Here is a 115,343-nt window from a genome sequence, read left to right as displayed (position 1 = left end):
AATTTGAATATTAGCTATCATAGTAATACTTTTTAGTATGAATTAAATTGGGGTATTTTTCTAAAAAGTAGTTTTATACTATAGGCGTTTTTATTTTAAAAGGTAAATTGATTTTTCAAATTTAACAAATTATTGTTTTGTTCAACAAAAAAAGGAGAAAAATTACCTAAAACACTTTGTTTTAAATTTTTTCTCTCCTTTCTAACCAACAAAAACCATTTTATTTTACTGATATACTTTAATGTAATCAATACTAAACTCTTGTGGAAATATAGTGTCATCTACTTCTGGTCCTCCAAAATTACCTCCAATAGCCACGTTTACTAAAAAATAAAACGGCTGATTGTAAGGCCAGACAGCATCTGTTTTGTTAGCGGGATTGAAAGTATAAACCAATTGATTGTCCACATAAAAATCAATTTTATCTGGATTCCAATCTATGGCATACAAATGAAATCCTGTTTCAATATCCTCGATTTTAGTTTTCTTGGTATTGATAGTGTTTCCATGACTGTCTTGTGTATGCAAAGAAGTAAAAACCGTTTTGGGTTCTTTACCCACATATTCTAGAATATCAATTTCGCCACACTTCGGCCAGCCAACCGCATCAATATTAGCTCCAAGCATCCAAAAAGCAGGCCAAATTCCATGACCTAGAGGCAATTTAGCTCTCGCTTCAAAATAACCATATTGGAATTCTTTCTTTCCCTTAGTGGTAATTCTCGAAGAAGTGTATTTGTCTCCTTCTTTTTGGGCTGTTATCACTAAGTGTCCGTCTCTTAACTGTTGGTTTTCTTTAGTATAAAGTTGGCGTTCATTATTACCCCAACCACAGTTGGGGCAACCATCTCCTAATTCAATATTCCAATTTTTAAGATCCAATTCCTTGGCATTAAATTGTTCTTGCCAAACTAATTTTTTCCCTTTCGGCTGAGCCAAAGCAAAGCAGCCTGCCAAGAGTATAATTAAAAATTTATTCATATTTAGTTGTTTAAATATTGGAAATCACTTTCCAAAGTTTGCATTGAATTTCCTCCCACAAAAACTTTAAAATCGCCAGCTTCAGCCTCCCATTTAGAATTAGCGGTAAAAAATTCAATGGTCTTTTTATCGATTGTAAAACTTACTTTTTTAGATTCACCCGATTGTAATTCGATCATTTCAAAACCTTTCAATTCTTTTACTGGGCGCGTTACAGAAGCAATTAAGTCACGAATATAAAGCTGAACGACCTCTTTACCAGCATATTTTCCTGTGTTTTTAATCGTTACTGTAGCTTGTATCTGACCATCGCCCGAAAATGTTTTTTGGTTCAAACTTAAATCTGAATATTCAAATTTTGCATAACTCAAACCAAACCCAAAAGGATACAAAGGCGTGTTTTTTTCATCAATATAATGCGACCAAAATACACTTTCAGGTTCATTCATCGCTGGGCGTCCTGTATTTTTATAATTGTAATAAATAGGAACCTGACCTACATTTCTTGGAAAAGTCATTGGTAATTTCCCACTTGGATTGTAGTCGCCGTACAACACTTGCGCAATAGCATTTCCGCTTTGAGTTCCCAGATGCCAAGCTTCTACAATAGCTGGAATATGAGCATCAGCCCACGGAATGGCTAGTGGTCGTCCGTTGTTTAACACCAAAACAATATTGGAATTAACTTTGTACACTTCTTCCAATAATTCTTGTTGTACGCCTGGCAATCCTAATTCCGCTCTACTTCTACCTTCTCCTGTTTGCAGTCCGTGTTCGCCTAAAGACATAATCACGACATCGGCCGTTTTTGCGGCTTGTATTGCTTCGGCAAAACCACTTTTGTCAGTGGTGTTTATTTTAGTTTCCCAAATAAATTCCGTTCTCCCTTGGGCTACATCGGCACCTTTTACATAAGTCAACTGGTTGCCTTTGTAATTTTGTAATCCTTCTAATAAAGAAACTGCCGAATTATCATCGGCTGCAATACGCCAACTTCCTAGCGGACTCGTTTTGTCATTTGCCAAAGCACCAATTACAACAATTTTCTGACCTGATTTTTGTAGAGGCAACAACTCTTTTTCGTTTTTCAAAAGCACAATTGATTTTTTGGCCATATCTAAGACACCTTCTTGAAAAGCGGCTTTTCCAATGGTTTCTTTTTCGTAGTTTTCGTCACAATACAAATACGGATTATCGAATAGGCCTAATTCAAACTTCACTTTCAAAATACGTCGAGCGGCATCATCAATCAAACTTTCTTTTACTTTTCCTTCTTTTACCAAAGCTGCTAAATGTTCAACATAAGCATTGGACTCCATATCCATATCCGAACCAGCGTTGATGGCAATTTCGGCGGCTTGTTTACTGTCTTTAGCAAATCCGTGAGCTATCATTTCGTTGATAGAACCCCAATCAGAAACCACAAAGCCATCAAACTTCCAATCCGATTTCAGGATATTTCTTTGCAAATAGGCATTTCCAGTAGCAGGAATTCCATTCAATTCATTGAAAGAATTCATAAAAGTACGCACTCCTGCATCGACACTAGCTTTGAATGGAGGAAAAATAATGTTTTGCAAAGTAGATTCGCTTACATCCACTGTATTGTAATCCCTGCCCGATTCAGCAAAACCGTAACCCGCAAAATGTTTGGCGCAAGCCAAAATAGTATTTCTAGCTTTTAAATCATCTCCTTGAAATCCTTTTACTCTGGCTACAGCAATCAAACTTCCTAAATACGGATCCTCGCCGGCACCTTCCATCACACGTCCCCAGCGGGCATCGCGAGATATATCAACCATAGGAGCAAAGGTCCAGTTGAGTCCTACTGATGCAGCTTCTTCTGCGGCAATAGCAGCTGATTTTTTAATTTCGACTAAATCCCAACTAGCAGCTTCGGCTAATGGAATAGGACTAATGGTTTTATAGCCATGAATGACATCAAAACCAAAAATTAACGGAATCCCTAAACGCGTTTCTTCAACCGCAATTTTCTGCAAAGCTCTTACGTCTTTTACTCCTTTTACATTCAACATCGAACCAACCAAACCTTTTTTTAGGTCAGCATATTTTTTAGCTGCCTGACCTTCCTTTGGCGTAGGCCCTGTAATTTCCCAAAAACCATTGTACTGATTGAGTTGCCCAATTTTTTCTTCTAAAGTCATCAATTTCATGATTGAATCTACTCTGAAGTCTATTGGACTTTTAGCGGTAAAAGACTGCTTGGCTTGCATGATTTTTTGGCTGCAACTGATGATTGCAACGGCACATAAAACGAATAATACAGTTTTGATTACTCTCATTTTGTTATCTCTTTTAAATTAAAAGGCCGAATGAATCGACCTTTTAATATATTTTCTTAATTCAATTATTGGTATACTCTTACATAATCCACTTCCATTGAAGACTCTACAAATGCTGGATCTATAGCACCTCCAAAAGTTCCTCCCATAGCCACATTCAAAATCATAAAGAAATCTTTGTTGAAAGGAATAGTTGAATTATTAGGAACCGTATGAAAAAGTACGTCATCTACATATATTGTAATCGATGCTGGACTCCAGATGGTTTTGTAAACATGGAATTCTGATGAAGCATTGGCAATTGTAGTAGAATTAGTGTTTCCATTACCTCCAGATCGACCTGGATAATGCAAGGTTCCGTGAATGACATTCGGTTGATTGCCTCTGTATTCCATAATATCTATTTCCCCACAAGCTGGCCAAGTATTGGTAGCATAATCAGCACCTAGCATCCAGATGGCTGGCCAAGTTCCTCCACCAGAAGGCAATTTGGCACGTACTTCAACTCTTCCATAGGTAAAATCAAATTTTCCTTCTGTTTTTAATCTTGCAGAAGTGTAAGACGAACCTACTTTCTTAGCTGTAATTTTTAAAGTTCCGTTTGACACAATAACATTATCAGCTGCCTGAGTGTAGCTTTGTGACTCATTATTTCCCCAACCGTCTTGTCCTGTTCCTAAATCATACCCCCATTTTGAAGAATCAGGAGCACCATCAGTATTGAATTCGTCTGACCAAATAAGATCAGTATAATCTACCACTTCTGGTTCTGGTTCTTCACCTGGTTTTGTAGTGGTAAATATTAAATACCATGCTAATCCTGCATCATTTCCTTGAACTAATCGTACTACCATTCTATTTTCAGTGATGGATAAAATTTCATATTGAGTCGCTCCTGCATAATAGCCCATAAAACCTCCATCAGAAAAATTCATTATTGTTCCTGTAGTAACCCTTGTTTCTACTGGATTTTTAGAAACAACTGAAGAAGAAGGACTTAAAGCTACAATTTTAGTAGCTGTTGTGTTGTATGGCAAACAAGCATCATCACCACCATTTGTTCCACCTCCAACACTTTTATAAGAGTTGTGAAAGAAGGTATTACCTTTGTTGTCTTGTTTGTATTCAATTTTACCGTTTACTAAGGCAAAAGTATACTCTCCATCATAGAAACAAGTGGCTGATTTTTCAAACGGCTCCGCTTGATAATAATTAGCAAAATAATTTTTAGTAGCGTCAGCATCATTTTGTCCAACTCCAAGATGCCCTTTTTCGGATGCAGCTAAATACCATTTTTTTCCAGTAGGTAAACCACCAGTAAGCAACTGTGTAGATTGTTCATCTTTAAAGTCGTTAAAAACAGTAACCTCTACTGTCTCATTTGTAGCTAGACCTCCTTTGCCGTATGCTATTACAGTTACCGTATAAGTATTAACTCCATTTGTAGTAAAACCATGCTCCTCAATACCTCCTGGAGAATTTTCTGTAACGCCATCCCCATAAATGTATTTATAGGAAATAGCATTATCTGCTTTTACAGTGAATTTTACTTTTCCCGTTCCATCTCCAAAAGGGTTAGCTTCTGTTTTACCTATTATTTCATAACTTATCTCAACGTTTGTTGGACTTTCTAATGCCCCAAAAGCATAATCATCTTTGGAGCAATTGACCATCAATAACAATGTAAAAATGGCAATTGTGCTTCTTAATATATTTTTCATCTTTTGTGTTTTTAGTTAGATTGTTTGATGTCATCAAAATAATAAGTCGTTCCCGTACCATTTTCACCAAAATCAGGGAATAAAATAACCCTATCATAAGCATGAGCGGTATTAAACGCTGAAGCAGTAGTTAAATCAAACGTAAGAACTTGCCATGAATTTGCCACTGTTGTTGTAGCTTCTATCTCAACAAAGACTGTTGGATTGCCATTGCCGTCTTTTGGAGAAGTCGACACTTCTGTTTTGAATAAAATCTTAGCTCCAACTTTTGGTGACCAAACATTTACTTTTACCTTAGTTCCTTTGGAAAAATCAATTCTTGAATCTAAATTTAAGCTCGCACCAGCCCATACTTGAGCGCCAGATGGTTTCTCAATTTTTACCACTTTATTGGATAAATTATTACCTGATTTATCTGGATTATCGATAACCGATGCTGGAATTGGACCAAAACTAGCCGATCCAAAACCTGTCCATGGATACGTTAATGTAGAAGATTCAAAATCAATTGGCGTTTCAATCAAAGCTGAAGGTGTTTTGTAGAAATATATATTATCAATAAAAACACTTCCTCCTGCCCATGGTGTTCCTACAAATTTTAATTGGAATATATCAGCAACAGTCAAGTCTTGACTTGTAAAAGCTGAGATAGGAATATCAATACTGGTCCATTGGTTTGCAGTTAAATCCCTTACAACAGGTTTTTCACCATTGGTTTTACTAATCAAAGAGGTTTCTATTTTTTCTAAATCAGCCGTCCACACATCCATGTGAATAAACTCCATTCCAGAAACATCAATAGTTGTTCCATCCGCTAATGCAATTCCTTGATAGCTCAGTTTTATATAATTAAGCATTTTATCGCCGTTTAAATCAAACTCTGCCCAACTGCTTCCCTGACCTGCTTGTCCCCAGTCTGGAAAATAATTAGTTCCGGCAACATTTGTATATTTCGAACTATAAATAGAAATTACATCAGCTGCTTGACGATTAGGCGGAGTTGGTGCCGAAGTAAAAGGTTTGTTCACTATCGTTACTGTAAATTCTTCCGTATATTCAGTAGTTTGAATCGCTGCGCTTTTAGAAACCACTCTAATAGTATAAACTCCTGAATTTTGATAAGTATACGAAACAGCTTCGCCATTATTTACTGAAATAGGATCTGGTTTTCCTTCCTCGCCAAAATACACATCATAAAACAGTGCATAATCTGCTGTTGCCACAACATTGACTTTTTTAGAAACCGCTAAATCATTTTCGATAGTAACCACTAAATTTTGTGGTGCTTTAAAAGAAACGACAACTTGTTGAGTGACTTCAGTTCTTTTTCCATTTAAAGTTGTTCCAACAATTTTAGCATTATAAATTCCTTCTTTGTAAACATGATCTACCGTAGCCCCCGGATTTACATAAGCCGGTGTTGTAGTTTCATCACCAAAATAAATTTCATAATTAGTAACTCCCTCTCCTTTTGGTAAAAAAGTTACTTTACCTGTATTATCTTGCGTAACAGTTGTTAATGCTGAAATATTAGTTGGAGCAGCCAGTGTATCCAAATCTATCAGATCGCTCTCTGTTGAACAACTAAAGATAATAGCTGCCACAATAAGGCTTGTTATGTATTTTATATTTTTCATCGTTCCTGTTTTTTAATTATAGTTAGGATTTTGATCCCAGTTTCCTCTAGCAAATTGGATTTCTTCAATTGGAATAGGAAATATTTCATTCTTATTAGCTGTAAATCCAGGAATTTCCTGAGCTGCTTTTCCTGTTCTCACTAAATCAAAGAAACGAATACCTTCACCTGCAAATTCTACTCTTCTTTCTGCTTGAATAAAATCAGCTAAGGCTGCTCCTGATGCTGTAATATCATGATCTTCATCCCCAAAAGCACGACGTCTTACTTCATTCAAATATTCACGAGCTAGTTCGTCATTTACAACTGTACTTTTATTATATGCCTCTGCTGCCATTAATAATACATCAGCATAGCGAATGGCTCTGTAATTATTTGGACTAGTTAATTTTACATCTCCCGCAGCTTCTGCTCTTCTTTTTCTAGGAATGTATTTTCTATTGAAAAACCCTGTATCTTGATTTTGTTTTGTATACTTTGAACCTGGGTTTTGTGGAATCCATGTCGCCATATCTAAAATAGTTACCTCTTTTCTTGAGTCTCCTGCTTCAAATGCACTAACGATTTTTGGTGTAGGTAAATTAAAATTATTTCCATCAGCAAATACAGGTCCTTCATATCCAAAAGGTCCCGCAAAACCAACTGCAACATTCCCTTCACTAAATTGTAATTGTCCATAACTGGCTCCTTCAACATCTGTGTACTGAATTTCAAAAACAGATTCAGGTCCGTTTTCCCCTGCTTCTTCGAAAATACTTCCAAAAGGTGTCAAACCAGCACTTATTTGTTGTGAAGTCAAATCAGCAATTTGAACTAAACGGTATCTACCTGTAGCTATTAATTTTCCAAAAGTATCCGCAGCTTGATCATATTTTTTATCATATAAGTATGCTTTTCCAAGTAAAGCTAAAGCGGCACCACTTGTAGCTCTTCCTTGCTGAGCAGGGGTTGCAGGTAAGTTTTCAGCGGCATAAATCAAATCATTTTGGATAGAAGCATACACTTCTGAAACTGAGGAACGTGGTATTAAAGTCTCATCTCCTGGAGAAAAACGAGCATCTCCTTTCATTGGAATACCTCCGAACCATTTTACCAATTCAAAATGATAATACGCTCTGAGAAAACGGGCTTCCGCAATAATTTTATTTTTCCCTTCAAAATCTGTTTTATCTTTGAATTCAAGGATATAATTAGCTCTTTGAACTCCTGCAAACATCCAATCCCATAGTTGTTTTAAATTTTCATTCACAGGACCGTGGGTCATTTGATCAATTTGTTGGTACCCTATAACATCTGTTGGGCTATTTCCTCCGGCAAATGTGTTATCAGAGGCTATTTCTCCCATTAAAACATTAATAAAAGTGGACTGCAACAAGTCATAGGCTGCAATTACAGCATTTTCATAATCGGATTTAGAATTAAAATAATTTTCTGAATCAATAGAATACTGAACAGGACGATTAACAAAATCATCACTACAAGAGCTAGTCATTGTAGCAAAAACAGTTATCGTTATTATAGTTATAAATAGATACTTTTTCATTTTAATATAAATTAAAAATTAATGTTTAAACCTAACATATACGTTCTTGGAATAGGATAGAATCCATAATCGATTCCACCTCCTATTGGAGCACCGTTTGAAGCCCCAGGATCAAATCCTTTGTACTTTGTAAAAGTGTAAAGGTTATTGACTGCTCCATAAAGACGTAACTTAGTAATCCCTACTTTTTCTGTTAAATTTGGATTTAAAGAGTATCCTAATTGGATATTTTGGATTCTTACGTAGGAGGCATCTTCAACAAAATAATCTGAAAACAAATTATTAGTTGTAGCTGCTGTTGTAACTCTAGGAATACTATTACTGCTTCCTTCTCCAGTCCATCTCCCTAAAACATAGTTTAAACGATTGGCATCTGGTGCAACACTCTCATAATTACGCACCATATTATTGCCTAAAGAAGCAAAGGTGTACATTGAAAAATCAAGTGCTTTATAATTAAATTGCATATTGAAACCCATTGTTGCTGTGGGGATTGGATCTCCAATATCTGTTCTATCATCAAAACTAATTTTACCGTCTCCATTTACATCAACGTATCTAATATCTCCCGGAGATGCCGCTACTCCAAGTTCAACCTGAGATGGAGCATCATTAACTTCTTGTTGATTTTGAAAAATACCATTTGTTTTCAAACCATAAAAATACCCTATGGAATGACCTACTTGCATTCTTGATGGCGCTTGTTGACCAATACCAAACGAGCCTCCTGCAATAAATGGAGTCCCCATATAGGTTACGTTGTTTTGTAGCAGAGTAACATTGTACCCTAAACTCATATTAAAATCATCTGAAAACTTATTGTTGTAATTTACAGCGAATTCTATTCCTTCATTTCTAACTGTTCCAGCATTAATTGTAGGATTTGAAGCTCCTGGTGCTTGACCTCCTGATATGCCTGAAACCGGAATACCTGGAATTAATAAATCAGATCTGGTATCTATAAAATAATCAACTACTATATTTATTTTATTATCAAACAAATTCATATCAATTCCAACATCAAACTTCTTAGCCTCTTCCCATTTAAGATTCGGATTCGGAATTTGACCACTAGCGCGACCATTTATTAAAGTACCATCAAAAACATAAGTCGCTTCACCAGTAAGCTGAGAAATATAGCCATTATTTGGAATGGCGTCATTTCCTACTATACCATAACTTCCTCTTAATTTTAGGAAATTAACAATGGATGATTCATTAAAAAATCCTTCGTCAGAAATTACCCAACCAGCCGTTACAGAAGGGAAATAGCCTACTTTATTACCTGGTCCAAATTTAGTTGAAGCATCACGTCGAAACATTGCTGACAAAAGATATTTTCCTTTATAATCATATTGTAATCTTCCAAAATAAGATAACCTTCTTTCATCATATATATAAGAACCTACAGGTACTGTTCCAACAGGAGGAGCACCGTTAGCCAATTGAATATCGGCATAATCCCATGAATTATTAGGCACATCGTAACCTGTAGCGAATAAACCGTTACCATATTCTTTATAAATAGTATTACCAAGTACACCTACAAATTTGTGGTTTTCAGCTATGGTTTTAGTATAAGTGGCAAATAAATCAAAAGAATAGTTGTTATCGTTAACCGCATTTTGAGAAACAGAACTTCGTGTTGTATTAAACACTTTACCACTGCCGTAATCTAATATTGGAGAAAAGCTTTTAGACTCACTATTTGCAGTTTTAAATCCGATATTACTGCTTAATACAAAAGCAGGAGTGAACTTATAATCCAAGCCAAAATTTCCATTTACTTGTTTAAAATTATAATCATTATATGTATTTGCAATTTGAGCCAAAGGATTAATCATCTCATTTCCTAAAGAACCTCCTGGAAACACTGTAAAATTACCTGATGCATCATAAGGGCTAAGATTAGATGGCGCATTAACAGCATTTAATAGTACAGAAGCATTGCTATTCTCTGGCAAAGTTCTTCTATTAAAAAAAGTATAAATCAAATTTGTTTTTAACTTTAATTTATCTGTAACATCTGCACCTAAGGAAACTCTAGCTGTATTTCTTAAAAATCCGGATTTTGATTCGCCCACAATTCCTTCTTGATCTATGTGTGAACCACTTACAGAATACGTGATCTTATCAGATCCTCCAGAAAAAGTCAAATCATGACTAATCATTGGTACCCCTCTACTTAGTGTTTTGTCCTGCCAATTTGTTCCTTTACCAAATCCACTTACATTTGGATATGGAATTGCGCTTCCACTGTTAGCATATCTTTCATTCAGCAACAGCGCATATTCAGTTGCATTTAATATGGGTAAAGTGCGTGAAGTTTCTTGGAAACCAGTGTAGGTATTATACACTATTTTACCTTTAGAATTCTTTTTTCCAGTTTTAGTGGTTACTAAGATTACACCATTTGCTGCAGCAGAACCATAAATAGCAGCCTGAGCATCTTTCAAAACAGTTATAGATTCTACATCATTTGGATTCAACAATCCTAATTCTCCAATATACCCATCAATTATAGTAAGTGGCTTAGCATCTCCATTAGTTGCAATACCTCTAATACGTATATCTAAGGCAGCTCCCGGAGAACCAGATTGAGAAGTAACGTTGACACCTGATACTGTTCCTTGCAATGCCTGTTCTATTCTTACAGGTTTTAATACATCTAGAGTTTTACTGTCCACAGTAGATACCGCTCCTGTAACTTCTTTCTTTTTTTGGCTTCCATAACCAATAACAACCACTTCGTCTAACACTTTTGAGTCCTCTAATAAAGTAACACTCATATTAGTGTTGGTTTCATTTACGGTATATTCAAAAGTTTTATAGCCTACAAAAGTAAAAACAACAACTGATCCTGATGAAATTCCTTTTAAAGCAAATTTTCCATCAATATCAGTAGAAGTACCTTTAGTGCTATTTTTAATTTGAATATTAACCCCTGGTATTGATAAACCAGAGTTTTTTTCTTTTACAGTTCCACCAATGTCAAAATTTTGAGAGAAACCCAAAGTAGAAAACATCAGAAAAACAATTAATAGATAATTTGATTTCATATAGTTTGTGTTTTTATTGTGAATTATAAAATTACTACCTAAAAAAACTAATTAATTAAAAATAACCTCTACAAAAAACATACAACACAAATAATAACACTTTTATTTATTAATAATTCAATAAAAACAATGAAACACAAGGGATTTATAATCCTTAATTTTTAGTTAAAAAGCATAAAAAAACCACAATATTTAGCAAATGTTGTGGTAATGTATAGTTTATTTTGCTTTTGTAAAGGCTAACTATACAGTTAGAATATACTCAACTAACCCTTGCTCATGAGATAAATCCATTTTTTTTCGCAAACGATATCTTTTTATCTCAACACTTCGTACGGATATATTTAACAAAGGAGCTATTTCTTTCGAAGATAAATTAAGTCTTAGATAAGCACACAATCGTAAATCATTAGCTGTTAAAGAAGGATGTGTTTCTTTCATTTTTTTCAAAAAATCTTTATCGGTTTTATTAAAGGCCTCCTGAAAAACACTCCAAGAGTCTTTTCCTGTAATGTTTTTATTGATGGTAGAAATTACGGTTTTAATACTTCGGCTATCACTCTCGTCATTGTTTTTTAAATCTTTTTGGATGAAAGTTAATAACTCATTTTTACTATTCAAACTCATGGTAGAAGCAGCGAGTTCTTTATTTATTTCATCTACATCTTGAGACAGCTGTTCGTTTTTAATACGCATTAATTGCTGTTCGTTTTCTAATTCTTTTATTTCCAATAACAAATTATTCTCTTCAATTAGCTTTTCTTTCTGACGTTGGTAATATTTATTATATTCTTTATGGATTAATTGAATTGAAAAAAATCCCAAAATAACATAAATGATGATCGCTAAATTAGTAGTGTACCAGGGTTTTAATATGGTAAAAGAATAAGTTACTGTATTTTCTAGATTAGAGTTTGCCAATTTTGCCTTAACCTTAAAAACATAATCACCTGATGGTAAATTCTTAAAATTAACAGATGGTCTTACATTCCAGCCACTCCAATGATCCTGAAAACCTTCTAAAATATATTGGTATTCTACATTGATGTATTTATTAAACTCTGCTACGGTGTATAAAAAAGTAATGTTATTTTCATTATGTGGAAATTGACCTTCCTCTAAAATTGGGTTAGTATGTACAGGCCCATTAAGTGTATAAGTACTAATGTTTGAAATAGAAACTTTATAATTTTCAAAAGCCAATTCGTTAATGTTCATTGTGTAATAACCATCTGTTGTACCAAAAAAATAAGTGGAAGGTGATAATTGTGTAATATTTTCATATCCTAACATCGAATTAGTTAAAGAAGCAGGAATGGGAATACTATTTTGCTTAAGATTACTAATTAACTTGTTTTCAGTAAAATAACTAATATAATTCTTAGAAAACAGCCATATTTTATTAGAATTATCAACAATCATTTTACCCGAAGTATATTCATCTTTTTCAAAAACCGAACTCAATACGGGTTCTTTATTAAAGTCTTTTGTAGCATTATTTAACTTGAAAACACCTTCCCTATTCGCATAATAAATTGAATTATTAAACTGTATCAAACTGGCATTTTTGCCTTTTTTGGGATTCTTATACGTGAAATATTCATTGATACCCTGAAGTTTAGCATCTGTTTTTAATCTAAAAACGCCTTTGTACTCATGGCTTACATAGATTTCAAATTCTTTGGTTATCTCAAAATATTTAGACGAATAATCAAAACCTTTGATTTTATTTCGAAAAACCCATTGATCATTCTTTTTCTCTAAAACCGATATACCATAATAATTCCCCTGTAACAAAAGCGTTTTATTTCCTGGTACTTTTATAAAATTCCAAGTTCCTGACTTAGAAAAAATATTTTTTACGCTTCCATTTGTTACCACAAAAGTTCCTAAATCGTGCCCACAAAACAGCGTTCCATCATACAAATACAGGGACCAAACCTGCCCTTTTGTACCGCTTACAAACTTAAATTCTTCATTACTTTGATAATTTTTATAGAACAAACCCTGATTAGTTCCTACATATAATTTTCCATCATATAATTGCGAAGTATAAACTGTACCTAAAACTCCAGAATCGTCAACATAACTTTGTATTGGCGAATTCAGATTAATACAATTAATGCCATTATCAAGACCTATCCAAAGATTTTTTTCATTATCTTCAAATAAAGATAAGGCAGTATTATTACTTAAACCTTTCTTTTGAGAAATATGGTATTTCTTTTTCCCTTCTTTAGTCATGATAAAAATACCATTTGAAACCGTACCTATAACATAGCCACCATTAGACAATGACTCACAGCTGTAAACACTTTCGTCAGCAAAATCGGAATCTATATCCATCGGGAATTTCTTTAATTCTTTTCTTGAAAGAGTATAAAAACCAGCTCTTTGAGTTAATAACAAAAGTTCATCTCCTTTTTCAAAAACATTCACAATTCGGTTCTTTTTCAAAACAGGATGAGCAGAAACCAATTTACTTTTTCCTCCCTCAATTTCAAACAGTCCTTGATTATTAGTTTGATAGTAGATTGCATTTTTTGTTCTAAAAGCTTTAATTACATTAGCACTAGGCGCAATAATTTTAAAACTATTGTTCTGTGTATTGTAAATATAAATTCGATTTAAAGACTGAAAAACAACCCAATAATCATAACTTAAAATATTCCAAAATTGCTCATCATCTGAAATATTAGATTTTATGGTAGCACTTAAAGACTGATATTTTAGTAAACCATCCGCTTTTCGTTTCCAAAAACCAAATTCCATATAACTCCCTGTATAAATTCGATCTCCAATTACTTTCACTGACCGAATAATAGTTTCATTTGGTGAAGGATATAATTTCCAATACGAACCATTGAATTCTAAAAGTCCTTCATTATTTGCAAAAAAAACAAATTGATTTTGATCCTGAGAAATCATCCAGTTTTGATTTCCTGCTCCATAATTACTAGGAACATACTTCACAATAGGTGGTAAATCTTGTGAAAAAACTGCTATAGCTAAAATAAAAAATATAAAAGTAATTTTTGTTTTCAAGGTTATTTCTTTTTTTGATCTATCGTAAATTTAAAACTAAATCTAATTAGTTGTTCAAAAATAAACACATAATAGTAATGCCGAAATAATCTGCTCATTTCCTTTAAAAAAAGAGCTTATTTTAACTAAATTTAGGATTTGTTCATTCCTGTTTCTCGATTTAAAAATGATTACTTTTGTAAAAATCCATTATTTTTTATGAAAGTTGACTTTTCTAAAATAGATCCGAAAAAAAATATCATTATCAAGGGAGCACAAGTTCATAATCTAAAAAACCTTGATGTTGTCATTCCCCGCAATAAATTAGTTGTAATAACGGGACTTTCGGGTTCTGGAAAATCCAGTTTAGCTTTTGATACTTTGTATGCCGAAGGACAACGTAGGTATGTAGAAAGTTTATCTTCGTATGCGAGGCAATTTCTTGGAAGATTAGACAAACCAAAGGTTGAATACATCAAAGGAATTGCTCCTGCCATTGCCATTGAACAAAAAGTAAATACCACCAATGCCCGTTCTACTGTAGGAACTTCAACCGAGATTTACGATTACATGAAATTATTGTATGCCCGAATTGGAAGAACATTTTCTCCAGTTTCGGGTCGTGAAGTCAAAAAGAATACGGTTTCGGATGTTATCAATGATGTAAAAAATCTGGAACGCAACAGCAAATGGTTGCTACTCGCTCCAATTCATCTGGAAGAAGGAAGACAACTGGAAGACAAATTAAAAGTGTTACTCCAACAAGGTTTTTCTCGAATATTAGTCAATAATGAAACCGTTCGTCTGGATGACTTCTCGACTTCGCTCGAAGGGACAGACCAACATTCATTAGACAATAAAGATGTTCTTTTAATTATTGACCGAATTGTGGTTAAAGACGAAGAAGAATTCTACAATCGTCTTGCCGATGCGGTACAAACTGCCTTTTATGAAGGAAAAGGGATCTGTTATTTGCAAGAATTAAATTCGGACAAGCGATTTGATTATTCGAATAATTTTGAAATGGACGGAATTACGTTCTTAGAACCGAATGTTCATTTGTTTAGTTTCAACAATCCTTACGGGGCTTGTCCTAGCTGTGAAGGTTATGGAAATATCATTGGTATTGATGCCGAACTGGTAGTTCCAAACACCAGTTTATCCATTTTTGAAAATGCTATTTTCCCTTGGCGTGGCGAAAGCATGAGTTGGTTTAGAGACGAATTAGTCAACAAAGCCTATAAATTTGATTTTCCTATTCACAAACCTTTCTTCCAATTAACCGAAGAACAAAAAGAATTAATTTGGACTGGAAATTCTTATTTCCAAGGACTGAATGATTTTTTCAAAGAGTTAGAAGAGAAAAATTACAAGATCCAAAATCGCGTCATGTTGTCGCGTTACCGAGGAAAAACCAAATGTCAAAGCTGCAAAGGAAAACGCCTACGTGTAGAAGCTTCTTACGTTAAAATAAATAACAAAACCGTTTCTGATTTAGTTGATTTACCAATCAAACATTTAGTTGATTTCTTTAAAAATTTAGAATTAGACGAATATGAAAAACAAATTGCCAAAAGACTTTTGGTCGAAATCAACAATCGATTGTCATTTTTAACGGAAGTTGGTTTGGATTATTTAACATTGAATCGAAATTCAGCTACACTTTCTGGAGGAGAATCGCAGCGAATTAACTTAGCCACTTCGCTTGGAAGTAGTTTAGTGGGTTCGATGTATATTTTAGACGAACCGAGTATTGGTTTACACCCAAAAGACAGCGAACGCTTGATAAAAGTATTGTTGTCACTACGAGATTTAGGCAATACCGTAATCGTTGTCGAACACGACGAAGACATCATGAAAGCCGCCGATATGATTATCGACATCGGTCCTGAAGCGGGAACTTTTGGAGGTGAATTAGTTGCCCAAGGCAATTTTAAAGAAATACTACAATCGACATCATTAACTGCAAAATATTTAAACGGAGATTTAGAAATTGCGGTTCCCAAAAAACGTCGCCCTTTTAAAAATTTTATCGAAATAAAAGGCGCCAGAGAAAATAACCTTCAAAACATTGATGTTACATTTCCATTGGACATACTTACAGTAATTACTGGAGTTTCTGGAAGTGGAAAAAGTACACTAATCAAGAAAATCCTGTTTCCTGCCATGCAGAAGAAACTAGATAACGCAGGAGAAAAAGCAGGCCAATTTACCGAAATATCAGGTTCTTTTTCTCATATCAAACACATTGAATATGTAGATCAAAATCCGATAGGTAGAAGTTCGCGTTCTAATCCTGTAACATACATCAAAGCTTATGATGACATTAGAGATGTATTTGCTAAAGAAAAACTATCAAAAATAAGAGGGTACCAACCCAAACATTTTTCTTTTAACGTAGATGGCGGTCGTTGTGAAACATGTAGTGGCGAAGGAACTATCAATGTAGAAATGGTTTTTATGGCCGATGTCCAATTGCCATGTGAAACCTGTAATGGAAAACGCTTTAAAAAAGAAGTCCTCGAAGTGGCTTTTGAAGGAAAAAACATCAATGATATTCTAACAATGACTATTGACGATGCCGTACACTTTTTTGAAACCAACAAGCAAACTAAAATTACTCAAAAACTAAAACCACTACAAGATGTTGGTTTAGGATATGTACAATTAGGTCAATCTTCTTCTACTCTTTCTGGTGGTGAAGCACAGCGTATTAAACTGGCTTCTTTTCTGGTAAAAGGCGCTACCAAAGAAAAAGCACTATTTGTTTTTGACGAACCAACAACGGGTTTGCATTTTCATGATATCAAAAAATTATTAGCTTCATTTAATGCCTTGATAGAAAAAGGACATTCCTTATTAGTAATCGAACACAACTTAGACCTTATAAAATGTGCCGATTGGATAATCGATTTAGGTCCTGAAGGTGGTGAAAATGGAGGACAATTATTAGCCGTAGGAACACCCGAAGAAATTGTAAAGAATAAAAAATCAATTACCGCTAAGTATCTCAAGGAAAAACTTTGAATACAGTTAAAATAAGAACCGCAGATTCACAGATTAAAAATATAAATCTGCAAATCTGCGGTTTAAATCATGTCGTTATATTTTAGTTCTGAAACTACTAACTATAGCATTTTTCTTCAAAAGGCATTCCGTCTTCATCGATAGCTATTATAATTTTATTCTCTTTTTTAGATTGATAATATTGAACCATCCACGGAATGGACCACAAACCAAAAGTGGCACAAGAAATCCAAAAATTCAAATTATGATTGACTCTAGCCCTTTTTTTGGATAAAACAACAAAAGGCAATTTATCATTAACCTCTTCAATAACAAAGCCTTTTTTGATTTTTTTGGCTAAAATACGGGATAACTTCTTTGAATTCTCGTTTTTAATTAAAGGTATGTTTTTCATCTTTGAGGATTATAAGTAAGTCTAAAGTTTTAAAGTCGTAAAGTCAAAAGAGGATTTATTGGTTTAAACAACTACAAGTTAATGTTTTAAACTATATTATATCGTTTCAAAATACAACATTATATAGTTTTCATTATCAATATAGATTATCTAACTATAAGATAAACCTGCTGCAAAATTACTTCTTCCAATAAAATTTTACAATACCCACTTCTAGTGATTAACACGCTTAAAAAGGATGTAATTTAAAAATTATCTTACAATTTTAAGTTTTTTCAATAAACCATCAATAACTTGATTGATTTCGATAGAAATTACAAACTTATAATTCAAATACACATAAGCAATACTTACTAAAATCGATTTCAAACCAATAGCAATGATAGGATGAAAAGGAAAATCCCAAAAATAAAATACTAAAAACAAAATAGCGGTAAGATATATAGAATACAATGTTTGTTTAGTAAATGGATATAAATGCAAACGTTTAACAACAAACATTAGTTTAGCTAAACTATATAAAGTAATAGACAATAAAGTAGCAAATGCCGACCCTATAATTCCATATCTAGGAATAAAAACCATATTTAAACCTACAGTTAGAATGACTAAAAGCACACCCAAAAACAATACTGCTCGATAGTATTTAGTATTAAAAATAATAGCATTGTTATTTCCTAAAATCAAATCAAAATACTTAGATAATCCAATCATAAAAACCACCATAATTCCACCGGCATATTCTGGCGGAACCAATTCATATAACTGATTGATATTGGCAAAAATTCCTAACATAACAAAACCACCCACTACTTGAAGATTGATAGAGGTTTTCTTGTATAAAACATCCATTTCGTCGTGCTTGTTTTCGTGCATTAACTTTGCTGTAATGGGATAGACAATTTGATGCATGGCACGACTTGGTACCGAGATTACCAAAGCAATATAAGTAGCAACCGAATAATAAGCGATATTTTCGATATTCATGTATTGGTTGAGTATCATTTTATCGCCATCTAACAATAAATTAGCAACACTTCCAGACAAAATAATATAAAAAGTATAAGTTAAAATATCCTTTGTATTAGTGGGTATACTAAACTGAAAATGAGGTTTTTCAATACTAAAAGCATAAAACATAGTTACTAAAAGCGCTAAGAAATACACAATAGCTGTAGCATAAACAAAGCCTTCTACGGTAATCCAATTGTAATAAACCCCAATCAATAAAAACAAAGAAGCCAATCGCAGACCTACTTCTTTGATGAAGTTTCCAAAAACGGAGTGCATGTGAACACGCAACCACGCATAGAAAATTTCGAAATAAGCCATACACAATCCGATAAATGGAATAAGCCAAATGTAATTTTTAACGATGATATTCTTTTTAGACAAAAAGAATAAAATCTCATCAAAAAAGTAAAAACCAATCAAGAACATTGGAATTATTAATAGCAAAGGAAACAAAACCGTAAAGGATAAAAATCGTGATCGCTCTTCGTTTGTTTGATATTGCGAATAGAATTTTACCAAGGTATTTTGCATTCCAATGGCAAACAAAGGCATAATTACATTAGCAGAAGACAAAATATAATTAGTCAAAGCATAATAGGTTGCACCAAGAAAAACAGGATACAAATAAATAGTATTGATTCCTCCAATGGCAAAACCTATATAAGTTATTATGGTGTTTTTTAAGGACTGATTTAATACGATTCCCATTTATAAGGTTAGAAGTTAAAGGTTAAAGGTTAGAGGTTAGAAGTTTTACCAATTTTTCTGTTAAGCTTTTTCTGGAATATTTTTGTAAACCTATGCCATGAGATTGTAATTTCCCTTCTAGGTACTGATTGTAAAAGTCCAAAATTAACTTTTTAAGTTTTACCTTTTCAGAATAATCAAAAAATACGCCTGTATTGGTTTCCGTAATAATTTCCGCAAAGTCAGAACCGTTTGGACCAATAGCAATAATCGGTCTATTGGAAACCATATATTCAAATAATTTACCCGGAATAATACTTTTAGTTTCTTCCGAATCAATTTCGATCAATAATAAAACTTGAGACTTTCTTTGATGTGATATCGCTTCTTCATGCGAAACGTAGCCCATATTATTCAAATAATCAGTCAATCCAAAAGTAGCAATCGAATCTAAAACTTCCTGACTAACAGCTCCTATCAATTTAATTTCCAAATGCGTTTTAAAATCAGGGATTTCAGCTATTAATTCAACTAAAGATTCCCATAAAATTTGAGGATTTCTAGCCGAAAGAAAAGAACCAATATGTGCCAAAGAAAATTTAGAATCCAACGTTTGTTTCTCTACTTTTTCAACATCATAACCATTTGTAATTACAGCAATAGGTTTTGTGGTCAAAGCTTCAAATTCGGCTTTTGTAGTTTTACTGGTTACAATAATAGTATCGGCAGTATTTAAAACTTGTGACTCTAATTCTTTGTGTTTTTGAGCCGCAGTATCAGACAAACGTAAGGATTTATGATAGCCTATAGTTGTCCAGGGATCTCTAAAGTCAGCAAACCATTTAACATCTAATTTGTGTTTTAACTCTAAACCAATCAGATGCAAACTATGCGGTGGCCCCGAAGTAACAATGGTATCAATATTATTCTCAACAATGTATTTTTCTAAATAAGAAACAGAAGGTTTTACCCAAAAAAAACGAGCATCAGGAATAAATAAATTCCCTCGAATCCATAAAAAAACCTTATCTAAAAACGATTGTTTCTTTTGGTTAGGAATAATTCCTGAATTCATTTTCTTGGTTTTATTCTTCGATAAAAAAGAAGCCAATTGATACGGTTCGAATATTTTTTGCTTTAAAATTATAGCCTTTTCCGAAACCTCTTTTAGTAAATTTTCATCAACAATAGGATACGTTGGATTTTCAGGAATATAAACCACTGGCTGAACACCAAAATCAGGTAAATATTTAACAAATTTCAACCAACGTTGCACACCCGGTCCTCCAGCTGGCGGCCAATAATAGGTTATGATAAGAAGTTTTTTTTGATTATGTTTCACTTACCCTAATTAAATTTTCAGTAACATCGGATGCACGTTGAAAGTATTCGTAATTCTTTTTCCATTCATTTGATTTTTCAGCCAATTCAAAAAACTGTTCCAATCTTTCAACATATAACTTACGCATCGAATTGTTTGACAAAATTATTCGTCTCTCGAGATTAAATTTTTTTGTCACAGTATCTTTCATCTCCAAATGTATAATTTTAGAAAGTTAGTTATCTATTTTCTTTACTCTTGTATCTTTTTTCTTTTCTCAAAATAAACTCCTCCTATCAACAACAACAGCATTCCTACACCACTTATAAGTGTAATCGTACTTCCTGTTTTGATAACTTCTGGTTCAAATTTAAATTCTACTGTATGAACTCCTTTTGGAAGCATCATTGCTCTTAAAACATAATTTACAGGAAAATGATCCGTTTTTACACCGTCAACATACGCATTCCATCCGTTTGGATAATAAATTTCAGAAAAAACAGCCAAACCTTCATTTTTACTATCTGAAATGTATTTGATATAATTAGGTTTATGTGTACGCAATTGAATGGATCCTATGGTATCCATATTGCGTTTTAAACGTGCGTTTTTAAATTTGTCTCTATGCAAGTTGATGTTGAATACTGCTATTTTTTTAGTGTTTATCCTATCTAACGCTTTCATTTCGTCATTGGCTTTGTTTACCAACTTAATTTCATTGACAAACCAGGCATTTCCATTCGCATCTGGATTAACAACAGGAAATTCTTTTCCTTCTTTATCCGTCTGAATAACATACTTTACATTCAGCATATTTAAGATTTCCATATTGTTTTTAGCAATTTGGTAATCAAACAATTGTTGCATTCTGCGAGGTTTTGCAGCATGATATCCACCAATTGATTTATGGAAATAAGAAGTTCTGGCACTAGAAAAGTTTCCGTTTACTTCAAAAACACGGTAATGAGTCGTATCTCTTAAAATTTGAGCATCCGTAGGTGTTTCCTGAAAAGGAACTGCAACTTCTCTTCCACTGACAAAATCTTTGGCCGAAACGTATTTTTTATCTACCAGAAACAAATCGAAAACCATAAACAAACCAACTAAAATGATGGCTGTGGTTTGAGCTATTCTGTTTTTAATCAGCAGCCATAAAACGCCAGCGGTCAAAATAATAAAGAAAGCCGAACGTAATAAATCAGCACTATACAAGGTTTTTCTATCGTTTTTAAGTGCATCAACAAAACTAGGGCCATAACTCTCCGTAAAATAACTATCGCTCGCTCCTGAGAAACTAAACATGCTTTTACATAAAAACAAAATCACAATAGTTCCTAAAACAATAGCTCCGGATTGCCATAATCCTTCCCATTGTTTGTTTTTATCAACTTTAACAAAGGATTGCAAGCCCATTATTGCCAGAACCGGAAAACACAATTCTAAAATCACCTGGATAGAAGAAACCGCTCTAAACTTATTGTACATGGGTACATAATCAATAAAGAAATCAGTTAAAAGCCCAAAATTTTTACCCCAGGAAAGCAATAAAGCTACAATTGCTCCCGAGAGAAATACATACTTTATTTTTCTATCGTCTATAATTAAAGCTAAAATTCCTAAAAAGAAAACTACCACACCTATGTAAGCTGGAGCAGCCACAATAGGCTGATCACCCCAATAGGTTGGCATTCCTGTAACAAAATCAGCGGCTTGACCCGCAGGAACGCCTTGGCTAATCATAAAATCATACATGCTACTATCCGTACCTAAAGTTTCACTATTTGAGCCACCAAAAAGTCTTGGAGCTATCAAATTGAAACTCTCGGCAACACCATAACTGTACTCGGTAATATAATCACGAGTCATGGCACTGGTACTGGTACTTCTAGAACCATCTGGGTTAAAAGTCAATTCGCTTTTTCCACGGGTACTAAAATCAGCATATTCGGCTGTAGCCAATAAATTAGTGGCATTCGCTCCAATTGCAAAAATTCCGGCAACGGCTAACACACCAAAAGAAATGAACAGCGATTTAATTTCCTTGTTTTTAATACTCAAATAGCTGTAATAAGCCGAAAGAATCAACAAGAAAAACAATAAATAATAGGTCATTTGAAAGTGATTGGCACTAATTTCTAATGCTGTAGCAATCATTGTTAACAAACCTCCCGCAACATATTTTTTATTGTAAACCAATATAAAACCTGCAATAACCATGGGCATATAAGCAATAGCATGTGCCTTTGCATTATGTCCAACGCCTAAAATAATAATGAGATAGGTTGAAAAGCCAAAGGCAACGGCTCCAAAAAATGCTTTTAATGGATCTACTTTTAAAACCAAAAGCAAACCATAAAACCCTAGAAAATACAGAAATAAATAATCGGCTGGACGAGGTAAAAAACGCAACACATCATCTATTGCTCCTATAAAATCATACGGATATTTTGCCCCTAATTGATACGTTGGCATTCCACCAAAAGCCGAATTAGTCCAATAAGGTTCAACATGCTGGGTTGCGCGAAAATCGTTTTGCTCCTTTGCCATTCCGGTATATTGGGCAATATCGGACTGGAAAATCTGTTTACCCTGAAGTACGGGATAAAAATAAATGAGTGAAACTAATACAAAACCAAAAATGGCAATAGCGTGCGGAAAGAACTTTTGAAGTTGCTTCATTATATAAATTTAAATTTTAGTCCCGAAGTCTCGGGAGAGAATTACTGATTTGAGATTTAATTTCCAAATTCTCGAAAATCAATTTTTTGATTAAGTAAAGATTAAGATTTTTTATTCGAAAAACCAACTGAATTTCCTTCTTAAAAAAAATCAAAGATATCTAAAATCAGAAATCGTTAATCAAAAATCTTAAATAATTACTCTAACTCTTCGTAATCCACATAATCTCCTACTTTTTTGGTTTCTCGAGGTTTCTTATCGTTTGGTGTATTGAAAATTATAGTTTCATCCCTTTGGGTATTTTGCCAAGAATCTTGGTACTGACGTTGTTGATGCTGTTGCATGTTTTGACCCGCTTTTTCCACTACTTTTTTAATCAATAGCGGTAAAAACAATTTTGCCAAAAACCTAAAAATATAATAGAAAGCTATGATATAAAATAGTGTTTTTATAAATCCTGAAAAAGAAGCAACTTGCATGATGATGTGTTTTTTAGCAAAATTAATAAATCTATCCCGAAAATTCGGGACAAAATTAGAATATCATTCTTAAATAAATAATAAAATATAGTACATTTGGAAAGCCTATTACTTTTAAAATCCAAACAACATGTCTCCATTTAAAATTTTATTAGTCTTAGTTATAAGTCTTTTAGCAAATTACAATTACGGACAACATACTGATGAGATTAACTCCAATCGTCCAGGAGAAACCATGTCAGCCTATGCTGTTGGAAAATCGGTAATTCAAGTAGAAACTGGTGTTTTTGGCATACAAGAAAGCCATCGTTTATTAGGTTATGACGCTAGTGGATACGGTATAGACCTTAATTTGCGTTATGGACTTTTGATGGAAAAACTAGAAGTACTTGCCGATATTCAATATCAAAATCAAGATTTCGTGAATGGTTTTAACCAATATACTAAATCCAATTTAAAACAAACAGTTTTAGGAGCCAAATACCTCATCTACGATCCTTACAAAAATTACGAAAAGAAAATCAACATTTATAGCTGGAGAGCAAACCATGCGTTCAACTGGCGCCAATTAATTCCTGCTGTTTCTGTTTTTGCAGGAGCTAATTTTACACAAAAAAACAATCCGTATGCTTTTAGTAATGAAGCTATGATTTCGCCAAAAGTGATGTTAATTACCCAAAATCACTTAGGAGACGGTTCTTGGGTTTTTGTTACCAATATCATTGCCGATTACATTGGAACGGACTATCCTAGTTATGGTTACATCATTACCCTAACCAAAGGAATTAGCCGAAAATGGTCTGGATTTATAGAAAACCAAGGCTTTAAAAGCGATTTTTATAGCGATGCCATCATGCGCGGTGGTGCTGCTTTTTTACTCAACAAAAACATGCAAATAGACGCTTCTGTTAGCCATAATTTAAAAGACACCCCTACTATTTTTTATGGTGGTGTTGGTTTTTCATGGCGATATGATACAAATTATAAAGAAGTCCGAATCAACCTCGATGATGCTCCTTCTCAACCCAGATCGGTACGAAAGGCAGCTAAAAGAGATCAAAAACGAAAAGACGTAATAGAATAAAAAACAACACAATGATTACAGTAAAAGAAGCAAAAACAAAAAAAGAACTGACCGAATATATTAAATTCCCCTTTTCCCTATACAAAGACAATGAATTTTGGGTTCCACCATTGATTGCTGACGAATTAGAAACTTTTGACAAAACCAAAAATCCAGCTTTTGATAATGCCGAAGCTTATTTTTATATAGCCTACAAAAACAACGAAATTGCTGGTCGCATTACAGCCATTATCAATTGGGCAGAAGTAAACGGACAACAAAAGAAAAAAGTGCGTTTTGGTTGGTTTGATGTTATTAACGACATCAATGTTACCGAAGCTTTACTGGAAAAAGTATACGAATTAGGTAGAAAAAACAATTTAGAATATGTTGAAGGTCCAATGGGATTTTCAAATCTGGACAAAGTGGGTGTATTAACCGAAGGCTTTGACCAACTGGGAACCATGATTACCTGGTACAACCATCCGTATTATGCTACTCATTTTGAACAGCTAGGTTATGTTGTAGAGAAAGAATATATCGAAAGTAAATTTCCTTTTTCAAACGTAAAACCAGAGTTTTTCCAGAAAGCAAATGAGCTGGTTAAGAAAAGATACCACTTAAAGCCGCTCAACTTTAAATCAACCAAGGAAGTAATGCCTTATGTTGACAAAATGTTTGATTTATTCAATGCTTCTTATGCTAATTTATCATCATTTGTAGCGATTTCAGATGTTCAAAAAGAATATTTCAAAAAAAAATACATCAGCTTTATTAACCCAGAATACATCAAATTTGTTGAAGACAAAGACCATAATATTGTTGCTTTTAGTATTGTAATGCCTTCTTTTTCTCAAGCCTTACAAAAAGCCAAAGGAAAGCTATTCCCTTTTGGATTATTCCATTTGCTAAAAGCAAAAAAACAAAGCAAAGACATGCTTTTCTATTTAATTGGAGTGCATCCTGAATACCAAAATAAAGCAGTAACGGCAATCATTTTTAACGAATATTACGAAACTTTTAAAGAAAAAGGAATCGAAAACTGTTTTAGAACCCCTGAACTAGCCGATAACGTAGCTATTCACAACCTTTGGAAACATTTTGACCCAAAAGTACATTGTCGTAGAAAAACATTCAGAAAAGAGCTTTAAAAGCTAAAAAATAAACCCCATTTTGCTAAGCAAAATGGGGTTTATTTTTGAATATATTTAATTAGGGTTTACAATCTATTTTATTGAAAACAATATTTCCGTCAAATTTAATTTTGCTTTTATCCTTAAAAGACATTTTACCATTGGTTTCTATCATTTCGCCATGTCCTTCAACAAAAGTGTTTATATCTTTTTTTATGAAAGCCAACTCGCGAATTGATGTTGTCCCTTCAGATTCAAATTTATAATCGGCAAAAATGGTATCTCCTCTTACATTTCCTAAAAGTGTTCCAAAACTTTTGTCTTTTTCAAAATAAGAATAGTTTAATTCTCCTCTAAAATCATTTACACTATTGACATCAACGGTCAATGTTATCGTGTCTTTTTCAATTACTGCCTGATAACATTCATTTTGAGGTGTTTCCATTGGTGCTTCAACTTCCGCAGGCGAAATAACCGCCTCCTTATTTTTATTATTCATACAAGAGCTAAGAATTGTAACTAAAACAATAGTACTAAATAGATATACTGCTTTCATAAATTATAAGATTTTTAAAATTGTATCCTGTAAAGATATTTTAAAACAAAAAAATCCATTCATATACTGAATGGATTCTTTTATATAATTCCCATATAGAGAATTTATTTTTCTATAGCACTATGCGTCGTGATCCACTTTAGTTCTAGCAGCAATCTCTTTATAAGTTCCATTTACTAATTTCTCACGAATCGCTTCAAAAGCAGTAAGGGTTAGAGCAATATCATCTAATGTATGCGGAGCAGTAGGAATAACACGCAATAAAATCATTCCTTTTGGAATCACCGGATAAATTACTATCGACAAGAAAATGCCGTAATTTTCTCTTAAGTCATTCACCATTACCATTGCTTCCGGCACGCTTCCTTCTAAGTAAACGGGCGTAACACAAGTATTGGTATCACCAATATTAAACCCTTTGTTTCTTAAACCACTTTGCAAAGCATTTACATTTTCCCATAATTTGTCTTTCAATCCTGGGTTATCACGCAATAATTGTAAACGTTTCAAAGAACCAATAGTTTGAATCATTGGTAATGCTTTTGCAAACATTTGAGAACGCAAATTGTATTTTAAATAATCGATAATATCCTTATCTGCTGCTACAAAAGCACCAATATTCGCCATTGATTTGGCAAAAGTCGAAAAGTATACATCAATATCATCTTGAACACCTTGCTCCTCACCTGCTCCGGCACCTGTTTTTCCAAGTGTACCAAAACCGTGCGCATCATCAACTAACAAACGGAAATTGTATTTCTTTTTCATTTCTACAATTTCTTTCAACTTACCTTGTTGCCCGCGCATCCCGAAAACACCTTCAGTAATAAAAAGAATTCCTCCACCTGTTTCCGTAGCTATTTTTGTAGCACGTTTCAGGTTTTTCTCCATACTTGCAATGTCGTTGTGCTTGTAAGTAAAACGTTTTCCACTATGCAAACGAACTCCGTCAATAATACAAGCGTGCCCATCTACATCATACACAATAACATCATTTCTAGTCACCAAAGCATCAATGATAGACACCATTCCCTGGTAACCAAAATTCAACAAATAAGCTGATTCTTTCATTACAAAAGCTGCTAATTCCTGCTCTAATTGTTCGTGATATTTAGTATGACCACTCATCATACGCGCACCCATTGGGGCAGCCGCACCAAATTCTAACGCTGCATCCGCATCTGCTTTACGCACTTCTGGATGATTCGCTAAACCTAAATAGTCATTCAAACTCCAGTTCAAAACCTCTTTTCCTTGAAATTTCATTCTTGGACCTAAATCTCCTTCTAATTTTGGAAATACAAAATAGCCTTCTGCTTGCGAAGCCCATTTTCCTAAAGGTCCTTTATTGCTCTGAATTCTTTCAAATAAATCTTTTACCATACTATCGTGATGTAATAACATTAATTTTTAACTCCCGACCCCGAAGCTTCGGGACGGGGGCAAAAATAATTATTTAAATTTTATTAGCGGCTTTTAAGCTAAATTTATTTTTAGGAGCTTTTACATCAGTGCATTCATTTACTTTTTCACCCGCTGTCCGCTCTATCTCTTGTGCCTTGTTAAAGAAACAAGCCACAAGAGGATGCCGCTACCATCGGGGCTAAGAAACAAGAATAGTTTTCAAAATCAACTAACGAGCTGAATGTTTGTAAGAAAAAATGAATATATTTGAAAAAACAATAAAGCGAAACAAAACTTCGCTAATCTATCCGATTTTGGGTGTATATACGAAGGTTTGTTTCGCCTATAAACGAGTTAGCAGTCATTATAAACAACTAAATATCAGTAATATGACACCAGAACAATATGACAGAATTATTCAGAATCAAATTATCATTGATAAAAAACTTGACCGAGTACTTGATGATTTGGTTACAATGAAAAATGATATAAAAGTTTCGTTAAACAACCAGATTCTTTTGGAAGAATACCAAATGGATATTGTTAATCGTCTTAAAAGAATTGAGAACAAGAAATAATTATGGAAAAAGAAAATATACAATCTGAAATAGATGAACTGAAAAAAATAAGGTCTAAATGGTCTTATACGCTTATGGCGAAGCCAAGAGTTAATGATTTATTATCATCAATTACCATATTTCATCATATGTTTTCTTCTGATTTTCCAAATGCTGTAAAGCATTATAAAAGGAATTCATTTGCTGAAATAAACATTACTGACGGCATATCTGAACTAAAAATGTATGCAGAAAGTAATTTAAAAAAGAAAGATGACCATTATTTCCACGAAGGTTTGAGAAATTTAACCAATGGAATTCAAAAAATTATTGTTTCGTTAGAAAGCGAACTAAAAGAATTAGAATAAGAACGACTGCTAACACACGCTACAAGCAATTTGGGTATTTGCTTAATGGAAAAATTGGTTTGTATTGGGAAGATTTGGCAAATCCGAAAAATAACGCTGATTTAATCCCAAACTGCTTGTAGCGCGAGAACGTTATAAGCTATGCAAAAAAATCTAGTAACTTCAAGAACCTAATACCAATAAAATATTTATGAGCTTTTCAGACAGAATCGGACTAACATCACCAAAAATAAAAATTCAAATTGATTCACTAGATAACGATTTGCTTAACAGCTTATGGAATTGTTTTAGTTTGAGTTATGCGGACAGAATCAAATCTCAACCCTATGATGTAATATCGCTCTCAAAATATAAAGATTTTGTAAAAAGTATTTGGGCAAATTTTTTTAAAGAACCATTAGATACAATGCCCAATACAAACTCAGGCGCCATAAATTATATTCGTGAAAAATTTTACTCCTATAATTGGTATGAAGTTTACAATTTCATTGAATTTATTTTAAAAAATCCTGAGGCACGTAATAATGATAATTTTACTGAAAGTTTGAACACTGTGTTGGCTAGAGAATTGGCAGGATATCGAATAATTGCAGGAGAGGTGACACCGATAACTGATCAATTTCAAGTTTCTCAAATTCAATCAGCAATTGATAATACATCAAAGGAACTTTTGAAAGGAGTAAACATACATATTAACAGCGCATTAAATAAACTTTCGGATAAAAAATCTCCCGATTATAGAAATTCAATTAAGGAATCAATTAGTGCCGTAGAATCGATGGTACAAATTATAACAGGCGATTCAAAGGCGGAACTTGGTAAAGGATTAAAAATTATCAAAGATAAAATTGGTTTACATACGGCTCTTGAACAAGGATTTATAAAAATTTATGGGTACACGAGTGATAGCGATGGTATAAGGCATTCATTAATGGAAGAAAGCACATTAGACATTGAAGATGCAATTTTTATGTTAACTTCCTGTAGCGCCTTTATCAATTATTTATTTGTGAAATCTGACAAAGCAAAATTGGTTTAAAGTATGCACAGCTTATAATCGAGTAGACGGCTCCGCCCCCTGAAACGGGTACGAGCGAGACGCTCGCACTAGCAAGGGCAAATCAAAAAGAAAATTAATAATTGAAGAAATATGATTTTAGAAGTAGCAATATTAAATGTAAAAAGTGGACAAGAAAAACAATTTGAAATCGACTTTGCAACTGCGGGACAATTTATCAGTTCTATAAAAGGTTATTCGAAACACTCGCTACGTAAATGTTTGGAGCAAACTAATAAATACATTCTACTTGTTGATTGGGAAAATCTGGAAGACCATACAATTGGGTTTAGACAATCAGCAGAATATTTGGAATGGAAAAAGATTTTACATCATTATTACGACCCGTTTCCGACAGTTGAGCATTACGAAACAATAATTGAAAACGAAAATAAAAACAACAGCTAACAGCTTTGAGCTAGCTGGAGTTTAGTGGAATTACCGTTTCGCATCAACTTTCTGCAAAGCCGAAAGTTAAAAGGTTACGAACTTCCAGCCATCTCAAAGTGGCGAAACGTTATGGGTTACTTTAAAAGACAAAAATTAACAGACAATCAAGAATGAGCAATATACCATTTCAGACAATAGACTGGACTTTAATCAAAAAGGAAGAGTACAAAGGAGAAACAGGAATAGCATATTGGCAAACAATTCAATTTCCTGGACTTAGAATACGATTAGTAGAATATTCAAATGGATATTTGGCAGACCATTGGTGTCAAAAAGGACATATTGTTCATTGCTTAGAAGGTGAATTTGTTAGCGAATTAAGTACTGGCGAAAAAATTAAACTGACAAAAGGAGAAACGTATGTTGTTTCTGACGAACTTAGTTCACATCGTTCAATTACTGAAAATAATGTAAAACTTCTTATTGTTGACGGAGACTTTTTAAAATATATTGAATAAACTAGAGGAAACTGACTTATGTTCAAAGCCCTCGGCTCCCGCACGAATCCTTTCGTGTGGTACGTTTATAAATCAATACGGAGCTACTTACGAAGTTCCTTCCTTCGTCAGGAAGACAAGATTGCGGGAATAGATTAAGAATTAAAAAAACAGCAACACAACTATAAAAAAACTAACATGACATTAGAACAACTAAAATATCCCATTGGAAAGTTTGAACCACCAGCAACTATTACAAAAGACATTCTATCACAATGGATTGCTGATATCTCATCTTTTCCTACAAGACTAAAAAACGAAGTCAATCATCTAACTGATGAACAGCTAGACACTCCATACAGAGCTAACGGCTGGACCATTAGGCAAGTCATTCACCATTGTGCCGACAGCCACATGAACAGTTTAACACGTTTAAAACTCGCACTAACCGAAGACCAACCTACAATCAAACCTTATTATGAAGAACGATGGGCAGAACTTTTCGACAGTAAAAACATGCCAATAGCATCTTCTTTAAAAATGTTAGAAGGCATTCACGAAAGATGGACTATTCTATTAAATCATCTAACAGAAGAACAAAACGAAAGAATATTTATTCATCCAGAACACGGAAAAACGTTTAGAATAGACGAAAATATTGGAGTCTATGCCTGGCACTGCAATCATCATTTGGCTCACATAACCGAAACAAAAAAACGCAACAACTGGAAATAAAAACAGCCTACTGTAAAGTTAAAAATTACAACTAAAATCTTGCAAATAACAACTGCAAAGTTGCAGATGACAACTATAAAGTTAAAACTGACAACTGCAAGGTTGCAACTGCCCTTGGAAAAGTTATAAATGTCTTTGGAGAAGTTGCAAATGCCTCTGAAAAAGTTGCAACTGTCCTTGGAAAAGCTCAAACTGTCTTTGGAAAAACAAAAAAGAATAACAATCAATGATAAATTACAACAACAAATCTTTCAGACCAATCAGTAATTCAGAAAACGGAGAAACTTCAAACGAAACCGTTTTTCATTACAAACAAACTGGGAATATATTGAGTTCGGAATATTCAGGTGGAAAAATCAAATACGGACATTTAATTGGTTTAGTAGATCCAAATGGAACTATCGAAATGCGTTACCATCAAGTAAATGACAAAGACGAATTAATGACAGGAATTTGTATTTCAAAACCTGAAATACTGGCAAATGGAAAAATAAGATTGCATGAAAGTTGGGAATGGACTTCGGGAGATCAATCAAAAGGAGAATCCATAATCGAAGAACAGTAAATTTAAGAAATGAACAATACCAGAGTTTTTAAAATGTCTTTTGCTTCTGTTTATCCGCATTATATTCAAAAAGCGGAGAAAAAAGCACGTAGCAAACAAGAAGTAGATGAAATTATATTTTGGCTCACAGGATATAATGAAAAAAGTTTGCAAGAACTACTTGATAACAAAACCGACTTTGAAACTTTCTTTGCCCAAGCACCACAAATCAACCCAAATACGTCTAAAATTACGGGTGTTATTTGCGGCTACAGAGTTGAAGAAATTGAAGATAAACTGATGCAGCAAATTCGTTATTTAGACAAATTGATTGACGAATTGGCAAAAGGAAAAGCAATGGAGAAAATTTTGAGGAAATAACTAAGTCATTAATCCCATCCCGTGCGAGCATTTCTTAAAACGGCTACCAAACATAACGTTTTCACTAGCAAGATGCAGATTTAAGAAACAATAGACTCTTGTTTTTTATTTATAATCGAAGTTGTAATTAAAATTAATCCGAAGACAATAAGTACACTGAAAGCTAAAATACTCTGGTAATATCCTGCAATCATTCCTTTTCCCAAAAAGAAGAGTCCGCCTTGACAAAACAATAGAAGTTCAGTCGCTATGTACCCCATAATAAAACATTTTATTCCTAATTTCATTAAAGACGAATTAACAGGAAGCATTTTATTCTGAAGTACTATTCCAAACAAAAATCCGGTTATAATGCCTAAAGTGCTCAGATGAATAAAACCAATTACAAAATTCCTGATTTGATGTGAAACTTCAACAAGATTGGGAAAAATGGTCAACAATTGAATCCCTATTTTTAAAAACAAGGAGCATAAAGCCAAGCCATAAACCATTTTGGTAGTTTTATCTAAACCCGTTTTAAAAAGACTGCTGTGCGGCAGCAGCATTTTATAGAAATAAACAAAAGCAATTAACTGCAGCACAACTCCGAGCGCATTTATCCAATTTAAAATGTTATTATCAATGAACCAGCGAATTGGAAATGAAAGCGTTAATAAAGTCGAAATAATTAAAAGGAAATAAAATTTTCTAAATATTTTGGCGTCGATGATATGCTGAAACTGTTTTAAAAATAATCCCAAAACAGCAAACAAGAACCATCCGTTGAACTGAAAATGTAGAAAAAACTGAATTGCAATTTGATAAAAAGCACTTTGTTTTCCGAGTGTACTTACAGCTGGTCCCAAACACCAGACACCGAAAGTGGACAAAATCATAAACAAAACGGAAACTTTCAAAAGTGCGTTAGCAGACGTTTTTTCCTTAAAACTGTCTTTCCATACTAATTTGCAAAAAAAATAACTCAACAAAATATGCATTGTCGAAAACACAATCGAAAACAGCGCATATCCCTGAATGGGAAAGGTAACCATCATTCCGATCACCGAAAATTGTGTACACCAAAACAAACGATTGTAAACAGGTTTTTGGCTTTTTTCTTTTGGGATAAAAAAGTGAACAATCAAAACATATATGATCAGGTAAACCCATCCCAGCATAGCAACGTGTGAATGCGCATGAAGCAAAAAGCTGTAGTTTATAAAATCTAATGGAAAAAGATACATAAACCGCATTAACAACCCAAAAAAAGAGGCAATCAGGAAATTAAAAAAACAGCAAACGATCCAGTTTTTTTGAGAATTCATCTTTAGTACTTCCATTAAAATATTAAAAAAACAACCCGTTGGGTGAAATTATCAAAAACGTCAATGGTAGTGTTTTTTGCCTAATGAAATGAAGCGAAAAATGTATCGAGAACCGTTTTCTATTCAATATTTTCTTGTTCTCGATACAAATTTTCCGAAAAAGCTGTCGCGTTTTCTAAAAATTCACTCAAACTGACGAAAATTTAATATCCAAAAACAATTTCACCCAACGAGTTGAAAATAGTAAATAAGCCCCATCTCTTCTAATAAAAAACACCAATACTAATCAATATTTTGATGTTTTATCGGCGCTCTTCCTCTATTAAAATTAATTTTTGCTCTATTAGGCTTTAGATTTAATCTGACAAATCAATTAAACTGCACGTCAGTTCGAGTGTTTTATTAAAAAATGCGACAGCTTTTTTTAATAAAATGTATCGAGAACCTCAACATTTTAGGCTTCTCGATACAATTTTGAATAGTAAAGCTGTCGCATTACTATTCAAAACCACTCGAAGAGACGTGGTGTTTTTTTTTCCAGTAAAATGGTACTACTCTACTGCAGCAAATTCCTTTTCCAAAAGAACCGCTTTAGGAAATAAAATGTTGTTCTCCAGATGAATGTGTTTGTGCAAATCTTCTTCAAATTCTTTAAGCATGGCAAAAGTTACTTTGTAAGTCGTACAAGCATCAGCTGGAGGTGTGTAATTATCCGTCAAATTTGCAATTTCACTAAAACGTTCCCCCTCGTTATCATGCTCGTTCATCATCATGGCAATTGGGTTTGATACCGTTCCAAAAGAAGGCTGTGATAAAACCCCGTCCGCATCTTTTGTTTTTACCATTCTTTTTACAAAAGGAAACAAAACCAATTCTTCTTTTTTCATGTGTTGGGACAACTCTCCTGCACAACCAACAAACAATTCATTTATTTTGAATAATTCCGGATGATTGGCACCATGAACTTTGCATAATTTATCCAGAAAAGCGAGCAATACCTGTGTTTTTTCCTCCACATAACGATGATGTGTTTTCTCAATATAATCTACCAATAAATCTAAAGGCCAGGAATTAAAATCAATTGAATTGCTGTTTTCTGATTGTAAAACCTCATTAATATTTTGCAATAAAGCATCCGAATTAATGTCTTGCTTTTCGCAGACTTCCGTTACGGTTCTGTTTCCTTTACAGCAAAAATCAATTTTATATTTAGAAAACACAGCCGCTGTTCTAAAATCTTCAGCAACAAATGATCCTATTGTTTTGTTTTTTAAATTTTCCATAATAATCATTATTAAGTTTATTTATTTTTATTTTTTAAAGTCAGGTCAAATACAAACCACGCCATGGTTATAAATCCAATCCCGAAGATAGAATCTCCTATAGCGCGAAGCCATTTTAACGTAATCATTGACGGTTGTTGCATTAATTCTGATGAACGCGCATACCACATTCCGTGTTCAATACTTTCAATTGCCTGCCAAACACCTATTGGAAGCAAACTCAACACAGCCATTAAAAACAAACCGATATTTAACGACCAAAAAGTTATTTTAAGCAGTTTTGTATTCCAGTTTACATTCCTGTATAAACTTCTCAATACAAATAAAACCAATCCGATTCCCAACATTCCATAAACACCAAACAAAGCTGTGTGTGCATGAAGCGGCGTTGTATTTAAGCCTTGTACATAATACAATGCAATGGGCGGATTAATGATGAATCCGAAAATTCCGGCTCCAAGGAAATTCCAGAATGCTACTGAAATCATAAAATAAATGGGCCATTTATAATCAATAATCCATTGTGTTGATTTTGATATTTTGTAATTCTGATAGGCTTCAAATCCGATTAAGGTTAAAGGAACAACTTCCAGGGCGCTGAACGTAGCTCCTAGAGCCATAATCGCCGTAGGAGTTCCGGAAAAATACAGATGATGGAACGTTCCTAAAATACCACCAGACATGAAAATTATGGTTGCAAATAAAACATTTAATGTCGCGGTTTTAGTTTTCAATAACCCCAATCGAACAAATAGAAATGCCATAACTACGGTTGCAAAAACTTCGAAGAAACCTTCTACCCAAAGGTGAACTACCCACCATCTCCAGTATTCTGCAATGGCTAGATTTGTTTGTCTTCCCCACATCAATCCAGCGCCGTAAAACATTGCGATTGCTGCACAGGAAATCAAAAACAAAATGATGAGGTTTTTTTCTTGTGTTTTTTTCTTTAGAATCGGAATTAAAGGACGTACCATCAACGCAAGCCATAAAAACAATCCCACTAAAAGGAAAATTTGCCAGAAACGACCTAAGTCAACATATTCGTAACCCTGATGACCAAACCAGAAATTCTCTACCAAATTCAATTTTTGCATGACACCAAACCATTGCCCTGCCATAGAACCCAAAACAATGATCAACAAAGCATAAAACAAAAAGTTTACTCCAAAACATTGAAATTTAGGATCTTTACCAGACACTGCCGGAGCGATATACAATCCCGTAGCAAGCCAGGCAGTTGCGATCCAGAAAATGGCCAATTGCGTATGCCATGTACGGGTAACAGCGTAAGGTAAAATCTGATCAATCGGAATTCCGTAAAGTCCATTCCCTTCAACACCATAATGTGCTGTAATTATTCCGAAAACCATTTGTAGGATCATCAATAAACTAACAATCCAGAAATATTTCGTAACCAGACCCATCGACGGCGTTTTACCTTGCTTAATAATTGGGTCCTCTTCAGGAAGCGTAAAATTCTCCTCTTCTCCCGATTTTGCATGGTAGAATACCAAAATTCCGATGCTTAAAATCAATAAAATAACACTGACTCCAGACCAAATTAAAAGCTCTTTTGTTGCTTTATTCCCTACCAGTTCATCTGATGGCCAATTGTGCGTATACGAAATATCAGAATCAGGACGCTGCGTTACTGTTGCCCACGTTGCCCAGAAGAAAAATGCATTCATTTTATACATTCGTGATTCCTCTTTTATAGCATTTTTCGGAATCGCATATTCTCCTCTCAGCTTATCAAATTTAGGATCATCCGTAAAAAGTCCTTTGTAATATTGACTTAAACTTTCAATGGCAGCCACACGATTTTCAGATATTGTAAGAACACCTGTATTGGGGTCATATCTATTGGTTCGCAAATCTTTCTGCAGTCGAATTTTTAAAGCTGATTGTTTTTCTGCATCTAAATCATCAAACTTTACATTAAAGTCTTCTTTTGCATATTTATCCAGTATAAAAATAGCTTCCCGATGCAGCCAATCGGCAGTCCAGTCTGGCGCCACATAAGCACCGTGACCCCAGATAGAGCCTACTTCCTGCCCACCTATACTTTGCCAGACATTTTGCCCGTCTTTTATTTCCTCTTCAGAAAAAATCAGTTTACCGCTATCTGAAACAACTTTCGTTGGAACTGGAGGTGCCTGCTGGTAAATTTCATAACCATAGTAACCAAGCACTGCAAAAGAGATAGTCATTACCAATGCAAAGACTATCCATAATTTTTTTTCTCTTGTCATTTTGAATTCATTTAATAAAGGATATTTTTATCTTTTATTTGTTTTTAAAAAAACTCCAAAACCATTACCAGAATTGGAGTTTATACTATTTACTCAACAATTAATACTCCTTTCATCAAAGCCACATGACCAGGAAAAGTACAAAGGAAATTGTAGGTTCCTTTTTTATCAATTGTAAATTCGATGGTATCTTCTTCGCCGCCGCCTATTAATTTAGTGTGAGCGATTATGGTGGCTTTTTCTGAAGCTGGAATATAATCTGTAGCTTGCGCTTGAATAGCTTTGGCAGCAAAAGCAGCTTCGTCTGTTCCTTCTTGCAAAATGACTAAATTGTGTCCCATTGCTTCTTTTGGGATTTTCCCAACATGTTTTAAAGTTAATGTAATTGGCTTACCTGCAACAGCTTTCAATTCTTTTGTACTAAACTGCATTTGGTCATTTCCTTCAATAACTAAAACATTACTAACAGCTTCTGGAGTCACTGCAATTTCTCCTTCTGTTTCAGTCATTTCATTTGACTGGTCAAGAGGAGTTGTTTCTTTTTTTCCGCAAGAAGTTATTGTTAAAAATCCCATCAGGATTAATAGCGAAATTTTGGTTTTTGTATTCATTTTTAAAAAATTTATAAATGTTAATGATTTGTATTTAATGTTTTTAGATAAAAATCTCCTGATTTTACTCCTGAAGCGAGCTGTTCTAAAGTCGTTTTTGTGAGCATTTCTAAAAGGATGCCTCTTATTTTTTTGAATTCGTGATGAACGGGGCAAGGATGATCCTCTGAACATTGTTTTAGTCCAATGCCGCATCCTTTATATATTTTATCGCCATCAATGGCATCTACAATCTGAATTAATTTTATTGATTTTACGGCTTCATTGGAAACTTCAAAACCTCCTCCTACACCTTTTGCCGAGTGAATGATTCCGTTTTTAGTCAAAATCTGCATAATCTTCGCAGTAAACGGTTCCGGAGAATCGATTTCTTTGGCAACATCTTTTATTCCAACCCTAATTCCTTGAGAAGATTTGGTTGCAATAAAAATTGAAGCTCTAATTCCATATTCACATGCTTTTGAAAACATAACTCTTCATTATTTTTTTACAAATGTATTTATTATTTCAATAAAAGACAAATTTATCTTTAATTAATTTTATATTCCAAATTACTATTTATAAGTAAAATAATTAACGAAGCTCGGAGTACATATTTGAGATTAAATTCACATAAAACTCAAATTTAGTTTTAACTTTGAGCGCGCTTAATTCTTAAAATCTAAATAATGTCGCAAAACACTAAAGAACTCAAATTAGCTGTATTGATTGATGCCGATAATGTTCCGTACAGCAATGTAAAAGGCATGATGGAAGAAATTACCAAATACGGAACACCAACTACCAAACGCATCTATGCCGATTGGACTAAACCCAATGCCAATGGCTGGAAAGCGGTTTTATTAGAACATGCTATAACTCCTATACAACAATACAGCTACACCACAGGCAAAAATTCATCTGATTCTGCTTTAATTATCGATGCAATGGATTTACTGTATTCAGGAAAACTGGATGGTTTTTGTATTGTTTCCAGCGATAGCGATTTCACTCGTCTAGCCATTCGCCTTCGAGAATCAGGAATGAAAGTTATTGGAATAGGAGAACAAAAAACACCAAAACCGTTTATCAGTGCTTGTGATCGATTTATTTTTATCGAAGTTTTAGATGGAGCAATCAACAAGAAAAAAGTTACTAAAGTAGTTGTAGATTCTAAAAAACCAGTTGAAAAAACAACGACAACGACTAAAGTTCCCGAAAAACAAATACAAAAACCGCTTAATAAAATTGACGAACCTACCATTGAATTAATAGAATCTACTATTGAAGATTTAGGCGATGATGACGGTTGGGCATTCCTGGGCGATGTAGGAAACTTGATTGTAAAGAAAAAACCAGAATTTGACCCAAGAAATTATGGATTTTCAAAACTAACTCCGATGCTAAAATCGCTGACTGAAATTCTTGAAATAGATGAAAGAGACTCCGATAAAAAAGGAATTAAACATGTGTATGTTCGATTGCTTTTTAGTTAGTAACTGTATGTTATTTTAAAATGGTCTAATAAAAATTGAACTAAAAAAGATCTGTATTGGTGAAAAATCATTGAATTATTCAAAAAAAAAATTGAAGATCAAAAAAATTTCTTTCCCCCGTCCCTAAAGGGTGGAAAATTTCTTAAAAATTCATCAAAATTACACCCTTTAGGGTTTGGGAAATAAATTTTGATGAATTTTAAACAGGCTCTAAATAAATATTGAAATTTTTAGTAATTATTAAATGTTACTTATTCTTTCTATTTTTGATATTTACAACACTTTTTGTTATAAGATTTATTTGAAATAACCTAAGCGATGTTAGCAAACATTAAAATAAAGGAGGGCTATTAAAGCCCTCCAAAATTTGGTTTTGATTTATTTCTCAACTTATAATTAACTAAATCCTGCTGATGATTGTGTTTTCATTTTGTTCCTAAATTAACACCCTCAGGGAATGAATCAAAACCACAGCATAAAGATACAGCTAATATTAAAAAAAGCTGGGACGTTTCCGTTTTTTAATATTTAATTAACTTAAAACCAGTTAATTAAATAAAAAAATAGCAAGCAAAAATCTTATTATGTATCTAAATTATATCAACTCCAATTTAAACTAATTCTTTAATCGCTTGGTATAAGGTTTCTTTTTTAATAGGTTTTGACAAATAGTTGTTCATCCCAATCTCTACCACTCTTAATTTAGTGCCTTCCATTACATCAGCCGTAACGGCAATAATCGGAATGTTTGTATTTTGCGATCCAGCTTCGCCGTTTCTAATGGCAATAGTTGCTTCATAACCATCCATAACTGGCATTTGTAGATCCATCAGAACAATATCAATAGCATTGGACTTTAAAGCATCAACACCTTCCTGGCCGTTATTAGCATAAAGTACACTCGTATTTAGCCATTTCTTAGTTATCATTTTAATTACCATCTGGTTAATGGAATTATCTTCAACAACTAAAATGGTTTTCCCTCCTAAATCATAAACTTCCGATTCTGCCGCAATAATTTTTGCCTCTGGTCTTTCAATTACATCAAATGTCAAGGTAATTTTGCAAATGGTACCAACCCCTACCGTACTTTGCATATCGACAATACCATTTTGCATATCCACTAAGGTTTTCACAATGTAAAGTCCCAGACCAAGACCGCCGAATTTTCTTTTATTATCAATTTTATTTTGGGAAAAAGAATCAAAAATACGATCCATTTTATCCTTTAAAATCCCAACACCCGAATCGGAAACAGTCAAAATCAAATCGGCTTGATGGTTTTCTTTAATTTGCATTTCCACATCAAACTTGACATACCCCTTTGAAGTGAATTTAATAGCATTGCTCAACACATTATTAATTATTTGAGACAACCGGTTCTCATCACCGATCAACAAATCCGGAAAAGTTCCTGACTTAGTAAATTGAAAATCCAGTTCTTTGTCTTTGGCACGCCTTTGGGCATTTTTTTTAATACTTTTAACCATTTTCAATAGATCAAATGGTGCTTTTTCCAACTGTAATTCTCCTTTTTCTATTTTAGAAAAATCGAGAATATCATTTACCGAACTCAATAAACTATGAGAGGAATATTTGATGATTTTGCAATTTTTAATTACTTTTTTATCCTTTACCTCATTAGAAATCGAATCAATCAAATTGGTAATTGCATTCAAAGGAGTTCTCAATTCATGACTAATATTCGATAAAAAATAGGATTTTAAATCATTCATCTCTTCTGAACGCGCTAGGGCAATCCGATTCAATTCATTCTTTTCGTTTTTAAGATTCCGAATCAAATTAGACATCGACAAGGAAAGAAAAATAACTTCTAAACCTGTTCCTAACTTAGAGCTGTTTTGAGTAAAAAAATTACTGGCCACTAAACCAAAATTATGTAGAATAAAGACAATAAAACCCAATATCAAAAAGAAGATACCTATAGAGAATAAAGTATCAACGGGTTTTTTCTTGTAATACAGATAACTTATTGTAAACACAATTAAAAACAAATACATCAAAGTAAAAACATTGACTAACACGTAACAATAAATCAATACTGCTGGTATGAAAATGATGCACAAAAACAGTACTATTAACAATACGTACGCCACATTAAACAAAAAATAAATTCGCTTACTATGTATTTTTATTTTCAAAAAAACTTCACTGTACTTTCCTGAAAGCAAAACAGCAAGAATAGCAATAAATAAAACGGCATGATTAGAAAACCAACCGCCACTAGGCGTGATGTATTTATAAAAATAGCCATCGAGTGCAAACTGCAAAAGTCCCACAAAAACCACATACAAGGTATAATATAAAAAAGTAGAATCTCTTAAACCTATAAAGAAGAAGAAATATATTATAGCTGTAATCATTAAAACACCAAAGAAAATACCAAAAAACATCTGCTCATCGGTAGCGGTCTCAATAAATTGATCAGCATCGTAAAGCAGCACAGGCATTTTAACAACTTCACCGTCACTTTTTAAATGTAAAAATAACGTGAGCTGAGATTTAGACTTTATATTGATTTTAAAAATAGTTTTATGATTATCAAAAGTTCGCTCATGATAGGGCATTTTGTCACCGCTAACCAGCTTGGTAATTTGCCCCGAAGCAGCGTCAACAATATACAATTCAACCAAATCTGTTATCGGACGAGCGGTTTCGAGGTAGTATCTTAAATTGGATTCTGTCGTATTTTGAAGTTCTAATTTTGCCCAAAAATTATTTTGAGTAAACCCTAAATCATCACTTTCTGTCTTTAACTGTTTCGCGTTTAAAGAAGCGAAATGTTTTTTTATAAACTCAATATCCAAGTCTCGCTGACCTACATCAGCAACAGCAACATACTGATGTAACGATATTTTTTTGGGCAGTTCATTGTTTTTAAAAACATACTGCGCATAAGTATTCGCAAAAAACAATAAAAAAAAGAAGACAAATAAGAAATTATACTTTATAGTGGTTTTACTGAATCTCATCATGTTTTTTTTGGAACTAAATAATAGTTATGCAAAATAGAACATTTTGAATTAAAACAAATGTTAAAAAAAAATGTATACCATATTAAGCAAAAACAAAGAATATAAATATTCCGTTTCTTACAAATAAAAAAAATAGAGTTGTATAACCCAAAGTGTAGTTTTAATTTACCAGTATCACTTTATACATAACCAATATAGCTGACTATTGAAGTATTACTCTCATTTACATTTAAGTCATTCAAGTATACAATCAAAACCACAATCAAAACTACAATCAAATATATGATTAATCACAATGCATAATACTGTTTATCAAATCTTAACAATTTAATAAAATAAATTTTCTTGCTGTTCAAGAGAAAACAATTGCTACTTATTTCTTGAAATACAAGTTAAATGTACCTGATTGTCCCTGATAGCTTCCATCAATTTTCAATAACAAATCGGTTGAAGAAAGATTGGCAACATTAAAAGTTCCATTAAAACTAGTCCCAGTAATAGCAATTGTTATCTTGTTTCCGCTTTGCGACCAAGTCCCTATTTTTTCCTCAAACTCACAGTCTGATGTATAGTTCCCATATTTCGCAATTCCCAAAGCATTAAGCTCAATATAATCTTTATTGCAACCCTCTTCGTTTTTAAAATAATCCGTTGAATAGGGTACTGTAAAAGCACCAGAAGTTGCTGTTGACTTATCAAAATTCCATTTTGCCGCAATATAATTCATGTCCACCGGACCACTGTCGTCTTTGGTACAAGAAGCAAATGTTATTCCTAAAATCATTAATGTTAAAAGAAATAAGATACTTGTTTTTTTCATAATTTTTTTTTTGGTTAACATAAATTTGTTGAAAGTTTTAAAGTCGTAAAGTCAAAAAGAGGCTTTATTGGCTCAAACAAATACAAGTTAATCATTTAAACAACATTATATCGTTTCAAAATACTACATTATATAGTTTTCACCACTTACAATAATAAGTAAAAAAAACACAACCAAAAAGCTTGTCAGTCCATCTACCTACATTAATAACAAATAACAAGTTAAAACTTACGCTGTCTATCTAACTGGTTTAAGAATCATTCAACAAAATGAAAAACAAATATCCTAACACCATTTTCAAAACATTGTATATTTGCCCTTTGTACAATTAAAAACAAAAAGATGAAACTCGTTTTTGCCACCACCAACAAAAATAAAATACTTGAAGTACAGCAGCTTCTCCCTTCCTCCATTGAAATTTTAAGCCTGGAATCCATTGGCTGCTACGAAGAAATTCCTGAAACAGCTAATACCATTGAAGGAAATGCTATTCTTAAAGCCAATTATGTAACTGAAAAATACGGTTACAATTGTTTTGCCGATGATACCGGACTCGAAGTAAACGCTTTGAATGGAGCCCCCGGAGTATATTCTGCACGCTATGCTGGTGAACAAAAAGACGCCGAAGACAACATGAATCTTCTGCTAAGCAATCTAATGGACAAAACAGATAGAACAGCACAATTCAAAACCGTAATTGCGTTAAACCTTAAAGGACAGCAACATTTATTTACTGGAATTGCTAAAGGACAAATCACTACCGAAAAAACAGGAAATCAAGGTTTTGGGTACGATCCTATTTTTCAACCTGATGATTTTCAAGAAACATTTGCCGAATTATCATTGGAAATTAAAAATAAAATCAGCCATAGAGGAAAAGCAACTCAATTGCTAATTGCATATTTGAGTCGAATAAAATAATTGTTCCAAATGCAACATTTTTTTTCATTTTTATGATAAAGATTTCTATTTTTTGCTATAAAAAATCAAAATACAAAAGCTAATATTTGAGTTTAAAAAGATAACTTTCTGATAATCAAAAGATATTAAATCATTAAAACTTGAAATAGCATTAGTTTATATCGAATATTAACAGTAATTTTGCAGCCTATTTTAAAAATACATAATGAATAAATTTGAACAATTAGGATTGAGTGAATCGTTACTGAAGGCGATTAAAGATCTAGGATTTGAAAATCCGTCAGAAGTACAGGAGAAGGCGATTCCCCTATTATTGGAAAAAGATACAGATATGGTTGCGTTGGCTCAAACTGGGACAGGGAAAACGGCAGCTTTTGGTTTTCCAGTTATCCAAAAAATTGATGCTGACAACAGAAATACGCAGGCGTTAATTTTATCTCCAACACGCGAGCTTTGCTTACAGATTACCAACGAACTTAAAAACTACTCTAAATACGAAAAAGGTATTAATGTGGTAGCAGTTTACGGTGGGGCTAGTATTACCGAACAAGCGAGAGACATTAAAAGAGGAGCACAAATTATTGTAGCTACTCCAGGTAGAATGCAAGACATGATTAATAGAGGTTTAGTAAACATTACTCAAATTAATTATTGTATTCTTGACGAAGCAGACGAAATGTTGAACATGGGATTCTACGAAGATATCGTAAACATCCTTTCAACAACCCCAGACGAAAAAAACACATGGTTGTTTTCTGCTACTATGCCAGCAGAGGTTGCAAGAATTGGAAAACAATTCATGACTAACCCTGAAGAAATTACTGTTGGTACTAAAAATTCAGGTTCAGCAACGGTTTCTCACGAATTTTACTTAGTAAATGCTCGTGACCGTTACGAAGCTTTAAAACGTTTAGCTGATGCTAATCCAGACATTTTCTCTGTAGTTTTTTGTAGAACAAAACGTGACACACAAGCTATTGCTGAAAAATTAGTTGAAGATGGATACAGCGCTGCTGCTTTGCACGGAGATTTATCTCAAGCGCAACGTGATGGTGTAATGAAATCTTTTAGAGGTCGTCAAATTCAAATGCTTGTAGCTACGGACGTTGCTGCTCGTGGTATTGACGTTGACAACATTACTCACGTAGTAAACTATCAATTACCAGACGAAATTGAAACCTACAACCACCGTTCAGGACGTACAGGTCGTGCAGGTAAATTAGGAACTTCTATCGTGATTGTAACTAAAAGTGAGTTGCGTAAAATTTCTTCTATCGAAAGAATCATCAAACAAAAATTTGAAGAAAAAACAATTCCTTCGGGAATCGAAATATGCGAAATTCAATTACTACACTTAGCGACTAAAATTAAAGATACTGAAGTTGATCACGAAATTGACAACTATTTACCAGCTATCAATAATGTATTAGAAGGTTTAACTAAAGAAGAATTGATTAAGAAAATGGTTTCAGTTGAATTTAACCGTTTTATCAATTATTACAAGAAAACCAGAGATCTTTCTGCTCAATCAGGAGACAGACGTGAACGTGGCGATGACCGTGCTCCAAGAGAAAACAACAATGGTGGCGCTACAAGGTATTTTGTAAACATTGGTTCTAGAGATAACTTTGACTGGATGACATTGAAGGATTACTTGAAAGAGACATTAGACTTAGGTCGTGATGACGTTTTCAAAGTAGATGTAAAAGAAGGTTTCTCTTTCTTTAACACAGATCCAGAACATACTGATAAAGTAATGGAAGTATTAAACAACGTACAATTAGAAGGACGTCGTATTAATGTTGAAATTTCTAAAAATGATGGTGGCGGAAGACGTGACCATAACGGAAGAAGTTCTGGTGGTGGATTTGGTGGAAGAAGTTCTGCCCCAAGAAGAGAAGGAAACTTTGTTCCAAGACGTGAAGGTTCTTCGGGCGGTGGATTTAAAAGCGACAGAAACTCCGCTCCAAGAGAAGGTGGTTTTAGAAGTGAAAGAAGCAGCGCTGCTCCAAGACGTGAAGGTGGTTCATCAGAAAGACCAGCTAGACGTTCTGAAAGCTTAGGAGATTCACCAAGACCAAGAAGACCGAGAAGAGACTAAATACTCTATTGTTAATTTTCTTATAATTAAAAAAGAAAACTACAAAATATTTAAAGCTGATTTATTACTTTTAAAGTCTTAAAACAGTTTATGAAATATTTTGTAGTTTTCTTTTTTTTAATACTATCTGTATCCACTTTTGCACAAGAAGCAACTGCTTCACAAAAGGTAACAGGCTATGTCTATAATGACAACGGTAAAAACCCACTTTCAGGAGTTAACATCATCAATATCAACAAAGTAAGAGGTTCTAAAACAGATTCCAACGGTTATTTTGAAATTGACGTGCATCCTACTGACACTTTGCATTTTTCACTTTTAGGATTCCAATCGCTCAGAGTTAAAGTAACGAATGACTGGATTAAAAACAAAGTGGCTAAAATTTTTCTGACTGAAAAAGCCATCGCTCTGGAAGAAGTAATCATCCGACCATTCAATTTAACTGGTTATCTCGAAGTGGATTCAAAAACCATCCCTACAAATCAAAACTACCGTTACAGTATTTCTGGACTAAGCAATGGCTATGAAGCAGGAGAATATTCGCCTGGCGCTTTTGGGAAAGTTTTGGGCTCCATATTTAACCCCGCCGACATGCTGTACAATGTATTTGGTAGAAAAGGAAATGAACTCAAAAAAATGAAAGAGATGAAGAAAGATGACACTGTTCGTACCCTTCTGGAATCTAAATTTGACAGAGAAACCATTGCCGTTTTATTAGGAATAGACAAAAATGAAATCCCAGAAATATTGCAACGTTGTAATTATTCAGAATCTTTTATCCAAACCGCAAACGATTTACAAATTATGGACGCCATAAGCGGATGTTATGAACAGTACAAAGTCCTAAAGAAAAAATAAAATAAGATTTCTGAATTTAGATGTTAGATTTCAGTCCTCAATTACAAAGTAATTGGGGATTTTTTTTACAAAAAAAACATAACTTTTTTTTATATTTGATTCGACAAAAAAGCACTAAAATGAAAAAAACTTACCTAGCACTTATCTTTATATTTTTTACTTCAATTTCTATCGGACAAACCAATTTTATCAAGCAAAAAGCAGGACACGTCTTCTATTTTGACATGCCTGAATACATGAATAAAACATTAGGTCTTAATGATGTCGCGACAATACAATTCAAGAATAGCATCAAAGAAGTCTATGCAATTGTTATTGAGGACAGCAAGGAAGATTTATCCTTACTCGAGATGTATTATTCTTCAATAAATGAATTTCATGAGGATTTTATTAAAGATTTTTTAGTTGATGAAGAAAAAAGATTTCTTTCGAAACCTATTTTGAACTCAAAAGACAACATCAATTTTATAGAATTTGATGCCTCTTACTATGATAAAGAAAACGATATAGAAATTTATTACTTGATAGGTATTGTCGAAAGCAAAAGCCACTTTTACAAAGTACTCTATTGGACGAACAAGGACAACAAAGATAAATTTAAAGCGGACTTTCAAAAATCCCTTTATAGTTTTAAAGAATAACTTAAACATAACCATGCCAACCCCTATCCTCAATTACAAAGTAATTGGGGATTTTTTTTTAGATAAATGACAAAGCAAGCACAATAAAACCTACATTTACTGAAACAAAACCATAAAAACCTATTATCATGGCAAAAAGTCAAGACGCTAAAAAAACGGCTAAAAAAGAACCGCTGAAAACAGCAAAAGAGAAGAAAGAAGAAAAGAGAGAAAAGAAAAACAGTCCGAAAAGAGACTAAATTTTAGTGAGCAGTGTTCAGTAAATAGTGTTCAGTTGCATTGATTGTTGAACACTATTTACTGATGACTGACTACTATTTCACTGGAATATTCGCCAAAATCTCCACTAAAAATTTCCAGAATTTTTGAGAAGAAGAAATACTCGCTCTTTCATCCGGAGAATGTGCACCATGGATGGTGGGGCCAAAAGAAATCATATCCATATCAGGATAATTAGCTCCTAGAATTCCGCATTCTAAACCAGCATGACAAGCCACTACTTTTGGTTTTTCACCATTTAATTTTTCATAAATCGGAACTAAAACCTCTAAAATCTCCGATTGGGGATTCGGAGTCCAACCTGGATAAGAACCTGAAATTTCTACTTCGCAGCCCATCAATTCAAAAGCCGAACGCAAGTCGTTAGCCAAATCAAACTTAGCCGATTCAACCGAAGAACGCGTCAAGCATTGTATCGATAATTTTCCTTTTCCAAGAATCACTTTTGCAATATTATTCGAAGTTTCGACCAAATTATCAAAATCGGCACTCATTCTATGCACTCCATTTGCAGCAGTTGCCATCGCTCTTACAAAATAATACTGCGCTATAGACGGCATCACTGTAGCGGGTGTTTCTTTTAATTTTTCGAAAACAATTTCTAAATCAGGTTCAGTTGTTTTTAATTCATTTTTAATTTCGCTCACCATTTGCTGCATATCAAAAACAAAAGCTTCGTCATAAACGGAAGCAATAATTACCTTTGCTACACTCTCACGCGGAATAGCATTGCGTAAACTTCCTCCTTGAATTTCCGAAATTTGTAAACCAAAATTATCAAAACCATCATACAACAATCGGTTCATGATTTTATTGGCATTTCCTAAACCTTTATGAATATCAATTCCTGAATGCCCTCCTTTAAGACCTTTTACTGTAATAGTATAACCTACTGAATAATCTGGAGTTTCTTCCTCATCAAACTCTGCTTCGGCAGTAACATCAATTCCTCCAGCGCAACCGATGTCAATTTCGTCATCTTCTTCGGTATCCAAATTCAACAGAATTTGTCCTTGAAGCAAACCACCATTTAAGTTCATCGCACCTGTCATTCCTGTTTCTTCATCAACAGTAAACAAGGCTTCAATAGCTGGATGAGCAAGAGTTTTACTTTCTAAAACAGCCATAATTGCGGCTACTCCTAAACCATTATCTGCTCCAAGAGTTGTTCCTTTAGCACGTACCCAATCGCCGTCAACATACATTTCAATTCCTTGTGTATCGAAATCAAAAACAGTATCTGCATTCTTTTGGTGTACCATGTCCAAATGTCCTTGCAAGACAATTGGTTTGCGATTTTCCATTCCTGCCGTGGCTGGTTTCCGGATGATTATATTATGAACTTCATCTTCAAAAACTTCCAAACCTAAGTTTTTACCAAAGTCTTTTATAAAAGCTACCACATGTTCTTCTTTTTTAGAAGGTCGAGGCACAGCATTCAAATTGGCAAAATTATTCCATAATATCTTAGGCTCTAAATCTCGTATCTGTTGACTCATATTTTGTGTTGTATTTTCGGTTTTAAAAACTCAAAGTTACAAAGTTTAAAATCCTTTTCTAGTATAAAATTGATTATTGTAATTATATTTACACTAAAAAAAACATCATTTTGAAAAGGAAATATGTACTCCCTTTATTGCTCGTTATTCAAATTTTAATTCTTAAAATAATTCCGTTTTTTCCTGAATCTGTGGAACGTTTTTACAGCAACGGATTGTATTTATTCATTTCTAATTTTCTCCGGATTGTTTTGGGATGGATTCCAGTTTCCATTGGCGATGTATTCTATTTTATTTTGATTTTGCTAGCCGTAAAATGGTTTTGGAACAATCGAAAAAATTGGAAACAAAACTGGAAAAATCAATTATTATCCGTTTTAAGTTTTATTTCTGTTTTTCATTTTTTCTTTTATTTTCTTTGGGCAATCAACTATTACAGAGTTCCTCTTTTCGAAAAAATGAATATTGAACGCGATTATTCGGATGCTGATTTATTGGATTTTACAAAAAAAATTATTGCTAAAACCAATGAAATTCAAATTAAAATCACTCAGAATGATAGTCTAAAAGTAGTCTTTCCTTACTCACAAGAAGAAACTTTTACCAAGAACTTGAATGGCTATAAAAACCTCGCCACTCACTATCCATTTTTCACTTATTCGAATTTGAGTGTCAAAAAATCTTTGTTTAGTTTACCGCTTACATATATGGGATTCAGTGGTTATTTGAATCCTTTTTCCAATGAAGCGCAACTTAATTATTTGATGCCAATGTATAATTTACCGACAACGAGTTGTCACGAAATGGCGCATCAAATGGGATATGCAAGCGAAAGCGAATGCAATTTTATTGGTTTTCTGGCTTCGGTACACAATGATGATTTATACTTTAAATATTCAGGTTATAGCTTTGCGTTGCGTTATTGCTTGAACAATTGGTACATTCGAAATGAAAAAACCTATCAGGAATTATTAAAAACCGTGAATGCTGGAATTATTAAGAATTACAAAGAAAGTCAGGATTTCTGGATGCAATATCAAACGCCTATAGAAAAAGGGTTTCATGCGTTTTACGACCAGTATCTGAAATTAAATCAGCAAAAAGAAGGTATGGATAGTTATAGTAAATTTGTCAATTTAACGGTAAATTATTACAAAAACAAACCGTTATAAATCAATCAATTTCCCACTGACGCAATTTGTTCAATTGTTCTTGTTCTTCTAATTCTTCAGCTGGAATTACCTTTAAAAAAGAAGGATGCTGCTCAATGGCAAATTCTATTTTTTCAACAATTTCGTCAATTGTATCATTATCATAATCAATTTCGAGTGGTTCTTTGATGATAAACGATTGCAGAATGCCTTTTTTCTTCAATCGAATGCCTTTTCGATCAAAAGAACGACGAAATCCGTCAATAACAATAGGAACTACAATGGGGCGATGCTGTTTGATAATATGTGCTGTTCCTTTTCGTACAGGCTTAAAAGAACGCGTTGTTCCTTGCGGAAAAGTAATTACCCAGCCATCATTGAGTGCTTTTTTTATATTTTCGGTATCATTTGGATTTACAGCTTTTTTTTCGGTGACATCTACGCCTTCTGAACGCCAGGTTCTTTCCACAGGAATTGCTCCTGCATACGATAATATTTTAGGTAATAATCCCGAACGCATGGTCTCTTTGGCAGCCACATAATAAATATTCATCTTCGGTTGCCACAAGTATCCAATATTCTTTATCGAATCGATTCGTCCGCTTAAACTAGCATTAAAAACATGAAACATAGCCACCACATCGGCAAAATAGGTTTGATGGTTTGAGATAAAAAGAACATTCGTATCGGGTAAATTTCGAATAATTTCCGAGCCTTCAATTTGCAAATCATTAAAACCACGATAGCGTCTATGGGTACAACTCCCAAAAAAACGAATCAACCATTTTTTTAGAAATAAGATATGTCCAAAAGGATTTCTTTTAATAAGTCCCATAAACTCTGATTTGCTTTTAAAAATTGGATTGCAAAATTACAAAAATTTTATTTGAACAATCTAATATGTTACATTTGAATTAATTGTTTTCATCTACCAGAATTGCATTTAAAACATCTCTCAATTCGCTCAACATCATTGCCGTGGCTCCCCAAACAATATGATTGTCAATTTTAAAAACAGGAACTTCAATAAAAGAAGCATAAGAAGTGGATAAATTTTCGACCGTTACAATGGAATCATTTCTAAAAACAGCTAAGGGCAATTCGATGACTGCAGCCACTTCTATAGCATTAGGAATAAAATCAATTTCTTCCTTACAAATCCCTAAAAAAGGATAGACCATGAAATTACTCGGTGGAATAAATACGGAACTAAATGCTTTTACAATTTCAATTTTATCTCGACTCACTCCTATTTCTTCCTCCGTTTCACGCAATGCTGTTGCACTATAATCCGCATCTTCAGCTTCAATTTTTCCTCCTGGAAAAGCAATTTGTGCCGAATGAACACCATCGTATGAATTTCGAACAATCAAAACCAAATGAGTTTCATTATTTTTAGGATAAAACAACATGGTCACCGCTGCTTCTCTTGGTATGTTGCCTTTCAGATTCATTTTTGCCAAAAGTTCCTTTCGCTCCAAAGGCATCATTTTCTCATGCGAAAGATTCCCCGAAAGCGGAGCTTGAACCAAATCAGGGATAAATTTTAAAAAATATTGAAAATCCATAATCAAAGTCTATTTTTGCAAAATAAAACATAAATATACTTTAGAAAATAAATTTACACCCATTTTCTAGAGTTCAAAGTACCTAAGATGTATAGTAAAGAAGAAACACAGCGATTGAAAAGAGAATTCTGGGTAACATTTGCCGAGAAATACCCCCGAAAATGGGTTTTGTATGACACAAAAATCAAAGATTTCTCTTTTAAATTTTATGTGGATAATAAAAAAGCGCAGGTTCTAATTGATATTGAACACCGCAGCAACGAAAAAAGGACGGCTTACTTTGAAAAACTGGAAGCTTTAAAAAACATTCTAGAAGAAGAATTCATCGCTGATTTGGTTTTCGAAAAAGACTATGTTTTAGAAAACGGAAAAACCATCAGTCGGATTTGGGTCGAAAAAACAGGAGTAGGTTTTAGCAATCGTAATTATTGGGACAGCATTTTTGATTTTCTTGAGGAAAAAATGGATGCTTTGGAACGTTTTTATCTGGAATACGATGCGTTTATAAAGGATATTGAAAACGAATAAGTTCAATTTTCTACATCGAAAATATATTATACACAATCACATGATCGCTGTATGTAATATACAATTGTTTTCGGTTTTCTTGTTTTTTTCGGGTAATGATGGAAACCGTACAATCTAGACCGTCAATGTCTTTACAAATAAAAGAATAAACCAAATCGGTTTCACTATCCGACTCTGGTTGATAGCTCAAAATTTCGTAAAGCTGAATATTTTGAGAGTACACTACAATTCTATTTTTATCAGTATCTAAAGTAACCGCAAGGTTAGCCAACTTTAAATCAGACCATTTTCCCCATTTTCCTTTGTCGTTTTTTTCCAAAACACTAACTCCCGAAGTTCTAAATTTATAGGATTGACTATAGGATTGCTGGATGCCAATTCCTAAAAAAAGTAAGCTGATATAAAAGCATTTTATTTTTGTCATTTTAAGCTCTATTATTATAAAAAATGGGTAACGGCTTTTTTAGCTAATTGATATTCTTCCATCATATCTGAAACAATCGATGCAGCCGTTTTTATTTCATGAATTAATCCTGCAATCTGACCTATTTCTAATTCTCCTTCGGTTAAATCTCCTTCAAATATACCTTTTTTAGCACGAGCTCTTCCTAGTAATTTTGACAGATCCTCATTTGTTGGACATTGGGTATACAATTCTTGAATGTCTTCAAAAAATTTATTTTTAATCAAGCGCACTGGAGTTAATTCTTTTAATGTTAACTGTGTTCCGCCTTCCTTGGTATTTAAAATTGCTTGTTTAAAATTCTCATGTGCCGAAGATTCAATAGAAGCTGCAAATCGGCTTCCTATCTGAACTCCATCAGCTCCAAGAATCATAGCAGCGAGCATTCCGTTTCCGTTAGCAATGCCACCCGCTGCAATAATAGGAATTTTTATTTGTTCTTTTACCATCGGAATCAAAGTAAAAGTTGTCGTCTCGTCCCGACCGTTGTGACCACCTGCTTCAAAACCTTCTGCAACAACAGCATCTACGCCTGCTTGTTGTGCTTTTAAAGCAAATTTGGTACTGCTTACCACATGCACTACTGTAATTCCATTTTCTTTTAAATAAGGCGTCCAAGTCATTGGATTTCCAGCAGATGTAAAAACAATTTTTACTTTTTCATCCACAATAATTTGCATGATTTCTTCGATATTGGGATACAACATCGGAATGTTTACTCCAAAAGGTTTAGAAGTTGCTTTTTTGCATTTCTGAATGTGTTCTCTCAAAACTTCTGGGTACATAGAACCCGCACCAATCAAGCCCAAACCTCCTGCATTGCTCACTGCACTCGCTAATTTATAACCGCTAACCCAAACCATTCCAGCCTGAATTATAGGATACTTAATATTGAAAAGTGTTGTTATAGTATTCATTACCAACTAATTTTTGATGATTTTTCCACATTTCGAAAAAACATCCGATTCCTTTTTATAAAAATAAAGTCCTTTACGTAATGATTCTAATGAAAAATTCTCTTGTAAATCTTCTGTTTTTTGACCCGAAAAACTATTAAAAAAAATTATTCCTGAATTAGAATTAGCAGGAAAATCTTCTTTGATAAAAGGAGAAGTTGGATGCTGCAAAACATCTCTTTTTAATGAATTTCCATTGCTTAACGCCAAATTAAAATCGGGAATACCATAACCGTATTCGTTGTCTGGTGCGGTATTTTTATTTGATGACTGAAGCAATAATGTTCTTATTTCCTGATTGGTTTTATCCGGATAAGCCTGCCATAAACAAGCTAGCATTCCAGAAATTATTGGCGCCGAAAAAGAACTGCCGCTCAAATAAATGTTGTTCCCGTTTTTATCTGAAACAATTGTATTTTGTCCCAACGCCATCACCTCTGGTTTTATTCGTCCATCAGCCGTAGGACCAATCGAACTAAAACCAGCTCTATTTTCGTTATCATTAACCGCACCAACGGAAACAACCGACGGAGCATCTGCTGGAACTCCTATATATGGCTTTCTTGTAGTTCCTTCATTCCCTGCCGAAACCACTACAAGCATACCGCGACTAAAAGCAATTTCGGCTCCTCTTGAAATAAAAGCAATCATTCCGTTTCTTTCAGTATAATTATAATTGTAATTTGGATTATCAAAATCAGAATAGCCTAAAGAACTGCTAATAATATCCACACCCAAACTATCGGCTTTTTCAGCAGCTTCTACCCACAACGATTCCTCAACAGGATTTTCTACAGTAACGTCCTCGGTAACAAATAAATAATAAGAAGCATCAATTGCTGTTCCTACCAACGAATTTTTGCCATAAGCAGCCATTGTAGAAAGTACATTTGTTCCATGATTATCATCAGCATAATAACTAGTATTTCTTTTTACAAAATTATAACCATCTAAAATTTGCTTATTCTCTCTTAGCCTTTTAAAAGCAGTAGAAGTATCAACTCCTAAAAAACCCGAGTCCAAAACTGCAATTATTTTCCCCGAACCCGTAAAATTTTGTTGGTGCAAAAACTGTCCGTTTAGTATTTCTATTTGCGTAGCAAATCCTTCAGAAACAGAAACTATTTTTTCCTTTTTAGAATTATTTTTTCGCGGAGAATTTTTTTTATTAACCGAAACCAAACTAGTTGTTTGATTTAAATTTTTATTAGCAAAATCAACTCTGTCAACAAAATCGAAGTTTTTTAACGAATTTATCAAACTCTGAATTCCTCTAACATGGATCGCATTGAGCCATTTCGACTTTGCCATCACTTTTATTCCTGAAACAGAACTAATGCTATCAATATATTCCTGATTAATGGGAACATCCTTGAAATCCAAAGCGATATTTTGAGTATTTCTTCTATCTAAAGCGCGTTGCGATAGCATTTGCAAAGGATTTTCATAATAATAATGCTCATTTGCTTTGGCATTAAAATATACCCAAGCTTCTTCTTGCGAAAAAACAAAAAGTGGAAAGAATATAAAAAATAGCAAGCTATACTTTTTCATAAAATGAATGTATAAAAAAAGTGATTAACTCCTATAAGAATTAACCACCTAAATATATTGTTTTTTCTCGAAAGTCCAACTAAGAAATTACACCTGAACCAACTAATTCGTCATTCAAATGCCAGGCTACAAATTGTCCTTCCGTAATTGCCGATTGAGGTTCTTCAAAAGAAACATACATTCCTGATTCAAATTGATGCAAAGTGGCTTCTTGCAAGGGTTGTCTGTAGCGAATTCGAGCCATTACTTTCATCGTTTCTCCATTGGCTAAAGCCAAATCCTTCCGAATCCAGTGCACTTCTGATTTTTCTACAAACAAAGCTTTTCTAAACAATCCAGGATGATGGCTTCCCATTCCTGTATAAATGGTATTCGAATCTACATCTGTTACAATTACAAATAATCCTTCGGCTGTACCACCTACATTTAATCCTTTACGTTGTCCAATGGTGAAATAATGTGCCCCTTGATGTTTTCCAACTGTTTTACCCATTTCAGGCGTGTATTGAATAGGACTTGCTGTTAAAGACAAGGTTTCTTCGGTTGACAATCCTTTTGGAATACCAATATTATACACCGAATTGCTTTTGTCTATTTGTACAATAATACCGGGTTTGGGTTGCAATTTTTGTTGCAAAAACTCAGGAAGACGTACTTTTCCAATAAAACACAATCCTTGAGAGTCTTTCTTTTCGGCTGTAACCAATTCCATTTCGGCGGCTATTTCACGCACTTGTGGTTTTGTCAATTCACCTATCGGGAAAAGTGATTTTGACAATTGTTCTTGTGATAACTGACATAAAAAATACGATTGATCTTTATTGTTATCCACTCCAGAAAGCAATTGATAAACGGGCTTTCCGTTAACTTCAATTTCGTTTTTTCTACAATAATGTCCCGTTGCCACATAATCGGCACCAAGACTTATAGCAATTTTCATGAAAACATCAAATTTTATCTCGCGGTTGCAAAGCACGTCAGGATTTGGAGTTCTTCCTTTTTCGTATTCGTTGAACATATAATCAACGATTTTTTCTTTGTATTGTTCACTTAAATCAACAGTTTGAAACGGAATTCCTAACTTTTCGGCAACTAATAAAGCATCATTACTGTCTTCTAACCACGGACAATCATTTGAAATGGTAACCGAATCATCATGCCAGTTTTTCATAAAAAGACCAATAACTTCATAGCCTTGTTGTTGCAACAAATATGCTGCAACACTTGAATCTACACCTCCCGAAAGTCCAACTACAACACGTTTCATTCTAAAATTGTTTTATGAGGCTGCAAAGGTACAAAGTTTTAAAAGGATTTGTATCTCTAAGCTATGTTAATTCAGGAGATTCGTTTTTAAAAAAAGTAGCCACGAATTTCACAAATAAACACTAATTTGAGACTCTTAACAATTACACTAAATTAATTAAGAAGCAGAATAACTAATTTGTATAATTTCTTATGTAAACTAAAATTACTTATTTTTTTATCTATTATTATTTTTAGAATTACTCATGTTTAATTCTTCTATCAATTTTCCATTTTCGAAAAATTGCCAAATTCCTGTTTTCTTTCCGTTTGTAAATTTGCCTTTGGAAACCACATTTCCATCTACATCTCTAAAAACAGCTTCTCCATCGTATTGATTGTTCTTGAAATTAGCTTCTTCCAGAACAATCCCTCTTTCAGAATATTTTTTAGAACTTCCATGCTTCAAATTATTAGTATAATTAGTTTCCTCAGCAATTTTCCCACTTGGAAAAAACACAGAACGCAAACCCTCTAATTTTCCGTTTATGTAATTTTCAGTCGTCATTATAGTTGTTGCGCCCAAATGGTAATATTTCCATTGGCCTTCAAACAATTTATTGATTACCTTTCCTTCGCTCACTTTGTTCTTCTTTTGATCATAAAAAACAGTGTAAGCCACATTGTCGTTTAGACTAAATGTTCTTGTAGCAATAACGCTTCCCGCTTTAGTATCATCAAAAAACTTAAATTCTCCTATTTCCTTACCATGAGAAAATGTTCCTTCATATCGGGGTCTTTTGGATTCAGGATAAACACCTTTCCATAATCCGTGTTTTTTTTGTTCACTATCTAATTGATTAAGTGTGACCTGAGCAAGCAAATTCGAACATTGAAAAACAAAAAAAAAGATGAAAAACAAACTAGTTTTAAACATATCAAATAAATATTAGTATTAAATCTTTTAAAAAAGACATCTGTAATTTGAAACAAATTTAGCATTAAATAAAGTACAGTAAAAAATCATACCAAAATAAAAATCATAATTACAAATTTTGTTTAACATTTTAAATAAATTAAATCACAAAAAACCAATAAAAAGCTATTTATCAAGGCTAAACAAATATTAATAGAAACTTAAAATTATATTTTGTTTAGCATTATTTAATTAAGTTTGAACAAAATAAATACAAATTTAAAAACAAAAAACTATGAAAATTGTATCTAGAATTAAAATTGCTTTTGCTTGTATTGCATTGTTTACCTTTATAGTATCTTGCAACAATGATGATGAACCACAAGCTGTTAACAACAGTATTGCTGGAATTGCTAGTGCCAATCCTGATTTTTCAACCTTAGTCACTGCACTTAATAGAACAGGTTTGACAGCAACATTAAACGGTTCTGGAACATTTACTGTTTTTGCTCCTACCAATGCAGCTTTTAACACTTTTTTCGGTACCTTAGGTAGCAATGTTACAGTAAACAATGTAGATGTTAATGTATTAAGAAACATATTACTGAATCATGTAATTGGAAAAGAAATTATGAGCGCAAATATTCCTGCTTCTGTTTATGTCTCTACTCTATCCCCTATTAACGCAACTACAAATGCACCAACAATTAGTATGTTTGTACAAAAATCAGGAGCTGTAGTAACTCTAAACGGAGGTATTGAAAATGGCGGAGCAGTAGTTACCTCTGCAGACGTTGATGCTAGTAACGGTGTAATTCATGTAGTAAATAGAGTAATCGGAATTCCTACCGTCAAAGACCACGCGGTAGCTAATCCTAACTTGAGTATACTTACAAGTTTATTAGTAGCACAGAACCTTGCTGGAGCTTTAGATGGGACAGAAAGAGCACCATTTACTGTATTTGCTCCAGTTAATACTGCATTTGACCAAGCTACATTGGATTTATATGGTGGTTTAAATTCTGGTCTAAAAACAGAAGTTCTATTGTATCATGTAGTTGGAGGTCTAAATGTACGTTCTAATGCAATTCCTTCAGGAAACATTCCAACATTACAAGGGGAATCTTTCACTATCACAGGAACTGCAATTAATGACGCTGGGTCAGATGTAAATAAAAACATCATTTTGACTGATATACAATGCTCAAACGGGATTGTACATGCTATTGATAAAGTTTTACTACCAGCTTTTAACTAAATTAAAAATCAAATAAGTTTTAAGAAAATAAGCCTCAAAGCAAACATTAGCTTTGAGGCTTATTTATTATGTGTAATCGTTCTGATAAAGATTGATTCTGTAATTTTTATTTCTTTTTCTTTTGAGCTTTCATAGCTTCCTGTTGCGCCATAGCTTCTTGTAGCTTTTGTTGAAACTTACTTTGTTTCTTTGGCTCTTTCTTTTTGTTTTCTTGAATTTGAGCGTGAATCTTATCGCTATCAATAATGTAATTTTTGATCACTAACATGATTCCGATTGTAATTGTATTTGAAATAAAATAATACAAACTCAATCCTGAGGCATAACTATTAAAGAATAACAACATCATTAATGGCGAAACATACACCATTATCTTCATCATTTTAGCCATATCTGGCATACCTTCTTGTTGCGGTGTCGCCATTTGTTGGTCTCCAGTTGTCATTTTCATATAGAAGAAAATGGCAATAGAAGCTAAAATTGGGAACAAACTAATGTGATCTCCATAAGCTGGAATATGGAAAGGTAGTTTGTAAACGGAATCAAATGATGATAAATCGTCTGCCCATAAAAATCCTTTTTGTCTCAACTCAATTGCCGACGGGAAGAATTGAAATAAGGCGTAGAAAACAGGCATTTGCAATAAACCAGGAACACAACCAGCCATAGGATTCACTCCCGCTTTGTTGTACAACTTCATGGTTTCTTGTTGCTTTTTCATTGGTTCATCCTTGTATTTCTCACTAATTTCAGTGATTTCAGGACGCAACACTTTCATTTTAGCCTGAGACAAAAATGACTTATAAGTAATAGGTGACATTAGTAATTTTACTAAAATAGTAAACAATACAATAGCCCAACCTTGAGAAATAAACATACTTAAGAATCCGTACATTGGAATAAACAAATGACGGTTAATCCATCCAAAAATCCCCCATCCAAGTGCTACAATGTCTTCCAGATTTCTATCGTACGATTTTAATAATTTGTAATCTGTAGGGCCGTAATACCAATTCATTTTTTGATCTAGCTCTCCATTTTTAAAAGCCAACGGCATTACCGCTTTAAATTGCTTTGTAAAAGTGGTATCAATCGCTTCATCATTCACTAAATTATTAGAGTACAATTCGGCTGTTTGAAATGGAGTCGACGACAATAAAATAGAAGAAAAGAAATGCTGTTTGTAAGCTACATAACTCACTTCTTCGGCCGTTTCAGTTTTATCGTTTCCTTGACCTAAATAGTCGCTTTTTCCATCTTCGTATTCGAAATAAATTTCAGAATAACGATTTTCGTAAGAAATACTTTTTTCGTTAGTATAAGTTTTTAAATCCCACTCTAATTGTATTGGCTTAGCCGTTTTTAAAACGGTATTTAATCCTTGTGTTTGGATATCAAAATCCAACATATAATCGTCTGCTTTCAATACATATTTATATTCTAAATAGGCATTTGCAGCAGCTTTCAATCGCATGGTCAAAATTTGGTCTTCACCATTTTTTGTCAAAGTAGGTTCGAAATAAAGGTCTTTCGTATTTAAAGTATGATTATCAACAGTGGCTAATTGTAAATTAAACTGAGCATTGTTGTCTTTAATCAATTGAACTAAATCGCCTGAACCTTTTTTAGTTCGCTCATAATTCTTTAATGTCGCTTCAGTAATATATCCCCCTTTGTTAGCTATTTTAAGTTTTACTAGTTTGTTTTCAATAGTAGTAAATCCTTCTTTAGCGCTAGCCAAAGTAGCTGAATAAGCAAAACTCCCTAAAGTTTTTTGCAATTTTGCTAATTGCAAAGTATCATTTGTTGCCACTGGAACGGCTGCTAATTTTGCAGCATTTTCCTGAATTTGAGCATCTTTAACAACCAATTCTTTTTTGGCTTTATCTGCAGCAAGTTCTGCTTCAGAAGGCTTGTTTTGATACATTATCCAAAGTAATATACCGAAAATCAATACAAAACCAATTAACGAATTGGGGTCAAACTTTTTTTCTTCCATTGTAATACGAATTATTTTTTGTCGACTGATTCAGTCCAATTATTGGGTTCAATTTTTAGAAATAGCTTCCTGTTTTTTCTTTGCTTTTACAGCTGCTGCCACAAAATTCACAAAAAGTGGATGTGGATTAACTACCGTACTTTTATATTCTGGATGGTATTGTACACCAATAAAAAATGGATGATCTTCTATTTCTACAATTTCGACCAAACCTGTATCTGGATTGACACCTGAAGCTTTCAAACCTGCTTTTTGAAGTGCATCTAGGTATTCGTTATTGTATTCATAACGGTGGCGGTGACGCTCCGAAATAGTAGTTTGACCATAAATTCTATGTGCCAAAGTATCTGGTTTAATTTCGCATTTCCAGGCTCCAAGACGCATCGTTCCTCCTTTGTCCGTAACATTTTTTTGACTTTCCATCAAATTAACAACTGGATTTGGAGTTTCAGGATTCATTTCAGTCGAATTGGCTTCTGCTAATCCTAATACGTTTCTTGAATATTCGATAACTGACATTTGCATTCCTAAACAAATACCAAAGAATGGCATTTTGTTTTCACGAGCATAACGCACCGCTGCAATTTTCCCTTCAATTCCTCTTTCTCCAAAACCTGGAGCAACAAGAACGGCATCTAAATCTTTGAATTTTTCCGCTACATTCTCTTCATCAATATATTCAGAGTGAATTGAAATCACATTTACCTTAGTCTCATTAGCCGCTCCTGAATGAATAAAAGCTTCTAAAATTGACTTATAACAGTCTTGCATTTCAACATATTTTCCAATCAAACCAATATTTACGGTATGTTTTGGAGATTTTATTCTTTTCAAGAAAGTGTTCCAGTGTTTTAAATCCGGAGCCGCTTTTTTAGGTAAGTCTAATTTCTTTAAAGCCACAACATCTAATCCTTCTTCAAGCATTAAATTAGGCACTTCATAGATAGTAGAAGCATCAATTGATTGAATAACTGCTTCTCTTTTTACATTACAAAATAAGGCTAGTTTACTACGAATATCATTCGAAATTTCGTGCTCTGTTCTACAAACTAAAATATCTGCTTTAATTCCGCTTTCCATTAAGGTTTTAACAGAGTGCTGAGTTGGTTTTGTTTTTAATTCGCCCGCAGCAGCTAAGTAAGGAACTAACGTCAAATGAATTACAATTGCATTATTTTCACCCAAATCCCAAACTAATTGACGAACCGATTCGATATATGGTAATGATTCAATATCCCCAACAGTTCCTCCAATTTCAGTAATAATAATATCATAATCACCTGATTTACCAAGCAATTGCATTCTATCTTTAATTTCATTGGTAATATGAGGTACAACCTGAACTGTTTTTCCAAGAAACTCTCCTCTTCTTTCTTTTTCAATAACAGAAAGGTAAATTCTACCTGTAGTAACATTATTAGCCTGAGAAGTAGGAACATCTAAGAAACGTTCGTAGTGACCTAAATCTAAATCGGTTTCCGCTCCATCATCAGTTACATAACATTCGCCATGTTCATAAGGGTTTAATGTCCCTGGATCAACATTTAAATAAGGGTCAAACTTTTGAATTGTTGTTCTATATCCTCTGGCTTGTAACAATTTTGCTAATGATGCTGCAATGATTCCTTTTCCTAATGAAGAAGTCACACCACCAGTAACAAAAATATATTTCGTTTGATTCATTCTGTTATGATTTGTATTGTAATTGTATAAAAAACGATGCAAAAATACGATTATAAATTGGGATTATGCTAATTTGGAAATGAGATAATTTCTAAAATTGACTTTTGTCAATCCCAAAATAAAAACCTCATTAATTTCTGAAATCAATGAGGTTTTGGGTATCTTTTTTTAATATTTCGTATCAGTTCTTCTAATCCATTCAACTTTAATTCGTAAATCAGTTTTAACTGTTCACCTAATTTTCCTTTTGGAAATCCTTTGTTGTGGTACCAAACCACGTAATACTCCGGTAAATCAATAAGAAACCGGCCTTCATATTTCCCAAAAGGCATTTTGGTATGTGCTAATTTTATCAGTTGTTTTTGATTATCATCCATGTAAAGTAAAAAGTTTAGTTAGCTACTTTTACCGTCAAATCGCTATCGTAATATAAAATATACACTCCTTTGTTAGCATTTCCTATACCCTCTTTTTTATGATACTCAAATTTATTTTTAAATTGTTGAGTCGAAATAGTATTCGCCGTTTCTTCAAAAGATTTATTTTGCATTAAGCGCATCATAGCATCAAATGTAACATCAAATCCTCTTATGGCATAATCACTAGGAGAAATCGAATTTATTTTTCTAAATTTATTTTCGAAAACAACTCCTTCAACCGAGCTATCTTCTTTAATTACAGAGGGATACATTAATTTTAATTTTACCAAATTAGAAAAATTAATCTCATCGCTATCTAAAGTTTCATTAGGTTCTAATACCACTAATTGAACCAGATAATTTGACATAGCACTAACCATAGAAGTGATAGTAGTTTTTATCATCCAAGTATTTGCGGTTTCTAAAACTACATAATTCATTCGACCTGCAACCAACATACTTTTAAGATTTTCAGCTGAAACAGTTCCATTATCATTCAAAGGAACTAATTTTACATCAGGTTGATTTTGTTTTAAATACTGAATTACCGAAACTTTCTTTTTATCTACAACAGCAAGCATATTGCCATTTTTAGAGCGCATAAAATCAAACATCTTGCTTTTCAAAATATCATTGCTAGGAACTGCTTGATACAAATTAGCAATTGGAACACCTTCATCTTTAGACAATGGCGAAATCACCGGAACATTAGCAACACTCAATAATCGAGCGGCTGCTTCGGCATTGTTTTGATAAAAAGGACCAATAACCACATCTGCATTTTGCAATTTATTATCATTAATAATAGCAGCAATATTCGAATTGTATTTTGTTTCCTCCGAATCAAAAACACTCACATCAATTGGTAATCCTAATGTTCTAGCCGAATCTATTGCCAATAAAGCACCAGCATAAAAGTCCAAAGTCATGTTTAAAAACTTATCCTTTTTTAATCGCTCGATAACCGAATGTACAGTATCACCTTCCACTTTAGAAACATTGAAAGGCAAAAGCAATGCTATTTTTTTACGATCGCCAGAATTATTTTTAGCAGTCAAATCAGCATAAACCTTATTCTCAGAGACTTTTAGAAACACTGTATTAGCAGGCACTTTTAAAAGCATCCCTATTTCAACACCATTTTTAAGTTCAGGATTTAAGACCATCAATTCTTCCTGACTCAAATTAAACATTTTTGACAAACTATATAAGGTCTCTTTAGGTTTTACTTCATAAGTGGAATACTTATTTACAGGAGTAATAATCCCTTCTTGTTTTACAGTTGCTTTTTGAGGTAAAATAGGATTTCCTTTAATCAACAAATGCGAACCAACAGTTAAACCCGGCACAATATCTGGATTTTTCTTTTCCAATTCCGCAATAGTAATCCCGTATTTCTTAGCTATTGAATACTTTGTTTCTTTGGCAACTACATCATGATAAACCGCTTTTTCAGAAGACTTCATTTTGTTTTTAGACGGAATTATTAATTCCTGACCAATTTGTAAACCGTCTGTTTCTAAAAACGGATTTGCTTTTTTCAAATCAGCATCCGAAACATTGTATTTTTTTTCAATTCCGTACAAAGTTTCTTTAGGCAAAACCTTGTGCTTAATTTCAGCCTGATTTTGATTAGCAATCACTTTAGCTCCTGCCTTTGAAGGAATCAAAAGCACCGTTCTTGGTTTTAATTTATCCTGAACATCAGGATTTAGTTTATGAATATCATACGGAGTAACCTGATATTTTTTAGCGATTTCAGTTATTGTCTCTCCTCGCTCTACTTTATGAGTTATTGTTTCTTGCGAAAAAACCACATTGGTAAATAGTATAACAGGAATCCAAATTGCAAAAAAATACTTCATTCGATTATTTTATTTATATAAATTATTACACTAAAGATAAAAACGGTACCAAATTTTATTCCAAAATCTGATACCGTTTTTATAATAACTAAGAAACGCCTACTAAGAAGTTTCTATTATTCCCACTCAATTGTTGCAGGTGGTTTTGAACTAATATCATAAACAACACGATTCACCCCTTTTACCTTGTTGATAATATCATTAGATACTTTCATCAAGAAATCATACGGTAAGTGAACCCAGTCAGCAGTCATACCGTCAGTAGATTCTACAGCTCTAAGCGCCACTACTTTTTCATAAGTACGCTCATCCCCCATAACCCCAACACTATTTACAGGAAGCAAAATCGCTCCTGCCTGCCAAACTTTATCATACAATCCCCAAGATTTCAATCCGTCGATAAAAACTTTATCTACATCTTGCAAGATTTGTACTTTTTCTAAAGTAATATCTCCTAAAATTCTGATTGACAATCCTGGTCCTGGGAAAGGATGTCTTCCTAATAATTCCGGATCAATTCCTAAAGTTGCTCCCACTCTACGTACTTCATCTTTAAAAAGCATACGCAAAGGTTCTACAATTTTCAATTTCATATAATCTGGTAAACCTCCCACGTTGTGGTGTGATTTAATGGTTGCCGATGGCCCTTTTACAGAAACCGATTCGATAACATCAGGATATATCGTTCCTTGGGCTAACCAGGTAACATCTTCAATTTGATGTGATTCATCATCAAAAACTTCGATAAAAGCATTTCCGATGGCTTTTCTTTTCAATTCTGGATCACTAACTCCTGCTAAGGCATCATAAAAACGCTGAGAAGCATCTACTCCTTTTACGTTCAAGCCCATTCCTTCGTATTGATCTAAAACGCTTTGGAATTCATTTTTACGAAGCAAACCGTTGTTTACAAAAATACAATACAGGTTTTTCCCGATGGCTTTGTGTAATAAAACTGCCGCTACAGTTGAATCTACTCCTCCAGAAAGACCTAAAACAACTTTGTCGTTTCCAATTTTTTCTTTCATCTCAGCCACGATTTCTTCAACAAAAGCACCTGGCGTGAAATTTTGAGGAACATGAGCAATTTTTACTAAAAAGTTCTCCAACATTTGTTTCCCTTCAGTTGAATGATATACTTCTGGGTGGTATTGAATGGCGTAAGTTGTTTCACCTTCAATTTTGTAAGCTGCAAATTCCACATCATGTGTACTTGCTAATTTTACACCATTGGTTGGTAACGCCTTAATACTATCACTATGACTCATCCACACTTGACTGTTTGGAGAAACTCCTTCAAAGAAAACTTCATTTTCCTTAATATAAGACAAATTAGCTCTACCGTATTCTCTTGTGTTAGATGCTGCAACTTCGCCTCCACTAAAGTGAGATAAATATTGCGCTCCGTAACACACGGCAAGCATTGGCAATTTTCCTCTAATTTGAGACAAATCAGGATGTGGTGCATCTTCTCCGCGAACAGAAAAAGGACTTCCCCCTAAAATTACGGCTTTATAACTGGATAAGTCCGATGGGAAATTGTTATATGGAAAAATTTCGCAGAATATATTTAATTCGCGAACTCTACGCGCAATCAGCTGAGTGTATTGCGAACCGAAATCTAAAATAAGTACGTTGTGTTGCATGGGCGCAAAATTACTTTTAAAATTTGGAATGGAAAAACGGAATTTTGAAATTTTTTGTTTTTTTTATTTTCCATTTTCACTCCTATTATTTTTCAAAAAACAACATACGCAACACATTATTTTTTATTCTTTTACAATAACAAATTTCCCCTTGACTCCCTTATCCCAGTTATCCCAGAATTCCGAACGAACTAAAACTCCTTTATCATCATAAATTTTAAACTCGCAAGTATTCCCTCCAGAAGTTCCTTTACTGTAAGCTTCCAGTTCAAAAGTATTTATACCTTCCTTTAAATCAAAAATAAACTGACCATAACTAGAATACAATTCCATTATCCCCCCTATCATTTGATTGTTGAGTGTTGCTTTTATCAAATCGCCATCTATGTATACAAAATCACGGTATTTGACCACAAAATACTTAGATTTGGTTCTGATTTCTCCAAAGTTTTTATCAATTTTTACCAAAAGACGATCATCTTCTCTCAAACCTTCTCTTACCAAGGTCTTATCTAAATCTTTGGTCATTTTATCTCTAATTCGATCTCCTGGATTAACAAAATCATTAGTTTCTTCCATAGAAAAAGATTTTGTTTCCCCTATTTGATATTTAGAACTGGAAGGCAAAACAACATCTGGTTTTTTAAAGACATTTGGTGCTTTAATAACTGGAGCATCATTAGGTAAAGGTGTCGTTTTCTTAGGAGCAACAGTAGTATTCAATGGTGCTATTGCTTTGAACTTGGTAGAATTAAACTCGTTTTGAGCATAGCTACTAGTTGCAAAACACATCATTACAAACAACAAAAATGGCTTCATATTAATCTTATTTTGTTTCATTAACAATACTAAGTATCAACAAATATACCAAGCTTTCAATTTATAAAACAAAACCCGAACCTAACATTAAAGAAACTTTAACCAAAAGACAAAAAAACGTCTTAAAACTATTCTTTCTCTAATATAATAGTTGCCTTAAATCCTTGAGCAATATTCCATTGGTTAGACGAAATCACCTCTCCTTTATCGTCATAAATTTTAAAATCGGCAGTATTTGGTGCAGCAAAACCTTCGTTGATTGCTTCAAAATCAATACGATTTAATCCTTTTTGCAAAGTGATATCAAAACCTTGATCTTCTCCACTTAAAAGTACTTCTGGTTCAATAATTACATAATTCAAATACACTCTTACTTTATCGCCATCAACATAAGCGGCGTCACGATACCTTACTTTTGCTGTTCCTGAACCCGTTTTCACAACCCCTAAATCCTGATCTCTTTTAGCTAATTTTTCAGCATCGTAATCTTCTTTTTCAGGAACTTTATACTCATTCTTATCTAATCCCTGAACTTCATACGATTTTATTTTATTAAAATCTTCGTTAGAAAACTTCACCTCTTTGATCTTAGCTTCCTTAACCTCCTTCTTTTTCACTGGAGCTGCTTTAACTTTTAAATCACCACCAAACTCTTGTTGAGAATAGGCTGATGATAGCACTCCGAACATTAAACCCAAAATAAATATTTGACCTTTAAAACTTAAATATTGATTCATCTTTATATTTTTTTAATTATAAAACGGTATCCAAAAAAACAACTTTTCTGAACTTATTCCTAATAGATAACAATAAACTTTTGATTTTATTGTAAAAAAAACGATAATTGAAAACTAAAAATTACAATTTGAGTTTATCCAAATCGGTGTTTTTTATTTTAGTATTTTTTATAAATTGCAAAACATATTCAAAACTTTAAACAGAGGGTCATTCCTCTATAAAACAATTAATTACATCAAAATGAAAAGAGAAAACATCTTAACAGGATCACCATGGGAAGACAAAATGGGATATTGCCGTGCAGTACGTATTGGAAATATTATTGAAGTTTCAGGAACTGTTGCAATTATTGACGGTGATAAAGTGAAAGCAGATGATGCTCATGCTCAAACCCTAAACATTTTAGAAAGAGTGGAAAAAGTACTAGAAGATTTGAATGCCGGAATGAAAGATGTTATTCGTACCCGTATTTTTACTACTGATGTAAGCACTTTTGAAGCAGTAGCAACAGCTCACGCACAATTTTTCAAAGATATTAAACCTACAACTGGTTTTTACGGAATCAACCAATTAGTAGCTCCTGAATACTTAGTTGAAATTGAATTGACTGCAGTTTTAGCTGAATAATTAAAATTCTAAAAATACTTTTCGAGCGCGACAAGAGCAATAGACCAATTAAAACTGCTTTTGTTGCGCTCAAATATTACAAAACAAATGTAAAAATGAATTTTAAAAAAACAATACTGCTTTCTTGTAAATGGATTTTGATTTGTGCTTTAATAGGATTCTTTTCTGGCTCAGCTTCTGCTTTTTTATTAGTAGCTTTAGAATGGGCAGCAGAACTTAGAACCCAAAACATTTGGCTGTTATGGTTTTTACCCTTCGGAGGTTTATTGATAGGATTGTTGTATCATTATTATGGTAATGACGTAGTTAAAGGGAATAATCTTTTATTAGACGAATACAAAACACCTAAAAAAACAATTCCGTTCAAAATGGCTCCTTTTGTTCTTTTAGGAACAATTATTACCCATCTTTTTGGAGGTTCAGCAGGTCGAGAAGGAACAGCAGTGCAAATGGGTGGTGCAATTTCCGACCAATTCACAAAAATATTCAAACTCGATGCGACTGACAGAAAAACGCTAATTATTTTAGGAATCAGTGCTGGATTTGCCTCTGTTTTTGGAACACCACTTGCCGGAGCTATTTTTGCTATAGAAGTATTGTATTGTTGTAAAATCAGTTTAAAGAGTAGTATTTTTTCTTTTGTTGTTGCTTTTTTTGCCTATTACACTGTTGAAATTTGGGGGGTTCACCATACGGTTTACAGCATTCCTGTTATCCCTGAATTAAATCTCGAAAACTTATTTTGGATCATTCCATCTAGTATTTTATTTGGTTTAGCAGCAATGCTCTTTTCCAGAAGTACTCATTTTTGGGGTTCTTTATTCAAGAAAACCATTTCCTATCCACCGCTGCGTCCTTTTGTAGGTGGAATTATTTTTGCTTTAGTTATTTATTACTTTAGCGCCACTCAATTTATGGGATTAGGAATTCCTTCGATAGTAGAAGCTTTTACTAAACCAAACGAATATTATGATTTTCTACTCAAAATAGTATTTACAGGTTTTACCTTGGGAGCAGGTTTTAAAGGTGGCGAAGTAACCCCTTTATTCTTTGTTGGTGCCACATTAGGAAGTGCTTTATCCGTTTTTATTCCTTTACCTATTGCTCTTTTGGCTGGAATGGGTTTTGTAGCTGTGTTTTCGGGGGCAACTCATACTCCAATTGCTTGTACCGTTATGGGAATGGAACTTTTTGGTGTCGAAAGCGCCATTTTTATTGGTATTTCTTGCTTTATTGCCTATCTCGCTTCGGGTACCATAGGCATCTATCATTCACAAAACGTAAAAGGAGTGAAATTTCAGTTGTATCAAAAATTAAGAGCAACAAGACTGAAGTATTTTTAAGTTAAACTCTACTTGTATTTATGTGAAAGACAAACCATTTAGTCATTTAATAGAATTAAGGTTTACAGTATTCTTAACTTTCTTAACTCGCTTAATGGTTAAAAAAAAGAATGTTAACAATATTTCCACTAGAACATTAAGTTGTAAAAAAGAAGTTAATTTTTAAATGATTTCATAGTTTACACTAAAAAAATGTAAATTCGCAAACTATGAAAATACAAGACATACAAGCGATACAATCCTTATTGGCTACGCCAAAAAAAATAGCCATCATTCCGCACAGAAATCCTGATGGTGATGCTATGGGTTCAACTTTAGGACTATACCATTTTTTAAGAAAAAATAATCACGAGGCAACAGTAATTTCGCCAAACGAATTTCCTGATTTTTTGGCTTGGCTTCCTGGTACAGAAACGGTTCAAATATTCGAAAAAGATAAAGAAAACTGCACTAAAATATTAGCAGAAGCCGACATTGTTTTCACCCTCGATTTCAATGCTTTTCATCGTGTAGGCGAAATGGAAAAAGTGCTTGAAGTTCTTGAAACCACTTACATTATGATTGATCATCATCAAAAACCTGATGATTATGCAGCTTATATGTATTCTGAAACTTCCATTGGTTCAACTTGCGAAATGATTTATAATTTTATTTCATTTTTAGACCAAAAAGACCAAATTGACAAAACCATTGGAACTTGTATTTACACTGGAATTTTAACCGATTCAGGTTCTTTTCGATTCCCAAATACAACAGGAAACACACACCGAATTGTTGCCGAATTAATTGATCTTGGCGTAGCAAACACTGAAATTCCGAATTTGCTTTTTGACAACAGTTCATACAACAGGTTGCAATTATTAGGCAAAGCATTGCAGAATTTAAAAGTTTTGCCTGAGCATAAAACCTCTTACATCACTCTTACACAAGAAGAACTAAATACATTTAACTATGTAAAAGGAGACACTGAAGGCATTGTAAATTATGGTTTAAGCATCAAAGGAATTCAGTTTACCGCTATTTTTATCGAAAATAAAGACGAAAAAATTATAAAAATTTCTTTCCGTTCTCAAGGAGGTTTTGATGTAAATGAATTTGCAAGAGCACATTTTAACGGCGGTGGACATCGCAATGCTGCTGGTGGAAAGTCGGAAGTTGCAATGGAAGAAACTATAAACAAATTTGAAAATCTAGTCAAAAATTTAACGTTATAAAAACATGAAAGCAATTCAATTTATTGTTACTAGCTACTTTTTATGCTTCGTTTTTACTGGATGTATACAACATCAAGAGGCTCGTCGTCCTATATCTAGTGCATCAGGTGTTTTTATGAAAAAATCAGTAGAAAGAAACAAAAAATTAAATGCTTCCGATGAGGATTTAATCAAAGCTTTGATGAAAAAAAATCCTAACATTAGTTATTTTGCTTCATCTAAAGGCTATTGGTATTCCTATGAAACAAAAAACAATGTCGATACCATAACTCCTAAAAAAGGAGATGTAGCTTTTTTTAACTACGAATTAAAAGACCTAGAAGGCGCAACTATTTATTCAGAAGTAGAACTAAGACCCCAAGTGTATCGGGTAGACAAGCAAGAAATCATGACAGGAATGCGAGATGGCATTAAATTGATGCGAAAAAACGAAAGAGTAAACTTCTTTTTCCCTTCTCACATGGCTTATGGTTATCATGGCGACAACAAAAAAATCGGTGTTAACCAACCTTTAATTTGTACCATTACACTAACTGATTTTAAACCCGAAGCGGTTTATAAGAAAGAATTAGAACAAAATAGCCAACTCAATAAAACGCCCACACAAGACAGTATAAACAGTATAAAAAAACCTAAAAAAATCGTTTCAAAACCTAAAACAACAACTCAGGATACCCTAGAAAAATAAGTTTAACTATAATCAATTATGAAAAAAAACATTCTATTTGTATTGCTTCTCATCACTACATTGTATTCTTGCAAAGAAGAAAATAGCAATTTAGCAGATGGTTTATACGCCAAAATTGAAACCAATAAAGGATCTATTTTTTTAGAACTAGACTACAATAAAGCACCTATTACAGTGGCTAACTTTGTTACACTAGCCGAAGGAAAAAATGATTTTGTTACCAATGAACATCTAAAAGGACGCCCGTTTTATGACGGTTTAAAATTCCACCGGGTTATCAAAGAATTCATGATACAAACGGGAGATCCATTAGGAACTGGCTCAGGAGATGCTGGTTACAAATTTAAAGACGAGTTTAGCGATTTAATTTTCGACAAAGAAGGTCTTTTGGCCATGGCCAATAACGGCCCAGCCACCAACAGCAGTCAATTTTTCATTACTCACGTGCCTACGCCATGGTTAGACAACAAACACACTATTTTTGGTCGTGTAGTTGATAATGGAATGGAAATAGTAAACAAAATTGAACAAAATGACCGTATCGAATCAATAAAAATTATCCGTAAAGGAGAAGCTGCTAAAAAATTTGATGCCGAAAAAACATTCTATGATTATTTCTCTATCGAGTCTAAAAAACAAAAAGAGCAAATGAATGTGGAAGCACAAAGCGAAAAAGAATACGATGCGAAATACGGAAAAATAATTGAAGAAAAAGTAGCCTATTTTGAAGCTTTAAAAACTAAAGCAACCAAAACAGCATCTGGATTAAAATATGTTATCACTCAAAAAGGAAGTGGTAAAAAACCAACCAAAGGAACGGATGTAAATATTTATTATGCAGGTTTTCTTGAAAGTGGACAACTTTTTGATACCAATATCGAAAACGTTGCTCAAGCTTTTGGGAAATTTGATCCCAACAGAGCTGCACAAGGAGGTTACGAAACTATCCCTTTTCAAGCGGGAAAAAAAGATGGTATGATTCCAGGATTCATTGAAGGTCTTGAAAAAATGTCTTATGGAGACAAAGCTGTTTTATTTATTCCTTCGCATTTAGCTTACGGAGCTGGCGGAGCTGGAAATGTAATCCCACCTTATGCTAATATTATGTTCGAAATTGAATTAGTTCAAGCAAAATAATCTTAAAAAAAATAGAATAAACCTAATACAATGAAATTCAACCTATTATTTTTAGCCTTTATTGCTTTAATTAGCGTTCAGGCACAAGAAACTTCAAAAAAAATAGTTAAAAGCCCCGTAAAAAAAATTGCAACTATAAAAGAAGATGGAATATTTGCTACCATTAACACGAACAAAGGGGCAATTGTTCTGGAATTAGATTTCCAAAAAACACCGATTACTGTTGCCAATTTTATTAGTCTTGCACAAGGAAAAAATGATTTTGTGACCGACAAAAAACTAAAAGGAAAACCATTTTTTGATGGTTTAAAATTCCACCGTGTGATTAGTGATTTTATGATTCAGGGGGGAGACCCGCAAGGAACAGGTGCTGGAGGGCCAGGTTATTCTTTTAAAGACGAGTTCATTCCTGAGTTGAAATTTGATAAAGGAGGAATTTTGGCTATGGCCAATTCGGGTCCAAAAACCAATGGAAGTCAGTTTTTTATCACACACAAAGACACTCCTTGGTTGAACGGAAAGCACACTATTTTTGGTCATGTGGTGGAAGGAATGAATGTAGTTGATAGCATTTCTCAAGACGATGTAATTAAAAACATTATCATTACTCAAAAGGGTTCGTTGGCTAAAAAATTCAAAGCTGAACAAGTATTTGCGAACTATTTCAACAACAAAGCCCAAGAAGAAAAAAAAGAAGCGGAAGCTAAAGCAGAAGCCGAAAGAGTTCAAAAAGAAAAAATGGCTGCGTTAGTTACTGAAAAAGTGGCTTATTTGAACACACAAAAAGCTACTGCAACCACTACTCCTTCTGGATTAGTATATAAAATAATTCAAAAAGGAACAGGTATAAAACCCGCTGCAGGAACAACCGTTTATTTTCATTATACTGGTTTTCTGGAGGATGGAAATTTGTTTGACAGCAGTCGTGAAGAAGTGGCCAAGGAATACAGCAAACACAATGAAATGCGAGCAATGCAAGGCGGTTACAATCCTTTTCCATTCGAAATTGGCAAAAAAGACGGCATGATTCCGGGATTTATTGAGGCTATTGATTTACTTTCTTTTGGAGATAAAATAATTGCTTTTATTCCTTCTAAATTAGCTTATGGCGAAAGTGGTGCTGGCGGAGTGATTCCTCCAAATGCTACTTTGATTTTCGAAATAGAAATTTTCGAGAAACAAACAGAAACCAAATAATATCAAAATCCGATTTGCAACAAACAAATCGGTTTTTTTTATGTAAGAACTCACTAAAACCTATTACCGTACTTTCAATTATTTTCCTTACATTAGAGAAATTCAAAAAATAAAAAAACATGAATCTATCAAAAATTATTGGAATCGTATTAATCGTAGTTAGTTTAGGAATAGGATATTTAGGGCTTAACAAAGTACAGGAAAACAGTTCGGAAGTTAATCTGCTTGGGATAAAAATTGAAGCTTCTGATGAATCTGGAAAACAAGAAGGTTATATGTATATAGGATTTGCAGTACTTCTTTTTGCAGGAGGTATTTACACGGTAAATAAATCAAAATAAATAATAAAGAAAAACCCTTTCGTTAAGTATCATAGCGAAAGGGTTTTTGAATTTTATAATTTAGAGTTCTTATTTTTTACCAAATTTCCACTCAAATTCATCTTTATCATTGATGATGGCTCCTACTTCAAGTTTAACGACTTCGTCAAATTCTGTTTGAAATAACAACCAATTCTCTTCGTTAAAATAATTTTCAAAAGTATCAAATTCTTCCTGTGTGAATTTTGTAATGCTTTTTTGAGCCAAATCTTTTTTAACGTCTTTGATGCTTCTGCCAATCATTTTATTGCCAAATAATTCCAAATCAGCACTAGAAGCTACGATATACCCCATTTTAAAATCTTCTTCTTTGTAAAAAGTCAAACGCATTTTGAATTTATTGTAAATAAAAATGACATTCTCATCTTCATCTTTATAATTTCTATCAGGTTTTCCATAAACGGCTTCAACATCTTTTTGTTTCATCCCGAAAATGAGCTTATCAATTCCGTTTTTAAGATTTATTTTCATAGTAAATAATTTTGCCCAAAGTTCGTAAACTTTTTCACATCTCGAGCCTTTTTAGAATTTATAATCTTAAGATTTTACTAAAGTTAAGCTCGATAAGGTACTTTTTCAGTAAATTAGTTCACAATGGTAATGCTAGTACCAAGAGCAATTTTGCTCAAAAAAATTCGAGATCATATTCTATTTTATCATTTTTTTCGAAAAAAATCATCATTATCATGAACTTACCTTTCCAAGATAAAAAATTTCTTTTTTTACTCCTATCGGTCAGTACTGTAGTTGTCTTAGAAATTCTATCATTATTAGGGATTAACCTTCCCATGCCTTATGCTCCGTTTATTTTCTTTATATTTATTATCGGAATTGGTCATAAGGTTATCCTCAACGGACTTCAATCTCTTATTAAACTCAATTTTAGCAGCATCAATTTATTAATGACCATTGCGGTTATTGCCGCCTTATATTTAGGTCAATACCCCGAAGCCGCTGTGGTTATTGTACTTTATGTTTTAGGCGAAAGACTGGAAGACATTGGGCTAGAAAATTCAAAATCAGCATTAGATAAATTAATTCAAAGCGTACCCAAAACAGCATTTGTAAAATCAGAGCAACAAAATGTTCCCATCGACAACATCAAAATTGGAACTATTATCCAAATCAAAGCTGGCGATATTATTCCGCTAGACGGAAAAATTTCTTTTGGCGAAAGTAGGATAGACGAATCGGCCATTACGGGTGAACCTATTGGGAAAGAAAAACAAATAGGAAATTCTGTTTTTGCAGGCACCATCAATACCAACGGTTTTCTCGAAATAACCACCACTAAACTTTCTACCGATACTACTTTTGCAAGAATCATCCAACTTACTTATGAAGCTGGAGCTGCCAAAAGTGAAACTCAAAAGTTTATTCAGCGTTTTTCAAAACTATACACTCCTATTATTATTGTTTTAGCGATTTTAATTTTTACTGTTCCCGTAGTTGTAATGGATCAGGATTTTAATCATTGGCTAACACAAGCCATTACACTTTTAGTAATTGCTTGTCCCTGTGCTTTGGTAATTTCAACTCCTGTAGCCATTTATGCTGCTATAGGTAACGCTTCCGCAAAAGGCGCTTTGATAAAAGGTGGAAAATACATTGAAGCCTTAGCTCAAATTCAAGCGATTGCTGTTGACAAAACCAGAACCATTACTTATGGAACTCCAGTGGTTTCAGATGTTTTTCCGCTAATAGGAACCAGCCGGAAAGAATTACTTTCCTGTACTGCTGGTGCCGAAATATATTCGGAACATCCCTTAGCGCAAGCCATTGTATTAGCAAGTGAAGCCGAAGGTTTTGAACCTCATCCGGTGAAAGATTTTAAAAGTATTATGGGCAAAGGAGCTACTGCAAAATGTAGTATTTCAAACTTAGATACTTTAATGGTGGGCAAATTAGAATTCATTAGAGAATACCACGAAGTATCTCCTGAAGTTGAAAAAATTGTGGCACAATTATCTACCGAAGGAAAAACAAGTGTCGTTGTCAGTTTTGGTAAAGGTGTAGCGGGGATTATTGGTCTAACAGATAAAATTAAACCTGATAGTTTTACAGCGATACAACAATTGCAAGAACAAAATATTGATGTAATTATGCTAACGGGTGATAGCGAAAAAACGGCTCATTTTGTAGCAAGACAAGTGGGGATTACAAAAGTTTTTGGTGGTTTACTACCTGAACAAAAATCAGAAGAAATGAAAGCACTTTTACAGCAGTATGACAAAGTGGCTATGGTAGGAGACGGAATCAATGATGCTCCGGCATTGGCTATAAGCACCGTAGGAATCGCAATGGGAGCTGCGGGAAGTGATACCGCTATAGAAACCGCTAATATTGCACTGATGAACGACCAACTTTCATTAATTCCTTTTCTTATCCGATTAAGTAAAAAAACAATGAAACAAATCAAGATTAACACCTTTGGAGCTATTGCTAGTAAATTAGTATTTATTTTGTTAGCTATTTTTGGATACAGCAATCTTGCCTTAGCCATTGCTGCCGATGTAGGGGTTACATTAATCGTGATTTTGTTTAGTTTGAATTTAATGCGATTCGAAAAAACGAAAGCTTAATTTTCTCTTATCATAAAAAAAGCGTTAAGTTTTGATTCTTAACGCTTTTGTGTTTTTATTCTTCCTCCTCGTACATTTCATCATAACGAGCTGGAATTTGAGGATCAAAAAGTGGACATTTGAATTCGTCCATAATATCTACTAATTTATCCATGGTTTTACCCGAGGTCCCGTAACAATCTATTGCGACCGTTTGAGGTGTCGTTTTTACTTGAAAAGCGCCTACGCCATCGTTGTTTTTCCAGCTATTTTCATCTACTCGTTCCCATTTAGAAAACACCGAAGCAATTCGGTTGATAATAACGGCAACAGGAAGTGGTTCTAAACCTTCAATGGTTTCTTGTTCATCAATCGCTTCATAAACCTCTTGATGATTCAAATAAACACCTTCTAAATAATTCCAAAAAACTAATTCGTACATCTATAAAAATTGAAAAGATTAAAAAATTGAAAGATTAAAAAACCTTCCAATCATTGTATTGGATGAATTAATATTCGTAAGTACCGTATTCGCTAGAAATAGTTAATTTCTTAGTTTCGGCAGCTTCAACACGTCCTACAATTTGTGCATTGACATTGAATGATTTTGAAATGGCTATGATATCCTGAGCCACAGCTTCTGGAACATAAATTTCCATTCGGTGTCCGCAGTTGAAAACCTGATACATTTCTTTCCAATCTGTTTTTGATTGTTCCTGAATTAATTGGAACAATGGTGGAACTGCGAACAAATTGTCTTTTATAATATGTAAATTATCTACGAAATGTAAAATCTTAGTTTGCGCTCCACCACTACAGTGCACCATTCCGTGAATTTCATTCGAAGAATACTGATCTAAAATTTTCTTGATAATAGGTGCATAAGTACGCGTTGGCGAAAGCACTAATTGTCCAGCATCGATTGGAGAATTTTCTACTGCATCCGTCAATTTTACCTGACCTGAATAGATTAGTTCTTCTGGAACTGCAGCATCGTAACTTTCTGGATATTTTGTTGCCAAATATTTCCCGAAAACATCATGACGCGCCGATGTTAATCCGTTGCTTCCCATTCCGCCATTATAGCTTTTTTCGTAAGAAGCCTGACCGAAAGACTCCAGTCCAACGATTACATCACCTGCTTTAATGTTAGCATTATCAATAACCTTAGAACGTTTCATTCGTGCCGTAACTGTAGAATCTACAATGATTGTTCGAACAATATCACCCACATCAGCAGTTTCTCCACCTGTAGAATGAATACTCACTCCAAAAGAAGCTAATTCTTTGATTAATTCTTCAGTCCCGTTGATGATTGCCGAAATGACTTCGGCAGGAATTAGGTTTTTATTTCTTCCAATTGTAGAGGAAAGCAAAATGTTATCGGTTGCACCTACACACAACAAATCGTCAATATTCATGATTAAAGCATCTTGAGCAATACCTTTCCAAACCGAAATATCACCGGTTTCTTTCCAATACATGTAAGCCAATGAAGATTTAGTTCCTGCACCATCAGCATGCATGATAAGACAATACTCATCGTCTTGAGTTAGATAATCAGGGACAATTTTACAAAATGCCTGAGGAAATAATCCTTTATCTATATTTTTTATAGCGTTGTGTACATCTTCTTTGGATGCCGAAACACCACGTTGTGCATATCTTTTTGAAGTATCTGAACTCATTATTATAAGTGTGTAATTTTGTTACTTATCCATTAAAGGAGGATGGGGCAAATATAAATCTTTTTTTTGGGTTGTAGCAAACCCTCTTTGACTAGTATTCTAAAAACATTCAGTAACTGTTTAAATTTTAGATATTAGATTTTTTTAGAAGATTATTTTCCGATAGTCAAGACAAATTTTGAAAGAATAACTAACTTATTTTTGAATAAAATTAACGAAGAATAGCGGGAAATAATCCCAAAAAAACAATTAGATAATACTGAAACAGTTACACAATGTATAAATTAGTTTACAGTGGCTTTTGTGTGAATTTCAAAAAAATCAAATCATTTAGGCATTTAAAAAAATAAGATTTGTAATATTCTTACTTCGCTTAATAAGTGGTAAAAACTATATAATGTCACTCGTTGGGTGAAATTGTTTTTGGATATTAAATTTTCGTCAGTTCGAGTGAATTTTCAGAAAACGCGACAGCTTTTTCGGAAAATTTGTATCGAGAACAAGAAAATATTGAATAGAAAACGGTTCTCGATACATTTTTGGCTTCATTTCATTACGCAAAAAACACTACCATTGACGTTTTTGAAAATTTCACCCAACGGGTTAATGTCGTATTTTGAAACGATATCAAGTTGCTTAAAACAGTAGCTTGTAGTTGTTTGCGCCCATAAAGCTTCTTTTGACTTTACAACTTTAAAACTTTCCACTTACTTAGTTTGAAGAAAAATCATTAAATTTGGTAGAATTATATAATTTGACACTTGTTTTTCTGCTGTTGAAAAATAACTCCTAAAATGGGGTAACATTTTAAAAGCGCTGTTGATATAAGTTTAACAAATATAAATTAAGTAGTAAAAACTATATAATGTCGTATTTTGAAACGTTATAATGTTGTTTAAGTCAATAAAGACTCTTTTGACTTACGACTTTAAAACTTTCGACTAACTTAGTATGAATTACATTTGGATTGAATTTAAATAAAAAAACCTTTACTTATGAAAAATCTATTCACCTTAGTACTGACCCTCTTTTTCATCGCTCTCTCGAATGCACAAACTGAAAAAGCCAACATCAACACTTCTCGCTCCAATATCAAAAATAAAACAGTAAAACCAACTGACAGCCTGCAGCAAAAAGCGAATCACAATACCGCCCGAAGCAACAAAAGCACAGTAAAAGAAAACAGTGAAGACATTTCATCAGAAGAAATGCCAAATCATCAACAAAAAACCAACATCAATACCTCCCGCTCCAACACGAAAGGGCAGGCAAAACCAGCAGACACTGACAATTTAGACACAAACGAACCGTCATCTAAAGTAAAGTTTAAAGCTGGTGCGGAGCTATCCGATAAAGTGAATTAAAAAAATGCCTCTCCCAAAATGGAAGAGGCATTTTCATTAAAAAAATCTTATTATTTTGTAAACAGCAACTCTCTGTATTTAGTGAGTGTCCACAATTCATTATCCACTAATAGTTCTAATTTATCACAGTGCGTTCTAATGATTTCAAAATACGGTTTTACTTTATTGCAATAAGCCTCAGCTGTTTTTTGAGCATCCGTCATCATGTTTGCCGTTTTTCTTTCGTTACGCATTTCCTCCACTTTTGCATTAATTTCTTCAATGTGAAGCGAAATTTCTTTTATCAAACCTATTTGCTCTTTAGCAATCGATTCAAATTCATTTCCAAAGATATCTTTCAAACCTTTTACATTTTCAATCAAAGTATTTTGGTAACGAATGGCTGTTGGAATCACATGATTTTTTGAAATATCTCCTAAAATCCTACTTTCAATCTGGATTTTCTTAGCGTATTCTTCTAATTCAATTTCGTAACGCGCTTCAACTTCTACTTGATTCATAATTCCTAATTCAGAAAACAAATCCAAGGCTCTTTTTGATGCTCTCGCTTTCAAAGCTTCAGGCGTAGTTTTAAAATTACTCAAACCTCTTTTCTTTGCTTCCTTTTCCCAAGCTTCGCTATAACCGTCGCCTTCAAAAAGAATATTTTTAGAAACTTTAATATACTCTCTCAAAACATTAAAAATAGCATCGTCTTTTTTCATTGCTTTCGAATCAATCAAAGCATCCACTTCTACTTTAAAGTCTCTTAATTGCTTAGCCACTATTGCATTTAAAGTAGTCATCGAATTAGAACAGTTTGCCGAAGAACCTACTGCTCTAAACTCAAATTTGTTTCCTGTAAAAGCAAACGGCGAGGTTCTGTTTCTATCTGTATTATCTAAAATTACCTCTGGAATTTTCCCAACTACGTTTAATTTTAAATCGGTTTTCTCTTCTGGTGATAATTTTCCTGTTGTTACACTTTCTAATTCAGCCAAGACCTTAGTTAATTGTTCTCCAATAAATACCGAAATAATAGCAGGTGGCGCTTCATTAGCTCCTAAACGATGGTCGTTACTTGCCGTTGCAATCGAAGCACGCAACAACTCTTCATAATCATTTACCGCTTTGATGGTATTGATAAAGAAAGTCAAAAACTGCAAATTACTCATTGGTGTTTTACTTGGACTCAAAAGATTCACTCCTGTATCTGTTGCCAATGACCAGTTGTTGTGTTTTCCTGAACCGTTTACACCTTTAAAAGGTTTTTCGTGGAATAAAACGATGAAGTCGTGACGTTCTGCTACTTTTTGCATCACATCCATCAAAAGACAGTTATGATCTACTGCTAGATTTGTTTCTTCGAAAATAGGAGCCAATTCAAATTGATTGGGCGCTACTTCATTATGACGGGTTTTAACCGGAATTCCAAGCAACATACATTCTTGTTCTAAGTCACGCATATAAGTCAAAGCACGTGTTGGAATAGAACCAAAATAGTGATCGTCTAATTGTTGTCCTTTTGCAGAAGTATGTCCTAATAAAGTTCTTCCAGTCATCATTAAATCAGGACGAGAATGAGCCAAAGCTTTATCAACTAAGAAATATTCTTGTTCCCATCCCAATGTTGCAGTAACCTTTTTTACATTTTTATCAAAATAACGACAAACTTCAGTGGCTGCTTCATCCATTACTGCTAAAGCTCTTAATAACGGAATTTTGTTATCTAAAGCCTCTCCTGTATATGAAATAAAAACCGTAGGAATACATAAAGTAGTACCATATATAAATGCTGGAGAAGTAGGATCCCAGGCAGTGTACCCTCTGGCTTCAAAAGTATTTCTAATTCCTCCATTTGGAAAACTAGAAGCATCTGGTTCCTGCTGAACTAATTGTGCTCCTCCAAATTTTTCTACAGGATCACTACCATCATAAGAGGTTTCAAAAAAAGCATCGTGCTTTTCGGCTGTAGTCCCTGTTAAAGGTTGAAACCAATGAGTGTAATGTGTAACGCCTTTTGATAAAGCCCATTCTTTCATTCCCATGGCAATGTAATCGGCTAATTTTCTATCTATTTTTGTTCCATGTTGAATTGCACCTTGTACTGCCTTAAAGGCGTCCGAAGTCAAATATTGCTTCATTGCTTTTTCATTAAATACATTGGAACCAAAAATGCTTGATTTTCTATCTGTTTCTTCAAAATGTACTGCTTTTCTACTAGATGCTTCTCTTAGTGCTTGAAAACGAATTGTTGACATTATAGATTGTTTTTTTTTAAAATTGTTAATACACAATTTCTAATTAATAATTACAAATATAAAGAATCTAAAATAAAAATCCTTGTGCAGCATTATCAATTTGCTTTTTATTTAGGTTCAAAATTGCTTTTTTTTAAATATACCCCCATTCAAAATATAGTAATCTGAAAAATAACATTCATTCAAACAAAAGAGACCCCAAGATTTTCAGCACTAAAAAAAATATTATATATTTGCACCTCAGTTAAAATAAAGAAAATTAATTTATATTATTATGGCTAAAATAAAGTTAGAGTACATTTGGTTAGACGGATACGAACCGACTCAAAATCTTAGAAGTAAAACTAAAGTTGAAGAGCACGAAAACTTTCAAGGAACTTTAGAAGAAATTGGAAACTGGTCATTTGACGGTTCTTCTACAAAACAAGCTGAAGGAGGATCTTCTGACTGTCTTTTAGTTCCTGTTGCTATTTACCCTGATCCAGATCGTATTAACGGATACTTAGTTATGTCTGAAGTTATGTATGCTGATGGAACACCACACCCTTCAAACGGTAGAGCTACTATTGATGATGACAATGATGATTTCTGGTTTGGTTTCGAACAAGAATATTTCATCATGGATACTAAAACTTTATTACCATTAGGTTTCCCAGTAGGTGGTTACCCAGCTCCTCAAGGAATGTACTACTGTTCAGTAGGTGGAAAAAACACTCACGGTAGAGCTTTAGTGGAAGAGCACGCTAATTTATGTATTGATGCAGGTTTGAACTTCGAAGGAATCAACCAAGAAGTTGCTTGTGGACAATGGGAATTCCAATTATTCGCTAAAGGGGCTAAAAAAGCTGGTGATGAAATCTGGATTGCTCGTTACCTATTAGATCGTTTGACTGAGAAATACGGTTACTATATTGAATACCACCCAAAACCACTTGGTGATACTGACTGGAATGGTTCAGGTATGCACGCTAACTTCTCTAACGAAGTATTAAGAACATGTGGAGACCAAGCAACTTACGAAAGAATCTGTGAGGCTTTCCGTCCGGTAACTAAAGAGCACATTGCTGTTTACGGAGCTTACAACGATCAACGTTTAACTGGTAAACACGAAACCGCTTCTATTAATGATTTCTCTTACGGAGTATCTGATAGAGGAGCTTCAATCCGTATTCCACTTATTACAGTTCAAAAAGGCTGGAAAGGTTGGCTAGAAGATAGAAGACCAGCTTCTAACGGTGATCCATACAAAATTGCTGCAAGAATTATCAAAACAGTTAAATCTGCGTTGTAATTCCTTAATTATAAAATTAAAAATGCCTTCAGAAATGGAGGCATTTTTTTTATATTTTAATTTCAAATTCTTAAATCAAACCTATCTACAAAAAACTATCTTTGCAATAATATAAATTAAATATTATGATAGTTTGGATTTGTTTTATAAGTGCTATTTTATTATTCCTAGCTCTAGATTTGGGAGTTTTTAACAAAACCCCTCACGAAATCAGCTCAAAAGAAGCTGGTAAATGGACTGGAATCTGGGTTTCATTATCATTTCTATTTTCAGCTGTAGTGTATTGGCTTTATCAAAACAACTATGTAGACAATCCCGACCAACTAAAACCGATGGTCGCTTCGATGAAATACATTACAGGTTACCTCATTGAACTTTCACTTAGTATCGATAATATTTTTGTAATTGCCATTATCTTTTCTTCTTTTAGAATTCCTAAAAAATACCAACATCGTGTATTGTTTTGGGGAATCATTGGTGCTATTGTTTTTAGAGGGCTTATGATCTATTTTGGCGTTATGATTATCAATAAATTTGCCTGGACTACTTATTTATTTGGCGCTTTCTTGATTTACACCGCCATCAAAATGTTTTTCACGAAAGAAGACCACGAATACAACCCTCAAAATTCCGTTATATACAAATACTTAAGAAAAGTAACCCCTGTTACCACCAAAATTGATGGAGAACATTTTTTTGTAAAAATCAATAATATTAAAACCGCTACTCCATTATTTGTAGCTTTAATACTTATTGAGGTTATGGATGTTATTTTTGCATTAGATAGCGTACCCGCCATTTTAGCCATAACTTCCGATCCTTTTTTAGTATTTAGTTCGAATATTTTTGCCATTTTAGGACTGCGTTCTATGTATTTCTTCTTGGCCAATATGCTAGAAAAATTCAGTTACCTAGAATACAGTTTGATTGCCATTTTAACCTTTGTAGGATTAAAAATGATACTTCATAAATTTATCCACCTTCCAGAATGGGTTTCTTTAGCCTTTATTGCAGCAGCTCTTATATCAGGAATTATTGCTTCACTTCAAAAAGAAAAACGAAATAGAAAAGTATAAAAACAAAAAAAGGAAATCGCTCGATTTCCTTTTTTTTTTACTTAACTATGTAAATTATAATTTTACTTTTTTAACCTGATTTTCAGATAATTTTAGTGTATTCATTACTTCCAAATAATTATTGGTATCCATTGTGGCAGCCAAATCAGATGGAATAAGAACTATTCTAAAAGTTTGATCATCAATATATTCTCGTCTGTTTAGCAAATTAAAATTAGCTCTAGCGGTAATAAAAAAATCAACTTTACTAAAATCAAAAAAGTAATCAACCAAATCACCATTATTAAAATAAATAGTTCTAGGAATCAATTGCCAAACAGGAGTATTTGAGTTAATTGTACTAGTTAATCTGTAAATTAAAACCGTTTCATCGTCACGTAAATTATCATTAATTTCAAACTGAAAAGTACTTCTCAAATTATATTCATTATCTGCTACTCTCCCTAAATCAACATTCTTTATTTCAAATGCATAAGGATATGTATCAAAATCCTCTTGAAAGTTATCATCCGTAGTAGTACAACTAGAAAACGCAAAAAGACCAACTACTACCGCAAAAAGTGTTATTATTTTTTTCATGATATAAATTTTAAATGGTTAAGGTATGGAATTTAGTAGTCATTAATTGTGCCAAAATTTATTTAGCATAAAAAAAGAGACCAATATAAATATACTTTATTTTGATCTCTTTTTGTAAAATTAAGTAATAATTTATTTCAACCCAGCCAAACTCTGCTCAATTGTTGCAATTTTTGCTAGCGCATCCGCTTCTTTTTGTTTTTCGTTAGCTAAAACTTTTTCTGGCGCACCGTTAACAAATTTCTCATTAGATAATTTTGCCTGAACTGATTTTAAGAAACCTTGGGTGTATTGTAATTCTTCTTCTAATTTCTTAATCTCCGCTTCAACATCGATATTTCCAGCAATCGGAATAAAATATTCGTTAGATTTTACACGGAAAGATAAGGCTCCATCTACTTTTGCAGCAACATATTCGAAAGCAGCAATATTTCCTAATTTGGTTACGATAGCATCAAAATAAGTTGAAATATTCTCGCTGTTGATGGCTTTCAGTTCGATAGCATCTTTAAACGGAATGTTTTTATCTTTTCTAATGGTTCTAATTCCTGAAATCACTTCAATAGTATTTTCAAAATCAGTAATTAAAGTCGCATTATATGGTTTTAATGCTGGCCAAATCGAAACAATTAAAGCTTCTTCCGGAGTTCTGTCAGCTATTAAATGCCAAATTTCCTCAGTCAAAAACGGCATGAAAGGATGTAACAATTTCAAATTACTTTCTAACATTTCGATTGCTTTATCAAACGTAGCTTTATCAATTGGCTGTTGATACGCTGGCTTTATCATCTCTAAAAACCAAGAACAGAAATCATCCCAAACCAATTTGTAAATCGCCATTAAAGAATCGGAAATTCTGTATTTTTCAAAATTATCTTCGATATCAACTAAAGTTTGTTGCAATTTTGCCTCGTACCATTCGACCGCTACTTTTGATGATTCTGGTTGCGGAATAGCTTCTGAAACTTCCCAACCTTTGATCAATTTGAAGGCATTCCAAATCTTATTCGAAAATCCTTTTCCTTGATTACATAATTCCTCATCAAACATAATATCGTTTCCTGCCGAAGCACTCAAAAGCAATCCTACACGAACACCATCGGCACCAAATTTCTCGATCAGGTCTAAAGGATCAGGAGAATTCCCTAATGATTTAGACATCTTACGACGTTGTTTGTCACGAACCAAACCGGTCAAATACACATTGGTGAATGGTTTTTCACCTGCATATTCATAACCTGCAATAATCATTCGAGCCACCCAGAAAAACAAAATATCTGGACCCGTTACCAAATCATTGGTTGGATAATAATATTTATAATCGGCACTTTCTGGATCCATTATTCCACCAAAAACAGACATTGGCCAAAGCCAGGAAGAGAACCAAGTATCTAGCGCATCAACATCTTGTTTCAAGTCGGAAGTTTGAAGTTGGGAGTTTGAAGTTTTTTCTTTAGCTAAAGCCAAAGCCTCATCTATGTTTTCAGCAACCACAAAATCTTCTTTCCCATCTCCGTAATAATATGCAGGAATTTGTTGTCCCCACCATAATTGACGCGAGATATTCCAATCGCGGATATTATTCAACCAATGTGCATAGGTGTTATTAAAACGAGCGGGGTGCAATTTAATATCGCCATCAACCAAAACAGATTGGATTGCTGGTTTTACCAAATCTTCCATTTTCAAAAACCATTGATCGGATAATCTTGGTTCGATTACCGCTTTAGTTCTTTCAGATGTTCCTACTTTATTCAAATGGATTTCGGTCTTCGCCAAAGCTCCAATTTCTTCTAATTCTTTTGCAATTTCAGTACGAACAACAAAACGATCTTTTCCTTGATAATGCAATCCAAAACTATTTAGCGTAGCATCTTCATTAAAAATATCAACGATTTCAAGATTGTGTTTTTCTCCCAGTGTTTTGTCATTCATATCGTGAGCAGGAGTTACTTTCAAACATCCTGTTCCAAATTCTACATCTACATATTCATCTTCAATAATCGGAATTACACGACCACAAATTGGCACAATAGCTTTCTTCCCTTTCAAATGGGCAAAACGCTCATCATTTGGGTTGATACAAATAGCAGTATCTCCAAAAATAGTTTCCGGACGGGTTGTAGCAACAGTCAAAAATTCCTCCCCCGACCCCTCCGAAGGAGGGGAGTCAAGCGATTCGGCTCCCTCTCCTTCGGAGAGGGCTGGGGTGAGGATTTTATATTTTAAGAAAAATAATTTTCCTTGTTGTTCTTCATAAATAACTTCTTCGTCAGACAAAGTCGTTTTCGCTTCAGGATCCCAATTTACCATTCGGTAACCTCTGTAGATTAATCCTTTATTATACAAATCAACAAATGACTTAATTACAGAGGCTGACATATCAGGATCCATCGTAAATTTAGTTCTTTCCCAATCGCAAGAAGCACCTAATTTTTTAAGCTGCTCCAAGATTGTGCCTCCATATTTATCCGTCCATTCCCAAGCGTGTTTTAGAAATTCTTCACGCGTTAAATCGTTTTTATTGATTCCTTCTGCTTTTAATTTGGCAACCACTTTAGCCTCTGTTGCAATAGAAGCGTGATCCGTTCCCGGAACCCAGCAGGCATTGAAACCTTTTAGACGTGCTCTTCGAATTAAAACATCCTGTATGGTATTGTTTAACATGTGTCCCATGTGCAAAACTCCTGTCACATTTGGTGGAGGAATAACAATGGTGTATGGTGTTCTATGGTCTGGTTCTGAGTGAAAATAATTGTTTTTCATCCAGTAGTCATACCATTTTTGTTCTATCGTTTTAGCGTCAAATTGTGCGGGAATTGTCATTTTTCTATGTTGATTCGTTTATTTGTTAATTTGTGGATGTGGCTAAACAGATAAACACATCAACAAATAAACCATTTACTTTGGTCTGATTTTTGTAATTTATATCGGGAACAAAAGTAAATAATTAAGTACACTATAAAAAGGGAAATAAAAATTTGTGTACTAATTAAAACAAAGTATATTTACTTTCTATAAGATTATTAAAAAATGAGAAAAATTACTACAATTATAACTATTTTATTGTTTAGCAGTATTGGGTTTGCTCAAAAAGGAGCAAAAATAGAGTTCAAAGCTAAAAACAACACTATTGATTATGGAACAATCAGCAAAAAGAATGATAACGGTATTCGCTCTTTTGAATATACAAATACTGGCGATGCACCATTAATTATTTACTCCATTCAATCCACAACAAGCTGTACCGTTTTATCAAAACAAAACGAAACAGTTCAACCTGGGAAATCTAGTAAAATTGACATAAAATACAATATGGTTCCGGGGCCAATTAGAAAAACCATTACTGTAGAATCTAACGCCATTAATTATGATGATGGTCGAATTCCTTTAAAAATTAAGGGAGAAGTTAGTTCATAACTCTAAACCTTCTTTTACAAAAAAAATCGTCTCAGAAATAATATCGAGACGATTTTTTTATTATCAAATTCTTGTGAATTAAAACTGTGCAGCAATTCCAATCGAAGCACTAAACGGCATCCCTGGTCTGAGTCCAGCAGGCACTCTGGAAACTAAATAATTAGTATCGAACAAGTTATTAATATTTCCAGTCAAGCTGAAATTTTTGTTGAATCTATATTTTGAAGCAAAATCAACCACAGTATTATTTGGAACAGAAAACTCATTTGGGATGGTTCCCTGACCAGCGATAGTCCTAAATTCTCCATTAAAACGCGCCGCTAAGATCAACTCAAATTTCGCATGCTCTAATGCGATTGATGCATTGAACTGATGTTTAGAAATATAAGGCATCTCATCTCCTTTTTCAATAGTTCCCCAAATCCCATCAGTGCTTGCAAAAGTGTTTACAAATTCGCTATCCGTTAATGTATATCCAAAAGATACTGGCAATTTCAATTTGCTTCCCTCATTTAATACCTGATAATTTAAAGACAGTTCAACACCTCCTACATTTACTTCACCTGCATTAAATTGATCTAAAGTACCACTTCCTCCACTTGCGGCCAGATCACTGCCTAGCAAATTAGAATAATCATTGAAATAAGCTACAAATTCTCCAAAAAACTTTTTATATTTAAATCGGGAACCTAACTCATAATTAATACTTTTTTCAGCTTGAGTACCAGGCGTATTGGTTGGTGGAGCAAAACCTTTATGAACACCACCAAATAAGGATAAATTACTATTTATTTTATAATCAGCACCGATACCTGGAAGCCAAATTTTTAAATGATTGTCATTTTTCACTAAATTCCCCCCCGTTCTACTTAAATCATTTGTACCGTAATTTTCATTTCTTAAATCTATAGTTTCAAATCTAATTCCTGGTGTTACAGTTAAATTATCATACCTAATTTTGTAAAGAACATGTGCTGCTAAAGCCTCTGCATAAGCAATCCTATTATCCTGCGAACCGGGATTTCCTGCTGTATTCAATACCATTGAACCATTAACCATCGCATAATTATCATTCCATTGAAAACGATCTTCACTGTCTTCATGATACCTTGCTCCAAACTCAAGGTCGTGGAAAACATTTCCAGTTAAAAAATGAAAATCAAATTTTGTTTGTACACCTTGTGCAAGATATTCTCTGTTGTTAGCTCTAACTCTTAAGGCATTTTCTGGAGAATTTTGTGCGCCTGTAATATAGTCAAAAGCTAAAGCATTAGCAGATGGATTTTCTAATATATCAGCAATTGCATAAGTTGTTCCACCAAATCGAACATCGTTTAATTTGTACCAATTTCTAGCAAACTTATTGCGATAAGCAGTAGTAGCTATACTAAAATAGTTACTCGTTTTTAATGTATGAGTTATAGAAAATTGATTGTTTTTAGTAGTAATTTTATCTTTTTCAGAACCAGAGTAACGCATAAATGGTGATTTTTCAAAATCCTCCTCTGTTAAACCAAGATACGTTTCGTTAGCGTCTTCATCTGCATAGACCATCTTAAACTCAAGCGCATTATAAATCTTACTAGTTCTTTTAGATTGTACTCTAAATTTAGCCATAACATCATTTTTATCAAATCCTGTGTTAGCACCACTTGGTAAATCTTTAAAACCATCTGAATTATAATTCAAAAATTGTACTACCGCACCCAATCTCTCGTTTGAAATCCCCACATTTGCAGCTGTTCTTGCGGTATTAAAGCTTCCGTAATCGGCTAAAAAACCTCCACTAAATTTAGATGGTATAGGTGCTGAAACAAAATTAATAGTCCCGCCAGTTGTAAATGGTCCGTATTGAATTTGGCTACTTCCTTTTAAAATCTCAACAGCACTCATTCTAGCCACCGAAGGAAAATAATAAGCAGCTGGAGCACTGTAAGGAGCTGGAGCAATTAACACATTGTCTTCCATTAAAGTAATTTTGGCACTTCGATCTGGAGAAGTCCCTCTCAAACTGATGTTTGGCCTTAACCCAAAACCATCTTCCTCATATACATTAACACCAGTTACTGTTCTAAGAACCCGATTAATATCAGTATAATTAAATTTTTGTAAATCTTCTGCTGAAATATAGGATGCAGAACCCGTTTTATTAATTGCTTCAAATTTACTTCCAATAATTTGATTAGCAGAAATAACTACTTCTTTTAGCGTTTTTAAAGTGTCTTTTGGCACGGAAGTCCTCTTGTTCTGCGAAAAAGCGAAACTTACAAATAAAGAACTAAAGGCGAGCATTAAATATTTCATTTATATTTTATTTAGATTAATTCTACAGCGCAAAAATAATCCGTTAATGTTATTTAGACAAATTTCAAATAGGATATTTTATTAAGATTGGATAAAAATAAAAAATACTCGTTTTTTTAACAAAAAAATAAGCTTAAATCAAAAAAACAAGGCGAATTATTAATTTTTAACTTCTTTTAGAGCAAAAAAACCAGTCAATATTTCTGTTTTTAAAGTAGTGAATCATTTAATATTGAACAATTAAAACACTATCGCTATACAATCCAAGTCGTAAAGTCAAAAGAGGTATTATTGGCTTAAACAACAACAAGCTACTGTCTTAAACAACATTAAATCGTTTCAAAATACTATATAATATGGTTTTCACTACTTAAACAATTATTCCATTTACTTTTAAGGTAGGCTAATAAAACTGGAGAAATTAAATAAGAAATCTAAAATTTTGAGTAATAAAATCATCTTTGGAATAGCCCATTATTCATGGTCAACAAATTTCCATTAGACATAAGTCATTAACAATTGGTTCTATATTACCTAAAACGCTATTGCTTATTTTTTCACATGATTAAGATTTATTCTCTAGTGTTTATAAGCCAAACAAAAACAGTAGCTTCGACAACTGAATCGAACAACAACATTACTCCATTAACTTCAAAAGGACTAAAAATTAATTTATTGATTATCTGGGCTGGAAGCGTAAAACTAGAGCATTTCGAATAGCCAAATTCAAACCTATTTGCAAAAAAACAGAAATAGCAAAACGTAAAAGAAAAAAAAGGAATATTTTTTTCTTTGAAGGTCGTTTACATAAAAATTACCTTTTTAAAAGATATATTATCAAATTGTAAAACTATCGGTAGGCTATTTCGAAAAAAAAATCGCAAATTTGTAGCAAATTTTTATTAACATGCCTGAGATTTCAATAAGAGGCCGAAAAATGCCTGAATCGCCAATTCGTAAATTGGCACCATTTGCTGATATAGCGAACAAGAAAGGCCTAAAAGTATATCACTTAAACATAGGTCAACCCGATATAAAAAGTCCAGAATTAGCCATTCAAGCCATCAAAAATATCGATATGGATATTATTGAGTATGGCCCATCTGCTGGATATGAAAGTTACCGCAGAAAACTGGCCCAGTTTTATGTTGATCAGGATATTGCTATCAATTTTGAAGACATTATGATTACTACTGGTGGTTCTGAAGCTTTGTTATTTGCTTTAGGAAGCATTATGGATCCTGGAGATGAGATTATTATCCCAGAACCTTTTTATGCTAATTACCATGCTTTTTCAGAAGAATCTAGTGCAACAGTTGTTGCTGTAAGTACCACCATCGAAAATGGTTTTGCCTTACCTACAATTGATGTTATCGAAAAAGCCATAACACCTAAAACAAAAGCAATATTAATTTGCAATCCTAGTAACCCAACAGGTAATTTATATTCTGAAACTGAGATTCAACAACTTGGTGATTTGGTCAAAAAATATGATTTGTTTTTGATTTCGGATGAAGTATATCGTAAATTCATTTATGATGGCGATCCCTTTTTCTCTGTAATGAACTTAGAAGGAAAAGAGCAAAACGTAATCATGATTGACTCTGTTTCTAAAAGATACAGCATGTGTGGAGCAAGAATTGGATGTATGGTTACCCAAAACAAACAAGTTATTGCTACAGCAATGAAATTTGCACAAGCTCGTTTGTGCCCACCAACAATTGAGCAAATTGCTTGCGAAGCCGCTATAGATACCCCTCAAAGTTATTTTGACGATGTAATTGAAGAATACAAATCCAGAAGAGATACTTTGATTAACGAACTTCATAAAATTGAAGGCGTTGTGGTTAATAAACCTAAAGCTGCTTTTTATTGTATTGTTCAATTACCCGTAGAGAACACCGAAGACTTTGCTAAATGGTTGCTTGAAAGTTATGAATTAGATGGCGAAACGGTAATGATAGCTCCTGCAGCTGGATTTTACTCCACTCCAGGAATGGGACTCAATCAAGTGCGTATTGCTTATGTTCTAAAGAAAGAAGACCTAATAAAATCAGTTCATATTTTAAAACACGCTATAGCAGCTTACAATGCGAGATAAATACAAAATCTAGCTTAAAAACCCCTCAACAAAGACAATAGCCTTTTTAAAGTTATTGTCTTTGGTGTTTAAAGCAACCCCAAAAATGGTAACTAAAAAGAACTATTTTTATCAAAAGCTATAGAAATTCTTTAGTATATATTAATTATCTTTACGCCTTTAAAATATACACCCACTATAATAGTAGTATTTAATGATACAAAATGAAGAACTGCACGACGAAATAGGAGACAATCATATTGGTTCAAGTGCAAAAAATCCGATGAGAGCCGATGCTTTTGAAATTTCGGATGATGAAAAAATTGATAGAATTAAAAAAGACGTCGAAAACATTCTTCTAACACTAGGAATGGACTTAACCGATGATAGCTTAAAAGGCACACCCAATCGTGTAGCAAAAATGTTTGTAAAGGAGATTTTTGGGGGATTAAATCCAGCCAAAAAACCAAAAGCCTCTACCTTTGACAACAACTACAAATACGGAGAAATGTTAGTCGAAAAAAACATTATTGTTTATTCTACTTGCGAACACCATTTATTACCCATTATCGGTAGAGCTCATGTAGCTTATATATCTAATGGTACTGTAATTGGTTTATCAAAAATGAACCGTATTGTAGAATATTATGCTAAAAGACCTCAAGTACAAGAACGTCTTACCATGCAAATTGTACAAGAATTACAAAGAGCTTTAGGAACCCAAGATGTAGCCTGTGTTATTGATGCAAAACATCTTTGTGTAAACTCAAGAGGAATTAGCGATATCGAAAGCAGTACTGTTACCTCTGAATTTGGAGGGAAATTCAAAGAAGAACAATCTAGAAGAGAATTTTTAGACTATATCAAATTAGAAACAAAATTTTAATAGTTTATCGTTTGTTGTATATTGTTTGTTGTCATGGGAAAAATACAAAAATTTGAAGATTTAGAAATTTGGAGATTAGCACGAGAAATCTGTTAACAAATTGAATATCTAATACAAGCGACAAATTTAAAAACAAATTATTCTTTGAAAGATCAAATTGACAGAAGTTCTGGTTCAATCATGGATAATATCGCTGAAGGCTTTGAGCGAAATGGCAACAGAGAAGTCATTAATTTTTAAGCATTGCAAAAGGTTCTGCTGGAGAAGTAAAATCACAATCTTATAGAGCTTTCGACAAAAAATGAATTACCCAAGAACAACATTTACAATTAAACGAAAAGATTGAGCTGGTAAAGAACAAAATTGGCGCAATGATGAACTATCTTAATAACTGTGAAATCAAAGACCTAAAATTCAAATAACACTTCACAACCAAAAACAACAAACAATACGTTGAACATGTCACTTTACAATACTCAAACACTAAAAATATACAATTCCCTTTCTGGAGAAAAAGTAACTTTTGTACCTATCAACGAAGGCAGCATTGGAATGTATGTTTGCGGACCCACTGTTTACAGTAATGTACATCTTGGGAATCTAAGAACTTTTATGTCTTTTGATGTGATTTTTAGATATTTCATTCATTTAGGTTACAAAGTAAGATATGTTAGAAACATTACCGATGTAGGACACATCGTGGATGATGTTGATGAAGGAGAAGATAAAATTGCTAAAAAAGCACGTTTAGAACAATTAGAACCTATGGAAGTCGTGCAGCGTTACACTGTCGATTTTCATGAAATTCTAAAAGCATTCAACTTCTTGCCTCCAAGTATCGAACCTACCGCAACAGGTCATATTATTGAGCAAATTGAAATTATCAAAAAAATAATTGATTCCGGAATTGGCTACGAAGCTAATGGCTCTGTTTATTTTGATGTAGTAAAATTCAACAAAACCAATCATTACGGAAAATTAAGCGGTCGCAATATTGAAGACATGCTTACCAATACAAGAGATCTTGACGGACAATCGGACAAAAGAAATCCGCAAGATTTTGCCTTATGGAAAAAAGCCGAACCACAACACATCATGCGTTGGCCTTCGCCATGGAGCGACGGTTTCCCTGGCTGGCATTTAGAATGTACCGCCATGAGCACCAAATATCTTGGCAATCATTTTGACATTCACGGAGGCGGAATGGATTTAAAATTCCCACACCACGAATGTGAAATTGCTCAAAACGAAGCTTGCACTGGACAAACACCTGTCAATTATTGGATGCACGCTAATATGCTTACTTTAAACGGTAAGAAAATGGCAAAATCCACTGGAAATAATATTTTACCAGGCGAAATTTTATCTGGAAAAAACACTATTCTTAGCAAAGCTTTCCCAGCTTCTGTAGCACGCTTTTTCATGCTGCAAGCACATTATAGAAGTATTCTTGATTTCTCAGACGATGCTATTGTAGCTGCCGAAAAAGGATACAAAAGATTAATGGAAGCGGTTGATTCTTTAAATCAAATAAATATTAGTCCAAACAGCAGTTTAGATATTGCTAGCTGGAAGCAACTTTGTTACGATGCAATGAATGATGATTTCAACACACCTATTTTAATTGCACAATTATTCGAAGGCGTACGTTTCATTAATCTATTGAAAGAAAACAAAGAAACCATTAACGCAGCCGATCTAGAAATTCTTGCCACAACAATGCATTCTTTTGTATATGATGTTCTGGGTCTTGAAAATCAAAAATCAGCTGATAGCAGTAACGACAAACTAGAAGGAACTATAAATATGTTAATTGATATGCGAAACAAGGCACGTGCCGATAAAGATTTTGCCATGTCAGATCATATTAGAGATCAATTGCTTGCTTTAGGAATCCAACTTAAAGACAGCAAAGAAGGAACTAGTTTTAGTATTTGATTTTGATAACCATAATGAAAATGTTTTTTTTATGAATACCAAAAGCATTCTATAAACCCATAAAAATGTTTTCAAAAATTATCATTTTTCCGTTTATTGTATTGGTGCGTTTCTACCAGTTGGTAATCTCACCCTTAACACCTGCAAGCTGTAGATTTACACCTACTTGTTCCGCTTATATGATTGAAGCTTTAAAAACTCACGGTTTATTTTATGGTGGTTATTTGGGTTTAAAAAGAATCTTTAGCTGTCATCCCTGGGGAAAAAGCGGCTATGATCCCGTTCCCGAAAAAAGATGCAATCACAAACATTAACCTTTAATTAGTACTGGTTTTACTTTAAATATTTATTTTTACAACCATAAAACAAAAAATACATGATACACGCTTTAACTATCGTATGGAATCCCTCCGAAGGTATAGACTTAGGTTTTTTTGTAATTCGATTTTACAGCCTAATGTTTGTAGTTGCTTTTGGATTGGGCTGGTACATCATGAAAAATATTTTCGAACGCGAAAATGAATCCATAGAAAAGCTCGATTCTCTATTTGTATGGACTGTTCTTGCCACATTAATTGGCGCCAGACTAGGACATGTTCTCTTTTACGATTGGGAATATTTTAGAAATCATTTACTTGAAATTTTCCTACCATTTAGATTTAGCCCTAAATTTGAATTTACAGGTTTTCAGGGATTAGCAAGTCATGGTGCTGCAATATCGATTATAGTTGCAATGTATTATTACAGTAAAAAAATCCTAAAAAGACCCTTACTTTGGATTTTAGACCGCGTAGTAATTGCTGTAGCGAGCGGAGCTATTTTTGTGAGATTGGGTAATTTTTTCAATTCAGAAATTGTTGGAAAAGAAACTAACTCTCCATTTGGAATAAAATTTCTTCACGATTATTACAGCAAATCAGATGCTGTAAATGCAACACAAATTTCAAATCCTAAAGAAGCTTATACTGCTATTGCAACAGATCCAAAATTTGCTGATTTACTAGGACAAGTTCCTGTTAAACATCCAGCACAATTATACGAGGCTGTTTGCTATGTTTTTGTTTTTGCTGTCTTATTTTTCTTGTATTGGAAAACCGAAGCTAGAAAAAAAGCAGGTTTCTTATTTGGACTTTTCCTCGTGCTATTATTCTCCGTACGCATGGTAGTCGAAGCAGTTAAAGAAAGTCAAGGCGGTTTTGAAAACGCCTTAGGATTGCTTTCTACAGGTCAATGGTTGAGTATCCCATTTATACTTATCGGATTCTATTTTATATTTACAGCAGAGAAGCCCATCAAAATATAATACTCTTTTTTGATCATAATAAAATGCCGTCTAACTAAACTTAGACGGCATTTTTCATTCTGTTAAATTTTAAATTTTAAAAAGGGATCAACGCTAAATGTTATGGAGAAACATAAAACCGATACGCTCTAATTTTTTTTTACCGCAGAGAACGCAAAGATTTTTAACTAAGAATGCTTCTAAAAGCACAAAGTTCGCAAAGCTAAATCAATAGAAAGCTTTGCGAACTTTTGCCTTTTTATAAAAGCTAAGGGTAAAAAACTTAGCGCTCTCTGCGGTAATTTTTTTCTAACTCCACAGGTTTTTTTGTTGATCCCTGATTCCCTTTTTGTGTTGATCCCAATTTCGGAATTCATTCGAAAATCCGCATAAAAACAAAAAACCACCTAATAAAAATTAGATGGTTTCTTTTTGAGCCGGCGGAGGGACTCGAACCCACGACCTGCTGATTACAAATCAGCTGCTCTAGCCAACTGAGCTACGCTGGCGACTCAATATAATTTGTAATGAATTGTCAACTCAAATAAAAAACCACCTAAATGAAATAGATGGTTTTTTGGAGCCGGCGGAGGGACTCGAACCCACGACCTGCTGATTACAAATCAGCTGCTCTAGCCAACTGAGCTACGCTGGCGACTCATTACGGGTGCAAATATAAGTCTGTATTTTGTTATTCCAAAATAATTTCAAACTTTTTTCACCCTTTTTTTTACTGCAAATTGTTGATTTTAGCAATCAATTGATTAGCAGTTTGTTCCAATTCTACATTTATCTGTTTGAAATGTGCTTTCTTGTTTTCAACATTTTTAGCGTTTACTTTTACGATTAATGTGTCAAAAGCAGCAATTGCTTCGTCGATTAATGCATTTGTTTCGTCTGTTGGTTTTCCTGTTGTAGAAATTTCAAACAAGTAAACTGCTTCAATAATATCTCCTAAAACGTAATTGATGTCTTTCTTTAAATTCTTAACGTTTGCCATTTTTATTTAATTTTAATTTGCGTCTGCAAAAGTACACATAAACTTTCTATTAGCTACTATGAAATGTAAATTTCTAAAATAGAAGCTTTTCCATTCAAAACAAAAGAATTGATTGCTGCTGGAATTAATACTGTATCGCCTTTTTTATAATTGTATTTTTCGCTATTATATTCTAACTCAAAATCTCCTTCAATACACATGTAAACCGTAAACGATTCTCCATTTTTATTAATACTTACTTGACCATCCAAAGGCACGAAATTAGTTGTAAAATAAGGACAATCCACAACACTGTTGGATTGATTTACTTCCTTAGTATACTCTTTATAAGTATCAACTTTGTCATAATTAATTGCATCCAAAGCCAAATCTACATGTAATTCTCTCCCATTACCCTGAGCATCCACCCTGTCAAAATCATAAATGCGATACGTAATATCCGATGTTTGCTGAATTTCGGCAACTACCAAACCAGCTCCAATGGCATGAACCGTTCCTGTTTCCAGAAAAAACACATCACCTGATTTTACCTTTACATCATCAAGAATAGAAAGTAAGCTTTTGTTTTTTAGATTCTCAACATACTCATTAGCATTTGATTTTTCTTTGAAACCCACAATAATTCGAGCATCAGTATCGGCTTGCATAATGTACCACATTTCTGTTTTTCCAAATGAATTATGGCGTTCCTTAGCCAAAGCATCATTTGGATGCACTTGAATAGACAAATCTTCCCGAGCATCTAAATATTTAAAAAGCAACGGAAATTGCTTTCCGAATTTCTCATAAACTGCCGTTCCTAATATTTCGTTTGGTGCATCATCAATAATTTCCATTAAAGAACGTCCTTGTAATTCTCCATTAGCAACTACACTCACGTCTCCATCAACAGTAGACAATTCCCAGCTTTCTCCTGTTGTAGAAGATTCAATAGACTTTCCTAAAACTGTTTTTAATTTTTCGCCACCCCATATTCTTTCTTTCAAAATAGGCGTAAACTGTAATGGATATATATTTTTCATCATTTTTATTTTTTACTTTTTTTTAGACAAATGTAACCCTAGCAATTTGCTGAAACAAGTATTAATTATCCAATTTCATAGATTATTTAATCAATTTTTCAATCATTTTTGAGACATGTTTCATTCCTAACAGACTATCAAATACCATTTGAATCATACCCTGTTTATCTACAAAATAAGTAACTCTTCCTGGAAGCAAACCAAATATTTTTGATGGCACACCAAAAAGATTTCGAAGAGCCTTATCAGGATCCGATAACAAGATAAAAGGTAAATTGTATTTTTTGGCAAATTCTTGATGCGAATCAACATCATCTGAACTGATTCCAATAACCTCTACACCTAATTTTAAAAAATCATCATAGTTATCCCGGAAGCCACAAGCTTGTACGGTACATTGAGAAGTATCATCTTTAGGATAAAAATAAATAATTGCGGCTTTTTTACCAATTATAGAAACACTCTCAAAAAGATTTCCAGAGGCGTCTTTGGCTGTAAATTTTGGAATTACATCTCCTACTTTTAATTTCATTATTCTCCTTTGTATGTTACAAAATTACGAGGCGTTTCATATAGCACTACTTCTAAATCAAATTTAGATTCAATACGTTTTCTGACTTTGTTCCAGATTACCACTACAATATTCTCGGCAGTTGGATTCAAATCTTTAAATTCAGCTACATCCAAATTCAAGTTTTTATGATCAAAAGCGTCTTCTACTTCTTCCTTAATAACATCAGCTAAAATTTTAACATCAATCACATAACCCGTTTCAGGATCGATTGCTCCAGTTACACTTACAATTAATTCATAATTATGACCATGAAAATTGGGATTATTGCATTTCCCAAAAACAGCATCGTTTTTTTCAAAAGTCCAATCTTTACGATACAAACGATGGGCAGCATTAAAATGTGCTTTCCTACTTATTGTTACTCTCATAATCCAATTTTTAATTCAAAAAAATAGCTTTTCTTAAAGTTTATGCGCTTCTAAATAATGATCAAATTCATCAAAAATAATCTTAAACCAAACCGTGTAATGATCTGGATTTGTGATAATATCTTCTTTTACCGCTTCAATTCCCATCCATTTCCAAGAGGCAACTTCTTCAGGATTAATTAGAGGATTCTCATTAAAATAACCAATCATTACGTGATCCAATTCATGCTCTGTCAATCCATTATCAAATGGTGCTTTATAAATAAAATGAAACAGCTCTTTTAATTGGGTTTGAAATCCCATTTCTTCCATCAAACGCCTATTTCCTGCCTGGATGTTGGTTTCACCTTCACGTTGATGACTGCAGCAAGTATTAGTCCACAACAGTGGTGAATGGTATTTATGATGTGCCCGCTGTTGCAACATCAGTTGGTTTTTGTCATTCAAAATAAAAACCGAAAAGGCGCGGTGTAATACCGCTTTTTCATGAGCTTCTAACTTAGGCATCAAACCTATTTGCTCATCATTTTCATTAACTAGTATTACGTTTTCTTCTATCATATTTTTTTATAGCTAGACAAAAATACAAAAAAGATAAGGAAACCATAACGCTTTAACGTTCTCTTTCTAATTATAAACTATAAAGTAGTCACGGTTACAAAAAGACTCCAATTTTCATGTTATTACTACCTTATCAAATTGTTTCACAAAACCAAAAACATATAAATACCGTAAATACATTTATCAAACAACACATAAATAGCTGTTAAATTGTAAACTAAATTATTGTACTAGCTTGATTTGACCACTATCTTTGTGTTGATCAAAAGATTACTTAGTAGAATCCAATTATAAAATTTGTAAAAAACTAACAATGAAAAATAACTCTTTTGTCAATATACTCTTCTTATTGCCTTTGTTTATGCTATCAGCTTGCGGACAAAACAAGCAATCTTTAGATATCAAAAAAACACCTTCCAACAATACGATTAATAAACCCGGAAATCCTTATTATTCTAATACCGATACCACAAAACTAAAACTTAGCGAAGCTCAGTGGAAAAAAGTACTTCCTGAAGACGTTTATCTGGTAATGCGAAAAGCCGAGACAGAAATCGCATTTACGGGAAAATATTGGAATACTGACCAAAAAGGAACATACTACTGCGCTTCCTGTGGCAATTTATTGTTTCGTTCTACTGCTAAATTTTCCAGTAGCTGTGGGTGGCCCAGTTTTTTTGAACAAGAGAACAAAAAAAGTGTAGTTTACAAAAATGATTTCTCTTATAACATGGAACGCATAGAAGCTCTGTGCGGTAGATGTGACGGTCACTTAGGTCATCTTTTTGACGATGGCCCACCTCCAACAGGAAAAAGATATTGTATGAATTCCATTGCTCTAGATTTTATTCCGGATAGTAAATAATACTATTCAAAAATTAACATTATGAAATCGCCATTAATAACAAGTTTGCGTAAGCAAACACCAATAAATAAAAAGGCGATAACATATATGACCTATGACAAATAAATTTTACATATATGAAAAAGTCATTCCTAATTGTTCTCTTCCTATCATTAAGCATGATGGGACAAAATAATTCTAAAAAAAGTGCTTCCAACTTAGAAACAATCACTCTTGGAGGCGGTTGTTATTGGTGTATTGAAGCCGTTTTTGAAAATTTAGTTGGAGTAAAAACAGTAGTTTCCGGATTTTCGGGAGGAAAAGTAGCCAATCCGAGCTACGAAGCCGTTTGTACTGGAAAAACAGCGCATGCGGAAGTAGTCCAAATCACTTTCGATAAAAAAGCCACTAATTTAGATGAAATTCTAAAAGTCTTTTTCACCGTTCACGACCCAACAACATTGAATCGTCAGGGTGCTGATGTTGGTACACAATACCGTTCGGTGATTTTTTATAGAAATGAAGAACAAAGAAAAACAGCGCAAGATATCATCAACAATTTGAATGCAAATAAGGTTTACAACAATCCAATTGTCACCAAAGTAGATCCTTTTAAAATTTTTTATGAAGCCGATGATTCTCATCAGGATTACTACGAATACAACAAAAACAAACCGTATTGCAGAATGGTAATCCAACCCAAACTTGAAAAATTTGAAAAGGTTTTTAAAGACCGTTTAAAAAAGAAGTAACAGACACAAATTGCACGAACTTCATCTGCATTTAGCAAATTCGTGGAATTAAAACAAATCCATTGGTGTACATTAGTGGAATTCGTGTGAAAAAAGTATTCAAACCTCGAATTAGCTTATAATTCGAGGTTTTTTATTTAAGGTTTCGCCAATCATCAAAGCACATTTTTCTCCATCAATCGCTGCAGAAATAATTCCACCTGCATAACCTGCTCCTTCACCGCAAGGATACAAACCTTTTATTTGCAAATGCTCTAATGTAATTCCACCTCTAGGAATTCGTACTGGCGATGATGTTCTGGATTCAGGTGCGTGAAGAACGGCTTCGTTAGTCATATAGCCTCGCATCGATTTTCCGAATTCTGTAAAACCTTCACGTAATATTTGAGTTAAAAATCCAGGGAAAACTTGCCCTAATTCAACCGAAGTTGTTCCAGGAACATAAGATGTTTTTGGTATTTCTTTCGAAACTTTAGATTGTGTAAAATCAATCATTTTTTGAGCAGGCACTTTTTGAGTTTGCCCTGCCAAATGCCAAGATTTTTGTTCGATACTTTTTTGGAATTCCATTCCTGCCAAAGCTCCAAACTTTGCAAAAGGTTTAAAATCTTCTAATTTCAATTCGATTACAATTCCTGAATTGGCGGTTGCCTGATCTCTTTTAGATGGAGACCAACCATTCGTAACTACTTCTCCAGGACTTGTAGCGCAAGGAGCAATTACACCTCCGGGACACATACAAAAAGAATACATTCCTCTTCCACCCACCTGCTTTACAATACTATATGGTGCTGGCGGCAATAATTCGCCACGATAATCACAACTATACTGAATACTGTCAATTAAGGATTGCGGATGTTCGGCTCTTACGCCTAAAGCAAAAGGTTTTGCTTCTATAAATATTTTTTTTCGGTCTAACAATTCGAAAATATCTCTCGCCGAATGTCCCGTAGCCAAAATCAATTTGTTAGCCAAAATTCGATCTCCATTTTGAGTTACAATTCCTTCAACTTCATTATTCTTGACCAAAATATCCATCACTCTGGTTTCAAACAAAACCTGACCACCACATTCCTTTATTTTCTCTCGGATATCTTCGATAATCTTTGGCAATTTATTAGTTCCAATGTGCGGATGTGCCTCTATCAAAATATCTGGAGTAGCACCAAAAGCGACCAATAATTCTAAAATCCGATTGACATCGCCTCTTTTCTTAGAACGCGTGTATAATTTTCCATCAGAATAGGTACCAGCTCCTCCTTCACCAAAACAATAATTGGAATCTTCGTCAACAATATGATCTCGATTGATGGATTTCAAATCTCGACGACGACCACGAACGTCTTTTCCACGTTCGACAACAATTGGTTTTAAACCCAATTCTATCAGCTGCAAAGCTGCAAAAAGTCCCGCAGGACCAGCCCCTACTACAAGTACTTCCTGAGCATTTTGTACATTTGGATAATTAGGAAGTTCCAATAAATTTTCCTGAAAAGCTTCTCCCTTTAAATAAATAAGCACTTTCAAATTGATTTTTATCGCTTTTTGGCGCGCATCAATCGAACGTTTTAAAATACTAACATGCTGGATTTCTTCGGGAGCAACTTTTATCTGTTTAGACAAATAATCGTTAAGCAACAATTCGTTTGCAGCTATTTCTGTCGCTACTTGTATGAGTAGTTCTTGTGGCATTTTTTTGTGAATTGTTCGAATGTTATATTCGAATTTTAAAATAGTAGTGCGATTTAAGGAAATAGTTTATAGATAGTTTCTCTTTTTACAAATCTTGCTAATTTGACCGTAAGTCCGTCACAATAGAAACTCAGTCTGTACTTACCAATTCTTAATCTATAAGCTTCTGAGTAGCCACGCATTTTTTTTATATTTGATAGCTCCAACAAACTTTGGGCTGATTCAAATTCTTCAATAGCTTGAACAACTTCAGATTTTAATTTTTTATCAGAAATATTTTGAAGATCTTTTAAAAACAATCTAGCAAAAACCACTTCCATTACTGTAACGCTTTCATTATTTCATCTCTAGAAACAGTATCTTCTATATCAGCTTCCTGCATTAGCAAAAGCATCCCCAAATCTTCTTTTTCCTCATCAGTCAAATTATTAAAACGCTCTAACTCTTTGTTTTTAATAAAAGATTGCACTGCAGTTTCTATCAACGACTTTACGCTTGCATTTTCGAAAACAGAAATAAACTTTAATTTCGTAAGCGTAGTTTGATCAATGTCAATTAATTTTCTCATGACAATTTATTTTATGCAAATATATACAATATATACTTTTTAGGCAAAATTTTATACATTTGTAACTCAAAACAGCTTCCATGAGAAAAATAAAATTGATTTGGGATTTCCGCGGACCTACAGCTGCAAAAACAGCTGAACATCACGAAATTCATCTAAAAGAATATATTGCTATTGAAAAATTCCCAATTAACATCACCGGATTTGAAGTACAAGGCGAAATGCAAGCCATAGCCTTTATGGTAGTTACCGATGAAAATATGATTCAGGTACGTGATGCTTTGAAACCGCACCGTGGGGAAATTTTTAGTGAGCAGTAACCAGTTTTTAGTGGTCAGTTATCTCAGTATTATGATTGATTACTGAAAAACTGACCACTGATTACTTTATTTTTAATTCGCTACTTCACTTATAAATTTGATGCGCATTAAACGCAATTCGTCGATATCATAATCGCCTTCAAATTCTCTTAAAGCTTCTTCTATTTTATCAGTTTTAGATTCCATAAAATAATCATGGATTTCTTCTTGCTGATCTTCATCTAGCATATCATCAATCCAATATTTGATATTCAATTTGGTTCCAGCATATACAATTTGCTCCATTTCTTTAATCAAAGCATCCATTGTCAATCCTTTTGCCTTAGCAATATCATCCAAAGATAATTTTCTATCAATATTTTGAATGATATACAATTTATTCACCGAATTGGTTCCTGTAGATTTAACCACCAAATCATCGGGTCTAATAATATCATTATCCTCAACATATCTGTTGATTAAAGCGATAAATTCGCCACCGTATTTCTTAGCTTTTCCTTCGCCTACCCCATGAATATTAATCAATTCCGCTTGAGAAATTGGGTATTTTAACGCCATATCTTCTAACGAAGGTTCTTGAAAAACCACAAAAGGAGGTACACCTAGTTTTTTTGCTACTTTTTTACGCAAATCACGTAACATTTCCATCAAAACTTCATCTGCAGTACCCGAAGATTTTGCAGCAGTTACAATTGCTTCGTCTTCTGCAACGCCATACTCATGATCTTCAGACATCATAAACGAACTTGGATTAGCAATAAAATCCAAGCCTTTTTGGGTGATTTTTACAATGCCGTAAGTCTCAATATCTTTTGACAAACATCCTTCAACTAAAACCTGTCTCAGCAATGCCATCCAGTATTTTTCATCATGTTTTGAACCACATCCAAAAAACGACTGCGAATCAGTACGATGCGCTTTTATTACAGCATTTATACGTCCTATCAACGTAAAAACAATTTCTTTAGATTTGTATAAATGTTTGGTATCCCGAACGACTTCTAGTAACTGAACAACTTCGTTTTTAGCTTCGACCTTTGTTTTTGGATTTCTAACATTGTCATCCATATCCGCACCTTCTCCGGTTCCACTATCGAATTCTTCACCAAAATAATGCAGTAAAAATTTCCTTCTGGACATCGAAGTTTCAGCATAAGCCACCACTTCTTGCAACAAAGCAAAACCAATTTCCTGCTCGGCTACTGGTTTTCCAGACATGAATTTCTCTAATTTCTCTACATCTTTATAAGAGTAATAGGCCAAACAATGACCTTCGCCACCATCACGACCCGCACGACCCGTTTCCTGATAATAACTCTCTAGCGATTTTGGAATATCATGGTGAATAACAAAACGTACATCTGGTTTATCAATTCCCATTCCGAAAGCGATAGTTGCAACCACGACTTCTACATCTTCCATCAAAAACATATCTTGATGTTTGGCTCGGGTTTTAGCATCTAATCCAGCGTGATACGGAACAGCGCTAATTCCGTTGACTTGTAAAACTTCGGCAACGGCTTCCACTTTTTTTCGGCTTAGGCAATAAATAATTCCTGATTTTCCTTTATGTTGTTTAATAAATCGAATGATATCCGATTCAATATTTTTAGTTTTTGTTCGTACTTCATAATACAAATTAGGCCTGTTAAATGAAGCTTTAAAAGTAACCGCATCCGACATGTCCAAATTTTTAAGAATATCTTCTTGTACTTTTGGAGTGGCTGTTGCAGTTAGTCCTATTACAGGAACATTGCCTAATTGTTTGATAATACTTTTAAGGTTTCTGTATTCTGGTCTAAAATCATGACCCCATTCAGATATGCAATGTGCCTCATCAATGGCTACAAAAGAAACGGTTACGCTTTTCAAGAAATTAACATTTTCTTCTTTCGTTAATGATTCGGGAGCTACATACAGTAACTTTGTTAATCCAGATGTGATATCTTTTTTAACCTGAGCGGTCTCGGCTTTAGTAAGTGAAGAATTTAAAACATGGGCAATGCCATTTTCTGAAGACAAACTTCGTATTGCATCAACTTGATTTTTCATTAAAGCTATTAATGGAGAAACTACTACTGCAGTTCCTTCTTGAATTAAAGCAGGTAATTGATAACACAAGGATTTCCCTCCACCTGTAGGCATTATAACAAATGTATCTTGCTTATTCATTAAGCTTGTAATCACTTGCTCTTGTAATCCCTTAAATTGACTAAAGCCAAAATATTTCTTTAATTCTTTATGGATATCAATTTCGTTTGAATTCATTCTTTATTATCTGGTATTTTGTATAAATTTGCATCACATAAAGATACAAATTTCTTTTACACACACAAATTTTAAACATTCTGTTTTGATATCCAAAGAAAATATATTGGCCATTGCCAAAAAAACCATATTATCTGAAAGTGAAGCTATTGTAAAACTAATTGACTACCTCGATGATAACTTCTCAAAAGCTGTAGAAATTATCTTTCAATCAAAAGGGCGATTAGTAGTTACTGGGATTGGAAAAAGCGCAATTATTGGTCAAAAAATGGTAGCTACTTTCAATTCGACAGGGACACCTTCTATGTTCCTTCATGCTGCCGAAGCCATTCATGGCGACTTAGGGATGATCCAAAAAGGCGATGTTATTATTTGCATTTCTAAAAGCGGAAATAGTCCTGAAATTAAAGCTCTTATTCCTTTATTAAAAAGAGATGGAAATCTACTAATAGGAATTAGCGGAAACAGTAGTTCTTTTTTAGCCAAAGGTTCCGATTATGTTTTGAACACTACTGTAGACGCTGAAGCTTGTCCTATCAATTTAGCTCCTACAAATAGTACAACTGCCCAATTAGTAATGGGAGACGCACTGGCAATTTGCCTAATGGAAATGCGTGATTTTAAAGCAGAAGATTTTGCCAAATACCATCCTGGAGGTGCTTTAGGCAAAAAACTTTTACTCAAGGTGAAAGACATGATTGAACACAGTCAAAAACCAATAGTAAGTCCAGATACTCCTGTTAAGAAAGTTATTTTTGAAATATCTGAAAAAAGACTGGGTGTAACGGCAGTAATAGAAAATAATGAAGTGGTAGGAATTATTACCGATGGAGATATTCGTAGAATGTTAAATGACAGGGATACTTTTACCGATTTAACTGCCAAAGACATTATGACCAAAAACCCTAAATCTACCTCATCGAGCACCATGGCAATTGACGCGTTACAAATTTTAGAAAATCACTCTATCACGCAACTTATCGTTATTGATAATGGTCAATACAAAGGGGTTTTACATTTACATGACATACTAAAAGAAGGAATTCTATAATGGCAAAAAAAAACATAAACGAAATGTCGTTTCTAGATCATCTTGAGGATTTGAGATGGTTATTGGTTCGGAGTACAATTGCTGTAGTTATAATGGCTATTGCAACTTATTTTATTAGTGATTATTTATTTGACACCATAATTTTTGGCCCTACCCGACCTACTTTTTTTACCTATGTCTATTTTTGTGAACTATCGCATACTCTAGGTTTTGCAGACAGTATCTGTGTTACCGAAATGCCTTTTATTATCCAAAATACACAAATGGAAGGACAGGTAAATGTGTTTATCTGGATTTGTATGCTGTTTGGATTTATACTCAGTTTTCCTTATATTTTATGGGAAGTATGGAAATTCATCAGTCCAGCCTTATATAAAAATGAAAAAAAGAATGCTAAAGTATTTATCTTTTCTTCTTCCTTATTATTCTTTTTAGGAGTTATTTTCGGTTACTTCGTAGTTATTCCTATGTCGGTGAATTTTGTCGCCACTTTTACGGTCAGTGATACTGTACTCAATCAATTTACCTTAGATTCCTATATTGGAATGGTAAAAACCTCAGTAATTGCGAGTGGATTGTTTTTCGAATTGCCAATAATCATTTATTTCTTAACCAAATTAGGATTGGTAACCCCTGACTTTTTAAGAAAATACCGCAAGTACGCCATTGTAATTGTGTTAATTGTTGCAGCAATTGTAACTCCTCCTGACGTGGTGAGCCAAACTATTGTTGCCATTCCGATGCTTTTAATTTATGAAGCTAGTATCTTTCTTTCTGTTTTAGTGATGAAAAAAGAAAAAACACTGGAACTAAAAAAATAATAAATTGTTAATATGGCTATTTGTTTGTTTGCTTATTCGTTTATTTGTCGGACAATCTAATGAACAGATATTCAAGCAAACCAACTGAAGATGATTTTAAGAGCTGATAATTTAGTAAAAACGTATAAAGGAAGAAGTGTAGTAAAAGGCATTTCGGTAGAAGTAAATCAAGGAGAAATCGTTGGGCTATTAGGTCCAAATGGGGCTGGAAAAACAACTTCTTTTTATATGATTGTGGGACTTGTGAAACCAAATGCTGGAAATATCTACCTTGATGATATAGATATTACTCATTTCCCAATGTACAAAAGAGCACAGCAAGGCATTGGTTATCTGGCTCAGGAAGCTTCTGTTTTTAGAAAATTAAGTATCGAAGATAATATTTTGAGCGTTTTGCAACTAACAACGCTTTCAAAAGAAGCCCAAATTGCAAAAATGGAAAGCTTGATTGCCGAATTTAGCTTGGAACACATTCGAACCAACCGTGGCGATTTACTCTCTGGAGGAGAACGCCGTCGTACCGAAATTGCACGTTGTTTGGCTACAGATCCAAAATTTATCTTACTTGATGAACCTTTTGCCGGAGTAGATCCAGTGGCTGTTGAAGATATTCAAAGAATTGTAGCCCAATTAAAAAATAAAAACATCGGAATTTTAATTACGGATCACAACGTTCAGGAAACATTAGCAATTACCGACAAAACCTACCTAATGTTTGAAGGTGGAATTCTAAAAGCTGGAAAACCCGAAGAACTTGTAGAAGACGAAATGGTACGTAGAGTATATTTAGGACAAAATTTCGAATTAAGAAAAAAGAAACTGGAGTTTTAGGAAAGTGTTCAGTGATCAGTTCTTGAGTGATCAATTTATTGTGTTGACTGAATACTAAAAACTGAACACTGAACACTCCTATTCTTTAGTAATAAATTGCAATTGCTGCAAATCGCCATTAAAAATATTGACATCAACATTGCCTTTAATTCCTGAAACAGTGGCTTTTTCAGTAAATTGCCAAAAGAGCCAATCTTCATCCAGTTTTTCCCGATAAAAATTATAATTGGCAATCCAAAATAAATAATCGGAGAATTCTTCTTTCAGGAAATCATCATAATAACGTTCTCCCGTGTAAATTATCGGTTTTACTTGATAATGTTCCTCTACTTTGGTTAACCAACGTCTGAGTCCAATTTTTAATCGCGCTACAGATTGATTTTCGGGCAATTTCTCAATATCAAGCACTGGTGGCAAATCGCCTTGTTGTAAACGAACTGTTTTTATAAAAAGCTCCGCTTGCTCTATCGAATTTTCATTCGGGCGATAATAATGATAGGCTCCTCGAATGATATTTTTTTCTTTGGCCTGGAGCCAATTTTCTTCAAATCGTTTGTCTAATCGATCGTTTCCTACTGTAGCACGAATAAAAACAAACGACAAGCTATAATTGTTATCCAAAGTTTCTACATCATCCCAATCAATTTCTCCTTGATATTCAGAAACATCAATCCCGATGGCTTTATCATCATTTTTTTCTAAAACCTGATAATTACGCACAACAGAAAGTCTTTTATCTCTTGCTTCTTTGTCTAAAACCTTATCGGTTTTAAAACTAAAATAATAAGCCAAACCCTCTTTATAATGATAAACAATTCCCAGAAAAAGGGATACCAAAAAAACAACAGCCACAATTCGAATTGTCTTTTTCATGACAACCGAAGAAGACTTCTTCTTTGGTTTTCTGGACGTTGTAGTGCGGCGTCGATTATTTTGCTTTGCCATCTAAAGAAAACCTATTATTCAAAACGGATAATAACACATAACCAATAATAACCATTGGAACTCCCGCATAGTGAAAAAACACCAATAACAAAACCGAAAGCGTTAAGAAAATAATTTGCAGTGAATTATCTTTAAAAGTGAATTTCTTGATTTTTAATGAAAAAAGAGGAATCTCGGCATTTAAAATATAAGCACTAAAAGCCGTAATAAGCAACAAAACCCACTGACTAGTTAACAATTCTAAAATAAAGAAAGAGTCCGAATAGCTTATTACCAATGGCAAACTCAATATAAACAAAGAATTAGCTGGTGTTGGCAAACCAATAAACGACTCGGTTTGACGTGTATCAATATTAAAAAATGCCAAACGGTAACAAGAACCTAGCGTAATAATGAAACCTAAAAAGGGAATGTATGGACTGTTTGAAATATCTTGCTGACCATTCAATAACAAAAAATACATTACATAACCCGGGACTACGCCACTAGTAACCATATCGGCCAAGGAATCCAATTGTAAACCTAACTCGCCTGTAACTTTAAATAAACGAGCAAAAAAACCATCAAAAAAGTCAAAGAAAATACCTAAAAACACAAAGAAAAAAGCCATTTCAAAATTTTGCTCGCTTACAAAAACCATGGCAATACAACCGCAAAAAAGATTGAGTAACGTAATGCTGTTTGGGATGTGTTTTTTAATATTCATTTTCGATTTGCTTTTAAGAATAGCTACAAATTTAATACAATCCCGTTTGTAATTTCAAATTAGTTCTTTTTTCTTCCACATCAATTTTCAACAGATTGTTTTATTGACTATTTATTTAAAACAAGAAAGAAATAAGCTCGCTAAAAAATGATACTTTTGAAAAAAATTAGCAAAGACACTTATTATGGCACCTATTTTCCTTTCTAAAAAAACGGTATTTCTGTTATTCTTTCTTAGTGTTTTCAGTACTTTTTGGTCGCAGAACATTCAATTATCTAAAGATGCTACGGTAAGCGTAATTACCTGTGGCGTTGGAAACGAATCGTATTCGCTTTTTGGACATACTGCTATTCGAATTAAAGACAACGCTAATTTTGTAGATGCCGTTTACAATTATGGTGCTTTTGATTTTAATACTCCTAATTTTGTTCCAAAATTTGCCAAAGGAGACTTAGAATATTTTGCCGTAGTGCATTCTTATACTGATTTCATCAACCAATATACGTATGAAAATCGTTCTGTTGATGAACAAAAACTGAATATTCCTCTTGGATTAAAACAACAACTTTTCGAAAATCTAAATACTTCATTAGCTTCAGGCGACAGTCATTATACCTATAAATTTATTGACAAAAACTGTACTTCGATGGTAGTAGACATCATCAACAAAACATTAGGAACTAAGGTGATTACTAAAAAAACGGATACTGAACTGACTTACAGAAGTATTTTATTTCCTTATTTCGACAATCATTTTTATGAAAAATTAGGCACCAGTATTATTTTTGGAACTAAAGTAGATGCTAAAGGGACAAAGCTATTTTTACCCTTAGAATTGCAGAAAAGTTTAGCCGTTACACAATATAAAAATCAAGCTTTAGCTCCAGAAAACGTTAACTTGCTTCATTACAAACCATCCATTACTAGCTCATGGTGGAACAATATGTATTCGTATTTGATTATTCTAGCTTTACTGGCAATTTGGAATAAAAAAGAAATCCATTATTTTTATTTTTTATTGATGGGAATTCTTGGTGTATTCTTTCTTTTTATGGGATTTTATTCCAATCATTTGGAATTAGCCAACAATTACAATGTGCTTTTATTCAATCCTACATTGTTAGTACTTTGCTTCTTTTATGGGATTAAAAATAGCTCCTGGATTTATAAACTATCTGTTTTTAATCTTTTTAGCCTTTTAATATATGTGGTGGTATTAATCAATAAAGCACACTTATTTATTGTATTGCCTTTAGTAGTAACGTCTGCCTATTTCTTGATACAATTAATGTTAAAAAACAAGAAAGCGATACCAATAATTATTTAGAACTTTATTGCCCTCTATAAAACAAAATAGTCATTATGGTTTTTAAGGTAATACTAAAATCAAGGTAAAAACTTCTGTGTTTGATATAATATAAGTCGTATTGTAGTTTTATTAAACTCTCTTCGATAGATTCTCCGTAGCTATAATTAACCTGTGCCCAACCTGTAAGCCCTGGCTTTATAATATGTCTTGTTTCGTAAAAAGGCATTCTTTCGGCAATTTCTTTTACAAAAAAAGGTCTTTCCGGTCGAGGTCCAATTACTGCCATTTCGCCTTTCAAAATATTCATAAATTGCGGGAATTCGTCCAATCTTGTTTTTCTCATGAATTTTCCAAAAGCGGTAACTCTATTGTCCTTAGCCTTAGCAAAAACGGCGTTTTCCAGTTCGGCATTTTCGATCATGGTACGGAATTTCAAAATCTTAAATACTACACCATCTTTACCCACACGTTCCTGAGTATAGAATAAACTTCCCTTATTAGCAATGCTATTTCCTAAAAAAATAATTGGAATTAATAGTAGTGTAAACAACAAACCAATTATCGAAAGCAAAACCTCTAAGATTCTTACAATAAATAAATACAAACGATTTTGATTGCTTCGACTAAAGGGAAAAAAACGATAAAAATCACGTGCCACATATTGCACTGGGATACGCTGCGTTTTGGCTTCATATACCTGTGAATATTCCCTAATTACCTTTCCTGATTCTAGTAATTTCAATAATTGTTGGTACAATTCGGAAGTAATACTTTTAGTTTTTTGAGAGGCTACAACAATTTCTGTAATGTGTTTTTCCTTAACGTAATTCACTAAATCCACAGAAGACACACGCTCTATGTTAGAATAGAATAAATTCTGAACTATTTCCTGTTTAGAATCATTCACATAAGCTATAATTTTATAATGAGGATCTATATTAGCTAAGCCCGAAATAAGTTCCCCTAATTGTTCCTCCTCACAAACTAATAAAGCATTTTGATGAAAACGGTTGGATGCCAGAAAACGCACATAAAACACTCTCCATAAAACCAATGAAAAGAAAACTACAACTAAAAAAGTAAAAATTTGAAGCCGATTTGGAGGTAATTGTGGTGCATAAATGGGCGTCAAGAAATATGCTAAAACCGTTGTTATTACAGTAAGAATACAACTTCTTGTCACTAAAAATTCATTACTTGAAATTTGAAGATTGTAAAGTTCAAAAATAGTTCCAATCACTTTTAGATAAAACAACAGCACTATTAAATAAGTGAAATTAGATACCGAAGATTTCAAATACTCCAAATCAAAAAAAGTTCCTACAGTATATAAAGACGTAACAACACAAAAAACATCTATAAGATGCAAAATCATTTTCCTTTCGGAAATCTCAAAATGAATTTTGTTTTTAGGCATTCAATTTTTTGTTAGCAAGATACTTTTTATCTGTAAAAAAGTCAATTAAAAAACGCTTTAAGAGATAATTTGGCACAAGATTACAAACTATTTATAAATACTAAACATATTCTTACAAGAACAAAAAACACAGTTTAAATACCATTTTAAACACAAAAAATAAGATTTTCAACTACTTATTTACTCTTTCAACAGGATTGATTCTTACGTTTAATAAGGTCAAAGCATAGACAAAAGCGGGTGCTGCAATTCGCATAGCAGCGTGATTGATGGTCAATAGCCAAAATACATAAAAAGAGAAAAAATAAATGTTTTGATAGCTATTCAAAAAAACAATAACGGGTGTAAGAAACAAAATGAATAAAATAAAAATTCCAAACATACCGTGTTCCGCTAACAATCTCGTGATTTCATTGTGTGATGCTACTTCCTGTCCTATTTGCTGTTCTCTAAAAACTTTTCCTAAACCTATTCCCACGCCCATAATAGGATTCTTTTTAAAAAGTTCTAATTCAGTCCCCATTACTAATTCGCGCCCACCCAATCGATCTTCTTTCACTCGTCCTTTAGCATCCTGATTAGCATATCGTTTGGT

102 protein-coding genes, 2 tRNA genes and 2 pseudogenes (2 of these 106 only partly in view) are annotated in these 115,343 nt (G+C 33.5%); 46 read left to right on the top strand and 60 right to left on the bottom strand.

Annotated elements, in window-relative coordinates:
- From AAGV28_RS01845 to AAGV28_RS01810, 8 genes are all read right to left on the bottom strand, one after another.
- A protein-coding gene (locus AAGV28_RS01845) for an RNA polymerase sigma factor (RefSeq protein ID WP_373405153.1) crosses the window boundary here: on the bottom strand, positions 1-18 show its beginning. The gene continues 567 nt to the left of window position 1, outside the view; only the first 18 of its 585 coding nucleotides appear in the window; its start codon is at positions 16-18; its stop codon lies beyond the left edge, outside the window.
- A 207-nt stretch (positions 19-225) separates the two neighbouring features.
- The gene (locus AAGV28_RS01840; protein WP_373405123.1) at positions 226-981 is read right to left on the bottom strand and encodes a glycoside hydrolase family 16 protein; all 756 of its coding nucleotides are present in this window, start codon (positions 979-981) and stop codon (positions 226-228) included.
- 2 nt (positions 982-983) lie between these two features.
- Positions 984-3,284, bottom strand: a complete 2,301-nt coding sequence (gene bglX / locus AAGV28_RS01835; RefSeq protein ID WP_373405122.1) for a beta-glucosidase BglX — start codon at positions 3,282-3,284, stop codon at positions 984-986.
- A gap of 65 nt (positions 3,285-3,349) precedes the next feature.
- On the bottom strand, positions 3,350-5,005 hold the full coding sequence (locus tag AAGV28_RS01830) for a family 16 glycosylhydrolase (RefSeq protein WP_373405121.1): 1,656 nt from the start codon (positions 5,003-5,005) through the stop codon (positions 3,350-3,352).
- 11 nt (positions 5,006-5,016) lie between these two features.
- The gene (locus AAGV28_RS01825; RefSeq protein ID WP_373405120.1) at positions 5,017-6,642 is read right to left on the bottom strand and encodes a hypothetical protein; all 1,626 of its coding nucleotides are present in this window, start codon (positions 6,640-6,642) and stop codon (positions 5,017-5,019) included.
- A 12-nt stretch (positions 6,643-6,654) separates the two neighbouring features.
- Positions 6,655-8,184 (bottom strand): RagB/SusD family nutrient uptake outer membrane protein, encoded by a 1,530-nt coding sequence (locus AAGV28_RS01820; RefSeq protein ID WP_373405119.1) that lies wholly within the window; start codon positions 8,182-8,184, stop codon positions 6,655-6,657.
- Between the two features lie 11 nt (positions 8,185-8,195).
- A complete protein-coding gene (locus AAGV28_RS01815) occupies positions 8,196-11,243 on the bottom strand; it encodes a SusC/RagA family TonB-linked outer membrane protein (RefSeq protein WP_373405118.1) in 3,048 nt (1,015 codons plus the stop codon).
- Positions 11,244-11,486: 243 nt separating this feature from the next.
- Complete coding sequence (locus AAGV28_RS01810) at positions 11,487-14,288, bottom strand: triple tyrosine motif-containing protein (RefSeq protein WP_373405117.1); 2,802 nt, start codon at positions 14,286-14,288, stop codon at positions 11,487-11,489.
- 198 nt (positions 14,289-14,486) lie between these two features.
- On the opposite strand from AAGV28_RS01810, the gene uvrA reads away from it, so the two are divergent.
- Positions 14,487-17,294: an excinuclease ABC subunit UvrA gene (uvrA, locus tag AAGV28_RS01805; protein WP_373405116.1), complete on the top strand. Its 2,808-nt coding sequence runs from the start codon at positions 14,487-14,489 to the stop codon at positions 17,292-17,294.
- A gap of 97 nt (positions 17,295-17,391) precedes the next feature.
- Here uvrA and AAGV28_RS01800 read toward each other — a convergent pair whose 3' ends face one another.
- The 6 genes from AAGV28_RS01800 to AAGV28_RS01775 form a co-directional block, all read right to left on the bottom strand.
- The gene (locus AAGV28_RS01800) at positions 17,392-17,688 is read right to left on the bottom strand and encodes a hypothetical protein (RefSeq protein ID WP_373405115.1); all 297 of its coding nucleotides are present in this window, start codon (positions 17,686-17,688) and stop codon (positions 17,392-17,394) included.
- A gap of 252 nt (positions 17,689-17,940) precedes the next feature.
- A complete protein-coding gene (locus AAGV28_RS01795) occupies positions 17,941-19,410 on the bottom strand; it encodes a lipopolysaccharide biosynthesis protein (RefSeq protein WP_373405114.1) in 1,470 nt (489 codons plus the stop codon).
- A 22-nt stretch (positions 19,411-19,432) separates the two neighbouring features.
- Complete coding sequence (locus AAGV28_RS01790; protein WP_373405113.1) at positions 19,433-20,731, bottom strand: glycosyltransferase family 4 protein; 1,299 nt, start codon at positions 20,729-20,731, stop codon at positions 19,433-19,435.
- The gene (locus AAGV28_RS01785) at positions 20,721-20,858 is read right to left on the bottom strand and encodes a hypothetical protein (RefSeq protein ID WP_373405112.1); all 138 of its coding nucleotides are present in this window, start codon (positions 20,856-20,858) and stop codon (positions 20,721-20,723) included. Before AAGV28_RS01785 ends, AAGV28_RS01790 begins: the two co-directional genes overlap by 11 nt.
- Positions 20,859-20,962: 104 nt before the next feature.
- Entirely contained in the window at positions 20,963-23,389 is a 2,427-nt protein-coding gene (locus AAGV28_RS01780; RefSeq protein ID WP_373405111.1) for a YfhO family protein, read from the bottom strand.
- Between the two features lie 197 nt (positions 23,390-23,586).
- The gene (locus AAGV28_RS01775; protein WP_373405110.1) at positions 23,587-23,868 is read right to left on the bottom strand and encodes a DUF4834 family protein; all 282 of its coding nucleotides are present in this window, start codon (positions 23,866-23,868) and stop codon (positions 23,587-23,589) included.
- A gap of 130 nt (positions 23,869-23,998) precedes the next feature.
- Between AAGV28_RS01775 and AAGV28_RS01770 the strand changes: the two genes are divergently transcribed.
- Positions 23,999-24,952, top strand: a complete 954-nt coding sequence (locus tag AAGV28_RS01770; RefSeq protein ID WP_373405109.1) for a transporter — start codon at positions 23,999-24,001, stop codon at positions 24,950-24,952.
- An 11-nt stretch (positions 24,953-24,963) separates the two neighbouring features.
- Entirely contained in the window at positions 24,964-26,082 is a 1,119-nt protein-coding gene (locus AAGV28_RS01765; RefSeq protein WP_373405108.1) for a GTP cyclohydrolase, read from the top strand.
- A gap of 61 nt (positions 26,083-26,143) precedes the next feature.
- On the opposite strand, the gene AAGV28_RS01760 is transcribed toward AAGV28_RS01765, so the two are convergent.
- On the bottom strand, positions 26,144-26,620 hold the full coding sequence (locus tag AAGV28_RS01760; RefSeq protein ID WP_373405107.1) for a hypothetical protein: 477 nt from the start codon (positions 26,618-26,620) through the stop codon (positions 26,144-26,146).
- 120 nt (positions 26,621-26,740) lie between these two features.
- Positions 26,741-28,003 carry an aminotransferase class I/II-fold pyridoxal phosphate-dependent enzyme gene (locus AAGV28_RS01755; protein ID WP_373405152.1) on the bottom strand — a complete coding sequence of 421 codons (1,263 nt, stop codon included), beginning with the start codon at positions 28,001-28,003 and terminating at the stop codon, positions 26,741-26,743.
- 410 nt (positions 28,004-28,413) lie between these two features.
- Here AAGV28_RS01755 and AAGV28_RS01750 point away from each other — a divergent pair, with 410 nt between their 5' ends.
- The 8 genes from AAGV28_RS01750 to AAGV28_RS01715 all read left to right on the top strand — a co-directional run bounded on the left by AAGV28_RS01750 (position 28,414) and on the right by AAGV28_RS01715 (position 32,553).
- The gene (locus AAGV28_RS01750; RefSeq protein WP_373405106.1) at positions 28,414-28,602 is read left to right on the top strand and encodes a hypothetical protein; all 189 of its coding nucleotides are present in this window, start codon (positions 28,414-28,416) and stop codon (positions 28,600-28,602) included.
- 74 nt (positions 28,603-28,676) lie between these two features.
- On the top strand, positions 28,677-28,949 hold the full coding sequence (locus AAGV28_RS01745; protein WP_373405105.1) for a hypothetical protein: 273 nt from the start codon (positions 28,677-28,679) through the stop codon (positions 28,947-28,949).
- Between the two features lie 190 nt (positions 28,950-29,139).
- Positions 29,140-29,988 (top strand): AbiJ-NTD4 domain-containing protein, encoded by an 849-nt coding sequence (locus tag AAGV28_RS01740; protein ID WP_373405104.1) that lies wholly within the window; start codon positions 29,140-29,142, stop codon positions 29,986-29,988.
- A gap of 111 nt (positions 29,989-30,099) precedes the next feature.
- Positions 30,100-30,414 carry an antibiotic biosynthesis monooxygenase family protein gene (locus AAGV28_RS01735; RefSeq protein ID WP_373405103.1) on the top strand — a complete coding sequence of 105 codons (315 nt, stop codon included), beginning with the start codon at positions 30,100-30,102 and terminating at the stop codon, positions 30,412-30,414.
- Between the two features lie 152 nt (positions 30,415-30,566).
- On the top strand, positions 30,567-30,914 hold the full coding sequence (locus AAGV28_RS01730; protein WP_373405102.1) for a DHCW motif cupin fold protein: 348 nt from the start codon (positions 30,567-30,569) through the stop codon (positions 30,912-30,914).
- A gap of 177 nt (positions 30,915-31,091) precedes the next feature.
- Positions 31,092-31,628 carry a YfiT family bacillithiol transferase gene (locus AAGV28_RS01725; protein WP_373405101.1) on the top strand — a complete coding sequence of 179 codons (537 nt, stop codon included), beginning with the start codon at positions 31,092-31,094 and terminating at the stop codon, positions 31,626-31,628.
- A 226-nt stretch (positions 31,629-31,854) separates the two neighbouring features.
- On the top strand, positions 31,855-32,193 hold the full coding sequence (locus AAGV28_RS01720; protein WP_373405100.1) for a n-acetylglutamate synthase: 339 nt from the start codon (positions 31,855-31,857) through the stop codon (positions 32,191-32,193).
- Between the two features lie 9 nt (positions 32,194-32,202).
- Entirely contained in the window at positions 32,203-32,553 is a 351-nt protein-coding gene (locus AAGV28_RS01715; RefSeq protein ID WP_373405099.1) for a DUF2200 domain-containing protein, read from the top strand.
- Positions 32,554-32,633: 80 nt separating this feature from the next.
- Here the strand turns inward: AAGV28_RS01715 and AAGV28_RS01710 are convergent, their stop codons facing one another.
- From AAGV28_RS01710 to AAGV28_RS01690, 5 genes are all read right to left on the bottom strand, one after another.
- Positions 32,634-33,872: a hypothetical protein gene (locus tag AAGV28_RS01710; protein WP_373405098.1), complete on the bottom strand. Its 1,239-nt coding sequence runs from the start codon at positions 33,870-33,872 to the stop codon at positions 32,634-32,636.
- Positions 33,873-34,408: 536 nt separating this feature from the next.
- A complete protein-coding gene (gene ric / locus AAGV28_RS01705) occupies positions 34,409-35,140 on the bottom strand; it encodes an iron-sulfur cluster repair di-iron protein (RefSeq protein WP_373405097.1) in 732 nt (243 codons plus the stop codon).
- A 17-nt stretch (positions 35,141-35,157) separates the two neighbouring features.
- Positions 35,158-37,395 (bottom strand): nitric-oxide reductase large subunit, encoded by a 2,238-nt coding sequence (locus tag AAGV28_RS01700; RefSeq protein ID WP_373405096.1) that lies wholly within the window; start codon positions 37,393-37,395, stop codon positions 35,158-35,160.
- Between the two features lie 89 nt (positions 37,396-37,484).
- Positions 37,485-38,006 (bottom strand): azurin, encoded by a 522-nt coding sequence (azu, locus tag AAGV28_RS01695; protein ID WP_373405095.1) that lies wholly within the window; start codon positions 38,004-38,006, stop codon positions 37,485-37,487.
- A 20-nt stretch (positions 38,007-38,026) separates the two neighbouring features.
- Complete coding sequence (locus AAGV28_RS01690; RefSeq protein ID WP_373405094.1) at positions 38,027-38,476, bottom strand: RrF2 family transcriptional regulator; 450 nt, start codon at positions 38,474-38,476, stop codon at positions 38,027-38,029.
- A 198-nt stretch (positions 38,477-38,674) separates the two neighbouring features.
- On the opposite strand from AAGV28_RS01690, the gene AAGV28_RS01685 reads away from it, so the two are divergent.
- Positions 38,675-39,481, top strand: a complete 807-nt coding sequence (locus tag AAGV28_RS01685; protein ID WP_373405093.1) for an NYN domain-containing protein — start codon at positions 38,675-38,677, stop codon at positions 39,479-39,481.
- Between the two features lie 611 nt (positions 39,482-40,092).
- Here AAGV28_RS01685 and AAGV28_RS01680 read toward each other — a convergent pair.
- Positions 40,093-42,474, bottom strand: a complete 2,382-nt coding sequence (locus AAGV28_RS01680; protein WP_373405092.1) for a hybrid sensor histidine kinase/response regulator — start codon at positions 42,472-42,474, stop codon at positions 40,093-40,095.
- 376 nt (positions 42,475-42,850) lie between these two features.
- A complete protein-coding gene (locus tag AAGV28_RS01675; protein ID WP_373405091.1) occupies positions 42,851-43,297 on the bottom strand; it encodes a lipocalin family protein in 447 nt (148 codons plus the stop codon).
- Between the two features lie 342 nt (positions 43,298-43,639).
- On the opposite strand from AAGV28_RS01675, the gene AAGV28_RS01670 reads away from it, so the two are divergent.
- The 4 genes from AAGV28_RS01670 to AAGV28_RS01655 all read left to right on the top strand — a co-directional run bounded on the left by AAGV28_RS01670 (position 43,640) and on the right by AAGV28_RS01655 (position 47,818).
- Positions 43,640-44,218, top strand: a complete 579-nt coding sequence (locus tag AAGV28_RS01670; protein ID WP_373405090.1) for a non-canonical purine NTP diphosphatase — start codon at positions 43,640-43,642, stop codon at positions 44,216-44,218.
- Positions 44,219-44,423: 205 nt separating this feature from the next.
- Entirely contained in the window at positions 44,424-46,319 is a 1,896-nt protein-coding gene (locus AAGV28_RS01665) for a DEAD/DEAH box helicase (RefSeq protein ID WP_373405089.1), read from the top strand.
- A gap of 90 nt (positions 46,320-46,409) precedes the next feature.
- On the top strand, positions 46,410-47,177 hold the full coding sequence (locus AAGV28_RS01660) for a carboxypeptidase-like regulatory domain-containing protein (RefSeq protein ID WP_373405088.1): 768 nt from the start codon (positions 46,410-46,412) through the stop codon (positions 47,175-47,177).
- A 119-nt stretch (positions 47,178-47,296) separates the two neighbouring features.
- Positions 47,297-47,818: a hypothetical protein gene (locus AAGV28_RS01655; RefSeq protein ID WP_373405087.1), complete on the top strand. Its 522-nt coding sequence runs from the start codon at positions 47,297-47,299 to the stop codon at positions 47,816-47,818.
- A gap of 314 nt (positions 47,819-48,132) precedes the next feature.
- Here AAGV28_RS01655 and AAGV28_RS01650 read toward each other — a convergent pair whose 3' ends face one another.
- The gene (locus tag AAGV28_RS01650) at positions 48,133-49,596 is read right to left on the bottom strand and encodes an aminoacyl-histidine dipeptidase (protein WP_373405086.1); all 1,464 of its coding nucleotides are present in this window, start codon (positions 49,594-49,596) and stop codon (positions 48,133-48,135) included.
- Positions 49,597-49,706: 110 nt separating this feature from the next.
- Between AAGV28_RS01650 and AAGV28_RS01645 the strand changes: the two genes are divergently transcribed.
- Together AAGV28_RS01645 and AAGV28_RS01640 are read left to right on the top strand one after the other, a co-directional pair.
- On the top strand, positions 49,707-50,768 hold the full coding sequence (locus AAGV28_RS01645) for a DUF3810 domain-containing protein (RefSeq protein WP_373405085.1): 1,062 nt from the start codon (positions 49,707-49,709) through the stop codon (positions 50,766-50,768).
- Positions 50,769-50,936, top strand: coding sequence for a TMEM175 family protein (locus tag AAGV28_RS01640; protein WP_373405151.1), 168 nt, complete (start codon positions 50,769-50,771; stop codon positions 50,934-50,936). It begins immediately after the preceding gene.
- An 85-nt stretch (positions 50,937-51,021) separates the two neighbouring features.
- On the opposite strand, the pseudogene AAGV28_RS01635 reads toward AAGV28_RS01640, so the two are convergent.
- A pseudogene (locus AAGV28_RS01635) lies at positions 51,022-51,582 on the bottom strand (lysophospholipid acyltransferase family protein); the annotation flags it as partial.
- Positions 51,583-51,661: 79 nt separating this feature from the next.
- Entirely contained in the window at positions 51,662-52,315 is a 654-nt protein-coding gene (locus tag AAGV28_RS01630) for an NUDIX hydrolase (RefSeq protein ID WP_373405084.1), read from the bottom strand.
- Positions 52,316-52,402: 87 nt separating this feature from the next.
- Here AAGV28_RS01630 and AAGV28_RS01625 point away from each other — a divergent pair, with 87 nt between their 5' ends.
- A complete protein-coding gene (locus tag AAGV28_RS01625; protein ID WP_373405083.1) occupies positions 52,403-52,843 on the top strand; it encodes a DUF4268 domain-containing protein in 441 nt (146 codons plus the stop codon).
- A 10-nt stretch (positions 52,844-52,853) separates the two neighbouring features.
- Here AAGV28_RS01625 and AAGV28_RS01620 read toward each other — a convergent pair whose 3' ends face one another.
- The 5 genes from AAGV28_RS01620 to AAGV28_RS01600 all read right to left on the bottom strand — a co-directional run bounded on the left by AAGV28_RS01620 (position 52,854) and on the right by AAGV28_RS01600 (position 57,998).
- A complete protein-coding gene (locus AAGV28_RS01620) occupies positions 52,854-53,267 on the bottom strand; it encodes a hypothetical protein (protein ID WP_373405082.1) in 414 nt (137 codons plus the stop codon).
- A gap of 14 nt (positions 53,268-53,281) precedes the next feature.
- Positions 53,282-54,223 (bottom strand): NAD(P)H-dependent flavin oxidoreductase, encoded by a 942-nt coding sequence (locus AAGV28_RS01615; RefSeq protein WP_373405081.1) that lies wholly within the window; start codon positions 54,221-54,223, stop codon positions 53,282-53,284.
- 6 nt (positions 54,224-54,229) lie between these two features.
- Positions 54,230-55,816, bottom strand: coding sequence for a S8 family peptidase (locus AAGV28_RS01610; protein WP_373405080.1), 1,587 nt, complete (start codon positions 55,814-55,816; stop codon positions 54,230-54,232).
- Positions 55,817-55,895: 79 nt separating this feature from the next.
- On the bottom strand, positions 55,896-57,083 hold the full coding sequence (mnmA, locus tag AAGV28_RS01605; RefSeq protein ID WP_373405079.1) for a tRNA 2-thiouridine(34) synthase MnmA: 1,188 nt from the start codon (positions 57,081-57,083) through the stop codon (positions 55,896-55,898).
- 216 nt (positions 57,084-57,299) lie between these two features.
- The gene (locus AAGV28_RS01600; RefSeq protein ID WP_373405078.1) at positions 57,300-57,998 is read right to left on the bottom strand and encodes a toxin-antitoxin system YwqK family antitoxin; all 699 of its coding nucleotides are present in this window, start codon (positions 57,996-57,998) and stop codon (positions 57,300-57,302) included.
- 274 nt (positions 57,999-58,272) lie between these two features.
- Here AAGV28_RS01600 and AAGV28_RS01595 point away from each other — a divergent pair, with 274 nt between their 5' ends.
- Positions 58,273-59,235 carry a fasciclin domain-containing protein gene (locus tag AAGV28_RS01595; protein WP_373405077.1) on the top strand — a complete coding sequence of 321 codons (963 nt, stop codon included), beginning with the start codon at positions 58,273-58,275 and terminating at the stop codon, positions 59,233-59,235.
- A gap of 106 nt (positions 59,236-59,341) precedes the next feature.
- Here AAGV28_RS01595 and yidC read toward each other — a convergent pair whose 3' ends face one another.
- The 7 genes from yidC to AAGV28_RS01560 form a co-directional block, all read right to left on the bottom strand.
- Complete coding sequence (gene yidC, locus AAGV28_RS01590; protein ID WP_373405076.1) at positions 59,342-61,234, bottom strand: membrane protein insertase YidC; 1,893 nt, start codon at positions 61,232-61,234, stop codon at positions 59,342-59,344.
- Between the two features lie 48 nt (positions 61,235-61,282).
- Positions 61,283-62,917 carry a CTP synthase gene (locus tag AAGV28_RS01585; RefSeq protein ID WP_373405075.1) on the bottom strand — a complete coding sequence of 545 codons (1,635 nt, stop codon included), beginning with the start codon at positions 62,915-62,917 and terminating at the stop codon, positions 61,283-61,285.
- Positions 62,918-63,060: 143 nt separating this feature from the next.
- The gene (locus AAGV28_RS01580; protein ID WP_373405074.1) at positions 63,061-63,294 is read right to left on the bottom strand and encodes a DUF3820 family protein; all 234 of its coding nucleotides are present in this window, start codon (positions 63,292-63,294) and stop codon (positions 63,061-63,063) included.
- A 14-nt stretch (positions 63,295-63,308) separates the two neighbouring features.
- Positions 63,309-65,201, bottom strand: coding sequence for a PBP1 and LysM peptidoglycan-binding domain-containing protein (locus tag AAGV28_RS01575; protein ID WP_373405073.1), 1,893 nt, complete (start codon positions 65,199-65,201; stop codon positions 63,309-63,311).
- Positions 65,202-65,317: 116 nt separating this feature from the next.
- A complete protein-coding gene (guaA, locus tag AAGV28_RS01570) occupies positions 65,318-66,847 on the bottom strand; it encodes a glutamine-hydrolyzing GMP synthase (RefSeq protein ID WP_373405072.1) in 1,530 nt (509 codons plus the stop codon).
- Positions 66,848-66,970: 123 nt separating this feature from the next.
- Positions 66,971-67,666 carry a hypothetical protein gene (locus AAGV28_RS01565; protein ID WP_373405071.1) on the bottom strand — a complete coding sequence of 232 codons (696 nt, stop codon included), beginning with the start codon at positions 67,664-67,666 and terminating at the stop codon, positions 66,971-66,973.
- 128 nt (positions 67,667-67,794) lie between these two features.
- Entirely contained in the window at positions 67,795-68,403 is a 609-nt protein-coding gene (locus AAGV28_RS01560; protein WP_373405070.1) for a hypothetical protein, read from the bottom strand.
- A gap of 241 nt (positions 68,404-68,644) precedes the next feature.
- On the opposite strand from AAGV28_RS01560, the gene AAGV28_RS01555 reads away from it, so the two are divergent.
- The 7 genes from AAGV28_RS01555 (at position 68,645) to AAGV28_RS01525 (ending at position 74,951) form a co-directional block, all read left to right on the top strand.
- Complete coding sequence (locus AAGV28_RS01555; RefSeq protein WP_373405069.1) at positions 68,645-69,031, top strand: RidA family protein; 387 nt, start codon at positions 68,645-68,647, stop codon at positions 69,029-69,031.
- Between the two features lie 95 nt (positions 69,032-69,126).
- Entirely contained in the window at positions 69,127-70,374 is a 1,248-nt protein-coding gene (locus AAGV28_RS01550; protein ID WP_373405068.1) for a voltage-gated chloride channel family protein, read from the top strand.
- A 209-nt stretch (positions 70,375-70,583) separates the two neighbouring features.
- On the top strand, positions 70,584-71,588 hold the full coding sequence (locus tag AAGV28_RS01545) for a DHH family phosphoesterase (protein ID WP_373405067.1): 1,005 nt from the start codon (positions 70,584-70,586) through the stop codon (positions 71,586-71,588).
- A gap of 4 nt (positions 71,589-71,592) precedes the next feature.
- Positions 71,593-72,276: a gliding motility-associated peptidyl-prolyl isomerase GldI gene (gene gldI / locus AAGV28_RS01540; protein ID WP_373405066.1), complete on the top strand. Its 684-nt coding sequence runs from the start codon at positions 71,593-71,595 to the stop codon at positions 72,274-72,276.
- Positions 72,277-72,294: 18 nt separating this feature from the next.
- Positions 72,295-73,413, top strand: coding sequence for a peptidylprolyl isomerase (locus tag AAGV28_RS01535; protein WP_373405065.1), 1,119 nt, complete (start codon positions 72,295-72,297; stop codon positions 73,411-73,413).
- A gap of 30 nt (positions 73,414-73,443) precedes the next feature.
- The gene (locus tag AAGV28_RS01530; RefSeq protein ID WP_373405064.1) at positions 73,444-74,610 is read left to right on the top strand and encodes a peptidylprolyl isomerase; all 1,167 of its coding nucleotides are present in this window, start codon (positions 73,444-73,446) and stop codon (positions 74,608-74,610) included.
- A gap of 119 nt (positions 74,611-74,729) precedes the next feature.
- On the top strand, positions 74,730-74,951 hold the full coding sequence (locus AAGV28_RS01525) for a hypothetical protein (RefSeq protein WP_373405063.1): 222 nt from the start codon (positions 74,730-74,732) through the stop codon (positions 74,949-74,951).
- A gap of 69 nt (positions 74,952-75,020) precedes the next feature.
- Here the strand turns inward: AAGV28_RS01525 and AAGV28_RS01520 are convergent, their stop codons facing one another.
- Positions 75,021-75,461 carry a hypothetical protein gene (locus AAGV28_RS01520; RefSeq protein ID WP_373405062.1) on the bottom strand — a complete coding sequence of 147 codons (441 nt, stop codon included), beginning with the start codon at positions 75,459-75,461 and terminating at the stop codon, positions 75,021-75,023.
- 215 nt (positions 75,462-75,676) lie between these two features.
- Here AAGV28_RS01520 and AAGV28_RS01515 point away from each other — a divergent pair, with 215 nt between their 5' ends.
- Complete coding sequence (locus tag AAGV28_RS01515; protein WP_373405061.1) at positions 75,677-77,572, top strand: heavy metal translocating P-type ATPase; 1,896 nt, start codon at positions 75,677-75,679, stop codon at positions 77,570-77,572.
- A 55-nt stretch (positions 77,573-77,627) separates the two neighbouring features.
- Here AAGV28_RS01515 and AAGV28_RS01510 read toward each other — a convergent pair whose 3' ends face one another.
- Both AAGV28_RS01510 and AAGV28_RS01505 read right to left on the bottom strand, forming a co-directional pair.
- A complete protein-coding gene (locus AAGV28_RS01510; RefSeq protein ID WP_373405060.1) occupies positions 77,628-77,993 on the bottom strand; it encodes a hypothetical protein in 366 nt (121 codons plus the stop codon).
- Between the two features lie 67 nt (positions 77,994-78,060).
- Positions 78,061-79,239: an AIR synthase related protein gene (locus AAGV28_RS01505; RefSeq protein ID WP_373405059.1), complete on the bottom strand. Its 1,179-nt coding sequence runs from the start codon at positions 79,237-79,239 to the stop codon at positions 78,061-78,063.
- Between the two features lie 995 nt (positions 79,240-80,234).
- Between AAGV28_RS01505 and AAGV28_RS01500 the strand changes: the two genes are divergently transcribed.
- Complete coding sequence (locus tag AAGV28_RS01500) at positions 80,235-80,603, top strand: hypothetical protein (protein ID WP_373405058.1); 369 nt, start codon at positions 80,235-80,237, stop codon at positions 80,601-80,603.
- A 50-nt stretch (positions 80,604-80,653) separates the two neighbouring features.
- On the opposite strand, the gene AAGV28_RS01495 is transcribed toward AAGV28_RS01500, so the two are convergent.
- On the bottom strand, positions 80,654-82,843 hold the full coding sequence (locus tag AAGV28_RS01495) for a glutamine synthetase III family protein (protein WP_373405057.1): 2,190 nt from the start codon (positions 82,841-82,843) through the stop codon (positions 80,654-80,656).
- A 274-nt stretch (positions 82,844-83,117) separates the two neighbouring features.
- On the opposite strand from AAGV28_RS01495, the gene AAGV28_RS01490 reads away from it, so the two are divergent.
- Both AAGV28_RS01490 and AAGV28_RS01485 read left to right on the top strand, forming a co-directional pair.
- Positions 83,118-84,134 (top strand): glutamine synthetase beta-grasp domain-containing protein, encoded by a 1,017-nt coding sequence (locus AAGV28_RS01490; protein WP_373405056.1) that lies wholly within the window; start codon positions 83,118-83,120, stop codon positions 84,132-84,134.
- A gap of 125 nt (positions 84,135-84,259) precedes the next feature.
- The gene (locus AAGV28_RS01485; protein WP_373405055.1) at positions 84,260-85,210 is read left to right on the top strand and encodes a TerC family protein; all 951 of its coding nucleotides are present in this window, start codon (positions 84,260-84,262) and stop codon (positions 85,208-85,210) included.
- A 54-nt stretch (positions 85,211-85,264) separates the two neighbouring features.
- Here the strand turns inward: AAGV28_RS01485 and AAGV28_RS01480 are convergent, their stop codons facing one another.
- Together AAGV28_RS01480 and AAGV28_RS01475 are read right to left on the bottom strand one after the other, a co-directional pair.
- Positions 85,265-85,789 (bottom strand): hypothetical protein, encoded by a 525-nt coding sequence (locus tag AAGV28_RS01480; RefSeq protein WP_373405054.1) that lies wholly within the window; start codon positions 85,787-85,789, stop codon positions 85,265-85,267.
- A gap of 132 nt (positions 85,790-85,921) precedes the next feature.
- Positions 85,922-88,615 (bottom strand): valine--tRNA ligase, encoded by a 2,694-nt coding sequence (locus tag AAGV28_RS01475; protein WP_373405053.1) that lies wholly within the window; start codon positions 88,613-88,615, stop codon positions 85,922-85,924.
- 207 nt (positions 88,616-88,822) lie between these two features.
- Here AAGV28_RS01475 and AAGV28_RS01470 point away from each other — a divergent pair, with 207 nt between their 5' ends.
- Positions 88,823-89,209 carry a DUF1573 domain-containing protein gene (locus AAGV28_RS01470; protein WP_373405052.1) on the top strand — a complete coding sequence of 129 codons (387 nt, stop codon included), beginning with the start codon at positions 88,823-88,825 and terminating at the stop codon, positions 89,207-89,209.
- A gap of 78 nt (positions 89,210-89,287) precedes the next feature.
- On the opposite strand, the gene AAGV28_RS01465 is transcribed toward AAGV28_RS01470, so the two are convergent.
- The gene (locus tag AAGV28_RS01465; RefSeq protein WP_373405051.1) at positions 89,288-91,513 is read right to left on the bottom strand and encodes a TonB-dependent receptor family protein; all 2,226 of its coding nucleotides are present in this window, start codon (positions 91,511-91,513) and stop codon (positions 89,288-89,290) included.
- Between the two features lie 561 nt (positions 91,514-92,074).
- On the opposite strand from AAGV28_RS01465, the gene AAGV28_RS01460 reads away from it, so the two are divergent.
- From AAGV28_RS01460 to lgt, 7 genes and pseudogenes are all read left to right on the top strand, one after another.
- Positions 92,075-92,233, top strand: a complete 159-nt coding sequence (locus tag AAGV28_RS01460) for a hypothetical protein (RefSeq protein ID WP_373405050.1) — start codon at positions 92,075-92,077, stop codon at positions 92,231-92,233.
- Between the two features lie 187 nt (positions 92,234-92,420).
- Positions 92,421-93,614 (top strand): pyridoxal phosphate-dependent aminotransferase, encoded by a 1,194-nt coding sequence (locus AAGV28_RS01455; RefSeq protein WP_373405049.1) that lies wholly within the window; start codon positions 92,421-92,423, stop codon positions 93,612-93,614.
- Positions 93,615-93,807: 193 nt separating this feature from the next.
- A complete protein-coding gene (gene folE, locus AAGV28_RS01450; protein ID WP_373405048.1) occupies positions 93,808-94,479 on the top strand; it encodes a GTP cyclohydrolase I FolE in 672 nt (223 codons plus the stop codon).
- Between the two features lie 33 nt (positions 94,480-94,512).
- Positions 94,513-94,901: pseudogene (locus AAGV28_RS01445) on the top strand (four helix bundle protein).
- A 37-nt stretch (positions 94,902-94,938) separates the two neighbouring features.
- On the top strand, positions 94,939-96,417 hold the full coding sequence (gene cysS / locus AAGV28_RS01440; protein ID WP_373405047.1) for a cysteine--tRNA ligase: 1,479 nt from the start codon (positions 94,939-94,941) through the stop codon (positions 96,415-96,417).
- A 65-nt stretch (positions 96,418-96,482) separates the two neighbouring features.
- Positions 96,483-96,731, top strand: coding sequence for a membrane protein insertion efficiency factor YidD (gene yidD, locus AAGV28_RS01435; protein ID WP_373405046.1), 249 nt, complete (start codon positions 96,483-96,485; stop codon positions 96,729-96,731).
- 62 nt (positions 96,732-96,793) lie between these two features.
- Complete coding sequence (lgt, locus tag AAGV28_RS01430; RefSeq protein ID WP_373405045.1) at positions 96,794-97,720, top strand: prolipoprotein diacylglyceryl transferase; 927 nt, start codon at positions 96,794-96,796, stop codon at positions 97,718-97,720.
- A 414-nt stretch (positions 97,721-98,134) separates the two neighbouring features.
- Here the strand turns inward: lgt and AAGV28_RS01425 are convergent.
- The 7 genes from AAGV28_RS01425 to idi all read right to left on the bottom strand — a co-directional run bounded on the left by AAGV28_RS01425 (position 98,135) and on the right by idi (position 101,224).
- Positions 98,135-98,208: transfer RNA gene (locus AAGV28_RS01425), tRNA-Thr, on the bottom strand.
- Between the two features lie 69 nt (positions 98,209-98,277).
- A tRNA-Thr gene (locus AAGV28_RS01420) sits at positions 98,278-98,354 on the bottom strand.
- Between the two features lie 75 nt (positions 98,355-98,429).
- Positions 98,430-98,699 carry a hypothetical protein gene (locus AAGV28_RS01415; RefSeq protein ID WP_373405044.1) on the bottom strand — a complete coding sequence of 90 codons (270 nt, stop codon included), beginning with the start codon at positions 98,697-98,699 and terminating at the stop codon, positions 98,430-98,432.
- Positions 98,700-98,755: 56 nt separating this feature from the next.
- On the bottom strand, positions 98,756-99,724 hold the full coding sequence (locus tag AAGV28_RS01410; protein WP_373405043.1) for a type I phosphomannose isomerase catalytic subunit: 969 nt from the start codon (positions 99,722-99,724) through the stop codon (positions 98,756-98,758).
- A gap of 79 nt (positions 99,725-99,803) precedes the next feature.
- The gene (locus AAGV28_RS01405; protein ID WP_373405042.1) at positions 99,804-100,253 is read right to left on the bottom strand and encodes a peroxiredoxin; all 450 of its coding nucleotides are present in this window, start codon (positions 100,251-100,253) and stop codon (positions 99,804-99,806) included.
- Positions 100,253-100,663 carry a 6-pyruvoyl trahydropterin synthase family protein gene (locus AAGV28_RS01400; RefSeq protein ID WP_373405041.1) on the bottom strand — a complete coding sequence of 137 codons (411 nt, stop codon included), beginning with the start codon at positions 100,661-100,663 and terminating at the stop codon, positions 100,253-100,255. The genes AAGV28_RS01405 and AAGV28_RS01400 overlap by 1 nt, the downstream gene beginning before the upstream one ends.
- Positions 100,664-100,696: 33 nt before the next feature.
- On the bottom strand, positions 100,697-101,224 hold the full coding sequence (idi, locus tag AAGV28_RS01395; RefSeq protein ID WP_373405040.1) for an isopentenyl-diphosphate Delta-isomerase: 528 nt from the start codon (positions 101,222-101,224) through the stop codon (positions 100,697-100,699).
- A gap of 313 nt (positions 101,225-101,537) precedes the next feature.
- On the opposite strand from idi, the gene msrB reads away from it, so the two are divergent.
- Together msrB and msrA are read left to right on the top strand one after the other, a co-directional pair.
- Positions 101,538-102,089 (top strand): peptide-methionine (R)-S-oxide reductase MsrB, encoded by a 552-nt coding sequence (gene msrB, locus AAGV28_RS01390; protein ID WP_373405039.1) that lies wholly within the window; start codon positions 101,538-101,540, stop codon positions 102,087-102,089.
- A gap of 116 nt (positions 102,090-102,205) precedes the next feature.
- Positions 102,206-102,820 carry a peptide-methionine (S)-S-oxide reductase MsrA gene (msrA, locus tag AAGV28_RS01385; RefSeq protein ID WP_373405038.1) on the top strand — a complete coding sequence of 205 codons (615 nt, stop codon included), beginning with the start codon at positions 102,206-102,208 and terminating at the stop codon, positions 102,818-102,820.
- 111 nt (positions 102,821-102,931) lie between these two features.
- Here msrA and AAGV28_RS01380 read toward each other — a convergent pair whose 3' ends face one another.
- Genes AAGV28_RS01380 through AAGV28_RS01370 form a run of 3 tightly spaced genes read right to left on the bottom strand, consistent with a single transcriptional unit; the run spans position 102,932 to position 105,080 of the window.
- The gene (locus AAGV28_RS01380) at positions 102,932-104,512 is read right to left on the bottom strand and encodes an NAD(P)/FAD-dependent oxidoreductase (protein ID WP_373405037.1); all 1,581 of its coding nucleotides are present in this window, start codon (positions 104,510-104,512) and stop codon (positions 102,932-102,934) included.
- Between the two features lie 53 nt (positions 104,513-104,565).
- Positions 104,566-104,832: a type II toxin-antitoxin system RelE family toxin gene (locus AAGV28_RS01375; RefSeq protein WP_373405036.1), complete on the bottom strand. Its 267-nt coding sequence runs from the start codon at positions 104,830-104,832 to the stop codon at positions 104,566-104,568.
- Positions 104,832-105,080, bottom strand: coding sequence for a hypothetical protein (locus AAGV28_RS01370; protein WP_373391787.1), 249 nt, complete (start codon positions 105,078-105,080; stop codon positions 104,832-104,834). The genes AAGV28_RS01375 and AAGV28_RS01370 overlap by 1 nt, the downstream gene beginning before the upstream one ends.
- An 80-nt stretch (positions 105,081-105,160) precedes the next feature.
- On the opposite strand from AAGV28_RS01370, the gene AAGV28_RS01365 reads away from it, so the two are divergent.
- On the top strand, positions 105,161-105,400 hold the full coding sequence (locus AAGV28_RS01365) for a hypothetical protein (RefSeq protein ID WP_373405035.1): 240 nt from the start codon (positions 105,161-105,163) through the stop codon (positions 105,398-105,400).
- A 72-nt stretch (positions 105,401-105,472) separates the two neighbouring features.
- On the opposite strand, the gene AAGV28_RS01360 is transcribed toward AAGV28_RS01365, so the two are convergent.
- Complete coding sequence (locus AAGV28_RS01360) at positions 105,473-107,668, bottom strand: RecQ family ATP-dependent DNA helicase (protein ID WP_373405034.1); 2,196 nt, start codon at positions 107,666-107,668, stop codon at positions 105,473-105,475.
- Between the two features lie 85 nt (positions 107,669-107,753).
- On the opposite strand from AAGV28_RS01360, the gene AAGV28_RS01355 reads away from it, so the two are divergent.
- From AAGV28_RS01355 to lptB, 3 genes are all read left to right on the top strand, one after another.
- A complete protein-coding gene (locus AAGV28_RS01355) occupies positions 107,754-108,719 on the top strand; it encodes a KpsF/GutQ family sugar-phosphate isomerase (RefSeq protein ID WP_373405033.1) in 966 nt (321 codons plus the stop codon).
- Positions 108,719-109,540: a twin-arginine translocase subunit TatC gene (gene tatC / locus AAGV28_RS01350; RefSeq protein ID WP_373405032.1), complete on the top strand. Its 822-nt coding sequence runs from the start codon at positions 108,719-108,721 to the stop codon at positions 109,538-109,540. Before AAGV28_RS01355 ends, tatC begins: the two co-directional genes overlap by 1 nt.
- 90 nt (positions 109,541-109,630) lie before the next feature.
- Positions 109,631-110,371 carry an LPS export ABC transporter ATP-binding protein gene (gene lptB, locus AAGV28_RS01345; RefSeq protein ID WP_373405031.1) on the top strand — a complete coding sequence of 247 codons (741 nt, stop codon included), beginning with the start codon at positions 109,631-109,633 and terminating at the stop codon, positions 110,369-110,371.
- A 78-nt stretch (positions 110,372-110,449) separates the two neighbouring features.
- Here the strand turns inward: lptB and AAGV28_RS01340 are convergent, their stop codons facing one another.
- Together AAGV28_RS01340 and AAGV28_RS01335 are read right to left on the bottom strand one after the other, a co-directional pair.
- The gene (locus tag AAGV28_RS01340; RefSeq protein WP_373405030.1) at positions 110,450-111,316 is read right to left on the bottom strand and encodes a glycoside hydrolase family 25 protein; all 867 of its coding nucleotides are present in this window, start codon (positions 111,314-111,316) and stop codon (positions 110,450-110,452) included.
- A complete protein-coding gene (locus AAGV28_RS01335) occupies positions 111,300-112,022 on the bottom strand; it encodes a CDP-alcohol phosphatidyltransferase family protein (protein WP_373405029.1) in 723 nt (240 codons plus the stop codon). The genes AAGV28_RS01340 and AAGV28_RS01335 overlap by 17 nt, the downstream gene beginning before the upstream one ends.
- Before the next feature lie 184 nt (positions 112,023-112,206).
- Here AAGV28_RS01335 and AAGV28_RS01330 point away from each other — a divergent pair, with 184 nt between their 5' ends.
- On the top strand, positions 112,207-113,349 hold the full coding sequence (locus AAGV28_RS01330) for a lipoprotein N-acyltransferase Lnb domain-containing protein (RefSeq protein ID WP_373405028.1): 1,143 nt from the start codon (positions 112,207-112,209) through the stop codon (positions 113,347-113,349).
- A gap of 4 nt (positions 113,350-113,353) precedes the next feature.
- Here the strand turns inward: AAGV28_RS01330 and AAGV28_RS01325 are convergent, their stop codons facing one another.
- Both AAGV28_RS01325 and AAGV28_RS01320 read right to left on the bottom strand, forming a co-directional pair.
- On the bottom strand, positions 113,354-114,748 hold the full coding sequence (locus AAGV28_RS01325) for an exopolysaccharide biosynthesis polyprenyl glycosylphosphotransferase (protein ID WP_373405027.1): 1,395 nt from the start codon (positions 114,746-114,748) through the stop codon (positions 113,354-113,356).
- A 172-nt stretch (positions 114,749-114,920) separates the two neighbouring features.
- Positions 114,921-115,343 carry the 3' end of an O-antigen ligase family protein gene (locus tag AAGV28_RS01320; RefSeq protein ID WP_373405026.1) on the bottom strand. The gene runs 918 nt beyond the window's last position, so the window shows 423 of its 1,341 coding nt (coding positions 919-1,341); the start codon falls outside the window, past its right edge; its stop codon occupies positions 114,921-114,923.

It is taken from the genome of Flavobacterium zubiriense (assembly GCF_041729725.1).
Taxonomy (GTDB): Bacteria; Bacteroidota; Bacteroidia; order Flavobacteriales; family Flavobacteriaceae; genus Flavobacterium; species Flavobacterium zubiriense.
Note: the sequence above shows the minus strand (reverse complement) of the source record. Positions and strands in the feature narration are given on the sequence as shown.

Excerpts from the sequence above, each read along its gene's own strand:
- AAGV28_RS01840 (WP_373405123.1), bottom strand. The coding sequence starts at position 981 with ATGAATAAATTTTTAATTATACTCTTGGCAGGCTGCTTTGCTTTGGCT.
- bglX (WP_373405122.1), bottom strand. The coding sequence starts at position 3,284 with ATGAGAGTAATCAAAACTGTATTATTCGTTTTATGTGCCGTTGCAATC.
- AAGV28_RS01830 (WP_373405121.1), bottom strand. The coding sequence starts at position 5,005 with ATGAAAAATATATTAAGAAGCACAATTGCCATTTTTACATTGTTATTG.
- AAGV28_RS01825 (WP_373405120.1), bottom strand. The coding sequence starts at position 6,642 with ATGAAAAATATAAAATACATAACAAGCCTTATTGTGGCAGCTATTATC.
- AAGV28_RS01820 (WP_373405119.1), bottom strand. The coding sequence starts at position 8,184 with ATGAAAAAGTATCTATTTATAACTATAATAACGATAACTGTTTTTGCT.
- AAGV28_RS01815 (WP_373405118.1), bottom strand. The coding sequence starts at position 11,243 with ATGAAATCAAATTATCTATTAATTGTTTTTCTGATGTTTTCTACTTTG.
- uvrA (WP_373405116.1), top strand. The coding sequence starts at position 14,487 with ATGAAAGTTGACTTTTCTAAAATAGATCCGAAAAAAAATATCATTATC.
- AAGV28_RS01800 (WP_373405115.1), bottom strand. The coding sequence starts at position 17,688 with ATGAAAAACATACCTTTAATTAAAAACGAGAATTCAAAGAAGTTATCC.
- AAGV28_RS01795 (WP_373405114.1), bottom strand. The coding sequence starts at position 19,410 with ATGGGAATCGTATTAAATCAGTCCTTAAAAAACACCATAATAACTTAT.
- AAGV28_RS01785 (WP_373405112.1), bottom strand. The coding sequence starts at position 20,858 with ATGCGTAAGTTATATGTTGAAAGATTGGAACAGTTTTTTGAATTGGCT.
- AAGV28_RS01780 (WP_373405111.1), bottom strand. The coding sequence starts at position 23,389 with ATGAAGCAACTTCAAAAGTTCTTTCCGCACGCTATTGCCATTTTTGGT.
- AAGV28_RS01775 (WP_373405110.1), bottom strand. The coding sequence starts at position 23,868 with ATGCAAGTTGCTTCTTTTTCAGGATTTATAAAAACACTATTTTATATC.
- AAGV28_RS01770 (WP_373405109.1), top strand. The coding sequence starts at position 23,999 with ATGTCTCCATTTAAAATTTTATTAGTCTTAGTTATAAGTCTTTTAGCA.
- AAGV28_RS01765 (WP_373405108.1), top strand. The coding sequence starts at position 24,964 with ATGATTACAGTAAAAGAAGCAAAAACAAAAAAAGAACTGACCGAATAT.
- AAGV28_RS01760 (WP_373405107.1), bottom strand. The coding sequence starts at position 26,620 with ATGAAAGCAGTATATCTATTTAGTACTATTGTTTTAGTTACAATTCTT.
- AAGV28_RS01755 (WP_373405152.1), bottom strand. The coding sequence starts at position 28,003 with ATGGTAAAAGATTTATTTGAAAGAATTCAGAGCAATAAAGGACCTTTA.
- AAGV28_RS01750 (WP_373405106.1), top strand. The coding sequence starts at position 28,414 with ATGACACCAGAACAATATGACAGAATTATTCAGAATCAAATTATCATT.
- AAGV28_RS01745 (WP_373405105.1), top strand. The coding sequence starts at position 28,677 with ATGGCGAAGCCAAGAGTTAATGATTTATTATCATCAATTACCATATTT.
- AAGV28_RS01740 (WP_373405104.1), top strand. The coding sequence starts at position 29,140 with ATGAGCTTTTCAGACAGAATCGGACTAACATCACCAAAAATAAAAATT.
- AAGV28_RS01735 (WP_373405103.1), top strand. The coding sequence starts at position 30,100 with ATGATTTTAGAAGTAGCAATATTAAATGTAAAAAGTGGACAAGAAAAA.
- AAGV28_RS01730 (WP_373405102.1), top strand. The coding sequence starts at position 30,567 with ATGAGCAATATACCATTTCAGACAATAGACTGGACTTTAATCAAAAAG.
- AAGV28_RS01725 (WP_373405101.1), top strand. The coding sequence starts at position 31,092 with ATGACATTAGAACAACTAAAATATCCCATTGGAAAGTTTGAACCACCA.
- AAGV28_RS01720 (WP_373405100.1), top strand. The coding sequence starts at position 31,855 with ATGATAAATTACAACAACAAATCTTTCAGACCAATCAGTAATTCAGAA.
- AAGV28_RS01715 (WP_373405099.1), top strand. The coding sequence starts at position 32,203 with ATGAACAATACCAGAGTTTTTAAAATGTCTTTTGCTTCTGTTTATCCG.
- AAGV28_RS01710 (WP_373405098.1), bottom strand. The coding sequence starts at position 33,872 with ATGGAAGTACTAAAGATGAATTCTCAAAAAAACTGGATCGTTTGCTGT.
- ric (WP_373405097.1), bottom strand. The coding sequence starts at position 35,140 with ATGGAAAATTTAAAAAACAAAACAATAGGATCATTTGTTGCTGAAGAT.
- AAGV28_RS01700 (WP_373405096.1), bottom strand. The coding sequence starts at position 37,395 with ATGACAAGAGAAAAAAAATTATGGATAGTCTTTGCATTGGTAATGACT.
- azu (WP_373405095.1), bottom strand. The coding sequence starts at position 38,006 with ATGAATACAAAAACCAAAATTTCGCTATTAATCCTGATGGGATTTTTA.
- AAGV28_RS01690 (WP_373405094.1), bottom strand. The coding sequence starts at position 38,476 with ATGTTTTCAAAAGCATGTGAATATGGAATTAGAGCTTCAATTTTTATT.
- AAGV28_RS01685 (WP_373405093.1), top strand. The coding sequence starts at position 38,675 with ATGTCGCAAAACACTAAAGAACTCAAATTAGCTGTATTGATTGATGCC.
- AAGV28_RS01680 (WP_373405092.1), bottom strand. The coding sequence starts at position 42,474 with ATGAGATTCAGTAAAACCACTATAAAGTATAATTTCTTATTTGTCTTC.
- AAGV28_RS01675 (WP_373405091.1), bottom strand. The coding sequence starts at position 43,297 with ATGAAAAAAACAAGTATCTTATTTCTTTTAACATTAATGATTTTAGGA.
- AAGV28_RS01670 (WP_373405090.1), top strand. The coding sequence starts at position 43,640 with ATGAAACTCGTTTTTGCCACCACCAACAAAAATAAAATACTTGAAGTA.
- AAGV28_RS01665 (WP_373405089.1), top strand. The coding sequence starts at position 44,424 with ATGAATAAATTTGAACAATTAGGATTGAGTGAATCGTTACTGAAGGCG.
- AAGV28_RS01660 (WP_373405088.1), top strand. The coding sequence starts at position 46,410 with ATGAAATATTTTGTAGTTTTCTTTTTTTTAATACTATCTGTATCCACT.
- AAGV28_RS01655 (WP_373405087.1), top strand. The coding sequence starts at position 47,297 with ATGAAAAAAACTTACCTAGCACTTATCTTTATATTTTTTACTTCAATT.
- AAGV28_RS01650 (WP_373405086.1), bottom strand. The coding sequence starts at position 49,596 with ATGAGTCAACAGATACGAGATTTAGAGCCTAAGATATTATGGAATAAT.
- AAGV28_RS01630 (WP_373405084.1), bottom strand. The coding sequence starts at position 52,315 with ATGGATTTTCAATATTTTTTAAAATTTATCCCTGATTTGGTTCAAGCT.
- AAGV28_RS01625 (WP_373405083.1), top strand. The coding sequence starts at position 52,403 with ATGTATAGTAAAGAAGAAACACAGCGATTGAAAAGAGAATTCTGGGTA.
- AAGV28_RS01620 (WP_373405082.1), bottom strand. The coding sequence starts at position 53,267 with ATGACAAAAATAAAATGCTTTTATATCAGCTTACTTTTTTTAGGAATT.
- AAGV28_RS01615 (WP_373405081.1), bottom strand. The coding sequence starts at position 54,223 with ATGAATACTATAACAACACTTTTCAATATTAAGTATCCTATAATTCAG.
- AAGV28_RS01610 (WP_373405080.1), bottom strand. The coding sequence starts at position 55,816 with ATGAAAAAGTATAGCTTGCTATTTTTTATATTCTTTCCACTTTTTGTT.
- mnmA (WP_373405079.1), bottom strand. The coding sequence starts at position 57,083 with ATGAAACGTGTTGTAGTTGGACTTTCGGGAGGTGTAGATTCAAGTGTT.
- AAGV28_RS01600 (WP_373405078.1), bottom strand. The coding sequence starts at position 57,998 with ATGTTTAAAACTAGTTTGTTTTTCATCTTTTTTTTTGTTTTTCAATGT.
- AAGV28_RS01595 (WP_373405077.1), top strand. The coding sequence starts at position 58,273 with ATGAAAATTGTATCTAGAATTAAAATTGCTTTTGCTTGTATTGCATTG.
- yidC (WP_373405076.1), bottom strand. The coding sequence starts at position 61,234 with ATGGAAGAAAAAAAGTTTGACCCCAATTCGTTAATTGGTTTTGTATTG.
- AAGV28_RS01585 (WP_373405075.1), bottom strand. The coding sequence starts at position 62,917 with ATGAATCAAACGAAATATATTTTTGTTACTGGTGGTGTGACTTCTTCA.
- AAGV28_RS01580 (WP_373405074.1), bottom strand. The coding sequence starts at position 63,294 with ATGGATGATAATCAAAAACAACTGATAAAATTAGCACATACCAAAATG.
- AAGV28_RS01575 (WP_373405073.1), bottom strand. The coding sequence starts at position 65,201 with ATGAAGTATTTTTTTGCAATTTGGATTCCTGTTATACTATTTACCAAT.
- guaA (WP_373405072.1), bottom strand. The coding sequence starts at position 66,847 with ATGCAACACAACGTACTTATTTTAGATTTCGGTTCGCAATACACTCAG.
- AAGV28_RS01565 (WP_373405071.1), bottom strand. The coding sequence starts at position 67,666 with ATGAAGCCATTTTTGTTGTTTGTAATGATGTGTTTTGCAACTAGTAGC.
- AAGV28_RS01560 (WP_373405070.1), bottom strand. The coding sequence starts at position 68,403 with ATGAATCAATATTTAAGTTTTAAAGGTCAAATATTTATTTTGGGTTTA.
- AAGV28_RS01555 (WP_373405069.1), top strand. The coding sequence starts at position 68,645 with ATGAAAAGAGAAAACATCTTAACAGGATCACCATGGGAAGACAAAATG.
- AAGV28_RS01550 (WP_373405068.1), top strand. The coding sequence starts at position 69,127 with ATGAATTTTAAAAAAACAATACTGCTTTCTTGTAAATGGATTTTGATT.
- AAGV28_RS01545 (WP_373405067.1), top strand. The coding sequence starts at position 70,584 with ATGAAAATACAAGACATACAAGCGATACAATCCTTATTGGCTACGCCA.
- gldI (WP_373405066.1), top strand. The coding sequence starts at position 71,593 with ATGAAAGCAATTCAATTTATTGTTACTAGCTACTTTTTATGCTTCGTT.
- AAGV28_RS01535 (WP_373405065.1), top strand. The coding sequence starts at position 72,295 with ATGAAAAAAAACATTCTATTTGTATTGCTTCTCATCACTACATTGTAT.
- AAGV28_RS01530 (WP_373405064.1), top strand. The coding sequence starts at position 73,444 with ATGAAATTCAACCTATTATTTTTAGCCTTTATTGCTTTAATTAGCGTT.
- AAGV28_RS01525 (WP_373405063.1), top strand. The coding sequence starts at position 74,730 with ATGAATCTATCAAAAATTATTGGAATCGTATTAATCGTAGTTAGTTTA.
- AAGV28_RS01520 (WP_373405062.1), bottom strand. The coding sequence starts at position 75,461 with ATGAAAATAAATCTTAAAAACGGAATTGATAAGCTCATTTTCGGGATG.
- AAGV28_RS01515 (WP_373405061.1), top strand. The coding sequence starts at position 75,677 with ATGAACTTACCTTTCCAAGATAAAAAATTTCTTTTTTTACTCCTATCG.
- AAGV28_RS01510 (WP_373405060.1), bottom strand. The coding sequence starts at position 77,993 with ATGTACGAATTAGTTTTTTGGAATTATTTAGAAGGTGTTTATTTGAAT.
- AAGV28_RS01505 (WP_373405059.1), bottom strand. The coding sequence starts at position 79,239 with ATGAGTTCAGATACTTCAAAAAGATATGCACAACGTGGTGTTTCGGCA.
- AAGV28_RS01500 (WP_373405058.1), top strand. The coding sequence starts at position 80,235 with ATGAAAAATCTATTCACCTTAGTACTGACCCTCTTTTTCATCGCTCTC.
- AAGV28_RS01495 (WP_373405057.1), bottom strand. The coding sequence starts at position 82,843 with ATGTCAACAATTCGTTTTCAAGCACTAAGAGAAGCATCTAGTAGAAAA.
- AAGV28_RS01490 (WP_373405056.1), top strand. The coding sequence starts at position 83,118 with ATGGCTAAAATAAAGTTAGAGTACATTTGGTTAGACGGATACGAACCG.
- AAGV28_RS01485 (WP_373405055.1), top strand. The coding sequence starts at position 84,260 with ATGATAGTTTGGATTTGTTTTATAAGTGCTATTTTATTATTCCTAGCT.
- AAGV28_RS01480 (WP_373405054.1), bottom strand. The coding sequence starts at position 85,789 with ATGAAAAAAATAATAACACTTTTTGCGGTAGTAGTTGGTCTTTTTGCG.
- AAGV28_RS01475 (WP_373405053.1), bottom strand. The coding sequence starts at position 88,615 with ATGACAATTCCCGCACAATTTGACGCTAAAACGATAGAACAAAAATGG.
- AAGV28_RS01470 (WP_373405052.1), top strand. The coding sequence starts at position 88,823 with ATGAGAAAAATTACTACAATTATAACTATTTTATTGTTTAGCAGTATT.
- AAGV28_RS01465 (WP_373405051.1), bottom strand. The coding sequence starts at position 91,513 with ATGAAATATTTAATGCTCGCCTTTAGTTCTTTATTTGTAAGTTTCGCT.
- AAGV28_RS01460 (WP_373405050.1), top strand. The coding sequence starts at position 92,075 with ATGATTAAGATTTATTCTCTAGTGTTTATAAGCCAAACAAAAACAGTA.
- AAGV28_RS01455 (WP_373405049.1), top strand. The coding sequence starts at position 92,421 with ATGCCTGAGATTTCAATAAGAGGCCGAAAAATGCCTGAATCGCCAATT.
- folE (WP_373405048.1), top strand. The coding sequence starts at position 93,808 with ATGATACAAAATGAAGAACTGCACGACGAAATAGGAGACAATCATATT.
- cysS (WP_373405047.1), top strand. The coding sequence starts at position 94,939 with ATGTCACTTTACAATACTCAAACACTAAAAATATACAATTCCCTTTCT.
- yidD (WP_373405046.1), top strand. The coding sequence starts at position 96,483 with ATGTTTTCAAAAATTATCATTTTTCCGTTTATTGTATTGGTGCGTTTC.
- lgt (WP_373405045.1), top strand. The coding sequence starts at position 96,794 with ATGATACACGCTTTAACTATCGTATGGAATCCCTCCGAAGGTATAGAC.
- AAGV28_RS01415 (WP_373405044.1), bottom strand. The coding sequence starts at position 98,699 with ATGGCAAACGTTAAGAATTTAAAGAAAGACATCAATTACGTTTTAGGA.
- AAGV28_RS01410 (WP_373405043.1), bottom strand. The coding sequence starts at position 99,724 with ATGATGAAAAATATATATCCATTACAGTTTACGCCTATTTTGAAAGAA.
- AAGV28_RS01405 (WP_373405042.1), bottom strand. The coding sequence starts at position 100,253 with ATGAAATTAAAAGTAGGAGATGTAATTCCAAAATTTACAGCCAAAGAC.
- AAGV28_RS01400 (WP_373405041.1), bottom strand. The coding sequence starts at position 100,663 with ATGAGAGTAACAATAAGTAGGAAAGCACATTTTAATGCTGCCCATCGT.
- idi (WP_373405040.1), bottom strand. The coding sequence starts at position 101,224 with ATGATAGAAGAAAACGTAATACTAGTTAATGAAAATGATGAGCAAATA.
- msrB (WP_373405039.1), top strand. The coding sequence starts at position 101,538 with ATGAAAAATAACTCTTTTGTCAATATACTCTTCTTATTGCCTTTGTTT.
- msrA (WP_373405038.1), top strand. The coding sequence starts at position 102,206 with ATGAAAAAGTCATTCCTAATTGTTCTCTTCCTATCATTAAGCATGATG.
- AAGV28_RS01380 (WP_373405037.1), bottom strand. The coding sequence starts at position 104,512 with ATGCCACAAGAACTACTCATACAAGTAGCGACAGAAATAGCTGCAAAC.
- AAGV28_RS01375 (WP_373405036.1), bottom strand. The coding sequence starts at position 104,832 with ATGGAAGTGGTTTTTGCTAGATTGTTTTTAAAAGATCTTCAAAATATT.
- AAGV28_RS01370 (WP_373391787.1), bottom strand. The coding sequence starts at position 105,080 with ATGAGAAAATTAATTGACATTGATCAAACTACGCTTACGAAATTAAAG.
- AAGV28_RS01365 (WP_373405035.1), top strand. The coding sequence starts at position 105,161 with ATGAGAAAAATAAAATTGATTTGGGATTTCCGCGGACCTACAGCTGCA.
- AAGV28_RS01360 (WP_373405034.1), bottom strand. The coding sequence starts at position 107,668 with ATGAATTCAAACGAAATTGATATCCATAAAGAATTAAAGAAATATTTT.
- tatC (WP_373405032.1), top strand. The coding sequence starts at position 108,719 with ATGGCAAAAAAAAACATAAACGAAATGTCGTTTCTAGATCATCTTGAG.
- lptB (WP_373405031.1), top strand. The coding sequence starts at position 109,631 with ATGATTTTAAGAGCTGATAATTTAGTAAAAACGTATAAAGGAAGAAGT.
- AAGV28_RS01340 (WP_373405030.1), bottom strand. The coding sequence starts at position 111,316 with ATGGCAAAGCAAAATAATCGACGCCGCACTACAACGTCCAGAAAACCA.
- AAGV28_RS01335 (WP_373405029.1), bottom strand. The coding sequence starts at position 112,022 with ATGAATATTAAAAAACACATCCCAAACAGCATTACGTTACTCAATCTT.
- AAGV28_RS01330 (WP_373405028.1), top strand. The coding sequence starts at position 112,207 with ATGGCACCTATTTTCCTTTCTAAAAAAACGGTATTTCTGTTATTCTTT.
- AAGV28_RS01325 (WP_373405027.1), bottom strand. The coding sequence starts at position 114,748 with ATGCCTAAAAACAAAATTCATTTTGAGATTTCCGAAAGGAAAATGATT.